General features: G+C 48.5%; 96 protein-coding genes, 5 tRNA genes and 3 rRNA genes (1 of these 104 only partly in view). 27 read left to right on the forward strand and 77 right to left on the reverse strand.

The window, feature by feature from the left end:
- Nucleotides 1–54: 54 nt before the first annotated feature.
- Nucleotides 55–450 (forward strand): hypothetical protein, encoded by a 396-nt coding sequence (locus tag AC5SV9_RS04090; RefSeq protein ID WP_475153042.1) that lies wholly within the window; start codon nucleotides 55–57, stop codon nucleotides 448–450.
- Nucleotides 451–642: 192 nt separating this feature from the next.
- Here AC5SV9_RS04090 and AC5SV9_RS04095 read toward each other — a convergent pair whose 3' ends face one another.
- The 13 genes from AC5SV9_RS04095 to rppH form a co-directional block, all read right to left on the reverse strand.
- On the reverse strand, nucleotides 643–1,287 hold the full coding sequence (locus AC5SV9_RS04095) for a hypothetical protein (RefSeq protein WP_475153041.1): 645 nt from the start codon (nucleotides 1,285–1,287) through the stop codon (nucleotides 643–645).
- Nucleotides 1,288–1,417: 130 nt separating this feature from the next.
- Nucleotides 1,418–2,497 carry a PDDEXK-like family protein gene (locus tag AC5SV9_RS04100; protein WP_475153040.1) on the reverse strand — a complete coding sequence of 360 codons (1,080 nt, stop codon included), beginning with the start codon at nucleotides 2,495–2,497 and terminating at the stop codon, nucleotides 1,418–1,420.
- 104 nt (nucleotides 2,498–2,601) lie between these two features.
- Nucleotides 2,602–3,609, reverse strand: a complete 1,008-nt coding sequence (locus AC5SV9_RS04105; protein WP_475153039.1) for a helix-turn-helix transcriptional regulator — start codon at nucleotides 3,607–3,609, stop codon at nucleotides 2,602–2,604.
- A 55-nt stretch (nucleotides 3,610–3,664) separates the two neighbouring features.
- Nucleotides 3,665–4,603, reverse strand: coding sequence for an FtsZ/tubulin family protein (locus AC5SV9_RS04110; protein ID WP_475153037.1), 939 nt, complete (start codon nucleotides 4,601–4,603; stop codon nucleotides 3,665–3,667).
- Between the two features lie 276 nt (nucleotides 4,604–4,879).
- Complete coding sequence (locus AC5SV9_RS04115) at nucleotides 4,880–5,212, reverse strand: YggL 50S ribosome-binding family protein (RefSeq protein WP_475153036.1); 333 nt, start codon at nucleotides 5,210–5,212, stop codon at nucleotides 4,880–4,882.
- A gap of 319 nt (nucleotides 5,213–5,531) precedes the next feature.
- Entirely contained in the window at nucleotides 5,532–6,182 is a 651-nt protein-coding gene (locus AC5SV9_RS04120) for a FlgO family outer membrane protein (RefSeq protein WP_475153035.1), read from the reverse strand.
- Between the two features lie 65 nt (nucleotides 6,183–6,247).
- Nucleotides 6,248–6,877, reverse strand: a complete 630-nt coding sequence (locus AC5SV9_RS04125; protein WP_475153034.1) for a FlgO family outer membrane protein — start codon at nucleotides 6,875–6,877, stop codon at nucleotides 6,248–6,250.
- Entirely contained in the window at nucleotides 6,874–7,482 is a 609-nt protein-coding gene (locus AC5SV9_RS04130) for a FlgO family outer membrane protein (RefSeq protein WP_475153032.1), read from the reverse strand. Before AC5SV9_RS04130 ends, AC5SV9_RS04125 begins: the two co-directional genes overlap by 4 nt.
- Nucleotides 7,483–7,553: 71 nt before the next feature.
- Nucleotides 7,554–8,387: a thymidylate synthase gene (locus AC5SV9_RS04135; RefSeq protein ID WP_475153031.1), complete on the reverse strand. Its 834-nt coding sequence runs from the start codon at nucleotides 8,385–8,387 to the stop codon at nucleotides 7,554–7,556.
- The gene (gene lgt, locus AC5SV9_RS04140) at nucleotides 8,384–9,202 is read right to left on the reverse strand and encodes a prolipoprotein diacylglyceryl transferase (protein ID WP_475153029.1); all 819 of its coding nucleotides are present in this window, start codon (nucleotides 9,200–9,202) and stop codon (nucleotides 8,384–8,386) included. The genes AC5SV9_RS04135 and lgt overlap by 4 nt, the downstream gene beginning before the upstream one ends.
- Before the next feature lie 8 nt (nucleotides 9,203–9,210).
- Nucleotides 9,211–10,005, reverse strand: coding sequence for a sulfite exporter TauE/SafE family protein (locus AC5SV9_RS04145; protein WP_475153028.1), 795 nt, complete (start codon nucleotides 10,003–10,005; stop codon nucleotides 9,211–9,213).
- 63 nt (nucleotides 10,006–10,068) lie between these two features.
- A complete protein-coding gene (gene ptsP, locus AC5SV9_RS04150; protein WP_475153027.1) occupies nucleotides 10,069–12,327 on the reverse strand; it encodes a phosphoenolpyruvate--protein phosphotransferase in 2,259 nt (752 codons plus the stop codon).
- 43 nt (nucleotides 12,328–12,370) lie between these two features.
- Nucleotides 12,371–12,874, reverse strand: a complete 504-nt coding sequence (gene rppH / locus AC5SV9_RS04155) for an RNA pyrophosphohydrolase (RefSeq protein WP_134059457.1) — start codon at nucleotides 12,872–12,874, stop codon at nucleotides 12,371–12,373.
- 379 nt (nucleotides 12,875–13,253) lie between these two features.
- Between rppH and mutH the strand changes: the two genes are divergently transcribed.
- Entirely contained in the window at nucleotides 13,254–13,925 is a 672-nt protein-coding gene (mutH, locus tag AC5SV9_RS04160; protein WP_475153024.1) for a DNA mismatch repair endonuclease MutH, read from the forward strand.
- On the opposite strand, the gene AC5SV9_RS04165 is transcribed toward mutH, so the two are convergent.
- From AC5SV9_RS04165 to AC5SV9_RS04180, 4 genes are all read right to left on the reverse strand, one after another.
- Nucleotides 13,922–14,752, reverse strand: a complete 831-nt coding sequence (locus AC5SV9_RS04165) for a substrate-binding periplasmic protein (RefSeq protein ID WP_475153023.1) — start codon at nucleotides 14,750–14,752, stop codon at nucleotides 13,922–13,924. The genes mutH and AC5SV9_RS04165 overlap by 4 nt on opposite strands.
- Nucleotides 14,753–14,845: 93 nt before the next feature.
- Nucleotides 14,846–15,715 (reverse strand): sterol desaturase family protein, encoded by an 870-nt coding sequence (locus AC5SV9_RS04170; protein WP_475153021.1) that lies wholly within the window; start codon nucleotides 15,713–15,715, stop codon nucleotides 14,846–14,848.
- An 89-nt stretch (nucleotides 15,716–15,804) separates the two neighbouring features.
- Entirely contained in the window at nucleotides 15,805–16,449 is a 645-nt protein-coding gene (gene folE / locus AC5SV9_RS04175; protein ID WP_134059463.1) for a GTP cyclohydrolase I FolE, read from the reverse strand.
- Between the two features lie 136 nt (nucleotides 16,450–16,585).
- Nucleotides 16,586–16,939, reverse strand: a complete 354-nt coding sequence (locus AC5SV9_RS04180; RefSeq protein ID WP_008220211.1) for a DUF2750 domain-containing protein — start codon at nucleotides 16,937–16,939, stop codon at nucleotides 16,586–16,588.
- A gap of 156 nt (nucleotides 16,940–17,095) precedes the next feature.
- On the opposite strand from AC5SV9_RS04180, the gene ettA reads away from it, so the two are divergent.
- Complete coding sequence (gene ettA / locus AC5SV9_RS04185) at nucleotides 17,096–18,757, forward strand: energy-dependent translational throttle protein EttA (protein ID WP_475153020.1); 1,662 nt, start codon at nucleotides 17,096–17,098, stop codon at nucleotides 18,755–18,757.
- Nucleotides 18,758–18,811: 54 nt separating this feature from the next.
- Here the strand turns inward: ettA and AC5SV9_RS04190 are convergent, their stop codons facing one another.
- Nucleotides 18,812–19,549, reverse strand: a complete 738-nt coding sequence (locus AC5SV9_RS04190; protein ID WP_475153018.1) for a substrate-binding periplasmic protein — start codon at nucleotides 19,547–19,549, stop codon at nucleotides 18,812–18,814.
- 264 nt (nucleotides 19,550–19,813) lie between these two features.
- Here AC5SV9_RS04190 and AC5SV9_RS04195 point away from each other — a divergent pair, with 264 nt between their 5' ends.
- Nucleotides 19,814–20,071, forward strand: coding sequence for a hypothetical protein (locus AC5SV9_RS04195; RefSeq protein WP_475153017.1), 258 nt, complete (start codon nucleotides 19,814–19,816; stop codon nucleotides 20,069–20,071).
- Nucleotides 20,072–20,135: 64 nt separating this feature from the next.
- Here the strand turns inward: AC5SV9_RS04195 and AC5SV9_RS04200 are convergent, their stop codons facing one another.
- Nucleotides 20,136–20,489: a VOC family protein gene (locus AC5SV9_RS04200; protein WP_475153015.1), complete on the reverse strand. Its 354-nt coding sequence runs from the start codon at nucleotides 20,487–20,489 to the stop codon at nucleotides 20,136–20,138.
- A 127-nt stretch (nucleotides 20,490–20,616) separates the two neighbouring features.
- Nucleotides 20,617–20,769, reverse strand: a complete 153-nt coding sequence (locus AC5SV9_RS04205; RefSeq protein WP_475153014.1) for a hypothetical protein — start codon at nucleotides 20,767–20,769, stop codon at nucleotides 20,617–20,619.
- Between the two features lie 410 nt (nucleotides 20,770–21,179).
- Between AC5SV9_RS04205 and AC5SV9_RS04210 the strand changes: the two genes are divergently transcribed.
- Nucleotides 21,180–22,019: an alpha/beta fold hydrolase gene (locus tag AC5SV9_RS04210; RefSeq protein WP_475153012.1), complete on the forward strand. Its 840-nt coding sequence runs from the start codon at nucleotides 21,180–21,182 to the stop codon at nucleotides 22,017–22,019.
- Nucleotides 22,020–22,059: 40 nt separating this feature from the next.
- Here the strand turns inward: AC5SV9_RS04210 and AC5SV9_RS04215 are convergent, their stop codons facing one another.
- Entirely contained in the window at nucleotides 22,060–23,256 is a 1,197-nt protein-coding gene (locus AC5SV9_RS04215) for an amino acid aminotransferase (protein ID WP_475153011.1), read from the reverse strand.
- A 38-nt stretch (nucleotides 23,257–23,294) separates the two neighbouring features.
- On the reverse strand, nucleotides 23,295–23,987 hold the full coding sequence (locus AC5SV9_RS04220) for a GAF domain-containing protein (protein ID WP_475153009.1): 693 nt from the start codon (nucleotides 23,985–23,987) through the stop codon (nucleotides 23,295–23,297).
- A gap of 155 nt (nucleotides 23,988–24,142) precedes the next feature.
- Between AC5SV9_RS04220 and yciH the strand changes: the two genes are divergently transcribed.
- Nucleotides 24,143–24,538 (forward strand): stress response translation initiation inhibitor YciH, encoded by a 396-nt coding sequence (gene yciH / locus AC5SV9_RS04225; RefSeq protein ID WP_475153008.1) that lies wholly within the window; start codon nucleotides 24,143–24,145, stop codon nucleotides 24,536–24,538.
- Nucleotides 24,539–24,690: 152 nt separating this feature from the next.
- Here the strand turns inward: yciH and AC5SV9_RS04230 are convergent, their stop codons facing one another.
- From AC5SV9_RS04230 to AC5SV9_RS04245, 4 genes are all read right to left on the reverse strand, one after another.
- Complete coding sequence (locus tag AC5SV9_RS04230; RefSeq protein WP_475153007.1) at nucleotides 24,691–26,373, reverse strand: M28 family metallopeptidase; 1,683 nt, start codon at nucleotides 26,371–26,373, stop codon at nucleotides 24,691–24,693.
- Nucleotides 26,374–26,437: 64 nt separating this feature from the next.
- Nucleotides 26,438–27,742, reverse strand: coding sequence for an amidohydrolase family protein (locus tag AC5SV9_RS04235; protein WP_475153005.1), 1,305 nt, complete (start codon nucleotides 27,740–27,742; stop codon nucleotides 26,438–26,440).
- A gap of 11 nt (nucleotides 27,743–27,753) precedes the next feature.
- A complete protein-coding gene (locus AC5SV9_RS04240) occupies nucleotides 27,754–30,861 on the reverse strand; it encodes an amidohydrolase family protein (RefSeq protein WP_475153003.1) in 3,108 nt (1,035 codons plus the stop codon).
- A gap of 21 nt (nucleotides 30,862–30,882) precedes the next feature.
- On the reverse strand, nucleotides 30,883–33,840 hold the full coding sequence (locus tag AC5SV9_RS04245) for a bifunctional diguanylate cyclase/phosphodiesterase (protein WP_475153002.1): 2,958 nt from the start codon (nucleotides 33,838–33,840) through the stop codon (nucleotides 30,883–30,885).
- A 109-nt stretch (nucleotides 33,841–33,949) separates the two neighbouring features.
- On the opposite strand from AC5SV9_RS04245, the gene AC5SV9_RS04250 reads away from it, so the two are divergent.
- Nucleotides 33,950–34,399 (forward strand): c-type cytochrome, encoded by a 450-nt coding sequence (locus AC5SV9_RS04250; protein WP_475153000.1) that lies wholly within the window; start codon nucleotides 33,950–33,952, stop codon nucleotides 34,397–34,399.
- Nucleotides 34,400–34,423: 24 nt separating this feature from the next.
- Here the strand turns inward: AC5SV9_RS04250 and AC5SV9_RS04255 are convergent, their stop codons facing one another.
- On the reverse strand, nucleotides 34,424–35,074 hold the full coding sequence (locus tag AC5SV9_RS04255) for a cytochrome b/b6 domain-containing protein (RefSeq protein ID WP_475152999.1): 651 nt from the start codon (nucleotides 35,072–35,074) through the stop codon (nucleotides 34,424–34,426).
- A gap of 55 nt (nucleotides 35,075–35,129) precedes the next feature.
- Between AC5SV9_RS04255 and AC5SV9_RS04260 the strand changes: the two genes are divergently transcribed.
- Nucleotides 35,130–37,475 carry a penicillin acylase family protein gene (locus tag AC5SV9_RS04260; protein WP_475152997.1) on the forward strand — a complete coding sequence of 782 codons (2,346 nt, stop codon included), beginning with the start codon at nucleotides 35,130–35,132 and terminating at the stop codon, nucleotides 37,473–37,475.
- Nucleotides 37,476–37,655: 180 nt separating this feature from the next.
- The gene (locus AC5SV9_RS04265; protein ID WP_475152996.1) at nucleotides 37,656–38,810 is read left to right on the forward strand and encodes a chorismate mutase; all 1,155 of its coding nucleotides are present in this window, start codon (nucleotides 37,656–37,658) and stop codon (nucleotides 38,808–38,810) included.
- Between the two features lie 114 nt (nucleotides 38,811–38,924).
- On the opposite strand, the gene AC5SV9_RS04270 is transcribed toward AC5SV9_RS04265, so the two are convergent.
- From AC5SV9_RS04270 to AC5SV9_RS04285, 4 genes are all read right to left on the reverse strand, one after another.
- Nucleotides 38,925–39,926, reverse strand: coding sequence for a DUF4238 domain-containing protein (locus AC5SV9_RS04270; RefSeq protein ID WP_475152995.1), 1,002 nt, complete (start codon nucleotides 39,924–39,926; stop codon nucleotides 38,925–38,927).
- 181 nt (nucleotides 39,927–40,107) lie between these two features.
- On the reverse strand, nucleotides 40,108–40,503 hold the full coding sequence (gloA2, locus tag AC5SV9_RS04275) for an SMU1112c/YaeR family gloxylase I-like metalloprotein (RefSeq protein ID WP_475152993.1): 396 nt from the start codon (nucleotides 40,501–40,503) through the stop codon (nucleotides 40,108–40,110).
- A 192-nt stretch (nucleotides 40,504–40,695) separates the two neighbouring features.
- The gene (locus AC5SV9_RS04280) at nucleotides 40,696–41,670 is read right to left on the reverse strand and encodes a tetratricopeptide repeat protein (protein ID WP_475152992.1); all 975 of its coding nucleotides are present in this window, start codon (nucleotides 41,668–41,670) and stop codon (nucleotides 40,696–40,698) included.
- 96 nt (nucleotides 41,671–41,766) lie between these two features.
- Nucleotides 41,767–43,173: an MBL fold metallo-hydrolase RNA specificity domain-containing protein gene (locus tag AC5SV9_RS04285; RefSeq protein ID WP_475152990.1), complete on the reverse strand. Its 1,407-nt coding sequence runs from the start codon at nucleotides 43,171–43,173 to the stop codon at nucleotides 41,767–41,769.
- A gap of 142 nt (nucleotides 43,174–43,315) precedes the next feature.
- Here AC5SV9_RS04285 and AC5SV9_RS04290 point away from each other — a divergent pair, with 142 nt between their 5' ends.
- Complete coding sequence (locus tag AC5SV9_RS04290) at nucleotides 43,316–44,197, forward strand: LOG family protein (protein WP_475152988.1); 882 nt, start codon at nucleotides 43,316–43,318, stop codon at nucleotides 44,195–44,197.
- On the opposite strand, the gene tyrA is transcribed toward AC5SV9_RS04290, so the two are convergent.
- From tyrA to ffh, 8 genes are all read right to left on the reverse strand, one after another.
- A complete protein-coding gene (gene tyrA, locus AC5SV9_RS04295) occupies nucleotides 44,194–45,315 on the reverse strand; it encodes a bifunctional chorismate mutase/prephenate dehydrogenase (RefSeq protein ID WP_475152987.1) in 1,122 nt (373 codons plus the stop codon). The genes AC5SV9_RS04290 and tyrA overlap by 4 nt on opposite strands.
- Before the next feature lie 10 nt (nucleotides 45,316–45,325).
- Nucleotides 45,326–46,384, reverse strand: coding sequence for a 3-deoxy-7-phosphoheptulonate synthase (locus AC5SV9_RS04300; protein ID WP_475152986.1), 1,059 nt, complete (start codon nucleotides 46,382–46,384; stop codon nucleotides 45,326–45,328).
- A gap of 229 nt (nucleotides 46,385–46,613) precedes the next feature.
- A complete protein-coding gene (locus AC5SV9_RS04305) occupies nucleotides 46,614–47,231 on the reverse strand; it encodes a DNA-J related domain-containing protein (protein ID WP_475152984.1) in 618 nt (205 codons plus the stop codon).
- Nucleotides 47,232–47,288: 57 nt separating this feature from the next.
- Nucleotides 47,289–47,648 carry a 50S ribosomal protein L19 gene (gene rplS / locus AC5SV9_RS04310; protein ID WP_134059544.1) on the reverse strand — a complete coding sequence of 120 codons (360 nt, stop codon included), beginning with the start codon at nucleotides 47,646–47,648 and terminating at the stop codon, nucleotides 47,289–47,291.
- 12 nt (nucleotides 47,649–47,660) lie between these two features.
- Nucleotides 47,661–48,458, reverse strand: a complete 798-nt coding sequence (gene trmD, locus AC5SV9_RS04315; protein ID WP_475152983.1) for a tRNA (guanosine(37)-N1)-methyltransferase TrmD — start codon at nucleotides 48,456–48,458, stop codon at nucleotides 47,661–47,663.
- Nucleotides 48,458–48,985: a ribosome maturation factor RimM gene (gene rimM / locus AC5SV9_RS04320; RefSeq protein WP_475152981.1), complete on the reverse strand. Its 528-nt coding sequence runs from the start codon at nucleotides 48,983–48,985 to the stop codon at nucleotides 48,458–48,460. The genes trmD and rimM overlap by 1 nt, the downstream gene beginning before the upstream one ends.
- Nucleotides 48,986–49,014: 29 nt before the next feature.
- Nucleotides 49,015–49,266 carry a 30S ribosomal protein S16 gene (rpsP, locus tag AC5SV9_RS04325; RefSeq protein ID WP_134059552.1) on the reverse strand — a complete coding sequence of 84 codons (252 nt, stop codon included), beginning with the start codon at nucleotides 49,264–49,266 and terminating at the stop codon, nucleotides 49,015–49,017.
- Between the two features lie 169 nt (nucleotides 49,267–49,435).
- Nucleotides 49,436–50,803 (reverse strand): signal recognition particle protein, encoded by a 1,368-nt coding sequence (gene ffh / locus AC5SV9_RS04330; RefSeq protein WP_226765979.1) that lies wholly within the window; start codon nucleotides 50,801–50,803, stop codon nucleotides 49,436–49,438.
- Between the two features lie 149 nt (nucleotides 50,804–50,952).
- Between ffh and AC5SV9_RS04335 the strand changes: the two genes are divergently transcribed.
- Nucleotides 50,953–51,759, forward strand: a complete 807-nt coding sequence (locus tag AC5SV9_RS04335) for a cytochrome C assembly family protein (RefSeq protein ID WP_273021192.1) — start codon at nucleotides 50,953–50,955, stop codon at nucleotides 51,757–51,759.
- A 65-nt stretch (nucleotides 51,760–51,824) separates the two neighbouring features.
- On the forward strand, nucleotides 51,825–53,093 hold the full coding sequence (locus AC5SV9_RS04340; protein ID WP_134059561.1) for an HlyC/CorC family transporter: 1,269 nt from the start codon (nucleotides 51,825–51,827) through the stop codon (nucleotides 53,091–53,093).
- Nucleotides 53,094–53,134: 41 nt separating this feature from the next.
- On the opposite strand, the gene AC5SV9_RS04345 is transcribed toward AC5SV9_RS04340, so the two are convergent.
- Together AC5SV9_RS04345 and gshA are read right to left on the reverse strand one after the other, a co-directional pair.
- Complete coding sequence (locus AC5SV9_RS04345) at nucleotides 53,135–53,767, reverse strand: transglycosylase SLT domain-containing protein (protein ID WP_475152978.1); 633 nt, start codon at nucleotides 53,765–53,767, stop codon at nucleotides 53,135–53,137.
- A gap of 122 nt (nucleotides 53,768–53,889) precedes the next feature.
- A complete protein-coding gene (gene gshA / locus AC5SV9_RS04350) occupies nucleotides 53,890–55,491 on the reverse strand; it encodes a glutamate--cysteine ligase (protein ID WP_475152977.1) in 1,602 nt (533 codons plus the stop codon).
- A 241-nt stretch (nucleotides 55,492–55,732) separates the two neighbouring features.
- Here gshA and AC5SV9_RS04355 point away from each other — a divergent pair, with 241 nt between their 5' ends.
- Entirely contained in the window at nucleotides 55,733–57,277 is a 1,545-nt protein-coding gene (locus AC5SV9_RS04355; protein WP_475152975.1) for a methyl-accepting chemotaxis protein, read from the forward strand.
- A gap of 68 nt (nucleotides 57,278–57,345) precedes the next feature.
- On the opposite strand, the gene pssA is transcribed toward AC5SV9_RS04355, so the two are convergent.
- The 4 genes from pssA to rluD all read right to left on the reverse strand — a co-directional run bounded on the left by pssA (nucleotide 57,346) and on the right by rluD (nucleotide 62,688).
- The gene (gene pssA / locus AC5SV9_RS04360; protein WP_226765983.1) at nucleotides 57,346–58,179 is read right to left on the reverse strand and encodes a CDP-diacylglycerol--serine O-phosphatidyltransferase; all 834 of its coding nucleotides are present in this window, start codon (nucleotides 58,177–58,179) and stop codon (nucleotides 57,346–57,348) included.
- 120 nt (nucleotides 58,180–58,299) lie between these two features.
- Entirely contained in the window at nucleotides 58,300–60,879 is a 2,580-nt protein-coding gene (gene clpB / locus AC5SV9_RS04365; protein WP_475152973.1) for an ATP-dependent chaperone ClpB, read from the reverse strand.
- A 92-nt stretch (nucleotides 60,880–60,971) separates the two neighbouring features.
- Nucleotides 60,972–61,706 (reverse strand): peptidoglycan editing factor PgeF, encoded by a 735-nt coding sequence (gene pgeF / locus AC5SV9_RS04370; RefSeq protein WP_475152972.1) that lies wholly within the window; start codon nucleotides 61,704–61,706, stop codon nucleotides 60,972–60,974.
- Nucleotides 61,707–61,713: 7 nt separating this feature from the next.
- Entirely contained in the window at nucleotides 61,714–62,688 is a 975-nt protein-coding gene (gene rluD / locus AC5SV9_RS04375; RefSeq protein ID WP_475152971.1) for a 23S rRNA pseudouridine(1911/1915/1917) synthase RluD, read from the reverse strand.
- A gap of 123 nt (nucleotides 62,689–62,811) precedes the next feature.
- Between rluD and AC5SV9_RS04380 the strand changes: the two genes are divergently transcribed.
- On the forward strand, nucleotides 62,812–63,558 hold the full coding sequence (locus AC5SV9_RS04380) for an outer membrane protein assembly factor BamD (protein ID WP_226765986.1): 747 nt from the start codon (nucleotides 62,812–62,814) through the stop codon (nucleotides 63,556–63,558).
- Between the two features lie 39 nt (nucleotides 63,559–63,597).
- Here AC5SV9_RS04380 and radA read toward each other — a convergent pair whose 3' ends face one another.
- Nucleotides 63,598–64,959 carry a DNA repair protein RadA gene (radA, locus tag AC5SV9_RS04385; RefSeq protein ID WP_475152970.1) on the reverse strand — a complete coding sequence of 454 codons (1,362 nt, stop codon included), beginning with the start codon at nucleotides 64,957–64,959 and terminating at the stop codon, nucleotides 63,598–63,600.
- A gap of 120 nt (nucleotides 64,960–65,079) precedes the next feature.
- Between radA and AC5SV9_RS04390 the strand changes: the two genes are divergently transcribed.
- Nucleotides 65,080–67,608, forward strand: a complete 2,529-nt coding sequence (locus AC5SV9_RS04390) for a PilZ domain-containing protein (protein ID WP_475152968.1) — start codon at nucleotides 65,080–65,082, stop codon at nucleotides 67,606–67,608.
- Here AC5SV9_RS04390 and AC5SV9_RS04395 read toward each other — a convergent pair.
- Together AC5SV9_RS04395 and serB are read right to left on the reverse strand one after the other, a co-directional pair.
- Nucleotides 67,576–68,472 (reverse strand): alpha/beta fold hydrolase, encoded by an 897-nt coding sequence (locus AC5SV9_RS04395; protein ID WP_475152966.1) that lies wholly within the window; start codon nucleotides 68,470–68,472, stop codon nucleotides 67,576–67,578. The two genes, AC5SV9_RS04390 and AC5SV9_RS04395, sit on opposite strands and share 33 nt — an antisense overlap.
- Nucleotides 68,472–69,551: a phosphoserine phosphatase SerB gene (serB, locus tag AC5SV9_RS04400; RefSeq protein ID WP_475152964.1), complete on the reverse strand. Its 1,080-nt coding sequence runs from the start codon at nucleotides 69,549–69,551 to the stop codon at nucleotides 68,472–68,474. Before serB ends, AC5SV9_RS04395 begins: the two co-directional genes overlap by 1 nt.
- Before the next feature lie 72 nt (nucleotides 69,552–69,623).
- Here serB and AC5SV9_RS04405 point away from each other — a divergent pair, with 72 nt between their 5' ends.
- A complete protein-coding gene (locus tag AC5SV9_RS04405) occupies nucleotides 69,624–70,217 on the forward strand; it encodes an AhpA/YtjB family protein (protein ID WP_134059602.1) in 594 nt (197 codons plus the stop codon).
- Here the strand turns inward: AC5SV9_RS04405 and AC5SV9_RS04410 are convergent.
- The 14 genes from AC5SV9_RS04410 to AC5SV9_RS04475 form a co-directional block, all read right to left on the reverse strand.
- The gene (locus tag AC5SV9_RS04410; protein ID WP_475152962.1) at nucleotides 70,188–71,012 is read right to left on the reverse strand and encodes a TatD family hydrolase; all 825 of its coding nucleotides are present in this window, start codon (nucleotides 71,010–71,012) and stop codon (nucleotides 70,188–70,190) included. The genes AC5SV9_RS04405 and AC5SV9_RS04410 overlap by 30 nt on opposite strands.
- A complete protein-coding gene (gene pdxH / locus AC5SV9_RS04415) occupies nucleotides 71,003–71,641 on the reverse strand; it encodes a pyridoxamine 5'-phosphate oxidase (protein WP_475152961.1) in 639 nt (212 codons plus the stop codon). The genes AC5SV9_RS04410 and pdxH overlap by 10 nt, the downstream gene beginning before the upstream one ends.
- Before the next feature lie 3 nt (nucleotides 71,642–71,644).
- Nucleotides 71,645–73,384 (reverse strand): arginine--tRNA ligase, encoded by a 1,740-nt coding sequence (gene argS, locus AC5SV9_RS04420; protein WP_475152960.1) that lies wholly within the window; start codon nucleotides 73,382–73,384, stop codon nucleotides 71,645–71,647.
- 12 nt (nucleotides 73,385–73,396) lie between these two features.
- Nucleotides 73,397–74,983, reverse strand: coding sequence for a peptide chain release factor 3 (gene prfC, locus AC5SV9_RS04425; RefSeq protein WP_475152959.1), 1,587 nt, complete (start codon nucleotides 74,981–74,983; stop codon nucleotides 73,397–73,399).
- Between the two features lie 118 nt (nucleotides 74,984–75,101).
- Nucleotides 75,102–75,542, reverse strand: coding sequence for a ribosomal protein S18-alanine N-acetyltransferase (rimI, locus tag AC5SV9_RS04430; protein WP_475152957.1), 441 nt, complete (start codon nucleotides 75,540–75,542; stop codon nucleotides 75,102–75,104).
- A complete protein-coding gene (locus tag AC5SV9_RS04435; RefSeq protein WP_475152956.1) occupies nucleotides 75,532–75,873 on the reverse strand; it encodes a hypothetical protein in 342 nt (113 codons plus the stop codon). The genes rimI and AC5SV9_RS04435 overlap by 11 nt, the downstream gene beginning before the upstream one ends.
- A 9-nt stretch (nucleotides 75,874–75,882) precedes the next feature.
- Nucleotides 75,883–75,959: transfer RNA gene (locus tag AC5SV9_RS04440), tRNA-Trp, on the reverse strand.
- A gap of 151 nt (nucleotides 75,960–76,110) precedes the next feature.
- Nucleotides 76,111–78,159, reverse strand: a complete 2,049-nt coding sequence (locus tag AC5SV9_RS04445; protein WP_475152955.1) for a S9 family peptidase — start codon at nucleotides 78,157–78,159, stop codon at nucleotides 76,111–76,113.
- Nucleotides 78,160–78,568: 409 nt separating this feature from the next.
- Nucleotides 78,569–78,683: ribosomal RNA gene (gene rrf, locus AC5SV9_RS04450) — 5S ribosomal RNA — on the reverse strand.
- Between the two features lie 91 nt (nucleotides 78,684–78,774).
- Nucleotides 78,775–81,657: ribosomal RNA gene (locus AC5SV9_RS04455) — 23S ribosomal RNA — on the reverse strand.
- Between the two features lie 194 nt (nucleotides 81,658–81,851).
- Nucleotides 81,852–81,927 (reverse strand) — tRNA-Ala (locus AC5SV9_RS04460).
- Nucleotides 81,928–82,018: 91 nt separating this feature from the next.
- Nucleotides 82,019–82,095 (reverse strand) — tRNA-Ile (locus AC5SV9_RS04465).
- 72 nt (nucleotides 82,096–82,167) lie between these two features.
- Nucleotides 82,168–83,704: ribosomal RNA gene (locus AC5SV9_RS04470) — 16S ribosomal RNA — on the reverse strand.
- The 16S, 23S and 5S rRNA genes sit together here with 2 tRNA genes alongside, the layout of an rRNA operon.
- 509 nt (nucleotides 83,705–84,213) lie before the next feature.
- Nucleotides 84,214–85,341 carry a peptidase C39 family protein gene (locus AC5SV9_RS04475; RefSeq protein WP_475146640.1) on the reverse strand — a complete coding sequence of 376 codons (1,128 nt, stop codon included), beginning with the start codon at nucleotides 85,339–85,341 and terminating at the stop codon, nucleotides 84,214–84,216.
- Nucleotides 85,342–85,503: 162 nt separating this feature from the next.
- Between AC5SV9_RS04475 and AC5SV9_RS04480 the strand changes: the two genes are divergently transcribed.
- Nucleotides 85,504–86,970, forward strand: a complete 1,467-nt coding sequence (locus AC5SV9_RS04480; protein ID WP_475146642.1) for a RimK family ATP-grasp domain-containing protein — start codon at nucleotides 85,504–85,506, stop codon at nucleotides 86,968–86,970.
- Between the two features lie 38 nt (nucleotides 86,971–87,008).
- Here the strand turns inward: AC5SV9_RS04480 and AC5SV9_RS04485 are convergent.
- The 6 genes from AC5SV9_RS04485 to AC5SV9_RS04510 form a co-directional block, all read right to left on the reverse strand.
- Nucleotides 87,009–87,094: transfer RNA gene (locus AC5SV9_RS04485), tRNA-Leu, on the reverse strand.
- Between the two features lie 149 nt (nucleotides 87,095–87,243).
- Nucleotides 87,244–87,329: transfer RNA gene (locus AC5SV9_RS04490), tRNA-Leu, on the reverse strand.
- An 89-nt stretch (nucleotides 87,330–87,418) separates the two neighbouring features.
- A complete protein-coding gene (locus tag AC5SV9_RS04495) occupies nucleotides 87,419–88,369 on the reverse strand; it encodes an isopenicillin N synthase family dioxygenase (protein WP_475146644.1) in 951 nt (316 codons plus the stop codon).
- A gap of 15 nt (nucleotides 88,370–88,384) precedes the next feature.
- Nucleotides 88,385–89,593 (reverse strand): NupC/NupG family nucleoside CNT transporter, encoded by a 1,209-nt coding sequence (locus AC5SV9_RS04500; RefSeq protein ID WP_475146646.1) that lies wholly within the window; start codon nucleotides 89,591–89,593, stop codon nucleotides 88,385–88,387.
- Between the two features lie 18 nt (nucleotides 89,594–89,611).
- Nucleotides 89,612–90,244 carry a uridine kinase gene (udk, locus tag AC5SV9_RS04505; RefSeq protein ID WP_475146648.1) on the reverse strand — a complete coding sequence of 211 codons (633 nt, stop codon included), beginning with the start codon at nucleotides 90,242–90,244 and terminating at the stop codon, nucleotides 89,612–89,614.
- A gap of 112 nt (nucleotides 90,245–90,356) precedes the next feature.
- Nucleotides 90,357–93,512 (reverse strand): TonB-dependent receptor, encoded by a 3,156-nt coding sequence (locus tag AC5SV9_RS04510; RefSeq protein ID WP_475146650.1) that lies wholly within the window; start codon nucleotides 93,510–93,512, stop codon nucleotides 90,357–90,359.
- A gap of 377 nt (nucleotides 93,513–93,889) precedes the next feature.
- Between AC5SV9_RS04510 and AC5SV9_RS04515 the strand changes: the two genes are divergently transcribed.
- Complete coding sequence (locus AC5SV9_RS04515) at nucleotides 93,890–95,014, forward strand: endonuclease/exonuclease/phosphatase family protein (RefSeq protein WP_475148316.1); 1,125 nt, start codon at nucleotides 93,890–93,892, stop codon at nucleotides 95,012–95,014.
- 22 nt (nucleotides 95,015–95,036) lie between these two features.
- On the opposite strand, the gene rlmM is transcribed toward AC5SV9_RS04515, so the two are convergent.
- From rlmM to mutY, 6 genes are all read right to left on the reverse strand, one after another.
- Complete coding sequence (rlmM, locus tag AC5SV9_RS04520; protein WP_475146652.1) at nucleotides 95,037–96,119, reverse strand: 23S rRNA (cytidine(2498)-2'-O)-methyltransferase RlmM; 1,083 nt, start codon at nucleotides 96,117–96,119, stop codon at nucleotides 95,037–95,039.
- A gap of 1 nt (nucleotide 96,120) precedes the next feature.
- Complete coding sequence (locus tag AC5SV9_RS04525; RefSeq protein ID WP_475146654.1) at nucleotides 96,121–96,495, reverse strand: DUF423 domain-containing protein; 375 nt, start codon at nucleotides 96,493–96,495, stop codon at nucleotides 96,121–96,123.
- Complete coding sequence (locus AC5SV9_RS04530; protein ID WP_475146656.1) at nucleotides 96,470–97,108, reverse strand: alpha/beta family hydrolase; 639 nt, start codon at nucleotides 97,106–97,108, stop codon at nucleotides 96,470–96,472. Before AC5SV9_RS04530 ends, AC5SV9_RS04525 begins: the two co-directional genes overlap by 26 nt.
- Nucleotides 97,089–98,024, reverse strand: a complete 936-nt coding sequence (locus tag AC5SV9_RS04535) for a transcriptional regulator GcvA (protein ID WP_331924345.1) — start codon at nucleotides 98,022–98,024, stop codon at nucleotides 97,089–97,091. Before AC5SV9_RS04535 ends, AC5SV9_RS04530 begins: the two co-directional genes overlap by 20 nt.
- Nucleotides 98,025–98,106: 82 nt before the next feature.
- On the reverse strand, nucleotides 98,107–98,379 hold the full coding sequence (locus AC5SV9_RS04540) for an oxidative damage protection protein (protein ID WP_475146658.1): 273 nt from the start codon (nucleotides 98,377–98,379) through the stop codon (nucleotides 98,107–98,109).
- A complete protein-coding gene (gene mutY, locus AC5SV9_RS04545) occupies nucleotides 98,376–99,500 on the reverse strand; it encodes an A/G-specific adenine glycosylase (protein ID WP_475146660.1) in 1,125 nt (374 codons plus the stop codon). The genes AC5SV9_RS04540 and mutY overlap by 4 nt, the downstream gene beginning before the upstream one ends.
- 90 nt (nucleotides 99,501–99,590) lie before the next feature.
- Between mutY and trmB the strand changes: the two genes are divergently transcribed.
- The 3 genes from trmB (at nucleotide 99,591) to AC5SV9_RS04560 (ending at nucleotide 101,648) form a co-directional block, all read left to right on the forward strand.
- Entirely contained in the window at nucleotides 99,591–100,313 is a 723-nt protein-coding gene (gene trmB / locus AC5SV9_RS04550; protein WP_475146662.1) for a tRNA (guanosine(46)-N7)-methyltransferase TrmB, read from the forward strand.
- A complete protein-coding gene (locus tag AC5SV9_RS04555; protein WP_475146664.1) occupies nucleotides 100,314–101,333 on the forward strand; it encodes a methyltransferase in 1,020 nt (339 codons plus the stop codon).
- A gap of 144 nt (nucleotides 101,334–101,477) precedes the next feature.
- On the forward strand, nucleotides 101,478–101,648 hold the full coding sequence (locus AC5SV9_RS04560; protein WP_475146666.1) for a hypothetical protein: 171 nt from the start codon (nucleotides 101,478–101,480) through the stop codon (nucleotides 101,646–101,648).
- Here the strand turns inward: AC5SV9_RS04560 and AC5SV9_RS04565 are convergent.
- The gene (locus AC5SV9_RS04565) at nucleotides 101,645–102,043 is read right to left on the reverse strand and encodes a DUF3293 domain-containing protein (RefSeq protein ID WP_475146668.1); all 399 of its coding nucleotides are present in this window, start codon (nucleotides 102,041–102,043) and stop codon (nucleotides 101,645–101,647) included. The two genes, AC5SV9_RS04560 and AC5SV9_RS04565, sit on opposite strands and share 4 nt — an antisense overlap.
- 145 nt (nucleotides 102,044–102,188) lie before the next feature.
- Here AC5SV9_RS04565 and AC5SV9_RS04570 point away from each other — a divergent pair, with 145 nt between their 5' ends.
- Entirely contained in the window at nucleotides 102,189–103,820 is a 1,632-nt protein-coding gene (locus AC5SV9_RS04570) for a sensor histidine kinase (protein ID WP_475146670.1), read from the forward strand.
- Between the two features lie 186 nt (nucleotides 103,821–104,006).
- Complete coding sequence (gene arcA / locus AC5SV9_RS04575) at nucleotides 104,007–104,714, forward strand: two-component system response regulator ArcA (RefSeq protein WP_134056822.1); 708 nt, start codon at nucleotides 104,007–104,009, stop codon at nucleotides 104,712–104,714.
- A 4-nt stretch (nucleotides 104,715–104,718) separates the two neighbouring features.
- On the opposite strand, the gene AC5SV9_RS04580 is transcribed toward arcA, so the two are convergent.
- Both AC5SV9_RS04580 and AC5SV9_RS04585 read right to left on the reverse strand, forming a co-directional pair.
- On the reverse strand, nucleotides 104,719–107,007 hold the full coding sequence (locus AC5SV9_RS04580) for an ATP-binding protein (protein ID WP_475146672.1): 2,289 nt from the start codon (nucleotides 107,005–107,007) through the stop codon (nucleotides 104,719–104,721).
- Nucleotides 107,008–107,033: 26 nt separating this feature from the next.
- Nucleotides 107,034–108,878 carry a cyanophycinase gene (locus tag AC5SV9_RS04585; RefSeq protein ID WP_475146674.1) on the reverse strand — a complete coding sequence of 615 codons (1,845 nt, stop codon included), beginning with the start codon at nucleotides 108,876–108,878 and terminating at the stop codon, nucleotides 107,034–107,036.
- Between the two features lie 371 nt (nucleotides 108,879–109,249).
- Here AC5SV9_RS04585 and AC5SV9_RS04590 point away from each other — a divergent pair, with 371 nt between their 5' ends.
- The 4 genes from AC5SV9_RS04590 to gltB form a co-directional block, all read left to right on the forward strand.
- Entirely contained in the window at nucleotides 109,250–112,126 is a 2,877-nt protein-coding gene (locus AC5SV9_RS04590) for a TonB-dependent receptor domain-containing protein (RefSeq protein WP_475146676.1), read from the forward strand.
- A 57-nt stretch (nucleotides 112,127–112,183) separates the two neighbouring features.
- Nucleotides 112,184–113,668 carry a putative basic amino acid antiporter YfcC gene (gene yfcC / locus AC5SV9_RS04595; RefSeq protein WP_475146678.1) on the forward strand — a complete coding sequence of 495 codons (1,485 nt, stop codon included), beginning with the start codon at nucleotides 112,184–112,186 and terminating at the stop codon, nucleotides 113,666–113,668.
- Nucleotides 113,669–113,697: 29 nt separating this feature from the next.
- Complete coding sequence (iadA, locus tag AC5SV9_RS04600) at nucleotides 113,698–114,879, forward strand: beta-aspartyl-peptidase (RefSeq protein WP_475146680.1); 1,182 nt, start codon at nucleotides 113,698–113,700, stop codon at nucleotides 114,877–114,879.
- A gap of 401 nt (nucleotides 114,880–115,280) precedes the next feature.
- Nucleotides 115,281–115,343, forward strand: partial view of a glutamate synthase large subunit gene (gene gltB / locus AC5SV9_RS04605; RefSeq protein WP_475146682.1) — the 5' end (the start) only. 4,398 nt of this gene lie beyond the right edge of the window; 63 of the gene's 4,461 nt are visible here — the first part of the coding sequence; it begins with the start codon at nucleotides 115,281–115,283; its stop codon lies off the right edge, out of view.

Raw genomic sequence — 115,343 nt, forward strand, 5'->3', positions numbered from 1 at the left:
TGACGCAGTAAAGCGTTACTTTTATCAGGTAAATTGCGAACGCAAGGAACCAGAATGAAAGCAGCTCCTTCCCCCTCATTACCGTTAGATAAAGCAATAGCTGATTTGCTTTTACTACCAAAGCAGGCCGAAACAAACAACTGCAACTTGCCCTTACCCGGCGTGGTTGAGCACCCAAAGCTTGGCCAACTGCACTATTTGCTGCCACAACGAATTGTTCATCCACTGCTTGGAGTGCTGGAGTATGAGCGTGAGTACCATAGGTATAATGGTAATGTTGTAGCACTTGGGCAGCAGATTGATATGTCTCTAACCGTTGACAGCAGCGACCAGCTTGATGCCATTCTTGGCCGCGCGGCACAGGTTATCCGGCAAATTGACGCCTTAAATCAGGCGCTGCGACAGCAGGTTAGGGACTACCTTGGCCGGTTTAGCAGCCGGCAGGCGTGAAATGATCATTACCGCATTTCGCAGGCAGAGTTTGACCATACGATGCAGTTGCTGTCTCTGCATTTTTGGTCAGTAGAGTTAATCGAGTTCTACTATAAAGATAAATTCAAGCAACACGGAGCCTGGTTTGAAGTAGCAACCGACCTTGATAGGCAGCTGTTGTACATTGGCCTGCAGTAAGCGGCAACCAGGCTAACCGACCGTGGCCAATTTGTTGCTCAAATGGTCGATAACACCTTGCTTGCTGGCAAGCACTTCATTACTTTGCCAGTACGACCTCAACTGTAATAAATAGCGTAAATCGTCCGCCTGATACATCACACGGTCAGCCAGATAGGCAATCAACTCTGGCCGAAGTTGGTGCAAATAGTCCGCGACGAACGCAATGCCATAACAACCAACACAATGGAGCAGCAGTTTGCGCTGCAGCGCCAGTTCATACCCTGGCAATCCCGGTACAAATGTAGGCACAGATACAGCGATATCTACCAGTACTCTATGCCAGGGTTGCTGTTGCATTAAATAATGCAACGCCAACCAGAAGCGGTTGAAATTGCTATAAAAACCATCTTGCAGTTTATGATGAGCATCTATATCCAGTTCAGCAGCAGTTTGACCCACCGCGATAAAATAGCTGGCGGCTTCTAAACTATCGGCAAGAATATCAGCCAGGGCTAAAGTGCGGGGCTTAGCCTCTTGCCGGCGCAGCTGCAACAATTCAGGGCATAGCCTTTCTGCCTGCTCACCCCAGAGTGGCTTTAAGCTCTGGAGTTCTGCTACTTCCAGCAGCATTTGCAGTAATACCCAATCGGCTTCTTCACCAGATATCTCGGCCATTAGCACACCTTTATGCCAAATCCGGCCAATGACAAAATTCGCTTCTATACAATAACCACACATTAGTAGTTACCTTGCGCACTTGTACCGATCGCAATAAAGATAAGTACTGGTAGCCCCAGATGCACGCTCAATGCGCACATTGCTCAAGCTTATCCAACGCTAAAAGCCGATTACAAATAAACTCAATAATCTCTGGTTCTCCCATTTTTGGTTTGTCGACGCTATAACCACGAATTTTTCCTCCCCCCTCAACCCAAGACTTAGCTTGTAAATCATGAAGAACAATAGCGTCCGCTTTTTGTTCATCAATATTATTACGAAGATGAACATAAACGCTTATTGTGATCGAATCAGCTTTACCTGATAGAAATAAAACAACATCTGACTCGCTATCTGCCCAGCTCGATAGTGCAAATCGTAAAGCCGGATATCCATTCCAGGTATTCAACCGAATAGAAACATCATGTCCCAACTTGTTTTGCAGCGCAGCCTGTAAGCGATGATGATATTCATTAATTGCTTGCTGTTTTGTCTGCTGAATATCTCTAATTGCAGTAAGGTTTCGCAAAACAAAATCCAGTGTTTCATTATTAACTGTTGGTTGTGACATGACACTCTCCAGATGTAAGACAAATTCCCGCAGTAGCAAACACCATTTATCAATGGGCTGTGAAATAAACCGCTCAGCAAGCTGCGTTTTCAAGGCAGAAATTAGCATTGAATAACTAATACCGTACCAACCGCCTGGTGGCTTTTCTCCATCTGGAGATAGAACTACAAACAGCGCTTGCTTGCCGCCAAAACGAACTTGTTGTTCTGACTGAACAAACTGCTCATATTCATTGAAGGGGTTATTTTGTTGGTGAAAAATCTTATTTTCTAACACCATGACCCAATCATTGCTCTCCAGAAGCAAGTCAATTCTCTTACCCGTCTTTGTTGATACTTCTCGCTCTGGTATTTCTGCTAACGCAGTGTCTAGCTCATGGTATTGTTCTGGCAGACAATTCAGCAGTGCCTTTAAGGCAGTATCTCCAAGCTTGTGCTGAGCATTAGTGTCAAAAAAGAATGCCAATATCTCTGTGGTAGGGTTTTCGTAATAGCTCCTAGAGCCAATGCTGAATATTGACAGCTCTGCGGCATCTGCGGGCTGAAGTTGAGCAAACTCTTCTAGCAGAACTTTAAAGCGAGTTAATTGAGTTTCCATGCATTCCCTTAATTATATTTATGGCAAACTGCGGTTGAGGCTAAGATGTTTAAACTGAATTTTTGCCGCTATCTTGATAGCTACTACTATTCCTTTGCACAGTTTTATTGATATTTCGCGAACGCCTCTGCCAACTGTTGCTTGATACTTTCCCGCATGTCCTGCGGTGCCAGCACAGTTAAATAACTGCTTTGCGACATAAGCCATAAATTCAGCTGCCAGCCTTTATGCACGTTAGCGCTGATATGATAGTCGTCGTTATCTAATTTAACGCAGGCCATATCGGCCGATAATGGCGTTTCCAGCAGCAGGTTGGCTAACACCGCTTTGGCGATAAACTCCAGCTTGATGGTTTCACCTTCGCTAAACTCCATCGCGCCATTGGCCAGATAGCGTTGCAGGTTAAATTCAGTAGGTATCACTGCAGAGGATTCGGTTACTTCTACTTGCACAAAACGATGAATGGCAAATCGTAGCGGGTCGCTATAAGGCTCAGCAGAAGCTATCAGGTAACTTATCTGGCCACGCTGGATTAGTCCAAGCGGGTTTAACCGATATTGTTTTACTGCGCTCTGGTGCAAAGCATGGTAGCTGACGTCCAGCTGTTTATCTTCCAGTAAAGCCTGCTGTACTTTTTGTAGCAGTTCGGCGTCTATTTTCGGCGGTAACAATTGCATACCGGCCGATACAGACGCTACTTTATCAGGCCAGCGTGCACCGGCATTCATTGAATCCAACGCTTTCAGTTTACTTTTTGCTAGATTAAAGCGAGCTTGCAAACTTCCGAGAAGAGGCGCAGGCAATAACTGATGAAGTTGAGACTCGACCAATGTCAGACTCAACGCTTCAGCCAAAGTGATACCGGGAATATCCAGGCTGGCATCCCGCATCCAGTACCAGCCGTAAGGCTTGCTTTTTTCGTTACATTCCAACGCAAACAGCAATGAAAGCTCCTGCAGGTCACGCTCTACCGTGCGTTTGGACACACTAAAACCGGCATCCTGTAGTTGTTGTGTTAAAAGTCTGGCTTCCAGCCCCGGCGCTCTTGTCGGAATAAGCTTTAACAGTTGCCACTGCCGGGCGATGGTGTTCTGACTGGGAGATGCTGACATAGCAGTTCCTATAATTAGGGCATTACTTAGTTTATATAAAAAACAGTAAGTTAACTCAATCGAAAACTATGCCACAGACTAACAGCAGTAGCTCCAACTCGTCAGCATAATCTGGTTTTATCGACAACCCTTGAAGGATCAACGATGCTTTTGGTAGCGCCTGCGCTAAATGCAAGCCCGTCACTTCAAACTGTTCCAGAGTAAAGTCTGACCCCGCAGTGATATGCACTAAAACTGAACTGGCTGACTCAACTCTCTTACTCTGCAACAACGGATTCTGTAATTGCTGTTGTAGCTGCATAGGTAGATCATCACCTTTTTGCGCTGCTGCGCAGCCAACTACAGCAATTCCAGGCTGTGAAATAACACTGACAAAGTCATTAAAATCCATGTTGATGAGCCCACTATCAGCAAGCATGCGGCACAAGCTCAGTAACAGTTGCAACAACAGGCGGTTACTTTCATCCAGCGCATCTTCTAAGCGGGCTTTTGCACCAAGCGCTTGCTGTAATTGGTCATTCGGCAGCAACACCACCGCACAACCATGCTGCTGAAAAAGTTTAATACTGTTTTCGGCCAGTAGTGCTTTACGCTTTCCTTCAAAATCAAAAGGTAAAGTGGCAAACACCAGGCAGGGCATCCGAAGCTCTGCCAGTAAAGCCGATATAGCAGTAGCTGCGCCACTGCCTGTGCCACCGCCAAGGCCTGTTACCATAAATACTGCATCAGCACCGGCAAATGCCTGGCGCAGCAAGTCTGCTACCTGCTGAACCGCCTGAGTAGCCAACGTTGCATTACCACCCGTACTGCGACCGCCAGTTTGCGATTCACCCAGTAAAATACTGCAATCGGCTACAGTGCTGCTTAATGCTCTTTTATCAGCGCTAACCGCCATGGTCATAACCGTATCGGGTAACGATGTTACTCCTAAACGCTGCAGCGCCGCACAACCACGTCCACCAACACCCAGTATTACTATTTTGCCCGTTGCCATAGCATCTCCTGAACTAAAAGCTCAGATTACAGAGCCATGCGACAATTTAAGACGCACAAATCAACAAATGGATACGAAGAGATTTTTAACAGGTTTTCTTACGCAAAAATGCTGTATAACTGTATGGAAATGTTTTAATAAATACTGGTTGGCAATAGAAAAACCAGGTGATATCCGATAAGGTTGCCAAAGGATATTGCAGTATTCGAGTAATATGGAATTCAATAGGAAGTAAGTTAGCAGCGGCATCAACGATGCAGCTATCAGGCTTATTACTTAAAAACCATACATAGCGTCAACTAGCTCGCTAATTTTGATGTTGGATACAAAACTCTTCGATTTTAGCCAGGTTTCTATCGCCAGTTGATCTTCTTTAGTGGCCGAGCCATAACGATCATCAGACATAATGAGACCAGAAAAGGCATCATTACCGCCACCACTTGCGGTGCATAAATTACGCTGCTCAACCAGCTCCAGAAACTCGTCGAGGAAGTGGTCAAAATCATCATCTGTTTTTAGATCCAAATTGCAGGAAAATTCAAAGCCTAAAATCTGAAATTCATCGACATAGAGTTTTTTACGTAATCTACGGTTTCTATTCTTGGCCATTTTATCCTCAACGAAAAAGTGTGTTATTGCAGACGAACGTTACGTGGCTTTCGCATTTCTGGCAACTGCTATCATCTGCGCACATGAAAACGGCCTTTTTGGCAGCTCAGCGGCATCTGGCAAAATAACCCGGAAAAATTGGCCTCTATTTTTATAAAAATAGCTCCTCATTTTTGTCCCCACTTTTAAAACCTGGCTTTAACTGAAAACTCAGACGACAACTTGACCCTCTGTCGGGAATTTGACATAGTTTCCAAAGCAGTGCGTTGGGCACAGAAAATGTTAATCACAACCACTTTTTTTGCACCATAGAATAAAATTATCGGCCGCTAAGGCTTGATATTACTGGATGTTCGATTCCTGCTGGGGCTGCCAACACAAAATCCGGAATATGCAACTGAGCACTGCCGATAACAGCTTTAGTGCGTATATGCATCACCCTTGCGTTGACCACCAGGCCGGCACTATCACGTAATATGGTGCCAGCCAGCACATAATTTACCTGCTGTTTTGTATCAAGGTAACTACCACGGCTGAACACCAGATCCCCCGCTGGCGTGACACGGATCTGGCGGGACAATTTGATGTCGGCAACAGGTATACCTAAGCGTTGCATCTGATAATACATATGCTCAGCCAGCTGGTTACCTACCGCGGTGGTATTGCTAAGTTGCTGATCAAATTCTACAAAGGTTGAAATAGCGACAGGTTGCTCTGGCAGCTTGTACTGCATAGACTGCAGCAATTGAAAGGCCAGATCCGCAGCATAATCAGATAAAGGTTTTGTTGGCCGGGCTGGGTAATCGGTAACAGACGGCAAGTAATTGCCACCGGTGCCGATTAGCATTGCAGAATCATCATCGTCTGCAACCGGCGCCGGCACACAAGGTATGCAACTATGTTGATACTCAGGTAGCAACTGGCAGCCCGATAATACTACGACTGCCGCTAAGCATATCCCTACTTTCATTTAAACCTCTGTCTGCATCTGCACTGTGTACAGTATCGGCAACGACCGAGGTTTTCTTTAACGGCTTATCCTTGTTTTAACTGTAATTTGTCGTTACCACTGTTACTGATAACGGCGTTAACCACAGACTCGGGTACAAAAGTACGCGCGGCGGAAATGACCTGCTTGGTGTCAATACGGATCAGTCTGGCATTAAGCAACACACCGTTTTTATGTGCTGTCATTGTACCGGTGACGACGAAGCGGATGGGCAACTCAGCACTTAGTTCGTTAAAGTCGCGGCTTAGGGCAAAATCGCCGGTAGGTGTCACTCGGATATAATCTGTCACTTTATAGTCCAGCACCGCAACCCCGAACTTGAGCAGGTCGTACATAATCGCTTCGCTCAAATGATTACTCAGCACAGAGCCTTTATCAAGGCCGCTGTCGACATAGGTAAAATCAGTCACACCGACCATGCCCGTCTCTTCTGCTGCTCTGTGATTGGACATCAGCTCATGTACCAAAGCCCTAGAGTATTCATTGATTGTCAGCATCGGCTGTTTATCAGTATTCACCTGCTGACTGGGTAGCTGATATGCAGGTGTGGTAAGACGGTCAGCCTGCGGCTTTGCACTGACAACCTGACGGTTCTGCTGTGACGCGCAGGACGCTAACAGTATGGTGCTGCCCAGCAGCATTAATGCATATTTCATTTTGTCTCTCCTGACATTGAGCGCCGGTATAGCATATCGCCTTGCTGGACGACCTGCCGCTGGCCCCACAACACGTTTGCCGGTATGTAGCCACTGGCTGCTGCCAGTACTTTCTGATTAGCGACACTGATAAGACGGGCATTAAGCAAGTAGCCGTCTTCCATAGGTGTATAAGTGCCTGCCAGTAATGTATCAGCATCGCTTGATGCACTGATATCTTCGAGCTGACGCGACAACGCCTGAGCGTGATCATCAAGCAGTAAAAGCTGTTGCCTTAAGCGGTAATCGAATACTGTGAAACCATGCTGGCGGGCATGCGTTAACATGCTCTCACTAAGCTGATTAGCCAGTTGCTTTTCTGCTTCATCAACAGTGCTGAGTGACAAACTGTTGACCGGCACAAAACTGGCAACCGCTATCTGGGCGGCGGGCTGCATTACGCTACCCGTTTTAGGTAGCTGTGCAAACAGATTGTCGGCTAACTGCTGAGTATAAACATGCAACGGAAACTCACTTAGCTCCGCCGTTGTCGTGACTGGGGCTACAGGTTTTACGCTGCAGCCGCTAGCAGTCAGCAATACTATTACCCAAATTAATATTTTCATAAGCAACCTCAGCTTCTGTACTGAAAACGCTAAGCAATTTACAGGCCAGAAGCATCGGCAAGCTTTTGACGCTATATTGCTACCGGCGCCTTAATGTGCGGATGAGCCTGATAATTTAACAGGGTAAAGTCATCAAAGGTAAAATCGAAAATATTATCAACAGCCGGGTTTAGCTGCATTTGCGGCATAGGAAAAGGTTCACGGGCCAGCTGGGTATTAACCTGTTCCAGATGGTTCAGATATAAATGCGCGTCACCAAAAGTATGCACAAAATCGCCGGGTTCGAGCTTACATACCTGCGCGACCATCAAGGTTAACAGCGCATAACTGGCAATGTTAAAGGGTACGCCCAGAAAAATATCGGCACTGCGCTGATACAGCTGACAGGATAACTTGCCGTCATTAACATAAAACTGAAACAACGTATGGCAAGGCGGCAAAGCCTGCTTGCCCTGCGCCGCGTTTTCCTTGGGTGAAACCGAGGTGTCCGGTAATAATGCCGGATTCCAGGCACTGACAATTAAACGTCGGGAATCCGGCGTGCGTTTAATATCTGAAATCAGCTGGCTTATCTGGTCTATGACGCTGCCATCAGCTGCCTGCCAGCTGCGCCACTGCGCACCATAAACCGGCCCTAACTCGCCTGACTCTGTCGCCCATTCATCCCAGATAGAAACACCATTATCTTTTAAGTAACCAATGTTGGTTTCGCCTTTTAGAAACCACAATAACTCATGGATAATCGAGCGCAGATGGCATTTTTTGGTGGTTACCAGCGGAAAGCCGTCAGATAAATTAAACCGCATCTGATAGCCAAATACACTGATCGTGCCTGTACCTGTACGGTCTGTTTTTTTGTGGCCGTGCTCGAGCACGTGGCGCATTAAATCAAGATACTGCTTCATGCTTTAGAAACCTGCTTTTCTGCTTGAGGTTGCCTGGAATAGGCATAAATAATCAACCCGGTACCGGCAATAATCATTGGCAAAGACAACCATTGGCCCATCGACATACCCGCTGACAGCACGCCTAAATGGGCGTCAGGTTCGCGGTAGAATTCGACAAAGAAACGCGCACAGCCATAACCTGCCAGAAAAACACCTCCCAGCGTACCGGTAGGCGGGTTAAAACGGCGTACCAGCATAATAATGCTAAACAGCACTATGCCCTCAAGTGCAAACTCATATAATTGAGACGGGTGCCGGGGCAAAGGCCCCGCGCCTGGAAAAAGCACGGCCCAGGGCACATCTGTCGGCCGGCCCCACAGCTCTGCGTTAATAAAGTTACCAAGCCGGCCTGCAGCCAACCCCAGTGGAATAAGCGGAGCTACAAAATCACCCAGTTCGAGATAACGCTTGTTATTGCGCCAGGCAAACCAAGCCATGGCACTGAGTACCCCTAATAAGCCGCCGTGAAATGACATGCCGCCGGTCCAGATCTTAAACAAATACACCGGATCGCTGACAAAGAGCTCAAACTGGTAAAACAACACATAGCCTATACGCCCGCCCAGAATAACGCCTAAAAAGCCAATAAACAGTAAGTCACTCACTTGCTGCTCAGTCCAGCCTGAACCCGGCTTTTTCGCAGCTCGGTTAGCCAGCCACCAGGCCAGAGCAAAAGCAACCAGATACATAAGACCGTACCAACGCAAGCTGACCGGCCCAAGCGAAAAAATAACCGGATCTATTTGCGGAAACGTAATATAACTTGCAGACATAACTTCCCTTAACTCAGAATCATCTTCGCTGCGATAAGCAGCAACAATATGCCAAATACCCGTTTAATTGTCAGCACAGGCAGCCGCTGTGTCAGTTTCGCCCCCAGCGGCGCAGTAAAGGCTGACGTACAGACAATGCCCAACAACGCAGGCAGATAAATGTAACCCACAAACCCCTGCGCTAACTGATAGTGCTGCCAGCCAGCTATGACATAACCAAGCGAGCCAAAAGCCGCTATCGCAATGCCGCTGGCTGCGGCACAGCCAATAGCGCGGCGCATATCCACCGAATAGTAATTCAACATAGGTACGAACAGAGCCCCGCCGCCAATACCCAGTAAGCTGGCAACGCCGCCAAGCCCGGCAGAAATACCAGCCAACATAGCGGCGCCAGGCAGTTGTCTCTTACCAATCGCACTGCGTGACCCCAACATACGCAGCGCCAGTATCAGCACAGCTATACCAAACAGCATTTGCAATACACCGGGGCTGATGTAGTGTGCAAGATAAGCTACCAACCAGGCTCCTGCCGCAGCACCGACCATAATAGCTGTCGCAGTTGCCCAGGGCACATTGCCCCAGCGGTGATGAGCCAGTACTGAAGAGGTTGCAGTGAAAATAATAGATGCCAGCGATGTAGCGATAGCAACCACTATTGCTTGCTCCGGCGCGACGATATCAAAGCCTGGCAATAACATAAGCAGTACCGGCACGACGATTAAACCACCGCCAATACCCAGTAAACCCGCGAGAAACCCCACTACCGCCCCAAGTACCAATGTAATAGCAATAATAGTTAACACGACACTCTCTTCGTTATGCAGGGCGCTGTAGTATAACAGTGAAGGAAATATAACGGCACGCGCTTAAGCCCGTAACTGACTTAACAGCTGCTTTTGCTCTAAAAAGCGCTGGATCTGTAACCTGACAAGTTTAGCCGACTGACAAGCCAGAATTTCCGGCAGTAACAGCGCCAGTTCAGACATTTCAACCCGACGTAATAACCATTTAATTTTTGCCAGGTTGCTGCTGTTCATGCTAAAACTGCTATAGCCCATTGCTGCCAGCAGCAATACGCCGCCTGGTTCACCGGCAAGTTCACCGCAAACGCTAATCGGGAATTGCAGCCCCTGTGCCTGTTGCGACAATTGATACAAAGCGCGGAGCACTGCCGGGTGCATTGCATCATACAAACTGGCCACCCTCGGGTTATTACGATCAACGGCCAACAGATACTGAGTTAAATCGTTAGTCCCCACCGAACAGAAATCAACTTTGCGAGCCAGTTCTGGCAACTGATACATAATGGACGGTACTTCAATCATGACACCAATTTTGGGCTTGGGCAGTTCAATAGCCAGCTCATCACTCACCTCAAAAGTGGCTTGCTTTATCAGCCTGACGGACTCATCCACTTCAGCCAGATCGGAAATCATCGGTAACAATATATGCAGATTGTCCAGTGCCAGATTGGCTTTTAACATAGCGCGGATTTGCACCAGAAAAATCTCGGGATGATCCAGCGTTAAGCGGATACCACGCCAGCCCAGAAACGGGTTTTCTTCGACCAGACTAAAATACGGCAAAGCTTTATCGCCGCCAACGTCCAGGGTGCGCATAATGACCGGTTTGTCAGGATAACTTTCCAACACTTTGCGGTATAGTTCGATTTGCTCCTGCTCTGTCGGAAAGCGGTTGCGCATAATAAAAGGAAATTCTGTACGGTATAACCCGACACCGCCGGTATACTTGGGATCTGTAGTTTCAAGCTCTATTGCCAGGCCAGAGTTAACCATCAGGCTAAACGGCGCACCACAGGATGAGCAGGACTCCAGTGCAATTTCAGCCTGGTAGCGCGCATTTAACTCAGCGTCTTCTGTAATAAGCCTTTGATATTCATGACAGATAGCCTCGATTGGCGATAGCAATATCTGCCCCTGGTAGCCATCAACTATTAAACGTTGTCCCTGCCATTGCAACAATGGCAATTCGCTGACGCCCATCACCGCCGGAATACCCAGGGCACGCGCCATAATAGCCGCATGCGAATTAACTGAGCCTTTTAGCGACACAATGGCCACCAGTTGCTCGCGTGGTACTTCGGCCAGCATGGTCGCTGTCACATTGTCTGCCACCAGCACTACTTTTTGCGGCAACTTTATTTTGCGTTGCTCGGTATCGAGCAGGTTATTCAGCACCCGCTGTCCCAGATCGCGGATGTCGGTGCCTCTTTCACGTAAATAAGCATCATCCATATCGTCAAACTGACGGGCAAACTTTTCCACCACCCGCTTCAGTGCACTCTTGGCACACCAGCCTTCTGCAATCTGCTGTTCAATTTCCCGGCCAAGGCTTGCCGCATCCAGTAGCTGATGGTAAACATCGAAAATAGCCAGGGCATCTGGTGGCATATGGCCACTCATACGCTCTGCCAAGCGGTTAAACTCGGCTTTGGTTATTTTTACTGCCCGGTAAAAATGTGCCAGCTCTTTGTCTGGATCATCAGCCCTTTTAAGCGAAATAGCATTAAAGTCGTTTGCTGGCTCCAGCACAAATGCCTCGCCTATGGCAATGCCCGGCGCACCGGGCAAGCCTTTCATCTGACTCGACTGGCTTTGGCTTGGGCTACTCTGGCCAACGGCCTGGCGCATCTCAGCATTGGCCAATACCGATGCCAGCTGCGCAGCAAGGGTCACCAGAAATGATTCCTCGTCCTCGCTAAACACACGCTCAGCAGCTTGTTGAATGGTCAGTACGCCTAACACTTTACGATGATGGATGATGGGGCAGCCTAGGAAAGCGGAAAAACGATCTTCGCTAACCTCAGGTGTCACTTTAAAACGGGGATGAAGATGGGCTTTGGCTAAATTAATAGGCTCTTCACGTTGCCCTACCCAGCCAATCAGACCTTCAGAGAAGCCAATGGCAATATTACCAATAGCTTCGGGGTTAAGGCCGTCTGTCGCCATCAACATAAAATGTTGTTGGTCATAATCAGCAAGATATACCGAACAGCACTCTGTTGTCAGCGCCTGTTTTACACTCGAGACTAAGCCAGCTAATGCGTTTTGAAGCACCGGCTCTTGTGCTACATCCTGAACAATTCGCCTTAACTGGCCTAACATAAGAGCCTCTTTTTCAGTCTAGCTAATTGCTTAACTTGTGTTGCTAACTCTTTTTCTTACCTTCGCGGCGGATAAACGGCAAAGCGACCGGGGCAAACTCTTTCATGACTTTTCGGTAAACTTCGCGTTTAAACGCGACCACTTGTCTAACCGGATACCAGTAGCTGACCCAACGCCAGCTATCAAATTCCGGATGCGTGGTTTTAAGTAAGTTTACATCCTCGTCAGCACAGGTCAGCCGAAGTAAAAACCACTTCTGCTTCTGGCCAATACACACCGGGTTACTGTCCTTACGAATTAAACGCTTAGGAAGCTTGTAGCGTAGCCAGTGCTTAGTGGTGGCAATAATTTCCACATCATTAGCACTTAACCCTACCTCTTCGTTTAATTCACGAAACATGGCTTGTTCCGGCGTTTCGCCGTCGTCAATACCACCCTGTGGATATTGCCAGGAATGCTGACCATACCGTTTTGCCCAAAACACCTGTCCCTGGTGGTTACAAATCACTATGCCGACATTGGCCCGAAACCCTTCGGCATCGATCACACAAACCTCTGGCGGATCTTAAACAATATGCAAAAGATTCTTTCATAAAGTCGGGGCTTGGGCAAACGGTATTTTCACCACACCTTTTACACACTTATCCACAATAATGCTTACTAACCGCACCTTCATGTGCACTTCTTCACAGCTCATGTTGATAACGCTGTGCAAAAACCACTTTTAACCACTGAATAACTAAGAACCGATGAATATCACCTCATAACGAGCTTAGCCAGATATGTTTAATATCAACAAGTTACAGAAGTTAGTAAGGTAATAATCTGCGGTGCTGGCTGTGTGCAAGTTAGTTTGCTGCGTTTTTAAGCAGCCAAAGCAGCAGAAAAATGTTAGCGTATTCCTATATTTGCTGATTATTACAACCATGCACTCATCTCCGGCTTCATTAGCAGAACTCCAAGCCCGTAGCCAGGCATTAGCAGGCTTAACGCTGGGCCAGATTGCTGCCCAGCTGCAGCTGCAGGTACCTGCCAACCTGCAAAAAGACAAAGGCTGGGTCGGCCAGTTATTGGAGCAATCGCTGGGTGCCAGCGCAGGCTCGAAAGCTGAGCCTGATTTTCCTCACCTTGGTGTAGAGCTGAAGACGTTACCTATTGATCGCGATGGAAAACCACTCGAGAGCACTTATGTTTGTGTCGCGCCTCTGACAAATGTTGGCGGCTTACACTGGCATGACTCCTGGGTGTGCCGAAAATTACAGCATGTACTGTGGGTACCGATCCTGGCAGAACGGCAAATCCCATTGTCAGAGCGAATGGTTGGTACGGCATTTTTATGGCAACCCAATGTGCAACAGCAGCAGGAACTGCAGCAGGACTGGGAAGAATTGATGGAGCAAATTACATTGGGCGGCGTTGCTAATATCCGTGGCGCCCAGGGTAAACACCTGCAGCTCAGACCCAAGGCAGCAAACAGCCGCGCACTGACAGATGCAGTAGGCGCTCACGGCGAACCTATAAAAACCCTGCCCCGTGGTTTTTATCTCAAAGCTACATTCACCGCAAGCGTGCTGGCACAGCAGTTTGCGCCGGATTAATGGCTGTACTTTTCCACAATACGGCTATAACTGCCATTATCACGCAATTGTGCCAGGCCGGAGTTGAATTGCTCTACCTGCTTTGGTGAAACCGACTCTTTACTAAACATAACGTAAACATCGGAATTACCAAGGCTGATACTGTGCGGCTGTATGTATTTATCCAACCCCTTACGGCGCAGAATTGACGCACCGACAAAGCTGTCTTCCAGCAGGCCGTCGATTTCTTCATCCAGCAAACGGGCCATATTTAACTCACTGATAATAGCGCCGACAAATTTGCTGCGCTGAGCCTCATCGGCATATAAAGCGGCGACTTCGTCGCCATAGTAATACTCATTTACCACGCCAACCTTATGACCATCGGCCAGAAATGCGGCTAAATCAGTATAAGGCAGGTTAGCCTGGTCTTTACGTACATACAGCTGAAACCGTTCTTGCCGGTAAGGTTCAGAAAAATAAGCAAAGGCTTCGCGATCTTCTGTTTTAGACGCGCCTAACACAAAATCAACCTCACCTTGTTTAAGCAACGTCAGCAGCTCCAGCCAACTGCCCTGAATTACATTCAGGCTGCAATCCATGTTGTCCATCACGGCCTGCACTATCTCAACATCCAGGCCAGCAACAGTATTGCCAACCGTCATATACTGATATGGCTCCCAGGCATCCATGCCAAGCGTCAGCTCACAGTCATTCTGTTCAACTGCTGCGGGCGCCGCAACAGCTGACTGGCTTTGTGTTACAAGTTGGGTTTCATTTTGATGGGCTGGTTTACAGCCGGTTAGCATGAGCATTGCAACAACGACCACTGGTATGTAAGTTTTCATATTACACCTTAAGGCGTTACTGGTTTGCTCCAAGCTTAGTGCATAACAGTTCACTTCGCCGCTTTAGCGCAATAAGTCGATAAAACAGTACAGTTATGTTTCCACTGAGTCGCAGCCTCTGCCCTCTTCCAGTGTGGCGGAGTGGCGTTTGGGCGCACCGAACATGACCAACAGCAGCTGTTTCCCCGATTTACTTTGCCTGACATCTGTTAGCATGCGCCGCCACTCGTAAAAGGTGATATGCAATGGGTTGTCAGAGTTGAAATCATCAGTGATACCGTAGCGACAGGGATCATCGTCCTGTTCTGGTACAAAGGTACCAAACAGCCGATCCCAGATAATCAACACACCCGCAAAGTTTTTATCGATGTAACGGGCGTTACAGGCATGGTGTACTCTGTGGTGCGACGGCGTATTGAATACCCACTCCAGCATGCCAAGCTTTTTAACTGCCTGAGTGTGAACGAAAAACTGAAATGCCAGATTCAGCGCCACTACTGCAAATACCAGCGCGGGTGGAAAACCAAGCAAGATCATCGGCGTCCAGAACAACCACATACCGGACAGCGGATAAGTCAGGCTTTGTCGCAGCGCTGTGCTGAAATTCATCAGGCGCGAGCTGTGATGTGTAACATGCGAGGCCCATAACCAACGAACATGATGCGATGCCCGGTGAAACCAGTAATACAAAAAGTCCTGTAGCAGAAAGGCGATAGCAATATTACCGGCGCTGAGTTCTATCTCGAACAGACGATACTGATGCAGCCAGATAAAAAACGGCATCAACAGCAGAAGCGCCAGCATGTCACTGCCCTGATGCAGTAGCGCCAGCACAGCATTGGCAGCGCTGTCCTGCCAACGATAACGTGCTGGCGTCAATTTGCGTGAACTGAACCATTCCCAGGCTATAAAGCCGAGAAACAACGGAGCGAGTGCAAGTAATATAAGTTCGACCGGGATCATCTGATGTCGTCCGTGTGCTTTGCCTGTTACCGATGTTACTGCAAAGCCGGATTGAACTCTACCAAGTTCCCGGTTTGGGGTAGAACAGCTTAGAACCGGGCCAGAAACTCTGCCCGTGTGCGACCATCTTCTTTAAAAATACCGCCCAGCGCAGTGGTTTGGGTTTTCGAGTTAACGTCCATAACACCGCGGGATTTAACACAGTAATGCACCGCTTCCATCGTCACCGCAACATTGTTTGTTTGCAGTAACGTTTGCAGCGCAACCAGGATCTGCTGGGTTAAACGCTCCTGCACCTGAGGACGCTGTGCAAAGAAACGTACAATACGGTTAATTTTCGACAGGCCAATAATACGCTGGTCCGGAATGTACGCGACAGTGGCGCTGCCATCAATGGTGACAAAATGATGCTCACAAGTGCTGGTAAAACTGATATCTTTCACTTTTACCATTTCCCTGACCTGCATTTTATTCTCGATCAGGGCCATTTTTGGAAAGTTGCTGTAATCCAGGCCGCCAAAAATTTCATCAACATACATTTTCGCAATACGATGCGGGGTTTCATTAAGACTGTCATCGCTAAGATCCAGCCCAAGGGTTTTTACCACCTCAGTCATCAGTGCGTTAATTTTGTCGTACTTCTGATCCCGCGACAGGCCATTGTCCACCATAGGGGTTTCAAGCCCCTGGGCTTCCAGTGCACTGCGAACTACCTTTGCTTCTTCTGATAACATAACTTCTTCCAACCCGACGTCGATTACCGTTATACGTACCGTCAAAGCCGCTAGTTTACGGGGAATGTCATTTTTTTGCCATTTTTATGATTGTTTCCGGCACCACAGCTTAAGCTGCGGGCCGGATAGCGGCGGGCTATTGTACTAACGACAAGGCTTCAAGCAATTCACGAGGTTCAACCTCTGGGCCATTTAAACTCTCATCCCAGTTGGTTCCAATCAGGACGCCGTCGTCGTACATCTCTTTTAGCCAGCCTTCACAGAAAACATCCAGCGGAATAGCTTCTGGCTTATACACTGCCCATTCATCAGAGCAATGCGCTTTAGCGGATGCTTCATCAGACCAGAAAGGCATCACATCGGTGTCTTCAAACTCGACAGACTCTACGACTAATAAATCTTCACCATCGGCAAGGACATACACTACGCCGTGTGTTTTGGCCTCTTCAACAAAACGCTGAAAACTCGGATCTTGCGCAAACTGACTCATAATAATTTCCACCCGCTAACCTATTTTCGCTATTAGACCAGAAAGCAGCGCGCAAAAGCGAGTTTTATCTTTGCACTGCCGGCTCAGCCTTTCCCTGCCCGCGGAAAATAACGTACAATTGCCCCCACTTACAATGGCAACACTAAGCGTGATTTTATGGCTCAGTATATCTACTCGATGTATCGCGTATCTAAGGTGGTTCCACCTAAGCGCACTATTTTAAAAGACATTTCGCTGTCTTTCTTTCCCGGGGCCAAAATTGGTGTTCTGGGTTTAAACGGTTCAGGTAAATCCACTTTACTGCGCATTATGGCTGGTGTGGATAAAGAATTTGAAGGTGAAGCCCGTGCTCTGGCCGGCACCAAAATTGGTTACCTGCCACAGGAACCTGAGTTGGATCCGAACAAAACCGTCAAAGAAGTGGTAGAAGAAGCGGTCGCTGATGTAAAACAGGCGTTTGCCCGGTTAGACGAAGTGTATGCCGCTTACGCAGATGAAAATGCCGATTTTGACGCCTTAGCCCGTGAGCAAGGCGAGCTTGAAGCCTTAATTCAGGCCAAAGATGGCCACAACCTGGACAACACACTGGAGCGCGCTGCCGACTCTCTGCGTTTACCCCCCTGGGATGCCAAAATTGAACATTTGTCCGGTGGTGAGCGTCGCCGGGTAGCTATTTGCCGCCTGGTGCTGGAGCGGCCAGATATGCTATTGCTGGATGAGCCAACCAACCACCTCGATGCTGAATCGGTGGCATGGTTAGAGCGCTTCCTGCACGATTACCCGGGCACAGTGGTTGCCATCACCCACGACCGTTATTTCCTTGATAACGTTGCTGGCTGGATTTTAGAGCTGGACCGCGGCGAAGGTATTCCATGGGAAGGTAACTATTCGAGTTGGCTGGAGCAAAAAGAAGCCCGTCTGGCACAGGAAGAGAAATCCGAAAATGCCCGTCAGCGTTCTATCAAACAGGAATTGGAGTGGGTGCGCACTAACCCTAAAGGCCGCCACGCCAAGAGCAAGGCACGTATGGCCCGCTTTGAAGAGCTGCAAAGCCAGGATTTTCAAAAGCGTAACGAAACCAACGAGCTGTTTATTCCACCGGGGCCACGCCTGGGTGATAAAGTGCTGGAAGTTAGCCATCTGCGTAAAACCTTTGGCGATCGCGTACTGATTGATGAGTTAAGTTTCAGTATCCCCAAAGGGGCGATAGTGGGCATTATCGGCCCTAACGGTGCCGGTAAATCGACACTGTTTAAAATGATTAGTGGTACTGAACAAGCCGATGCCGGCGAGATCAGTGTCGGTGACACGGTGCATATCGCCAGTGTCGATCAATTCCGTGACAGCATGAACCCGAAAAACACCGTCTGGCAGGAAATCTCTAACGGCCAGGACATGCTGCAAATTGGTAGTTTTCAGATCCCAAGCCGGGCTTATGTTGGCCGTTTTAACTTTAAAGGCAATGATCAGCAGAAGTTTATCGGCGAGCTGTCGGGTGGTGAGCGTAACCGCGTGCATTTGGCTGCGCTGTTAAAAGCCGGTGGTAACATGCTGTTACTCGATGAGCCGACCAACGATCTGGACGTTGAGACACTGCGTGCACTGGAAAACGCTATCCTGGATTTCCCGGGCTGCGCTATGGTGATCTCGCACGACCGATGGTTCCTTGACCGTATCGCAACCCATATTCTGGATTATCGCGATGAAGGCAAGGTTAACTTCTTCGAAGGTAACTACTCAGACTACGAAGCCTGGCTAAAAGCCACCTACGGTGCAGATGCCCTGCAACCACACCGGATTAAGTACAAGAAAATCTGATGCAAAAACGCCCGTTGCTACGGGCGTTTTCTTTTCTGTTCTGCATTGTCAGCATTATTGATAAGACGACGACATGACCTGCTGATAGCGCACGGTTTGCGCAACCTTATTGTGAGCACTCTGCAACTGCTTTACCACGCGCTGTGATGTCGTCAAACTGGCAGCCAGCCATGTCTGTTGTTCGAGCTGCGGAATAGCATAGACAAAGTTTACGTCACGCCGGCGCAGCCCAAGCGTAGCCAACATACCGTTTAACGCTACAGGGTCATCTATCACCAGGTCGACTTTACCATTTAGCAGTAACTGCCAGGAATCGGCAATATCGGCAACCAGCACCAACTGCGCGCCAGGTACAAAGCCATTTTTAATCAGAAAGTCGGCCGACAAATCATCCCTTTGTACCGCCACAGTATACTGTTTAGCATCCTCAACGGAGCTAAGCTTGATGTCGCTTCGATGGGCCAGACCAACAAAGCCAAGCTGATATGCCGCGACAGTACCAATCCATTGAAACTCAGTTTCACGCTCGGTTGTGCGGGCCATATTGTAGATCAATACATTTGGCTGGTTACGCGCGATACGAAAAGCCCGCGCCCAGGGATACAACTCGATCTGAGCACCGTAACCTGCTTCAGCTAATATTGCCTGCACAAGCTCAGTACTTATTCCGGCAACCTTGCCGTCAACTAAAGTTTGGTGTGGCGGCGACAACTCAGTGACAACTCGCAAGGCTTCCTGCGCTGTCGCACTGCAGCAGAGCAAAGATCCGACTAACAGCAAAGTTCTTAGCATAAAGCCCCGCAACTACCTGCTACTGTGCTGAATAATAGCGCAGTTTTATTGCTATGCCATCGATTTTGCGACACGAAAAATCTCACTAATTATTAGTCAAATTCGTTACTTTACTGCATAAAATTAACAACGCTATCAGTTTCCAAATTAACCAAGCCAATAAAAACCGTTTAAAAACAGTAGTTTAAAATAAATTAAAATATGGCACAGCCTTTGTAATAGAGAAAGTGTTGTTATCACTAACCTAAAACCAAGGATTTAAAAATGAAAACTGTAACTGCACTTATTCTGACTACTGTTATTGCAACCGGCTTTACTACTTCAGCCAGCGCCAATAGCATTACTGACACCATCAGTGACGCCGTTAGCACACAATTGACTGAGCTCAGTGCAAATATCAAACAGCAAGCGAAAGCAGCGTTAGAACAAACGGCAACAGAGCTGTTCTTCTCTACAGGCAGCAAGCAAGCCGAACAGGCAATGACACCGGCAGTTAAAACAACTGATACTGATAAAGAGTAACAGAGGTCTTATGTGGTTATTCACCAAGCGCTTACGCCAGTTGCAGTACGTAAGCGCATTCGGTTTACTGCTCTGACCACACGGCCAGCTCATTACCATTTGGGTCTGTAAAATGAAAGCGTCGCCCGCCCGGGAATGAAAATACCGGCTTAACTACTTTACCACCAGCCGCCACAATTTTACTTTCAGTCTGAGCAAGATCTTTGCTGTAAAGCACCACTAACGCCGCGCCACCTGCAACAGCAGAATGCGTTTTGGCACGATAAAAACCGCCATCCAGTCCAGAATTTGCAAATGCAACGTAGTCCGGCCCGTAGTCAGCAAATACCCAGCCAAATACCTGGCTGTAAAACTGCTTTATCGCGGCCAGATCAGCTGCTGGAAGCTCAACATAATTTATCTTTTCATGCCCACTCATTATTTCAGCTCCCGTCCCGGTTAACATCAACTACTGTAAAACAAGCTTATGACAGGAACAAGCGGCATAAAAAAAGAAAAGCCACGCGCTTTTCAGTGCGTGGCTTCTGTTAAACCTCTGACCCGGTTTATTTTGTAATCGTCATCGCACTCATGTTCAGTGCCTGGCCCATTTTCGCCAATAAACGGTTTACTTTGCGCGCCAGTAACACCCGGGCAAGAGCATTGCTGCGTTTCGCGGTAACATGGTGTTTCTCTGCTGCAGTATTTAATGTTGTCATGCTTCACCTCTGTGATTAACTGTGCTGATATGTTGCACATTATGCCGTTTTTTTGCACAGCTCACGAGCGAGATTAATTGCAGCCATAGCATTAGTTTTTCTTATCAATTAATATTTACTTATTCATTTAACATTCACCGGACGGTCATAGTAAGTAAAATCCCCCCAACAGCAAAATAGCGCTAATTATGCATTTTAAATAAAAATTTATTCATTAAGTGAGAAAAAACAGGTAAAACAAAGCCTGTTTCAGCTTTGTCCCGCTAGTAAGACTTAAAAAACTTTGGTTAGTTATTCTAATTAAAAAACCTTACTTCCATGCTCATTATTCCTGCAGGCACACTTTAATAATGCTGACATCCGCTGCTCTGTGTTACCGTACCCACACGCGCAAACAACCAAGCCATTGCATGCATTATCCCGTTAGTTTTTCCGTTGCCCAATTGCAATTGGCAGCACTAAGTCAACAGCCTTTGCCGCTAAGTACTAAGCCCGTATTATGTCTGCATGGCTGGCTGGATAATGCTGCAAGCTTTATCCCTCTGGCAGAGAGACTACCGGATCTGCCGTTATTGGCACTGGAGTTTCCGGGGCATGGCCATTCTTCACACCGGGGTACAGATGCACACTACTATTTCTTTGACTGGGTACAGGACTTGGTTGCATTGTGCCATCAGCAACACTGGCAACAACTCACCATCATCGGCCATTCGATGGGAGGCATGGTGGCGACGGCACTTGCCGCGGCCTTCCCTGAGCTGGTTGAGCGTCTGGTATTAATTGACAGCTTAGGCTTTATCACTGATGTTCCCTCAAACACAGCAAAACAACTCAGAGATGGTATTAGCTCCCGGCTAAAGCCGGCATCGCGCAAGCCCTGCTACAGCTCAGTAACAGATGCGGCGGCGGCGAGACAACGCCAAAGCGATTTTGGTATCAGTGAAGCCATACTGCTGGCACAGCGCGGCACCATGCAAACTGCTGCAGGGTGGACCTGGCGTGCTGATATGCGCCTGCGCCATAGCTCGGTATACCGCTTATCTCCAGCCCAGGCAGAAACATTGATGCGTGCAGTGCAGTGCCCTGTACTGGCGGTAATAGCAGAAGACGGAATGTTAACTGAGCGAGCGTTACAAGTTGCGGGCTGTTTTGCCAATCTGCGGCGGGTAAACGTTAAAGGTGGACATCACTGCCATATGACGCAACCAGAGGCAGTCGCACTGGCAATACGTCACTTCTTGCAGGCATAAAAAAACCGCAGCAGGCTGCGGTTTCGCTAACTTATTCAGCTTAGCCTTTTAATACTGTTGCCACTGACCTGGCAAAGTAATCAATATTGCTATGGTTTAACCCGGCAATGCTGACGCGGCTGGAATCGACCATATAAATACTGAACTCGTTACGCAGACGGGCAATTTGTTCTTTATTGATGCCCAGGAAGCTGAACATACCGTGCTGGCGCGTGATGAAGCTGAAATCCTGCGTTACACCTTCGCCAGCCAGTTTGTCGATAATTAACTGCCGGTAGTTGTTGATACGATTACGCATCTCTGCAAGTTCCTGATGCCATAACGCCGTAAGCTCTGTGCTATCGAGAATATTGGCAACGATAATCGCACCGTGTGCCGGTGGCATTGAATAGATGCTCCGTACCACGCTTAACAGATTGACCCGGGAGATATCGCTGATTTTACTGTCAGCCGAAACCACAGACACCGCACCGATACGCTCACGGTATAAGCCAAAGTTCTTTGAACAAGAGCTGCATAACAGCATCTCTTCAACAGTATCAGCCAAATAACGCAAGCCCCTGGCATCCTCATCCAGCCCGCTACCGAACCCCTGATAGGCCATATCGACCAACGGCGTGAAACCACGCTCTTTCGCAAGTTCAGCAAAACGCTGCCACTGGGCAAAGGTTAAATCCATGCCGCTTGGATTGTGGCAGCAGGCATGTACTAATACTACGTCGCCTGCAGGTACCGTAGCCAGGTCTGCAAACATGCCTTCTTCATTCAGGCCTTTGGTGCTGTAGTCGTAGTAAGTGTACTCTTTGACATTCAGACCAGCGGCTTTAAACATGGAAATATGGTTAGCCCAGGTTGGGCTGGTTACCCAAATAGTCGCATTAGGGTTAGCTTTCTTAATAAACTCGGCCGCTACACGCAGCGCCCCTGTACCACCGGGGGTATGTGCAGTCGTAACGCGGTTAGCCAGCAATACTTTGTGGCCCTGACCAAACGCCAGCTTCTCGATATGGCTGTTGAAACCCAAATCGCCCGCCATACCAATGTAGGTTTTACTGTCTTCATTTTTCAGCCGCAGCGCTTCAGCTTCTTTCACGCATTTCAATACTGCGGTGTGGCCTTGCTCATCTTTATAAACACCAACACCGAGATCGACCTTGTTTGGGTTAGGATCGTCTTTGTACGCTGCCATTAAGCCTAAGATCGGATCTGTGGCCACCGGTTGTAACTGAGCAAACATAGTGTTCTACCTGATTAAAGTTGCATGAAAAACTGCGCTTAAGGCAAATAAGCCGGTACGGTTAAACATACCGCGACCAGTAATGCCATCGCATCAGCAGTAAAAACGTTCTTATTGAAATCTTCTGCATCGACAATGCCGATTATTTTGCCTGATTGATTATACAGAGGCAAACACGCTTCGGCCTGTACCTTGGGATCGCAGGTGTAATATTCGCCACCGGTACCCAGATAAGCGGCGACATCATTAATGACTTTAGCTTTGCCGGTTAAACCAACTGTACTGTTATTACTGATTTTGGCAAACTCGCTGTTAAGCGGAAACTCGGCGCGCGATGCTGCGCCATAATATGCCAGTTTAACTAATACCTTTTCACCCGCCACATTGCTGCGTGCCTGATAAATACCAAACCAATCAAGCGCAGAGTGCTGCTGATAAAATGCTGCTACAGCACTAAGCTTTTGCAGCGCCTTCTCATTATCAGCTGTCTGCCCGCCCAGTATCGCACTCAGATCATAAGGCTCATCAGCTAACTGACCGAATAGCGAACAGGCGCCACCTTCGCCAAGCTCCGGCACCTGATACTGCCATTTTACGTCTGATGCGCTCTGTTCAGAGACAAACTGCTGCAGTTGCGCCTGAAACTGCGAAACTTTGGCGCTGATATCACCAAGCTGCAGCGCTAAACCAGAGTGATGAAGATAATCGGATACTGACAACGTAACTGACATTTAAATAGCCATCCAGATTTCCAAAATTGAGCAACATTCTATCAGAAGTGATTAAAAAGCCAAGCCAGCACTGCATTACAAACAGAAATTGTTGCCGCTCTGGCTGTGGATGTTTAAGCTGACAACATTGTAAAGCAAGCACTACTGATAGGGTTATGGCATCAAACAAAATCTCACTCGCAGACTGGCAGGCAAAAATGAACCCGAACGCCAGCGCTGCAGCACCAACCGGCGACAATCTGGTTTACAGCACTGAGTCTGGCCGTATAGACAATAAACCGCAGGTAAAAGCCGTTGCTGAAGCTTATGCCGACGGCGCTGTACGTATTCGGCGCGAAACCAAAGGTCGCGGCGGTAAGGCTGTGCTGACGATAAGCGGTATTGCCAAACCCGACGATGAGTTAGCCGCACTGGCCGCCAAGCTGAAAAAGAAATGTGCCTGTGGCGGTGCAGTAAAGGATGGCGTGATTGAAATACAGGGGGATAAACGCGAGCTGGTAGAACAACTGCTGCAAGCCGAAGGTTATAAAACTAAATGGGCCGGTGGTTAACAAGTTGACGCTCAGTATGACTGAAAGAGAACCGGTTTGTTCTAAGCTAACCGTTGAAGCCCTGGACGGGCGCAAACGAGCCCCCAGGGATGGGTTTACGGCGTGTTAGCGTGAGCAAACCGGTTCGATGTCGAAGAGCCTTATGTTATTAATTAATTTGCAGCTTCGCGATTATACGGCTTGCCAAAAACCCCGTTAAAGAAGCTTTGTTTTAACCAGTAAGGCCGCTGCCCGGTGTTAGCAATGTCCAGTGCAATATTGTAATTAATATTGGCAAACACAGCGCCAGCATCGTAACGGATAGCACCGTAATCTTTAATCAGGCTGGGAATATCATCCGATGGTTTATGGTAATGTTTGGCAAAAAAGCTGCCCCAGATTTTGCCACCATCTTGCGATGGGTCCTGTGATTTAAAGCCGGTCATTAAAAACACCGCCGGCACGCCTTTTTTCACCAGCGTATAGTGATCTGAGCGGGTAAAAATAGCCTGCTCCGGCATTGGATCCGGGCTTAGCGCTATGCCTTCTTTCGCTGCGGCGCGCTCTACCACTTTGCCAAGTGACGAATGATTAGCACCAAAAGCAACCATATCAGCAAACGGATACAACAGTACCGGCATATCCAGATTCACGTTAGCGACCAGCTTCTCGATTGGCTTTGTTGGGTTGTTAGCGAAATAATCTGCGCCCAACAGGCCTTTTTCTTCGCCTGTTACCACCACAAATAAAATAGAACGCTTTGGTGCCTGTGGTAACTGGCTGAATAGCCGTGCAGTCTCGAGTAAAATCGACACACCGGCAGCATTATCCATAGCGCCGTTGTTAATCTTATCGTCGGTACGTAAATCATTGGCCAGGCCGATGTGATCAGAGTGCGCAGTGATCACCACATACTCGTCTTTCAACACCGGATCAGAGCCCGGCAGCATGGCAATAACATTAGGGCTGGAAATTGGCTCGTGCGTTGAGCGCCGGCTTAGCGATGCGGTTACGCCCAGTTCAAACCCGGCAGGGTTCTGTTTATTATCCAGTTGGGTAAAGATATCCGCCAGCGAGTGCTCTGCCTTAGTAAACAGGGCTGCTGCAGCATCAGGGTGCACATAAGCACCGGCTTTTAAATCGGGGTAACTGTCTGCCGGTGTGCCGTCTGCCTGCAGCCACTCCATGCTGGGGGCATTTAAATACAATAAGCTGGTGGCGTACGGCCGCGTTTTTTCCTGTTTAGGTGTGTGTATGGTAATAATGCCTACAGCGCCACGTTCAGCGGCCAGCTTGGTTTTCAGACTGTTTAAGTGCGCCGCTTCTTCACTTGGCAAACTATCAGGGCGACCTGCCAGCAACACCACTATTTTGCCTTTCACATCCAGGCCAGCATAATCATCCAGCGCAAACTCTTTCGATACCAAACCATAACCGGCAAACACCAGCGGCGCGGTAACATCTGTTTGCGGGTATTGCATGCTTGGGCCGGTAAAGAACGCTTTCGGGTAACGGAGTTCAGTGTCTTTACCATCAACATGCAGCGTGAAGCGGGCGCTATCCTGTGCTAAACGCGCTTTGCGCAGCGGCACGCGCTGAAAGTAACTGCCGTTTTCACCCGCAGGCAACAAACCTAATGCCTGTAACTGCGTTGCTATATATAACGACGCAATTTCATGCTCTTTACTGCCGGTTTCGCGGCCAGCTAACTCGTCAGAGGCCAGAAACTGCATATGAGCTTCTATGGCTTTAGCACTGGCTGCAGGCTGCACAGCAGCCGATTTTGGCGCTGTACTGCTGACGCAACCGGTAACGGCACTGAATGCCAGTGCCGCAACGATCAGTTTGAATTTCATCTTATTTCCTTAAAACAGCAGTGCCAGCAAAGGCTGGCACTGACATTACTTATCCGGTGACATATCAGTTGATACGCTGCCGGTACTTATCATGCAATTGCTTATGACGATTGTTCAGATCTACCGCCCTGCCATCTATCCACAAATGGGTAACCTTGTGGCCCAGATAATCAAAAATATCGCCGTCTGATACAACCAGGCTGGCCGCTTTGCCTACCTCAATACTGCCAATTGTATCGGCAACACCGGCAATTTGCGCAGCATTAATGGTAACAGAACGTAACGCCTGCTCCGGGGTTAAGCCGTAACTAATCGCCTGCCCTGCGGCAAACACCAGGTTTCGCGTATCCCAGTAGCCATCCAATGACAAGGCATACTGTACACCTGCATCCTGCAATACTTTAGGGGTAATAAACGCCTGACGGAAATTTTCATCTACCCTGGTTGGCAAGCCATAAGGCGCGGTATAAATCACTGCGACCTTAGCAGCAGCAAGCTCATCTGCCATGCGCCAGCTATCACGGCCACCGACAATTGTCAGTTTCAGACCATACTGCTTAGCCAGCAACATAGCCTGGCGAATTTGCCGCTCATCATCAGCATGCACAAACAGTGGCCGCTCACCTTTAAACACCGGTAACATCTGGTGCCAGCGCGAGTCTACACCGTGGTTTAACCCGGCTTGCTCGGCGTCATAATAAGCTTTAGCATCTTTAAAATGTTGCTGCAGCGCTTCAAGCTGTTCTGCATTAGCTTTACGCACCTCATCAGCCGGCTTAGGGTTCCAGCGCGAGCCAAGCGTACTGGCATTGGGCCAACGCACGTGCAGGCCGGTAGCATCAGCCACTACTGCATCCTGGTAATTCCAGGCGTCCAGCTGCATCAGACTGGATTGCCCCATCAGCATGCTGCCTGACGGATACACCATCGCATAGGCAAAGCCGTTGCTGCGGATAGTGGGTATCACCTCAGAGTCAGCGTTATAAGCAACTTTGGCTCTGATGTCAGGGTTGGTCTGGGTAACCTCGGTAGAGTCATCGGTTGAACGCACGGCTTCAATCTCGATTAAGCCTAACTGGTTAGCCAGTGCAATTAACCCTGGGTACAGGTGTTTGCCATCAAGCGCCATTACTGTTGCATCTTCTGGCGCTGTTAAGTCTTTGCCGATCGCCTTAATTTTGCCATCAGCAATCAAAACATCAGTGTCGGTGCTAACGCCCGAAGTAACGCTGTGTACAGTCAGGCCAGTCAGCAGCACTGGAGTGGCAGCTGCTTTGCCCGGCACTATATCATGAGCCAGTACCTGGCCTGCAGCCAGACTGCCAGTCAGCGCAACAAACAAACTTAAACAGGTTTTAGATAGTTTCATGCTGTTGCTCCTTAATGTGAATGGCCGTGAAGGTGTAAATGGTTGCTGATTTGCCACCAATCGCCCTGATCTTCACAGTGCCACTCGGGCTCATCCTGCTTGTAGCCATCTTTATCACCGGCTTTAGCGTCGTCATCTGCCATCAGCACTTTTTGAATTAATGCCGCTCTTTCAGCTTCAAGCTGCTGCTGCAATTGCTTATCGGTGTCGATATCAAAATACTTGGTACCGCCAATCCAGGTTTGTTGCGCCTGGCTGTACACCGATAACGGGTTGGTATTCCACAGCACAAAATCGGCCTGCTTACCCACTTTGATTGACCCGGTCACGCTATCTATTTTCAGCTGTTTAGCCGGGTTAATGGTGACCATTTTCAGTGAGTCATGCTGGCTCATACCGCAGTACATTACCGATTTTGCCGCTTCCTGATTCAGCCTGCGCTGCAAGCCGGCGTCATCCGAGTTAATACTGACCAACATACCTTGTTCTGCCATCAGGCAAGCGTTGGTCGGTATGGCGTCCTGCACTTCCATTTTGTATGCCCACCAGTCAGCAAAAGTCGAGGCACTGGCACCATGCGCCAGCATTTCTTTTGAGGTTTTATAGCCCTCAAGAATGTGGGTAAAGGTGGTAATGTTAAAACCCATTTCATCTGCCAGTTCAATCAGCATCAGAATTTCAGAAGCAACGTAAGAGTGTGTGTGAATAAAGCGCTGTTTATCCAGAATTTCAACCAGTGCCTGCAGGCGATAATCAATGCGTGGTGGTGCAACATCTTCACGCTGACGCTTTGACAGCTTGTTATAGGCCGCTAATTTGGTTTTATACTCTTTTGCCGCCTGAAAGGCGTCACGGATAGTTGTTTCAACACCAATACGGGTTTGCGGATAGCGGGACGTAAAGGCATCACCCCAGTTAGATTGCTTAACGTTTTCACCTAACGCAAACTTTATGCTTGGCGGTGCCGACTTCATTTTTAAGCCCTCAGCCGTCTCGCCCCAGCGGAACTGAATAACCTGAGCCTGACCGCCAATAGGATTGGCACTGCCATGCAGCAACTGCGCTGTGGTGGTACCACCTGCCAGGCCGCGATACAGATTAATATCCTCAGGGTTAATCACATCGCCAATCCGGACTTCAGATGTTACCGCCGCAGTACCTTCGTTGACGCCGGCTTCAATAGCGACATGCGAGTGCTCATCGATAATGCCGGGTGTTAAATGCATTCCTGTTGCGTCAATTACCGCAAAACCTGATGGTGTGCTAAGGTTTTTGCCAATTTTGTCAAACTTACCGTTACGGACAATAACATCTGTCTGCTCCAGTATGCCGTCCTGCTCTGCCGTCCAGACGGTTGCATTTTTAATATGCACATTCTGCTGTTTAGCCAGCTCAGGCAAGCCATAGGCCCGGTTAGGGAAAGTCATTTTTGACAGCATAGTACCAGGTGTACTCTGTGGCTTTTTCGCTTGCTGAGATTTGCTCTGTCCGGCAGTTTGCCGTTTGGCACTGACGCTTTCAGCGCGGGTCGCGACCTGCCACTTACCGGTTAATACGTCGTCACTTAACCGACCACTAAACTGGGCAACCTGCGCACTACCGGTTAACGTTTTGAGCGCCAGGTTGAACTGCAGTTGCTGCTGCTGTGTTTTCACATCGGTCAGTTTCACTGCTTCTGCATCAACTGCTGTAGCGGTGCCGGATAATTTATCGCCTGCTCCAGTCAGGCTTACGGTAATAGCTTTACCGGCCACAGTCAGCTGATAATCACCGGCAAACTCAACCGGATTGACTGTTTCAACATTATGTTGCTGACCGCGGATCCAGGTAGCAACTATGCTGCCATCGGCAAATAAGTCGCCATCTGCCAGTACGATATCAGCCTGGTAGCCCGGTGCAATTTTGCCCAGCTTATCAGCAACACCGGCTATACGTGCCGGCTCTGTGGTCAGTGCTGCCAACGCCTTATCTGCAGTTAAGCCTTGTTTTACCGCTTTACGTAAATTAGGCCAGAACTGCTTTAACTCTTTTAAGCGGTAAGTTGTCAGCGCAAAAGGCACGCCCGCCTGCTCCAGTGCTGCAGCATTGGCCGGTGCACGCTCCCAGTGACGTAAATCAGCCAGACTGACATCCAGTTGGTCAGCAACTTGCTCGACTTCAGGCGCAGCAGGAAAATTCAGCGGCAGGATAAGGCTACGGCCACTGGCTTTAATATCGGCAAGACGCACGTATTCATAGCCCGAACCCACCATAGCCACATTGTTTAACTTAAACTCATTAAATAACTGATTAGCGCGCAGTAAAGAGCGATCGTCGTTGGTTTCAAACACGACGCCGGCTTGTGCAATGTCAGTAATGCTCGCAAGAGCGGCATTAAACTCAACCGGTTCGTTGAAATAGCGCACATCTGTTTTACCATAGGCATTGTTATACCAGTTGGCGTCACTTAAGGTCTGGCGGATAAGTGCTATGCTACCCATCAGTGATGAAGGGTAACTTTGTTTTGACGTGCCTTTATCAAAGGCCATAAATTGCGGGCCACTGGCTTTTAACACCAGTTCATTTGCCAGGCCATCGCCTAACGAGCTAACAAATGCCTGACCACGAAAGATGCCATCAAAACGGGCCGATTGCGCTGCAGTAAAACCCAGCTTACGCAGTTGCTCAGCCGCTTTGGCATCTGGTTCAAATTCCGTTACCCAATCTTTTTCGGCGTGAATAGCCGCATTACTGGCGTTGCCGCCTTTGCGCTCATTAGTATACACCGGCGCATCGCGATAGCTGCCGCGCTTGGCTTTCTCTGCCGCAGCGATACCATACTGCGTATAGGGGTCAATAAAGCCGGGATACAAGGTATAGCGGCTGGCATCAATCTGCTGGTAGCCCGCCGGCACGGTGACTTTGGTGCCCACAGCACTGATACGACCATCCGCAATCAATACCGTTGCTTTTTCCAGCTTTTTACCTGGCTCGGTATAGACGGTTGCACCGGTCAGGGCGACCAGATTGGGGGTTTTATCAATAATGCCTTGTATCGGTGTGGTCTGATCGGCGTGACTGCTGCCGGCAAAAGTAGCCAGCAGCGCAGCGCTTAGCAGCGACAAACGCTCTGAGGTCATAACATGTTCCTGAATTAAGAATTAACTGTTAATTACATAGTTCAGGCGGCTAAGCTCTTGCTCAGCCAGTGGCATACTGAAGTAATACCCCTGAACCTGGTAGCAAGCATTTTTTCTTAAGAATTCAACCTGTTCGGCAGTTTCCACCCCTTCAGCCACCACACGCAGATTCATCTTCTGTGCCATAGCAATAATCGCAGCAACAATATCCATGTCGTTACGATCATCCGGGATATCTTTGACGAACGAGCGATCTATTTTCAGCTCGTCTACCGGAAAACGCTTTAAATAACTAAGCGAAGAATAGCCTGTACCAAAGTCGTCGATAGATAAAGACACACCCAGACGCTTTAACTGATTTAACTGGTTAATAGCCGCATCGGTGTCTCCCATCAGCATACTTTCGGTAATTTCGAAAATAACACTGGCTGGATCGGCGCCGGTTCGTTGCAGAATCCTGGCAACAATTTCCGGCAAGTTATCATCGTTAAACTGCCGTACAGACAAATTAATTGATAACGATACGTTATACCCCCGGCTGTGCTGACGCGATAAAAAGCGGCAGGCTTCCCAGATGATCCATTCGCCAATCTGTACGATTAAACCCGTGCTTTCTGCCACAGAAATAAAGCGCAGCGGTGGCACCAGCGTATTGTCTGGTCGTAACCAGCGCAACAGGGTTTCGTAGCCGATGATGGTATTATCGCGAATATCAATTTTTGGCTGGTAGTAAAGTAAAAACTGATGCTCACGGATAGCCTCACGCAGTTGGTTTTCAATCAACAAACGCTCATTGGCTGCTTCGTTCAAATCCGGGCTGAAGAAGTGGAAGGTATTTTTACCCCGGGCTTTGGCTTCATACATCGCCAAATCAGCATGCTTTAACAGCAATTCTTCTTCTGATGCATCCTCAGGCGCAACGGTAATGCCGATACTGGCACTTATCGATACTTCCTGATTACCCAGCTTCACCGGCGCCGCGAACGCCTGCTGCAAATTGGCAGCAATAGCCGATGCCTGTGAGCGATCTTTAATGCCGCTGAGAATAACGGCAAACTCGTCGCCGCCCAGACGCGCTATCGTATCTTCCTCACGCAGTCGACTGATCAGACGTTTGGATATTTCTTTTAGCAGTTCGTCGCCGGCGTCGTGCCCCAGTGTATCGTTGATGCGTTTAAATTCATCCAGATCGAAGTACAGCAATGCAAAGTTGTAATAACCACGATGCGACATCGCAATGGCTTTTCGCAGCTGGTCACGAAAATAGCTGCGGTTGGCCAAGCCGGTCAGCACATCGTAATACGCCAGTTGCTCCATTTTTTTCTGGCTTTGCTTAATAAAAGAAATGTCCTGCATAGCACAAACGTAATTGGTTATGCCGCCTTTATCATCACGGATCGGCGCAATCGCCAGCGATACCCACAACTGACGTTGCTTATGCTGCAGCAGCATATCTCCCCGCCAGTGATGCCGTTCGGCCAGCGTTTGTACAATCTCTTCGCCAACATGATGCATCTCTTCAGCAAACAAGTTGTTTAGCGGCTGGCGCAGATGATCGTCAGTGCCACCTAGCATTTCGATCAAAAACGGATTGATATACTCAATGTTCAGAAACTGATCGGTCAGAACAATGCCAGAGCTGGAAAAAGATACCGCTTTACTAAGCTTACGGGCTGAACGCTCTGCGGCTTCCTTTTCTTCAATCCGTTCGTTCAGACCACTGACTAAATCAGATATTTCCTCTGACATGCGGCCAAACGCCTGATTCAGCAACCCTATTTCATCTTGCTTATTGTCCAGCAAAACATGCTGCAAATCGCCCCGGGACAGACGATTTATTGCGGCTGAAAGCCGGTTTAACCGCTTCAACACAAAGTGATATATCACCAGTTGCAACATCAACGCGACAAGTAAAGCTACCAGCAAAGATGTCACCAGCAGCTTGCTACGAAACTCGTCCAGTGCCGCCAGTACTCTGGCTTTCTCTGAGTATACTGCGACGTGCCAGCTAAGACGACTGACTGGCGCTGACGAAATGAGGTAATCAGCCACCATTGTGTCAGGCACTTTGGTGGAATAATTTTGTGTTGCTACAGCAGTGGCGTATTGTTGCAGTACTGCATTACCAGGCTTAACTCCGGCGTACAGTGTATTCATGGCAGGATTGTCAGCCAGCTTTTGCTGCTGGGCGCTGAACACTATGCCTTGATCATCAAATAAAAATGCACTGCCCTGCAGCACACTATCGGCCATTGGCAGCTTTTGCAGAATGTCATCAAGGATATAATCTGAGCCGGTTACGCCAATAAACTCATCATTGACATACACAGGAATAATCAGGCTGGTCATCCATTTCTGCCAGATATCATCATAATATACCGGCGTCCAGCGCGGTTGGCGGGCCGGGTTTTGTCCCGGCGTCGCTATCTGATAAAACAAATCTTTGTGAAAATCATGCGATACTTCTACCTGCATTGCCCAATCAGCCGGCGAAATACGGATAAACTGCTCTTTGGCAATAAAGTAGAAATTGAAGAAATCATGCAGCATCAGTGGCGATAACTGCTGCCAAATCAGTGCTGTACGCTCAAACATGGCAGCTGTTCGCCCTGTGTAAGCGCCCGCTGCAACAAAGGCGCCGGAAAAATCATCCTGCACACGGATACTGCCATCAGCCAACGCAGTCAGACTTTTATTACTGTTCAGACGCTGTAGGCCAAGCGAGCGGGCCACCACCTGATTAGCTGATATCGCTTTTTGCTCTTTTTGCAAAACATCGTGGTCCAGCTGCCTGGCATAACGTGCAGCCTGCTGCTTAATCACCTGTTGTTGCTGCTCCAGCGTAATGCTTTCCTGCAGGCTCAATACCACATAACCAACGGTAAAGCCGGCAATGACAATAGCCAGAAAAACCACCAGTGCGAACTTGCGCCCCAGCGAATCCATGCCTTGTGGTTTAACTAAATTAACGTCCTTCACTCACTCTGCCTGATTACTAAAACTATATGATTATTGGCAAGATATCGCTTTCTGTTAAGATACGACTTCATCATTATTGCATGTAAATTCATCAAAAGAGAACGATACAATGAAAAAACCCCTGCTAGCCGCTTTATTACTGTCACTGACATCTGCTGCTTATGCCGGCAGCGCCTTTACTGACGCCAAAGACAGTGTTACTTACCGCCAGGCTGCTTTTCAGATGATCCGTCATAACATGGCTGATATCTCAGACATGTTAAAAGGTGACGTAAGCTACGACGCTCAGCGCGCCAGCAAACGCGCGACCGCGCTAGCCACCTTAACCACCCTGCCGTGGGAAGCGTTTAGTGTACCTGGCGCAGAACAGGGTGGCGGTGATGCTAAGGCTGCAATATGGCAGAACCTGCAGGATTTTAACAGCCTCGGCGAAAAACTGGCGGCGGATGCAAAAGCATTACAATTGGCAGCAGACAGCGGCGATCAGGCGGCTCTGCGTAAAGCCTTTGGTACCTTCGCCCGTAACTGCAAAGCCTGCCACGACGATTATAAAAACTAAGTTTTTAATTTCCGGTGCTGCTACTCAAAGCAGCGCCAATAATGCCCCGCCCTGCCACCACAGTAATACAGCCAGTACAACGGCAAACACAATAAAGAATACGCTGCTGTTGCGAAGCTGCGGTTTTTGCTGTGATGTAACAGTATCCTTGCCGGTTATCATCACTGTCAGCACATTATGCAGCCGTGCACTGTGCCAAAGCGCCGCGACAACGTGTACAGCAATGGCGGCCAGCAGAATATTAATATTAATGCTGTGAATATCAGACGCTATTTCAACCCAGCTACCGGGCAACATGCTTACCAGCGGGCCGTCGCTGAGGTAACTATTGTCAAAAGTAGCAAGGCCTGTCAGTAACTGAACGCCAACCAGAATCAGCAGTAACACTATCATATAAAACGACGCCGGATTGTGACCGGCCACTGCAACCGGGCGCCGTAAATAATGTATGGCGGCAAGCGGTGTTGCAGCAAAGCGGCTAAAGCGGGCGCTGTCACTGCCAATAACTCCCCAAATAAGACGGGCAACAACCAGCGCAGCTAAGGTATAGGCCAGCAACTGATGCTGGGCCATCAGGCCTTCTTCACCGGTGTACCACAATGCTGCGATCAACAAGACCTGGCTCCAGTGGAAAAAACGGACAGCGAAGTCCCATACTTTTACTTTCTGTGACATTGTGTCTGGTCTCCGTTATGCTAAGTTTTTGATTTTATACCAGAGAAGAGCAAAGATGAATTGGTGGAAATGGCTGCTTAGCGCCTTAATATTGCTGCTGACCTTATCTGCTGCAGCAATTTATTCCCTGCTGTACCTCAGTTTGCCGGATTATAACGGCTCGCTTACCAGCAGTATAAATAACACAGCCCGGCTGGAGCGCGATGCGCTGGGCTACCTGAGCGTACATGCTGCCAACCGCAATGATGCAGCGTTTGCGCTGGGTTTTGCCCATGCACAAGAACGCTTTTTTCAAATGGATATTTTAAGGCGCAATGCCGCAGGCGAATTAGCGGAGTTATTTGGTGAGCGGGCGTTGAACGCAGATAAAAAACTGCGGACGCATCGCTTTCGCCAACGTGCCCGTCAGGCATTAGCCGCGCTGCCGGACAATCAACGCCAGTTGCTCTCAAACTATCGCCTCGGGGTTAATGAGGGCCTGGCGGCGCTGTCGATTAAACCGTTTGAATATCTGTTACTGGGCCAGAACCCGGCAGGCTGGCAAGACGAAGACTCCTTTTTAGTTATCTACTCGATGTATCTTGACCTGCAAAGCAGGCTTGGCCGTGACGACTACGCGATGACGGTACTCAAACAAGCACTGCCGGGCGACTGGTATCAGTTTTTACAACAGCATTCCGATATCTGGCAGGCTGCCCTCGATGGTAGCCGGATTGAGCCGGTTAATCTGCCAGAGTCTGACTACCCGCCACTATTGCGCCAACCAGACATGGCCTGTAATAACTGTCTGTTAATGGACAGCGCCGATATCGGCAGTAATAACTTCGCCGTTGCCGGTAGTTTAACGTCGCATGGCAGTGCCATTCTGGCTGACGATATGCATTTAGGCATCCGCGTACCGGGCACCTGGTATAAAGCCCAACTTAACTGGCGTGAAAATGGCAACATGCACACCGTAACCGGCCTGACATTGCCTGGCACACCTGCCGTTGTTGCCGGTTCAAATGGTGCCTTAGCCTGGGGCTTCACTAACAGTACCGCCGACTGGCATGATCTTGTCGCGCTCAAATTATCCGAAGATGGTAAGCGCTACCTTACTCCTGATGGCTACAAACCACTGATAAACCTGTATGAGACCATTAAAATTGCCGGTCAGGCTGACCAAACCATTGAATTGACAGAAACCCAGTGGGGCCCGGTGGTGCAGTTTGGTGATAGCCCGCTTTATGCGCTGCGCTGGGTCGCATATGACGATATTGCCGTAAATTTCCGTTTAATGCAGCTGGAACAAACCTTTACGGTTGACCAGGCATTGCAGCTGGCACCTGATGTCGGTGTCCCTGCGCAGAACCTGCTGGTTGCCGATAGCCGCGGTGATATTGGCTGGAGCATAATAGGGCCAATCCCCAACCGCCAATTGGATGACTTTGATACAGCACAGGACTGGAGTGATGGCAGCCAGGGTTGGATTGGTTACCATAGCGCACAGCAACAACCTCAGCTTAGCGGCAGTGACCGCTTATGGACAGCGAATGCCAGAATGATTGGTGGTGAGGCCTATCAGCTGATTGGTAACGGCGGTTATGATTTAGGCGCCCGGGGCTGGCAGATCCATCAGGGGCTGAATGCGTTAAAACATGCCGATGAGCAGGCCCTGCATCAGATACAGCTGGATAACCGGGCACTGATGCTGCAGCGCTGGCGTGATTTGTTACTGGAAGTGCTGGATACAGACACCGTAGAGCAGCATCAGTTACAGTCTTACCGCCAGTTTATCGTCAGTAGCACGCAGCGCGCAGCAACAGATGATGTCGGTTACAGCCTGGTCAGAGCCTTCCGTCAGCAGTTGTTGCAATTGCAGTTTGCACCGTTGTCAGCTTACCTGGAACAGCACGGCGCCCGCAGCCAGGATTTAAAATACCCGCTGGAAGCGCCGATGTGGCAGTTGCTGCAACATCGGCGCCCGGACACCTTGCCGCCAGGCTTTGCCGATTGGCCAGCGTTATTGCTTGCTGCGGTACTGCAAAGCAAAACGGAGCTGGAACAACAATATGGCAGCTTAGCGCAAAGTAACTGGGGCACATTGAACGAAGCCAGAATTCAGCATCCGCTGGCATCAGCCATTCCGCTATTAGGCGACTGGCTGAACATGCCGGCAACGCCGATGAACGGCGACCGCCATATGCCCAGGGTACAGTTGCCCGGCTTTGGTCAGTCAGAGCGCATGGTCGTCGCACCGGGGCAGGAGCAGCTGGGTATACTGACCATACCGGCAGGCCAGTCCGGCCACCCGTTGTCACCGTTTTACCGGGCCGATCATCAGTACTGGTTAAATGAGGTTGCGTTGCCCTTTTTACCGGGTGAGAAAAAATATCAGCTGTTGCTAACCCCACAGGGTTGACTTTAGCCATCCAGACGGACTATGTTAGCAGCCATGAAAACTGTATTTAGCGCACTCAGCTTTTTTAGCTTTACCACCTTATATGGGAGGCGGTAAGCTGCGCGCGCAGTAAAACCAGAAAACCTCCCCTTGTGGGAGGTTTTTTTTTACCTGTTTAGCACACAACCTGAGATATAAAACATGGAACTGGATGAAATACGTCACGCCATCAGCGATACCGATCAGCAGCTGTTGGGCTTGCTCGCCAAACGGCGTCAGCTGGCATTAGCAGTAGCTGATGCCAAACTGGCGCAAAATAAACCGATACGCGATCAAAAACGTGAGCAGGAACTACTGGTGTCTCTTATCAGTCAGGGCAAACCGTTAGGATTAGACGCCCAGTATGTTACCAGGCTGTATCATGTGATCATTGAAGACTCGGTACTGCAGCAACAGGCAAAAATTCAGGGCCAGCTTAACGGCACCGACAGCCCGGCAGTACGGGTAGCCTTTTTGGGTGGTCAGGGCTCTTACAGTTACTGGGCAACCCAAAAATACTTTACCCGCCGCGCCGAGCGTATTATTGAACAGGGCTGTGACAGCTTTAATGAAATTGTGCAGGCAGTAGAAACCGGCCATGCCGATTACGCCGTGCTGCCGATTGAAAACACCTCGTCAGGCAGTATTAACGAAGTTTATGATTTACTGCAGCATACGCGGTTATCTATTGTCGGCGAACTGACCCACCCTATCGCGCATTGTTTACTGGGTTTACCAGGCACCGATTTAAGCAAAATCCGCCAGGTGTGTGCTCATCCGCAGGTTATTACGCAGTGCAGCCAGTACCTGCAAGGCTTGTCACAAGTGAAAATTGAATACTGTGACAGCTCATCTGATGCTTTCACCCGTATTAAACAGCAACAAGACCCGACTGTCGTTGCCATAGGTGGCGAAGAAGGCGGCCAGTTGTATGGTTTGCAAGTACTTACCCGCGATTTAGCTAACCAGAAAGATAACGTCAGCCGTTTTATTGTAGTGGCACGTAAACCTGTTACCGTGGCCAAAGCCATACCGGCAAAAACCACCTTTATTATGTATACCGGCCAGCAACCGGGGGCGCTGGTAGATGCATTGCTGGTGCTAAAGCAGCACGGTATCAGCATGGCGAAGCTGGAATCACGGCCAATAAACGGCAACCCGTGGGAAGAAATGTTTTATGTTGATGTATTCGCAAATCTGAGCGATTACGCCATGACCCGCGCACTGGAAGAGCTGAATAAAATTACCAAGTTTATTAAGGTATTAGGCTGCTATCCCAGTGAAGATATAGAACCAACCCAGGTTACTGCCGGCTGATAAGCTCGTTAGACAGGGGCTTGAAGCCCCTGTCTAACCAAATCTGCATCACAGTATGTACCTTGCGCCTTACCTTTTATGCTCATAAGCTATGCGTACAGCTTTTTGTTATATTCACTCTATCAAACCTTGTTTTCGCAGATGTTCGTCAGTAACACCAAAAACAGAAAATGGATTTATACCTTCTGCGAACTCAATTCCATAAAAGGGATTAAATGGATATTCCCTATATGAAGGGTAATCCACGTCATCGGCCGCTGACATAATGTTTGTTATGGACTCAATTTCCATAGCCTCCGAATAATCATTGTTTGCAGAAGATAACATAAATGGTATTTGAGGAAATACACCGAGAATCTGGAGTGTCATATGGCTAACTGCTGGGCTATTGTCCCTCTTGGCAACAATTATTGATGAACTCGCGGACTTCAAGAGTTCAAAATTAATACTCCATGCATCCCCTTTTTCTAGCTGCAGGAATACTTGTTTTGGAAGCGGTAACTCCATTCCTTTTGGAAGCAAAATTGTTTCAACTGCTGAACAAGCAACGAAGCATAGCTCAGGTGTCAAAGGATAAAATATAGTACTTGAAGGGTTATTAAGAAAGCCAGTCATGTATACAGGATTGTCTGTACGCATAAAGAAATCATTTTCGTGAGCTTTGAGTATTACCCAGTTTCTTGCAGCAATATATTTGTTTTCTTCGCATCCTGCACAACCTAAAATTGTGTTTTTATAGGAGTAATCCCCACCATTTAAACTTTCCACATAGTCTCGGTATTTTAAAAAACTGGGCGTCCGAATTGCTTGCGTGACAATAAACTGCCCCCACTTCATTCGCTCGTCAGCAGTTAAGGCTACACCTCTAATTATTTTCTCATAAAGTATTGAGCTTTCGTTTTCTAACTCACTGTCAAACCGGTCCTCCAGCTCTTGCGAGTACAGGTTTAACTCATAACCCCACGCTGTTTTTCCTTTATCTTTATTCGAATCAATAACACACTGCCTATGCTCACAGTAGTAATAATACTTGTATTGCCATCCGGCTTCTTCACTAGTCCAATACTTGTTTGCAAATACTGGACTGAAGTGATTTTTTCGTGTGTTTTTCGACATAAATTAAATTTGGCACCTAGATCGCTAAAAAATATGTCCCACTGCCTTGGTTTGTTATGCGCTTTTAGGCTCAAGAAAAGCCAAGCCGATTAATAATCGAATTCCATTTTTCTTTACTAAATTCCATGTTACAAACTGCACAGGCATGTTCAAAATAAGTCAAAATCGTGGCGGCTACGCATCAGCGCTGATACAACTCCAGCGGCAGGCCGTCGGGGTCTTGAAAGAAGGTAAAAGCTTTTCCGGTAAACTCGTCGATGCGGATGGGTTCTACATCAACGCCGTTTTGCGTTAAGTAATCGGCAAATTCTGCGACGTTATCTACCACAAATGCCAGATGGCGCAGCCCCTGTGCTTCAGGCTGGCTGGGCCGTGGCGGTGGATTGGGAAAGCTGAATAGCTCAATTTGGTTGCCATTGGGCAAGGCTAAATCGAGCTTCCAGGAATCGCGCACAGCGCGGTAGTTTTCGGCCAGCACTGTAAGCCCTAAAAGCTCAGTGTAAAACCGCTTTGAAGCGGCATAGTCGCTGCATATTATCGCAACGTGGTGAATAGTATGAAGCTGTGGTTTGCTCATAAAAAAAGCCTGAAGTTAGTCTAATACCAGTCAGTTGAGCTTGCGGCTGCCATCAGTTTGCCCACACCAACACGCCGTGAACCCAATCCCTGGGGGCTCCTCTCAGCCCATCCAGGGCTGAGACGGTTGGCTTAGGACAAACCGATTCCGCTTAAATGTTAAGCATTATGAAGTTAGTCAGGCCTTAGTTTATCAGAGCAGCTTTTGCAGCTCATCTTTTAGCTGCTTATCCTGGGTGGACGCCAGCACAGGTTTAAGCAGCTGCTCGGCTTTATCCTGTTGCTGTTGCGCGATATACAGTTGCCCCAAACGCAATTTTGCCCAATCGATATTATCAGCTGCAGGTTGCTGTTCAATAAACTGCTGCAATGCACTGATACCTTTATCATGATCTGTCTGCCCTTTTACGGCTGAGCGGCCAATCTGATACAGTGCCTGGGCTTTTGCATCCACGGCTGCGTCGTCATCTGCTGGCATCGTCAGCGCCTGCTCAAACAAGGATATTGCTTTGGTATGATCATCAGCACGGGAAAAGGCAACGCCACGTTGTAAGTAGCTTTCAGGGCGCTTGCTCAGTAGCTCATCTTCAGCCAGTAACGCAGTAAATACCGTATCATCGGTTAAATCAGACGCGTTCAGCGCCAGTAAAGCGCCCTGCAACGGGTCTAACTGTTTTAATTTCTGCGCCAGCTTTAAAGCTTCTGCTTTATCACCACCCGCTATACCTGGCGCCTGATTCAGAAAACTGCCAAGCGCTATGTAGCTGCGCGGGTTATCCGGAGATAGCTCAAGTGCAGTCTGATAGGCCTTTTTACAGCGCTTGGCGTACCCCAGGGCACTGAACATGCTGGCACCGGCGGCCAGATTACAACTGACCGTAGCATACCAGTGTTGATAGTCGGCATTATTGGCACCGTATTTAACGGCTTTTTCCAGCAGTTCTTCAGCCTGCTCGTTGTTGTGCATCAATGCTTCAGTCTGCCCCAGCAACGCCAGCAGATCGGCATCTTTAGTTTTGCGTGTGACCAAAGGTGATAGCAACGCATGAGCTGCTGTGTAGTCCCCTGCCAGCCACAGCGTTTTAACCTGCGATGCTACCTCGGGCGAGGCGGCCATTACGGTATTGCAGAACAGTAATGGCGCAAGAATCATGGCATATTTGTGCATAGTGCAACCTTTTATCAGCAGTAATTTTGCTAAGCACTATAAGATACCGCCCGCAACCTGACCATAGGTAAAAAGTAACAAAATGCATCTTTGGCACTACAACTCAATAACATCGCCTTTAGCGGGTATTTGGGCCTGGATCCCCAGCTCTGACAGCTGCTGTTGCAAAATGTGCTGAGCCTGAGGTTCACCGTGCACCAGATAAAACTCAGGTTGCCCGCCGATTGCCTGAGCCCAGCTCAGGAGCTCGCTCTGGCCGGCATGCGCTGAAAAACCGCCAATGGTATGCACTTTGGCTTTTACGACGATATCCTGGCCAAACAGCCTGACCCGCCTCTCACCATCAACCAGGCGCCTGCCAAGCGTGCCCATCGCCTGAAAACCGACAAAAATAAGATGATTCGCACTTTTCCATAAATTGTGTTTTAAATGATGCACAATGCGGCCGCCGTTACACATACCGCTACCTGCAATAATAATGGCGCCGCCGCTTACCCGGTTTATCGCCATCGACTCGTCAACACTTTCTGTCAGGCGCAGCATGGGCAATAAATCCTGTAACTGCATGCCTTTTTTAAAGCCAATAGCGGCCAGATCTTTCTGGTCCAGGCACTCCAGATAGTCGTTATAAATATTGGTAATATTGATAGCCATAGGGCTATCGAGAAAAATCATCCGCTGTTTTAACCGGCCCTGATGATGCAACTGTGCCAGATAATATAAAATCTCTTGCGAGCGCCCGAGCGCAAAAGCCGGGATAAATACGTTGCCGCCGTCTTTATTCGCTTGCTCCAGTGCCTGCGCCATCTCATCCAGTGAGTTGTCTAAATTCTGATGATTGCGATCACCATAAGTCGATTCCATTAGCACGATATCTGCCTCGCCAATGGCACTGGGATCATGCATCAGTACCGTGGCAGGGTTACCAAGGTCCCCTGAAAACACCAGCTTACGCATGGCTTTATGGCCTTTGAGCCATAACTGTATTATCGCAGACCCAAGAATATGCCCGGCATCACTAAACTCCAGCTCTAATCCTGGCAGCGGTGTAATGCGCTTTTTATAGCCTAAGGTTTCGCACAGCTGCACAACCCTTTCAGCGTCTTGTACGGATAGCACCGGGTCCTGTATTTTTCTGCCGGCCCGGGCGGCTTTCTTATTTTGCCACTCTAAGTCTTTCAGATATAAATGCACCGAGTCTTTCAGTAGCACCGGTAACAACTGAGCCGTGCCTGGCGTACAAATGATTTTGCCATCAAAGCCACGCGCCACCAGCAGGGGCAGTAAGCCGCTGTGGTCAATATGTGCATGTGACAGAATAACCAGATCAATATCTTTGGGCTTAAAGGCAAAGCGGAACTTATGCCACTCGCGAATTTGATCTGCCCCCTGCACCATGCCGCAATCCAGCAGGATCTGCTTACCGTTAATTCTTATCAGGTAACAGGAGCCGGTAACTTGCTGAGCAGCCCCGACAAACTGCAGTGTGGCGGAAAGTGGCATAAAGATAATCCTCGTCATAACGTTTTAATGGTTATAGCGCAAACTTAAGCATTAAAGATTAGCCTATATCAAACAACATGTTAGTTTTACCGTTATGCTGTAACTCTTATAGGCTGAAATACGCTATTACCGGAGCAGATTAATGACAGACGATCCACATCAATTACACGAGCGTCACCTGACCTCTGCACAACAATCAATGCAGGCCGTTGAAACATCAAAACAAAACAGCGCCTACCGGCTGGCTTTTGCCGATAACGATTTTCTGATGCAGGATGAACTACGCCATGTACGCTTACAGCTGGAATATTTAAAACCGCAACTGGTGTTAGAACAGCACAATATAAAAGCCACGATAGTAGTATTTGGCAGCGCCCGCTTTTTATCCGCAGAGCAGGCGAAAACGTTACTGATTAAAGCAAAAGCCGCTATAGCAGAAACAGATAGCGCGGAACACAGACTAGCTTTGAAGCATGCCCAAAAGCAGCTGCATAACAGTAAATATTACACCGCGGCGCAGCAATTCTCGGCGCTGGTTACCCGCTACAGTTGCTGTAAACCGGATAACGCCATGACCATTATCAGCGGTGGCGGCCCGGGCGTAATGGAAGCCGCGAACCGCGGCGCGATGGATGCCGGGGGCTCAAGCATTGGCCTGAATATCGTACTGCCGAAAGAGCAGCAACCCAACCCTTATATAACGCCACAGTTCTGTTTTCAGTTTCACTACTTCGCGATCCGCAAAATGCACTTTTTACAGCGGGCCCGGGCGTTAGTCGCGTTTCCGGGAGGCTTTGGCACCCTGGATGAGCTGTTTGAAACCCTAACACTGATCCAAACAAAAAAAGCCGTCCAGGTACCCGTCATTTTGTATGACAAAGCCTTCTGGCAAAAACTGATAAACTTCGACATGCTGGTAGAAGAAGGCCTCATCGCTGTCGAAGATATAACGCTTATTCAATATGCGGATACACCGGAACAGGCGTGGCAGCTGATTGCAGATTTTTATCAGCTTGCACGTTAACTGCGGCTATCCGCTGCTTTTTGCAGTAGCTGCTTGCTCTCGTGCAAAAACTGGCCTGCCAGTTCACCAAAATAGTGCTGGCCTTTACCAAATTGCGCCATTAAACCAGCCTTATCTTTGGCTTGCAGTAACGCCAGCAGCTGATTAAAACGCTGCTGATAACGCTCTAACAGCGCGGTGACTTCACAGGATGACAGCATAATATCGGCGTATAACTCGGCATTTTGCGCAAATAAGCGCCCCACCATCGCCAGCTCCAGCCGGTATATTGGTGAGCTTAGCTGAAGCAGTTCGTTTAAATCAGCGTTTTCATCTGCCAGATGCACACCATAGACCAAGGACGAAAAATGTCGCATCGCCTGGATCAGTTGCATGGCGCTATCATGCTCTGCCGCTTGTTTAACGGCTAGCTCAGCCCCCCAGACATTGAGCTGTTTCAGCAGCCACTGATATTCATTTTCGGCGCGGCCATGACACACCACTACAACCTGCTTAACGAGATTAGTAATGTCCGGGCCAAACATCGGGTGCAGCCCGACAACCGGACCACTATGTTTAGCCAGCATGGCGCTAAGTGGCTGCGCTTTAATACTGGTGATATCGGCCAGTACACAATTAACCGGCAAAGGTGGTAATTGTTTAATAAGCTGTTCGGTCAGCGTAATTGGTACCGCCATCAACACCAGTGCAGCGTCAGCACAGAGCTGCTCAGCCTGATGCCAGTCGTGCTGCTCCAGCACCACTACCTGGTAGCCAGAGCGCTGAAACAGGCTGACGAAACGTGCGCCCAAAGCACCGGCGCCCCCGACAACCACAATTTTACCGCCACCTCCACGACAGCAGACAAAGCCGCTTTCCTGCGTCTGATAGGATTCACGCATGATTCGCCTGAGCACATCCTCAGCCAGATCGGGTGACACCCCAAGTGCCGCTGCCTGTTCCCGCCTTGCGCTCAGCAGTGCCTGCTCGCGTTCTGGCACGTAAACTGGCAATGCATATTGCTGTTTAATTTTACCAACCTGGGCGGTAACGTTGGCGCGCTGAGCCAGTAACGAAACCAACTGGCTATCAATGCTATCTATCTGCTGCCGCAGAGGCGCTAAAGCCTGCTTCGCCATATCACTCATGTCAGGCGGCCGCCACTGCCGGTTGCATTTGCTGATGGATAGTGGCCAGCAACGTTGCCGTCGTATCCCAATCAATACAAGCATCAGTTACTGATACACCGTATTTATCGGCTTTACCGTTTGTTAAATCCTGCCGGCCGGCATATAAGTGGCTCTCCAGCATAATGCCGATAATGGCATCATTGCCAGCCAGACGCTGCGACAACACGTTTAGTGCCACTTCACCCTGCCGGTTATGATCTTTGTTCGAGTTACCATGGCTGCAATCAACCACTATGCCACGCGGTAAATTCAGTTTATCAAGCTTAGCCAGCGCTTCGCCTATGCTTTGCTCATCGTAGTTCGGCTTAGCACCGCCACGCAGAATAATGTGACCATCCGGGTTACCTGCCGTTTGCACCAGGCTCACTTCGCCGCGCTGATTAATACCAATAAAGCTGTGGCCGCTGGCTGCTGATTGCAGCGCATTTAAGGCAATATTTAAATTGCCGTCAGTACCGTTTTTAAAGCCGACCGGCATCGATAAGCCACTGGCCATTTCACGGTGAGTTTGCGACTCTACTGTACGGGCACCGATGGCAGACCAGCTGATTAAGTCTGACATATACTGCGGGCTGATAGGATCCAGCGCTTCAGTTGCCGTTGGCAGCTCCATTTCGACCATCTTTAGCAGCAACTCCCGGCCCCAGGTTAAACCAGTTTCTAAATCAAAAGAATCATCCAGGTGCGGGTCGTTAATAAAGCCTTTCCAACCTACGGTGGTCCGGGGCTTTTCAAAATACACCCGCATGACGATGTACAGACTATCCGCATATTCCTGCTGCAGCTGTTTTAACTTCTGTGCGTACTCTATAGCCGCGACCGGATCATGAATTGAGCAGGGGCCTGTAACCACTAACAAACGTTTATCACGGCCGTGCACTATATTGGCAATATCATTGCGGGCGTGCTGGACGAACTGCGCCCCCTGCTCTGACAGCGGTAGCACTTTTTTTAGTACAGCTGGCGGGCTCAGCGGCTTTTCGGCCACTATACGTAAATCATCAACTATCTTGCTCATGCGAAAACTCCACCAAGGTGTTGCAGGCATTAAGCATAGGTAAAAACACTGAACTTGCTAAGGCGCGCCCTTACGTAAACTTATTTATACACTGCGTAATCATTAAAGTACAATTTCGGCATAATAAAGATCCAAACAACTAACGTCAACCCGCCACAAGCCAATAAAATCAAGATAAGCACAGAAATACCACAACACAAAAATTGTAATTTTTAATTTACAGACAAAGTCAGAATAGCTTTATCAGTTGTTGATAAGCCTGGCGCAGCAAAATAAATTGTTGCGCGTCACCACCACGGTCCGGATGCAACTGCAGCGCTTTAGTACGGTAAGCTTTTTTCAGCTGAGCGAGATTAAAATGTGCCGGCAACTGCAAAAGTGTTTCAGCCTCGGCCTGACTAAGCATCAACTGGGTTGATTGTGGCGCGGCAAAATGCTGCCAGAATGCACTCAGGTGCTGATCGAGCAGTTGCTCGGTCATATGATGGAAGTTTTGCCAGTTCAGGTAATACTGCCGCCTGCCATCGTGAACATCAGATACAGGCGCTTGCGATACCGACAACAACCGCACTTTGGCCAGTTCAACACTGAGATAGCCCTGCTGCAAATCCAGCAGTTGCTGTTGCACACGGTATAGCAGATGGTACAGCACAAAATGCAGCTGAAAACGGTTCATATCGTCACTCAGCGCAATGTCACTATGTAGTTTCAGCCCAAGTCGTTTAAGCAGATATTGCTCTTCTATAGCCTGGCCGGCAACAGCTTGCGGCTCGCAGACCAGATTAAGCAGCTGGTGTTGTAATAAGTTCAGAACAGGTTCTGTCAGGGGGGAAGTATGCATAGTCATGGCACTACCATGCCAGAAAGAAAAAAGGCCGACAAGTGTCGGCCTTTCAAGGGTAGCTTAGTTAAGCTTTTCGCGGATACGCGCTGATTTACCTGAACGATCGCGTAAGTAGTAAAGCTTAGCACGGCGAACGGCACCACGACGTTTAACAGTGATGCTGTCTACCAGCGGACTGTGCGTCTGGAATACACGCTCAACACCTTCGCCATTAGAGATTTTACGTACAGTGAAAGAAGAGTGCAGACCACGGTTACGCTTGGCGATAACTACGCCTTCGTAAGCCTGTAAACGGGTTTTGTCACCCTCTTTAACTTTAACCTGAACAACTACAGTATCGCCCGGCGCAAACGCTGGAACGTCTTGTTTTAACTGTTCGTCTTCAAGTTGCTTGATGATGTTTTGGCTAACTTTGCTCATAACAATCTCACTTTACCTGGAATAACTGTCTTCTTGCTGCCCCGTCCGGCACTCTTGCTGATGTTCTTTTTGGAACTCAGCCAGTAACCGTCGTTGCTCCTCAGTCAGAGCCAGGAGATTTAACATATCTGGTCGTCTCAGCCAGGTTCTCCCAAGAGACTGCTTTAAACGCCAGCGTCGTATATTTTCATGGTTTCCACTCAGTAATACTGCGGGAACCTGTTTGTCTGATAACACTTCCGGCCTTGTGTAGTGCGGGCAATCAAGCAAACCGGATGCAAAAGAATCCTGTTCTGCTGACTGTTCATGCCCCAGTACTCCTGGTACTAAGCGTGACACTGCATCTATCAATGTCATCGCGGGCAATTCGCCGCCACTTAACACGTAATCACCAATTGACCACTCAGAATCAATTTCGCTTTCTATTACGCGCTCATCAATGCCTTCATACCGGCCAGCTACTAACAGCAGCTTAGAATATTGCGCCAGTTCAGCGACACCTTGCTGGTCCAGCTTGCGGCCTTGCGGCGACAAGTACACCGTGTGTACACCTTCTCCTGCAGCATGCTTGGCGGCGCGTATTGCATCGCTCAGCGGCTGCACCATCATCAGCATACCGGGGCCACCACCATAAGGCCGGTCATCCACAGTGCGATGTTTGTCCGTTGTGAAATCACGCGGGTTCCAACATTGCAGCTGCATAATGCCCTGCTTCACAGCACGGCCGGTCACCCCATATTGCGTTATTGCTTCAAACATCTGCGGGAACAGTGTTACTACACCAACCCACAACTTATTGTTCTCAGGCATTAAAACGCCGGGTCCCAGTCTACGACAATGCGACGCTCGGTTAGATCGACGCTTTTAATCACTGTATCCATTAAAAACGGCAACAACCTTTCTTTCTGACCAAATGCATCGGTACGGTTAGCTTTAACCACTAAAACGTCGTTAGAGCCCGTTTCCATCATGTCGCTCACTTCACCTAAGTGATAGCCGGCCTCGTTAATTACTGCCATACCCATAAGGTCTTTCCAGTAATACTCGCCCTCTTCTAATGAAGGTAGCGCTTGGCTTGCTACGGCAATTTCAGCATTAACATAACGCTGTGCCAGATCACGATCATTGACACCATCCAGTTTCGCTATCAGGCCATTACTATGGCGCTTCCAGCTAGACACCTGCACTGGTTGCCAGTTACCCTGAAATTTTACTTGCCAGGGTGTGTATTCAAAAATCCCTTCCGGGAAGTCGGTGTAAGCGTTAACTTTCAGCCAGCCATTGATGCCGTAAACTGCACCAAATTTGCCAAGAACGACTAAATCTTTCTCACTCAAGCTGACTACTCCACACGACCTTTTGCTAATTAAGCAGCAGCTTTCTTAGCGTTTTTTACCAGAGTTGCAACGCGCTCACTCAGTGAAGCACCTTGTGCTACCCAGTGCTCAACGCGATCCAGATCCAGACGCAGTTTCTCTTCAGTACCGCCAGCGATTGGGTTAAAGAAACCCACGCGCTCAATAAAACGGCCATCACGAGCAAAACGGCTGTCCGCTACCACAACTTGGTAAAATGGACGCTTTTTCGCGCCACCACGTTGTAAACGAATAGTTACCATAAGGCCCTCTAATTTTATCGTTCAGGTTTTATCAAAAATAACAAAGCCCCCAGTCAGACTGAAGGGCTGCAGCATTTTACTGATTTAGAGCATAATTGCAAGGCATTTCGCGGCTTGGCAGCCTTTATCTGAAAGTGATAGCCCGCCTGGCAGCGGGCTTTTAGTATCGTTAGCGTGGAGGCAGCATACCCGGTGGCAGCTTGCCGCCCATACCGCGCATCATCTTCATTAAGCCACCTTTACCCGACATCTGCTTCATCATTTTCTGCATCTGGGTAAATTGCTTCAGCAGCTGGTTAATATCCTGCACCTGGGTACCGGAGCCTGCAGCAATGCGTTTTTTGCGCGAGCCTTTTAACAAATCAGGAAACTCGCGCTCTTTGGGGGTCATGGAATTAATAATGGCTTCCATTTTCACGAACTGCTTGTCGCCCATCTGATTCATTGCGCCCGCAGGCAGGTTTTTCATCCCGGGTAATTTATCAAGCATCGACATCATGCCACCCATACCGCGCATCTGTACCAGCTGCTCGCGAAAATCTTCCAGTGAGAAGCCTTTACCCTTCATCACTTTTTGCGCCATTTTGGCTGCTTTGTCGCGATCGACTTTTTGCTCAAGCTCTTCAATCAGGCCAAGTACATCGCCCATGCCCAAAATGCGCGAGGCTATGCGGTCTGGGTGAAACGGTTCCAGTGCATCGGTTTTCTCACCGGTACCGATAAACTTAATTGGCTTGCCGGTAATGTGGCGGATAGATAACGCCGCACCACCACGGGCATCACCGTCAGCTTTAGTTAAAATCACACCGGTCAGAGGCAATGCGTCGTTAAAGGCCTTAGCAGTATTCGCTGCATCCTGACCAGTCATGGCATCGACCACAAACAGGGTTTCAATCGGCTTCACTGCAGCATGCAGCGCTTTGATTTCATCCATCATCTCGCTGTCAACATGCAGACGACCTGCAGTGTCGACCAGCAGCACATCAAAGATACGGGTACGGGCATGGGCAATAGCGGCATTGACAATATCGACCGGCTTTTGCGACACATCACTTGGAAAGAACTCAACACCAATGTCTTTAGCCAGTGTTTCCAGCTGTTTAATTGCCGCAGGCCGATAAACGTCTGCCGACACCACTAAAACTTTTTTCTTTTTCCGCTCTGTCAGAAACTTAGCCAGTTTACCTACGGACGTTGTTTTACCCGCCCCCTGCAAGCCAGCCATCATCACAACCGCCGGCGGCTGAGTATTAAGCTTAAGTTCTTCGTTGGCTTCGCCCATAGCATCTTCCAATGCTTTACGGACAATTTTCAGAAACTCTTGGCCTGGCGTTAAGCTTTTGCTGACTTCAAGCCCGACAGAGCGCTCTTTTACCGTGGCAACAAAGTCACGCACCACCGGCAACGCCACATCGGCTTCCAGCAGTGCCATACGGACTTCACGCAGCGTATCTTTAATATTATCTTCAGTTAAACGCCCACGGCCGGTAATATTTTTTAACGTGGCACTTAAACGGTCGGACAGATTCTCAAACATGGTTACTCACTCTACAGCGATATTGGCGCCGATTATATCAAAGACTGAAGTTCAGCGCAGCCGTTAAGAAACTGTTGCGCATCACACTGGGCATCGGGTTAAAGTTGCAATACAATAGCAAGCCACCGAAATGAAAGGAAATAGCTCTGATGTCCACGGCACTGTTTACTGCATTAGCTTTACTTGCTTATCTGGTTGCCACCGGCTCAGTATTGCTGCGTATTTTTCATCCGCAAGGCCCGCATTTTAAAACAACCTTCAGTGCCGCAGTGCTTGGTGTCGTGTTACACGCATTGGTGCTGGGCGATATGCTGTTTACCGGGCAAGGCCAGAATTTTAGCCTGCTGAATGTCAGCTCCCTGGTATGCTGGCTCATTACCGTTGCCGTTACACTGACAGCTCTGCGTACCCCGATCATTTTACTGCTGCCTGTTGTGTATGGTTTTGCTGCCATGGTACAGCTGGCAGTGCTAACGTTGCCACATAATGTACAATTGCATCACTTCGAGCAAAACGTTGGTCTGCTGGTACATATTACGCTGGCATTTATTGCTTACGCCATTCTGATGATGGCAATGTTGTACTCATTTCAGGTGAGCTACATCAATAACAAGTTAAAGCAAAAAAACATTGCCGCCGTGACCCGGCATATGCCGCCGTTGGTTCAGGCAGAAATACTGCAGTTCCGGTTGTTGTTGGCAGGCACTGTTTTACTTGGTTTAGCATTGCTGGTTGCAGCACTGTTTATGGATAACTGGCTGGCAAAAGAAAACCTGCATAAAACCATTTTCAGCCTGCTTGGTTTTATTGTTTTTGCAACGTTATGCTGGGGCCATGCCCGTAAAGGCTGGCGCGGCAAAATAGCCAATACGTTAACCATCGCAGGCGCCGCTCTGTTAACACTTGGCTATTTTGGCAGCCGTTTTGTACGCGAAGTACTGTTAAATACACTTTAATCCTTGACTCAACAGGCACTTCGTAATATCAAGTACGGGTGTTTGGCAATACAGGTAATTAACTCTTGGACGACATATCGACGGGTACGCTGTTTATCATTCTTGGCGTGCTCCTATTCATATCTGCCTATTTCTCAGGATCTGAAACAGGCATGATGTCTGTCAACCCTTATCGTTTAAAGCATTTAACAAACGAAAATCATAAGGGTGCTATTAGGGTAAGCGAGCTGCTTAAGCGGCCAGATCGTTTAATAGGCCTGATTCTTATCGGTAACAATCTGGTTAATATCGCAGCATCAGCCATAGCGACAATTATTGGTATGCGTCTGTACGGAGATCTGGGTATTGCGATTGCCACCGTGGTGCTGACTATGGTGGTACTGGTGTTTGCCGAAGTTACCCCCAAAACCATAGCGGCATTGCACCCGGAACGGATAGCGTTTCCAAGTTCTGCGCTGCTCAAGCTACTACTTAAAGTGTTTTATCCTTTAGTGTGGCTGGTCAACTTTATTACTAACGGTATTCTGGCATTGATGGGTATCAGCCCGGAAAAACATCAGGGCAACAGCTTAAGTGCTGAAGAGCTGCGCACCGTAGTGCATGAAGCCGGCGCCCTGATCCCCGAACAGCACCAGAGCATGCTGGTCGGTGTGCTGGATCTGGAAAATGCCACGGTGGAAGATATTATGGTGCCGCGCAATGAAATTGTCGGTATCGATATCAACGATGACTGGAAAGACATAGAACGCCAGCTTGCAAACATGCAGTACAGCCGCATTTTGCTGTATCGCGACAGTATTGATGAAGCGGTCGGCTTCGTGCACCCGCGCGAATTAATGCGCTTATTACTGAAAGAGCAATTGACGAAAGCTACATTAATGCGTGCGGTCAGCGAAATTTACTTTATTCCTGAAGGCACGCCACTTAATACCCAATTGCATAAGTTTCAGCGTACTAAAGAGCGCATTGGCCTGGTGGTGGATGAATATGGTGATATTCAGGGCCTGGTGACCTTGGCAGATATTCTGGAAGAAGTTGTCGGTGAATTTACTACTGATATTGCGGAAGACAGCAATGAAGATATCGTAAAACAGCCTGATGGCTCTTATCTAATTGACGGTAGTATTAACCTGCGCGATCTGAACCGGGAAATGCATCTTGAACTGCCAACAGACGGTCCCAAAACGCTCAATGGTCTGATTTTAGAGTATCTGGAAGAAATTCCTCAGGGTAACCTTAGTATCAGGCTGTCTGGCTATCCGATGGAAGTGATCGATGTACAGGATAATATGATTAAAACTGTACGTTTGATGCCACATTTGAAAAAAGACTAATTGATAAAGCCGGGAAACCGGCTTTTTCTTCAAGCGGCTGCTCAGCCAAAAAACAAGCGCCATAACCAGCCACGCTTTAAATCTTCTTCACATTTATTCAGCTGACCGGCATACATTCTCGCCCGGCTGTCTACTTTCTTCGCGGTTTGTACCAGCCAGGCCTTTTTCTTGTAGCTGCCGCGTTTATATCCGCCCCAACCTTCATGGTAGTTAAGGTACTGGGCATAGCCGTCCCATTTCGACACACCATTTAAGCGCTGGCTTTTAGTGATATACCAGCCCATAAAATCGATTGCATCATCAAAGTTGTCACGACTGGCCCAAAACCGGTCTGCTTCTTTTACATACTCATCCCAGGTCACGGTTTTCGCCTGAGAATAACCATAAGCGTTACTGGCCCGGCCGTACGGGATAAATCCCAGAAACCAGCGCATCGGCGGGCGCGCATTATGCTTAAAGCTGCTTTCCTGATACATGATACTCATGGGCACATGAATAGGTACGCCCCATTTGTCCCTGACTTTAGCGGCAGCATCATACCAGTCACGGTGCTCGTAAAAAATTTCACAGAGATTAGAGGTGTTTTTCGGTGGCGGCGTAGCGCAGCCAGTTAAAATAACGGCAAAAACGCTACAACATAAAAACGGTGTAATACGGGACTGAACTTTTTTCATCCGGTTGATTCTAACAAGGTGCACGGACGCAACCAAGTTTTATTCTCCCTGGATATCACTTACGGCTACCAAATGGTAGCCGATTTTTTTGGCTTACTTTTACAATAAACAGCTTTTTTGCATCACACATCTTGTGCTTTATCGCACTTTGGCACTTCAGCATAATATTGCGCAATATATTGCTCAAAACTTATGTCGTCTTGTTGTTCAATCTGTTGTTGTTGTAGCAGCGATTGCGCTGCCGCCTCAGTAAATTGCTGCTCACTATAATACTGATAGTCTTCGTTGGCTAACTGCTGCTGATACTTAACAGACAGCTCAAGCATAAAGCGACCGTTATCTTGCTGAGCAGCAAGAAGATTATTCAGAACCTGGCCGGATACCGTTTGTGCCGGATCTAACAGCCCCATGTAAAACTGTTTAATCGCGCTGCTGTAGCGTTCAGTTGCGTAAGCTGAATCAAGGTATTGCGCAACCGGCATCATGTCAGCAAATAACTCTTCTGCCCAATCCAGCATCAGCCGTGGTTGCCCGCCCTGTATAATGTCAAGATTTCTGCGCCGGCCATCAGTGACCACTTTTTTCAGGTTTTGCTCTGTCACAGTCTGCTCTGACGCTGATAGCTGCGGACTGTCTTTCAGCAAACAGTACAGCAGAAATATGTCCAGAAAATGCATCTGTTCAGCAGTGATACCTACAGGGCTAAACGGGTTCACGTCTAAAGCGCGAATTTCGATATATTCTACGCCACGCTTGGCCAGCGCACAGGTTGGCCGCTCGCCGGATTGTGTTGTTCTTTTGGGCCGGATAGTAGAGTAAAACTCGTTTTCAATTTGCAGCACATTGGCATTTAGCTGCTGATACTCGCCATCAACCTTCACACCGATATTACGGTACTCTTCTGACGGCATACTAATAGCCTGGTGCAGCCCGGCAATATATTCATCCAGGTTGTTATAGGTAATGTTCAGGCTGGATTGTGCGCTGTTGGTGTAACCTAAGTCGCTCATGCGCAGCGATGTTGCATAGGGTAAATACAAAGTACCTTTGCCCAGCGCCTGAAAACTATAGCGGCTTTGGCGCCCTTCCAGAAATGACTGACACATTGCCGGCGAGGCTCCAAACAGATACACCATCAACCAGACATAACGTTTATAGTTGCGTATGAGCGATAAATATTGCTCAGAGATAAAACTCTGTAGTGGCCCGCTTTGCCCCAGTACCTGTTGATACTGCTGCCAGAAAGCTTCAGAAAAAGAAAAATTAAAATGCACACCACTGATAGCCTGCATCATACTGCCATATCTGTTGTGCAGCCCTTTACGGTAAAGGGTCTTCATTTTACCAACATTAGAGCTGCCATACTGAGCAAACGGAATTTCAGTTTGGTTGTGAATAAAACACGGCATACTGCCTGCCCAGAACTGTTCCCCGGCAATATTGCGGATCGTGAAGCGATGTATATCACTAAGTTGAGCCAGGGTAGTATCTATGCTGTCAGTAGCAGGGGTAATAAATTCAAGCAGTGACTCAGAAAAGTCTGTCGTTATCCAAGGATGCGTCAGAGCTGAGCCTAAAGCTTTGGCATGAGGGGTTAACGCCAGACTACCATCGGCTTTTACCCGCAACGTTTCCCGTTCAATACCGCGCCGAATTCCGGTTATTGCTTGTTTCAAAGGCGCTGAGTTCAGCATTGCCAGGCGTTGTTGTAAATTTGAGCCCAAGTTAATTCCTTATTTGCTGCAGGTTGCTGCTGAAGTTGGGGCATTGACGTAAAACTCAAGGCCGGGCTTTAATTTAGCCTGCTATTTGCAATTCAACAATCAGATATTTGTCCACTTAACCGGCACTTGCGTTAAACCGGCTGATAGCAGGCTGCAATTATTGCAACTGTGACTTAAACTTAGCCGCATCTACAGCCGCTATATACCATTCATGCTATATACCATTTATTAAATAGGCCATATGAACCGACGCAACCAAAATGTTATAAACGAGGAAGTCACTTTCAGTGCCGAACAGGAACTGGTCTCTACCACCGATTTGCGCGGGGTTATTACCTATGCTAATCCGGCATTTTGTCGGGTGGCAGGTTTCACCGCAGAAGAGCTAATTGGCAAAAACCATAATCTCGTCAGGCACCCGGACATGCCTGCGGCAGCTTTTGCTGATCTGTGGCAGAAGCTAAAACAAGGGCAATCCTGGCGCGGTTTGGTGAAAAACCGCTGTAAAGACGGCCGCTACTATTGGGTAGATGCCTTTGTTACGCCCATATATCAGCAGCAAAAACTGGTGGGTTACCAATCCGTAAGGGTAAAACCAGACGCCAAACTTATTCAGCGGGCAAACAAAAATTACCCGTTAATTGCATCTGGCAAGCTGCCGTCTGACTGGCGCAGTAACTTTGTTTTAAAGCGGATACTGGCGGCGATATTAACCTTACTCACTCTGGGTGGCGGCATCGCACTGTTCGGTATGCAGTTCAGCCTGGCCTTGCTATTACCTGTAATTTGGTTTGCATGCTGCTATGACGAGTTGTTTGTGATCCCGGCTAAACTGCAACAGGCAAAAACCAGCTTTGACAGCGTCTCGCGCTGGATTTATTCAGGCTTTGGCCCTTATGGTATTGCCGAATTTCAGCAGCAAATGTGTCAAGCAAGATTACGCACTGTACTGGGCCGCGCAACAGACAGCACAGCAACACTGAAAATCATTGCCGAAACACAGGCAGAAGCCGTGCATTTAACAGAGCAAGGTATTCATCAGCAGCATGACAAGCTGAGCAGTATTGCAACGGCCACATCGCAACTTTACAGCACAGTGCAGGATATAGCGCAGCGCACACAAGACACTCATAAACAGGTAAGTGATACACACCAAATCTGTCAGAATGCTAAAAACACCATGCAACAAACGGCAACAACAGTGCAGCAGCTGGCCAGCGAAGTTCAGGGTGCAGCAGCTACTGCAGATGGACTGGCGGTTGAAGCAGAGCGCATCGGCGCGGTAATGAGCGAAATTCAGGGCATAGCTGATCAAACTAACCTGCTGGCACTTAACGCTGCTATTGAAGCTGCAAGGGCCGGGGAACATGGCAGAGGCTTTGCTGTGGTTGCAGATGAAGTAAGAGCACTGTCGTCACGTACACACAATGCAACGGAGCAGATTAAACAATCGATAGGCGAAATTCAGCAGACCTTACTCAGTTGGGGCAAAGTCATGTTGCATAGCAGGCAACAAGTTGAAGTATGTGTCGATGAAACCCGCCTCAGCGAACAGCAACTGGCAGATATCTCGCGTATGATAGATCAGATAGCCCAGCTCTCTTCGCAAATTGCTACCGCGGCTACCCAGCAGGGCGTAGTTGCACATGAAGTGCAGCAGAGCGTGGAGCAGATACAAGATATTGCTAATAGTAATTTGGGCAATATTCAGATTGTCGCGGATAACAGCAATGCATTGCAGCAACAGGCCGGGAAAATAGCCGATTTGAACAAAAGCTTCGGCTGACAGACTCATTAGCTATAAAAGAAAAAACTCCGCCAAAGCGGAGTTTTTTATTGCTGATTCAGCAAGCTTCAGTTGTTTTTTTGCTCTTCTGCTGCTGGCTTATCATCTTCAGGTTTTACAGCATCCTGTTCAGCGAAGTCGGCATCATTGGAATCGCCAACCACATGTTCAAGCTTCAGCTTTCTTACACTACGAATGGTCGTGATAGGCCCCGAACAGGCGTATATAAAGAAAATACTAAACAGCATTTCAGCCGGCCGTGCTGCGATAACGACAAACACCAGCACCACCAGCAAAATGGTGAGGAAAGATACCCTGTCACGCCAGTTTAAATCTTTAAACGAGTTATAACGGAAATTACTCACCATCAGTAAGCCGGTCAGAATCGTCAGAATCCCCACCAGGTAACCGATATTATCACCGTCAATCTGATAGATACTGCCGCTCCATACCATGCCGGCAACAATCGCCGCAGCGGCGGGACTGGCCAGGCCCTGAAAAAACCGGCCATCGGTAACGCTTAAGTTGGCATTGAACCTGGCAAGCCGCAGTGCTGCACAGGCAACATAAATAAAGGCCGCCAGCCAACCGAATTTACCGTACTCTGCCAGGCCCCAGTTATACGCCACCAAAGCCGGTGCCATACCAAAAGACAACATATCAGACATGCTGTCATATTGTGCGCCAAACTCACTTTGCGTATTCGTCAGCCTGGCTACCCTGCCGTCCAAACCATCGAAAATCATCGCGACAAAAATGGCCACTGCTGCAGCTTCAAAGTGTCCGTTCATCGATGCCACTATGGCGTAAAAACCGGAGAACAACCCACCTGTGGTCAGTAAATTAGGTAACAGGAAAATGCCCTTGCGCGGGGCGGTGTCTTGTGTTTTTGACTCAGTCATAAAGCCACTTCTGCTTTGGGAAATTAGTATTGATTATAAGGGACATACCTTAACATGGATAGCCTGATGGCAAAAGTGACCGCCGTAGCGGTCACTTTTACATCAGGAATTACCACTTAGTTAGGGCTGGCTGCTGACAACGAAGCGCGAACCATCATGGTCCAGTAACACGGTGCTGCCCGGTGCAATATTGCCCTGCAGCAACGCCTGCGCCAGAGGGTTCTCCAGATGCTGCTGGATCGCTCTTTTTAACGGCCTTGCACCATACAAGGGGTCGAACCCCACTTCGGCCAGCTTATCCAGAGCAGCGTCACTGATGCTGAACTGATATTGCCGCTCAGCAAGACGCTGCTCCAGCCTCGCCAGCTGAATTTTAGCAATACTGCGTATTTGCTTATTATCCAGAGGATGAAATACCACGGTTTCATCCAGACGGTTTAAAAACTCCGGCCTGAACTGCTTCACCAGAACGTCCATCAGCATGTCTTTCATCTGAACATAGCTGTATTCACGGTAATGCTCCTGAATAAGATCCGAGCCCAGATTTGATGTCATGATAATGACGGTATTTTTGAAATCTACCGTGCGGCCCTGACCGTCCGTTAACCGCCCGTCGTCCAATACTTGCAGCAGAATATTGAACACATCGGGATGGGCCTTTTCTACTTCATCAAGCAGCACCACGGAATAAGGTTTACGCCTTACCGCTTCAGTCAGGTAGCCGCCCTCTTCATAACCGACATATCCCGGCGGTGCCCCCACCAGACGCGATACGGCGTGTTTTTCCATAAACTCTGACATATCAATACGCACCATGGCATCGGGGCTATCGAACAGGAAAGTTGCCAGCGATTTGGTCAGCTCAGTTTTACCTACCCCGGTAGGCCCTAAAAACAAGAACGACCCTATCGGCTTATTCGGATCCGCCAGACCGGCACGGGAGCGGCGGATGGCATGCGCCACAGCGGTTACCGCTTCATCCTGCCCGATCACTTTTTCGTGCAGTGCCTGTTCCATCCGCAGCAACTTGTCCCGTTCGCCTTCAAGCATTTTGCTTACCGGAATACCGGTTGCTTTGGACAGCACATCGGCAATTTCCTGGTCGGTCACTTTGTTACGCAGCAAGGTGTTGTCATGCATCTCTGCCTGAGAAGCCAAATCCAGCTTTTTCTCCAGCTCAGGAATACGGCCATACTGCAGCTCAGACATCCGCTGCAAATCGCTGGCCCGGCGTGCTACTTCCAAATCCAGCCTGGCCTGTTCTAACTCAGCTTTAATATTCTGCGTGCCTTGCAGCGCAGCCTTTTCAGACTCCCATACCTCATCGAGCTCATTGTATTTGCTATCGAGCTCGCGAATTTGTTCCTGTATCATGTCACGCCGTTTTTTCGTGGCATCGTCAGTCTCTTTCGCCAGTGCATTATCTTCCAGTTTCAACTGGATAATACGCCGCTCTAAGCGGTCAAGCTCTTCCGGTTTAGAATCCATTTGCATACGGATGCTGGATGCAGCTTCATCAATCAGATCTATCGCTTTATCCGGCAACTGCCGGTCAGACACATAACGGTGCGACAGCGTTGCAGCCGCAACAATCGCAGGGTCGGTAATTTCTACCGCGTGGTGCAGCTCATAGCGCTCCTTCAAGCCACGCAATATTGCGATGGTATCTTCAACTGACGGCTCTTCTACCAGCACCTTCTGGAACCTGCGTTCAAGCGCAGCATCTTTTTCAATGTACTTGCGATACTCATCTAACGTGGTTGCGCCAAGGCAGTGCAGCTCGCCGCGCGCCAGTGCAGGCTTTAGCATGTTACCGGCATCCATGGCGCCATCGGCTTTACCGGCACCAACCATAGTATGAATTTCATCAATAAACAGAATGACCTGACCTTCTTCTTTGGCCAGTTCGTTCAGCACTGCCTTTAAGCGCTCTTCAAACTCACCGCGATATTTAGCCCCGGCTAATAAAGAGCCCATATCCAATGACAGTACCCGTTTGTCTTTTAAGCCTTCAGGTACTTCCTTGTTAATGATCCGAAGCGCCAGCCCCTCGACAATGGCTGTTTTACCTACACCCGGCTCACCAATTAACACCGGGTTGTTTTTAGTACGCCGCTGCAATACCTGAATACAACGACGGATCTCCTCATCGCGGCCTATTACAGGATCAAGCTTGCCAGCCTCAGCCCGGGCAGTTAAATCCACCGTATACTTTGTCAGCGCCTGACGGGTATCTTCAGCATTCGGGTCGTCTACTTTCTGCCCGGCCCGCATTTGCTCAATGGCAGCTTCAACACCTTCTTTAGTGACGCCAATCAGCCGCAGAATTTTGCCCAAATCTGACTTGTCTTCCGTCGCGGCTAATACAAACAGTTCGCTGGAAATAAACTGGTCTTTACGCTTTTGCGCAAACTTATCACACTGCTGCAGCAACTGCGCCGTAGCAGATGACAGCTGCAGGTTTGCACCTTCGCCTTCAACTCTTGGCAGACGGTCAATTGCCTGGCTGACTTTAGAGCGCAGCTCATTAAAATTGATTGCCAGACGGTTTAACAGCTCCCGTACGGTACCGCCTTCCTGATTCAGCAGGGCAAACATCAGATGCACCGGCTCAATAAATTGCTGGTCACGGCCAAGCGCCAGCGACTGCGCATCCGCAATCGCTTCCTGAAACTTACTGGTAAATTTATCCAGACGCATTGATAGCTCCTCAATGAACAACTTCGTTGTGTCATAAGATTGGGTGCTGCTGGCGGAAATTCAAGCAAGAAACGTCAAAAAATTGACTTAGATCAGTCTAGCCAGATAGAAGCTGCCATCCGTCCGGTCTGGCCATCACGCCGATAAGAGAAAAACAGCTCTGGCTGAGCGTAAGTACAAAAGTCGCCACCGTATACCTGAAATACCCCTGCCGCCTGTAAACGCTGACGCGCCAACAGATACAAATCGGCTTGCCACTTGCCTGTTGCGCCAGCAACAAAAGCCTGCTCAGCCTCTGCAGCCTTTGATATAAAAGCCGCCCGCACTTCAGGACCCACCTCAAATGCACTCTGACTGATTGCCGGCCCTAAATAAGCTAAAACCTGACCCGCTACGGCAAACTGTGCGACGGCGCATTCGATAATGCCGTCGCATAAGCCGCGCCAGCCGGCATGTACAGCAGCCACCCGGTTGCCTCCAGTATCACAAAGCAACAATGGCAAACAGTCTGCGGTCATCACAGTACAGACCACACCGGCAACGCTTGTCACACTGCCATCAGCCTGGGAATCTGCAAGAGAACCTGAATCGAGCTGCAACACTTTCGTGCCATGTACCTGCTGCAACCATAAGGGGGCAGACGGCATCTGCGCCTGCTGCTGATAACGCTTGCGATTTTCGCTGACCGCAATTGGATTATCAGCAACATGATCACCGAGATTTAAGCTTGCATAACGGCCTTCAGAGCAACCACCATGATGTGTGCTGACGACTGCCCTGACATTTGCAGGTGCAGGCCAATCGGGTATCAGCAAACGCTTTGACATCGGCTAGCTATACATAGTCCAGGCCATGCTCGGCCGTATCAGCCCGCAGCGCAGCATTTAACTGCACCATATCGTCCGGTATAGGCGCATGCCACTCCAGGATCTCGCAGGTGATAGGATGTGCCAAACGTAACATAGCGGCATGCAGCGCCTGGCGTTTAAAGTTGCGTAAAATTGTCAGCAAATGTTCATCGGCTTTACGTGGTGGACGCGGGCGCCCCGCGTAAACCGGATCGCCAACCAACGGATGGTTGACGAACGTCATATGTACGCGGATTTGGTGAGTTCGGCCCGTTTCCAGCCGCAAACGCAGGCGGGTATGTGCCCGGTATTTTTCCATCACCCGAAAATGTGTGGTTGCAGGCTTACCCGACTGGCTTACCGCCATATGGGTGCGTTTAGTCGGGTGGCGGCCAATAGGCTCATCGATAGTACCACCGCCGGTCATAGCACCATGACAAACAGCTTCATATTCCCGGGTAATTTCACGTGCCTGCATCGCTTCTACTAAATGCGTTTGTGCCGGGATCGTTTTTGCAACCACCATCAGGCCCGTAGTATCTTTATCCAGCCGATGAATAATGCCGGCCCGCGGAACTTCCGCGATGCCAGGGCAATGATGCAACAGGGCATTAAGCAAAGTACCGTCTGCATTACCCGCCCCCGGGTGCACTACCAGACCAGCAGGTTTATTAATTACCAGTATATGTTCGTCTTCATAAACGATATTAAGATCGATAGCTTCAGCTTCAAAGCGTTCGTCCTCAGGTAACTCGGCATTAATATCAACCTGCTCGCCGCCCAGTACTTTTTCCCGCGGTTTGTTTTGCACCTGACCATTCACGGCAACGGCATCCGCTAATATCCATTCTTTTATCCGCGAACGCGAATAATCAGGGAACATTTCGGCCAGAACCTGATCTAAGCGTTTACCAAAAAGATGGTCTGGTACAATTTCTGAAAGTTTTAGCTGTTTTGTCATAACGGAAGCAGTTATCCTGTGTGCAACCCCGGCAGGTCTGGGGTAGAATCGCAATTTAGTGTATTTTAGCGATTTTACGTCTGACTAGACAGCCATTTAGCTCAAGTAGTAACGGATTTTTAAATGAACTCGAACTTTATACTGATTTCTCTGCTGGCGTTAACGCTTACCGCCTGTGCCGGCAAACCCAAGGACGACCCCAGTACTACCCAAACTGCACAAAGCATGTACCAGCAAGCAAAAGAGGTACTGGACAACGGTTTGTATAACAGAGCAATAGAATTACTGGGCGCAGTGGAAAGCCGCTACCCCTTTGGTCCTCTGGCGCGTCAGGTACAACTTGATTTAATTTATGCCCATTATCAGGCTGGCGATGTGCCTAAGGCGCTTGCCGGAATCGATCGTTTTATCCGGCTAAACCCGAACCATCCTGAACTGGATTATGTGTATTACATGCGAGGCCTGAGTAACTTAAAAGCCGACGAGAATGCACTGCATGAAGTATTAGGCATTGACCGCGCAGACCGCGACCTGGCCAGCACCCGTCAGGCATTTGATGATTTTAAAACTCTGGTCAGCAGTTTTCCTCAGAGCAAGTACGCACCTGAGGCCAAAAAGCGCATGCTGACAATCAAAAATACGCTGGCAAGATATGAACTGTCGGTGGCAGATTATTATATGCGCCGCGGCGCTTACCTCGCTGCGGCAAACCGCGGTAAATATATTGTTGAATTTTATCGTGATTCACCGCACATTGAAAAAGCGCTGGAAATCATGGTTGAGAGTTATGACAAGCTCGGCCTGACAAAACTTAAAGAAGATACCTATCAGGTACTGATGCTAAACTTTCCGCAGAACGATAAGTTCTGATTAAAAGCCCCTGCAGTGCAGGGGCTTTTTCATTCAGGCTTAAATTGCTTCTAATGCTTCTGCTAACTTACTGACAGCAATCACATCCATGCCTGGCACCGCCTCTTTCGGTTTATTAGCCACCGGCACTATAGCGCGTTTAAAGCCATGCTTGGCAGCCTCTCGCAATCGCTCCTGGCCGCTGGGAACCGGGCGTATTTCGCCTGCCAGCCCTACCTCGCCAAATACCACCAGATCATTTGGCAGCGGCTTATCACGAAAACTCGATACCAGTGCCAGTAAGGTCGCCAGATCCGCGCTGGTTTCATTGACCTTAACCCCGCCAACCACGTTAACAAATACATCCTGATCGGCCATCTGTATCCCCGCATGGCGGTGCATAACCGCCAATAGCATCGAAATACGGTTTTGCTCCATGCCTAAGGTTACGCGACGAGGATTATTCAGCGGCGAATAGTCCACCAGGCCCTGAATTTCAACTAAAAGTGGCCGGGTACCCTCCCACAGCACCATAACAATGCTGCCAGACTGGTCCTCTTTACCACGGGTGAGAAAAATAGCCGACGGGTTTTTTACTTCTTTCATGCCCTGCCCGGTCATGGCAAAAACGCCTAACTCATTCACCGGGCCAAAACGGTTTTTATTACCGCGCAATGTCCGGTAACGGTTGTCGCTGTCACCGTCTAACATCACTGAACAATCAATACAATGCTCAAGCACCTTTGGCCCGGCTAAAGAACCATCTTTTGTAACATGGCCCACCATAATGATGGCGATATGATGCTGTTTAGCAAACCGGGTCAGATAGGCGGCACTTTCCCGCACTTGCGACACACTGCCTGGCGCTGACTGAATATCAGCCAGGTGCATCACCTGAATAGAGTCGATAACCATAATGCGCGGTTTTTCCTGCTGCGCCAGCGCACAAATTGTTTCGACGTTGGTTTCAGCCAGCATTTTAAGCGCATTTGTTGGCAAGCCTAAACGCTGTGCCCGCATAGCGACCTGCTGCAGCGACTCTTCACCCGTCACATACAAAGCATTGCCTTGCTGTGCCAGGCCACACATAATTTGTAGCAATAAAGTACTTTTACCTGCGCCAGGATGGCCACCGATCAGAATCGCAGAGCCCGGCACTATGCCACCGCCAAGTACACGGTCAAACTCGGCAAAGCCACTGCTAAAACGCGGTACGTCCTGCAAATCGACCTCATCAAGCCGCATCACTTTTGCCACCGCTGCACCGGCATAACCTTCAAAGCGGCTACTTTTATTGCTCACAGCCCCCAAACGAACTTCGCTTACGGTGTTCCACGCACCACATTCGGAACATTGCCCCTGCCAGCGCACAAAGTCAGCGCCACAATCGCTACAGACATAAGCGGTTTTAGTTTTTGCCATGGTTTATTTTCTCAAGCTAAATGAAAGGCATGGATATTGCTTTTCAAATTGTAACAACGTAGCGTACTACAGATTATAACCTGAAGATGCCGGTATTTTGGCATTTAACCTGACTGAAATATGACAGCTGCAGATTTACAAGAATATGTCGGTGTAATAGACCGGATGAAGAGTTCACTGAACTCTGCTGATTTTGATCAGGTGTTTAGCCTGTTGACTTCCGACCTGCCTAAATCCAAACAGTTTTTGCTGAAAATGGAGCTTAAACGCATGGCGCAGCCATGCAGCTATTTTATCGACCTGCGAGGCCATGTCGACGGCGATGTTAAGCCGTATGATTATATGGGTAAAACCCACTATATGGATGACAATGCCATTAAAGTGTTTGAAGCCGGGTTGAAACAGTATGGCAGCTATACACTGGGTTTATACGAAGAAGTGCTCAATACCGAGAACAACTTCCGCGTTATGCACCGTAAGCAAACCGAAGACAGGGTTCGCAATGCGCTGCAAAATGACGGCACTTTTACAAATCAGCAGGCAGAAACAGAGCCTGAATTACCACCGCAGTATGCCAGAGTGATTCACTTTGGTCAGTACACCTCCAGGCGCGATGAGCGCATGCACTTTAGTATAGATGTAGAAGTTGAACTGGATGGAAAACGGTTCCAGGCCAGCACTTCTGATTTGTCGGTTTCAGGCTGCAAACTGAAATTACAACAGGCAGTGAAAACAGAGGCCGGTAAACTGGTAAAACTGCATTTCACCGGTTTAGAGCAGGAATTTATACTTGGCCTGGAGCAGGGTGTCGCTTACAAAATTGTTGAAGTCAGCCAGCAAGGGGCCAATCAGTATTTACGTCTGCAACGGCAGCAAAATGAAAACGAACAACAGTTTGCCGAGTTTCTGCAAAAATTTATTAATGGCAATAAACGCCGTTATAAAGTTAACCTCGACAATGTCAGCCAAAGCTTGTTAAGTAAAGGATATGAACAGTTCTATGTTCCTCGCATTAATGCCCTGCCGGTATTTATTGCGGTACGAAACGGTCAGCCCATTCCAATCTGTGCTTTAACAACGGATTATAATAAAGCCATATGGCAGTATTTTCTGGACGAACAGCATCAGTCAGTGTTTATCAGTATCTGCCATGCCCGGCGTTTGAAACAGCTGTTACAGCAAAGTTCGGTAGAGAAATCTACTATCCTGTATAGCTTCACTCACGCGGTAAAAGGCAAATTATTTTTCTATTCAGCAACGCATGAAGAACTGGATGCATCTGAGCAGTTAAAGGCATTATTTCTCGGTTTCGGCGCAAGCAAGCCCAGCTGGCGGGTATTTCAGCTGAATTTACAACGCTCGTCAGCAGCGCAAGCGGAAACACCGCTTACCGTGCCGGTTCAGGGCAATATAAAACCACCGCAGCCATTATCCAGTCTGGTAAAGCAATTCATTCAGGATGTGCGGTACATTGTCAGCTTTACCGATATCACCGGCAATCAGAGCACATTTTGGTATCAGAGCTATCCGGTTGACCAGCAGCAACTAAAATTATTGGCCCAATTTGGCCATAAAAAGCTGGCTAACACCCCACCTTGTGAAGCCGTCGCTGTGCAGTATGTTAATTTGCGCTCAGAATCACGCTATTTGTATAAGACCGCAGTCACAGTGAAAACCTCAGCCGACCCGGCGGAGCTCAGCGGGCACAGCCGCGATTTCTCTTCTAAAGGTTTACAGCTGGAAACCACCCTGCCGGTGCGTTTTAATAAGGGAGATGTATTGCTGCTAACCCTGCCGGAAATGCAAAAGATAAGCAGTAAGTATCAGCTGTCTGCGCTGCCTTATGAAGTCATGGCGGTTAGCAAAAGCCGCACAATAATGAATCTGCGGGCGGTAGAGGGCGACCAGCCTCATGTTGGCAGATTATTCTTCCAGCAACTGATCCAGAACAACCGTGCAAAATTGACTCAGGCAGAGGAGAGCCCGAAGTATCCGGGGCTATCTACCGCACTACGTAATTTATATATGAACGCACAAAGCCATTTTGCGTTATATGTGCACCGAAAAGGCATCCGCTACGAAATTAATACGCTGGCTAAAGGTGGTGCCGGGAACAGCTTGCATCAGTTGCTGGCAATACAAAGCAAAGATGAGCAACAACTCGATTTGTCGCTTATTCTGCAAAACAACGCCATTAGTTTACATTTTGCGCAACAGCTAAAACAAATGAAACGCTTTGATAGCCCCAAAGCCTTTGAGTTGTACGTTGTGATCAGCCGTAAAGCCGGCACAGAACAACCTGAACTGCATTGCCATTACGACTATGAGTTCACCTCTGAGCAGGCGAAGCAGCAATATGTGTTAAGCGCATTACAGACGAATGTGCTGTTTTGCTACAAACTGTTACTGTCCCGCACCGGCCGGCCAGACACTGACTTTATTGCGCCGGAACTTAGCTATATCAGTGCCTATGCTATTCACAAAGCGAAACAGCTGGAAGAGGAATTATGGAGTGTCGCAGGCGTTATTGATGCGATAGATATTTCTGCAGAAATTCCATGGCGATTTGGTGCCCAGGCCGAGCTTAGTCAGCAACATTATGCCCGGCAACAGGCGTTACTGGCACAGCTTACGCAACCAATCTCTTAGCTCAGAAAAGTGTCCATTGACCGCAGTCGGATGCGTCAGCATAGAAATATGGTCGTAGTCATACAGATAGCCAGTTTTTCTGCCTAACAAGGTAAAGCGGGCTTCTGGCGCGGTCTCAGCAATAAAGGCCTGAACATCTCGCGGATGGCCAAGCAGTCGGTCATTCTGAGCTGCAAAATGCCACACAGGTGGCCACTGCACCATTTTACAGCCGTGAGCATAATCAAATTTATCTTCCGGATCTTCAAATGCCCCACCTTGTATCCATGCCACAGTATCCTGCACGAAAGGCGAAGGTTCATCGTCGGCTCCCAACCGCCATTTACGGGCGGGAAAATAGCCATAGCGCTCGCTCAGCCAGGGCGCAATCTTATTCCATAGCAGGTTAATTTTCAGCTTTCGCTCCAGGCTTTGTACGCTTATCACCCTTTTAGTGCCAAAGCACACTTTTGCTGCAAGTTTTGCCGCAAGCTGCGGAGCCCGGGCTAAAGATGCCGCCGCGACTACGCCGCCCCAGGAATGCGCAATAAGAATAACTTTTTGCTGATGCTGCTGATAAATATGCTCGATTAAGGCGGGGATATCATGGCTAATCATCTGCTGCTGACTTTGCGTAAAACCGTCCGCCGCGCGGGGTTTGGAAGCACCGCGGCCGGCAAAATCAGCGCAGTAAACCACAAAACCGTTGTCAGCCAGATAGCACCCCAAACCTTTGCCGGAATGGCTGTAAAAAATCCGGCCATTCTCAATCGCACCATGCAGCATCAGCACAGGTGTTATGCCCGGTTGTATCGGCATTAAACGGCGCAAGTGCAATTGATACTGCTTCAAATCCAGATACAGGGAGCTTTGCTGATGCTTCATCACAGATCCAGCAAATACAGCAACTGCAGCAGAGAGCCTTGCCTGATGGCAGCCTTAGCTTGTGCCTGAACTTTAGGCTTTGCATGAAATGCAACCCCCAACGCCGCAGCATTTAGCATTGGGATATCGTTAGCGCCATCACCAATCGCAACAGTTTGCGTTAGTGAAATAGCATACTGCTCTGCCAATAACCTCACCACTTCTGCTTTGGTCGTCGCATCAACAATATCGCCCAGCACTTTACCGGTCAGCTTACCATCCTGTATTTCCAGCACATTGGCAAAAGTTGCTGCTAAGCCAAGCCGCTGCTTTAACGCATCAGTGAAGAATGTAAAACCACCTGACGCGATGGCAACTTTCCAATGCTGCTGCTGCAAATACGTAACCAGGTCAGTCAACCCCGGCATTAACGGGATTGCCGCAAGCACCTGGTGTAACACTGATTCCGGTGCACCTTGCAAAGCCGCAACACGGGCAACCAGACTTTGGGCAAAATCCAGCTCGCCATTCATTGCCCGGGCAGTGACCGCCGCAACCTGCTCGCCAACACCAGCTAATGCAGCAATCTCATCAATACATTCAATCTGGATTGCCGTTGAGTCCATATCCATTACCAGCACGCCTGGCTCCGTCAGGCTGGGCCGCGCCGCTAAATACACCAGCTCAATGCCAGCTTGCTGCGCCACATCACTTAGCGCCTGCAGCGTACTGGTCGGTAATGCCTGTGTTACAGACAGCTCGACAGCACCGGCAAGCATTGGATGCGGCCGGTAAACGCGACAATGCGTTGGGCTATTAAAGCCCAGCACTGCTAATACCGCTTTTACTGCAAGCCAATTTAACTCTTCACCAAATAAGCGCAAAACAGCAACTGGGGGTTGGACGACGTTGTCAAACCCTTCACAGCCAGGTAAATCCAACGCATGATTACTGTGCAAATATAATGCGCCCTGGCGCAGATGCACGGCATAGCAGTCAGTTGTATTTAACAAGGCTAAAGGCGAACCGCCAAGAAGCGGCTGGTTGGAAAGCTGATAGAAAAACGACACAGGAGTACCTATACTTGGCAACGCCGTCATGGCATGCTACACAAACTGATTACGCTGTTTCGTTATTCCAACGAATAGGATCTGTCAGCGCTTACGGAATTTATGCAAAACGATATCGCAATACCCAGCACTACATCAAGCACTATTAAACTGCTACAAATTGCTGTCGCCGTAGCAGGGATCTGGCTGTTACTGCACTTGTGGGTGCTAACTCAGCAGCAAGGCCAGTACTTGCTACAACAACAAAGCAGCCAGCTGATGCGCGAAACGCTGACCGCCTTATCGCATACCGCTGCCTATTTAATTGAGCATGACCAGTTGGCTGGCCTGGAACAGCTAACGCAGCATATCGCTGACAGCCCTTATCTATATGATGTTGTAGTGTATGACGCCAATGGCGTGCGGATGAGCTGGACAGAAAATAGTGCACCAGCGCGCTTGTTATACGGACCAACACAGGCCGAGCAATTAGTGGCCATGGTGCAACCCATCACGAAAGAGCAGCAGCTATTGGGCTATATTAAGTTAAGCCTGCGCCAGGACATTTCACTTAACCAGATAAGCACCTCATGGCAACATATGATGCAGCAATTGCTGGGCATGTTGATCCTCGCCGGCATCGTTGGCTTTATGCTACGCCGGGGTTTCTCGAGATTTTCACGCCACTCATTTCGCCTGCGTCGCATCAAGCCTTAACACTTCATACGTGTTGTGCCATAGCTGCTGAGCGATTTCTTTAGGTGGTTCTGGCCTTAACTGACAAAAGCGCTCAAATACCAATGCCAACTGGGCCGGAGTATTTACTTGCCCCTGGTAACCGGCAAGCGGCATTGACGGCGCATCCGTCTCCAGTACAAAACTTTCTAATGGCAGCTTCTGCACGGTTCGGAGGGTTTTCTCTGCACGTTCATAAGTAATGGTGCCACCTATCCCCAGCTTGAATCCTAAATCGGTAAACGCCTTCGCCTGCTGTGGGCTACCGGAAAAAGCGTGCAAAATACCGCCCTCAGCAAACTGTTGCCTTTTGAGTTCTGCCAAAAGCTGTGGCTGACTTTTACGATGATGCAGGATGACGGGTTTGTGATATTGCTTCGCCAGCGACAATTGCTCACTGAACAATGTTTCTTGCCTCGAAAACGACTCGGTGTCTAACACAAAATCCAGGCCAATCTCACCTACCGCTGTTATTTGCGCGCTATGGGTTGTCAGCAAAGCATCAAGCTCAACAAGCGCATCAGCTTCGGCTTTTACTGCCCACCATGGATGAATACCCAAAGCGATATGCCAGTAAGGGTGTCGTTGACGCAAATTGAGCAGGTTATGCCATGCAGCCTGTTCTACTGCAGGTATTAGCAGCCCTTCGACACCGCGTTGCTGTGCATTGTGCCAGTGTATAGCTTGCTCAGAGGCAAGTTCAGGTAAATCCAGATGGCAATGGCTGTCAAACAACCGCAGGCGGTAGTCATCCGTGTGCTGCCCGGTTAGGGACATAACCGCTCGATACTCCAGCTGTTATCGCTTTGCCTGTTATACATAAAGCGGTCGTGTAAGCGGTGCTCGCCACCTTGCCAGAACTCGATTTTATGTGGCCGCACTAAAAAGCCACCCCAGAATGAGGGCAGCGGTACTTCACCGTGTTCAAATTTATGTTTAATTTCGGCGAACTTTTGCATCAGTGCCATTCGTGTCGATACCGGCCGGCTTTGCTCCGAGGCCCAGGCTGCCAGCTGGCTTTCTTTGGGGCGTGACAAAAAGTACCTGGCTACCTGGCTTGAGCTTACCCGCTCGGCCGTACCATAGACAATCACCTGCCGCTCTAGTGGATGCCAGGGAAAATGCAGGCATACTTTGGGGTTGCCACTCAGTTCAGTTGCCTTGCGGCTACCAAGATTGGTGTAAAAGGTAAAGCCGTCCTGCCCCACGTCTTTTAGTAACACCAGACGCTGTGACGGCTGGCCATGCTCGTCGACACTCGCCACACACATCGCAGTCGGGTCCGGTAATTCTGCCGCAATAGCATCTTTAAGCCACAGCTCAAATTGTGCTATCGGATCGGCATTTAATTTATCGAACTCCAACTTATCTTTGGTGTAACTGCGGCGAATATCGTCGATTTTCATAGCTTACATACGCTCCATAACCTCAATACCCAGCAAGTCCAAACCTTGCTTTAATAGCTTAGAGGTAAAAATACTCAGCATTAAACGGCTGTCACGCTTTGCTGGTTCAACGCCGTCTTTCAATATCGGACAAGCTTCATAAAACGCCATGTATAAACTTGCCAGCTCATACAGGTAATTACACAGTAAGTTAGGCTGCGCATCTTTCATTACCTGCTGCAACGCTTCTTCAAAGCGTAGCAACTTAACTGCCAATTGTTTTTCCTGCTCCTGCTCAACCACCAACGCAGCGCTGAAACTATCAGCAATACCGGCGCGGCGCAAAATACTGCGCACCCGGGTGTAAGCGTATTGCAAGTATGGTGCAGTGGCGCCTTCAAAGCTTAGCATCGCGTCCCAGCTGAATATGTAATCGCTGGTACGGTTTTTCGACAGGTCAGCAAACTTTACCGCACCAATACCGACTTTACGTGCTACTTCTGCAATTTCGTCTTCGGTTAAATCGCTGGCTTTTTCCTGCACCACCGCTTTAGCTCGCACCACGGCTTCTTCCAGTAGCTCGGCCAGTTTCACTGTGCCACCGGTACGGGTTTTAAATGGTTTGCCATCTTCGCCCATCATCGTGCCAAACGGGCAGTGGTCATAGGTTGTTGCTTCGCGCAGATAGCCTGCTTTACGTGCAACCAGCTCAACCTGTTTAAAGTGCAGCGCCTGGCGTGCATCGGTAAAAATCACGATGCGGTCGGCATGTAACTCATGGCTACGGTACTGACACGCCGCTAAGTCTGTCGTTGCATACAGAAAGCCACCACCGGTTTTCTGCACGATAAAGGGTGACGGGTTACCTTCCTTATCTGCCAGCTCCTGCAGAAACACAACCAGTGCCCCCTGGTCCTCTACCGCCAACTGCTGCTGTTTTAAATCATCGACAATGCCCTGCAGCATACCGTTATAGGCACTTTCCGGTTTGATATCAGCGTGGCTTAGCGTGACGTTGAGTTTTTCATACACTTCTTCGCTGTGTTTTACCGAGGTGTCAATAAACAGCTGCCACAGTTTCTGGCAGTGGGCATCGCCGCTTTGCAGCTTAACCACATAGTCACGTGATTTGTCGGCGAAACCGGCCTCATCGTCAAAGCGCTTTTTCGCTTCACGGTAGAAATCTTCCAGATCGGCAAGTGCCACAGCTTCCAGATCAATACCTGCCGCCAGCTTGTCTTCAAGATGCGCAATCAGCATACCAAACTGAGTACCCCAGTCGCCCATATGGTTCTGACGGATAACCTTATCACCCCAGAATTCCATAGCGCGCACTACAGCATCACCAATGATGGTTGAACGTAAGTGGCCAACGTGCATCTCTTTTGCCAGGTTAGGCGCCGAGTAGTCCACCACCACTATTTGCGGCGCTTCGTTTGTGCTTACGCCCAAACGGCTATCTGTTGCAGCCTGCTGCAGCTGCGCAGCCAACCAGTTTTTATCCAAGGTTACATTGATAAAACCGGGGCCAGCAATGTCCGTTTTTTCAGCGATACCATCCAGTGCTAATTGTTGAACCAGTTGTTCAGCTAATTGGCGCGGATTAGTTTTTAGCAGCTTGGCTGCCGCCATTGCGCCGTTAATCTGGTAATCACCAAATTCTGTACGGGTACTTACTGTAACGGCAGCATTAGTATCAGCAGGTAAGCCCAAAGCGACGAACGCGTTTTGCGTTTTTTCAGTTAATAATTGCTTAATATTCATTCGGCTTACCTGTTAATGTTCACGTGTCTTGTGGAATTTGATTTTCGGGTAGCGCTCTATGGCCAGATTCAGGTTTACCATGGTTGGAGCTATGTAAGTCAGCGCATCGCCGCCATCCAGTGCCAGATTCTGGCTGGCTTTGTTTTTAAACTCGTCCAGCGCTTTGGCATCATCACTATATACCCAGCGCGCAGTAGAGACGTTTACCGATTCATACAATGCATCAACGTTGTATTCAGATTTTAACCGGTGCACTACTACATCAAACTGCAGTACACCAACTGCGCCAACGATCAGGTCGTTGTTATCCAAAGGCCGGAAAACCTGCACCGCACCTTCTTCAGATAACTGTACCAGGCCTTTAAGCAGCTGCTTTTGTTTCAGCGGGTCACGCAGCCTGATGCGACGGAACAATTCCGGCGCAAAGTTTGGAATACCGGTAAATTGCATATTCTCGCCGCTGGTAAAGGTATCACCTATCTTGATGGTGCCGTGGTTATGTAAACCGATAATATCGCCTGGGAATGCTTCTTCTAAATGCTCACGGTCTCCAGCCACAAAGGTTAGCGCTTGCGGAATAAGCACGTCTTTGCCAATACGAACATGGCGCACTTTCATACCTTTTTCGTACTTACCGGACACAATGCGTAAAAACGCCACGCGGTCGCGGTGTTTCGGATCCATATTGGCCTGAATTTTAAAGACAAAGCCGGTAAAGCTGTTCTCAACAGGCGTCACAGTTCGGCTGTCGGTAGCACGCGATTGCGGCGCAGGAGCCCAGGCTGTTAAGCCATCGAGCATATGGTCTACACCAAAGTTACCTAAGGCCGTACCGAAGAATACAGGTGTTAACTCGCCTTTTAAAAACAGCTCACGGTCAAACTCATGGCTGGCACCACGCACCAGCTCCATTTCATCGCGCAACTGCTGGGCATAATAACCAATACGTTTATCCAGCTCAGGGTTATCAATACCCTTGATGATATCGACATCCTGAATGGTGTGCCCCATACCAGATTTATAGAAAATGACTTCGTCTCGCAGGATGTGGTACACGCCTTTAAACTCTTTACCCGAGGCTATCGGCCAGGTAATAGGCGCACAGGCAATTTTCAGTACGCTTTCAACTTCATCCAGCAAATCAATAGGATCACGAATATCGCGGTCCATTTTGTTCATAAAGGTAATAATTGGCGTATCACGAAGACGGGTAACTTCCATCAGTTTAATGGTACGTTCTTCAACACCTTTGGCGCCGTCAATAACCATCAGGCAGGAATCCACAGCGGTTAAGGTGCGGTAAGTATCTTCGGAGAAATCCTCGTGCCCCGGGGTATCCAACAGGTTCACCAGACAATCCGCATAGGGGAACTGCATCACCGAGGTGGTTACCGAGATGCCCCGCTCTTTTTCCATTTCCATCCAGTCTGATGTGGCGTACTGGCCAGACTTTTTACCTTTAACGGTACCGGCTTTCTGGATGAGTTGTCCGAATAACAATACTTTTTCAGTAATGGTGGTTTTACCGGCATCGGGGTGCGATATGATCGCAAAGGTGCGCCGGCTGTTTACTTCGGCTAAAAAGTTATCTGTGCTCATAATATCCAATAGTCTGTTACCGCAGGCATCCGGCTACGGTGTAGGGCTTAAACCCAAGAGTAAATAATAATGCGCGCGATTATAGCAGCTTGAATGTCAAGGGCACAGAGTGGATGTGTTACATCGCGAGTGACATTAGCACCGCATCGGCCTTACTATCGCCATGTACGTAGTAATTTTTGCGTATACCGGTTTTATTAAAGCCGCATTTTTCATACAGTGCTATCGCACTGAGGTTGCTACTACGCACTTCCAAAAAGGCTTCGACAGCACCACGGGTGCGCCCTTCGTGCAAAAAATGTTTCAGCAGCGCTTTACCGTAGCCTTTGCCCTGCATGTTTTTAGCAACACAAATATTAAACAGCTCCAATTGCTCAAGGATAAGCTGGGCAAAATAAAACCCCTGCAGCTCACCGCTTTCATCGAGCAGCTTATAACTGAAATAGCTATCAGCAAAGCTGCTGATAAATGCACTTTCCTGCCAGGGGTAAGGGTTAGCCTGCTGCTCAATCAGTACTATACGTGCAATATCATGCTGGCTTAATAATTCAATCTTCATCCAAGGCACTCAATAACTGCCACAAGGCTTTTTTGCACCGTGCTTGCTGCATTTTTTCCAGAACCGGCGTCAGTAGCAACTTATCGTTCAACGCAACATTGTCGGTTAGCGTGTCTATCTGCCAGTTAATATCTTCAGGCAGAGCGATCTGAATATCCTGAGCTAAAGCAACACCCAAATCTGGTGCTTGCAATATCTGCTTGTCAGACTGCGCTTGAGTATCAACGGCGGTTTCCGGGTGCTTTTCATGTACAAAGCCAGCATTCAGCTGCAGCGGCGTTATACGCAACACATCCAGAAGGTTCTGCTGTGATTGAGAGAATGTTTTCATAAACAAAAGTGGCAGGGGCAGAGGGATTCGAACCCCCAACCATCGGTTTTGGAGACCGCTGTTCTACCAATTGGAACTATGCCCCTGTAGCTGGTCGCGCCATTATACAAAAGCCGACCCAAAGGTAAAGCAAAAAGCTGTGCTAACATATTCAACTGCATAGAAAACGAGCATTCAATAACATATAGGGCTTACATTAGCACAAGCCCGGCAGGCTTCCTACCGGGCCTAACTGTGTTATGACTTATCTTTTTCAGCTGCAGGCGCGCGGTATTTTTCAAACCAATACAGAATGTATGCTGTTTTGGCCATTAAGTTGCTTGGACGGCTATAAATAGAATGTGATGCTTCTGGGATCCTCACCATCGCAGTATCAACCCCACGTAACTGCAACGCCTGATAAAACTGCTCTGTTTCCGATATCGGTGTACGGTGGTCGGCTTCACCTGTCATCAGCATAGTAGGCGTTTTAACATTGCCAACATAGCTAATCGGCGAGTACTTCAAGTAATGCTCGGGGTTTTCCCATGGCATCGCAGGAAACCAATATTGAGTAAAGTAACTGTACATATCAGCGTTCAATACAAAGCTGAACCAGTTAATAACAGGCTTTACCGATACAGCCGCAGCAAAGCGATCTGTATGACCCACTATCCAGGCAGTTAATGCACCACCACCGCTGCCTCCGGTAACAAACAGCTCTTCTTCATTGATATAACCTTTTGCGACAACAGCGTCAACGCCGTCCATCAGATCATTAAAGTCCTGGCTTGGGTAGTTATGATGAATAAGGTTAGCAAAGTCTTCCCCGTAGCTAGTACTGCCCCGCGGGTTAGTGTAAAGCACAACATAGCCCTGTGCAGCCATCAGCTGCAGCTCCATAGCGAAATGAGGCCCGTAAGCTGTATGAGGACCGCCATGGATCTCGAGGATAAGCGGATATTTTTTACTGGCATCAAACTGCGGCGGATAAATAACCCAACCTTGCAGTTTACGCTGGTCAACAGATGAGTTGTACCAAAACTCTTCAACCTTGCCAATATCACGGGCAAATACCAGATCAGCATTAAAATCTGTAATAGTGTGCTTTTTACCCTTATTAATTACTGCCAGCTCGGCAGGTTTCTGTGTATTCATCTGGGTATAAGCGATAAGCCCATTTTTAGCCGTTGCAAACTGGCCACCACTGTATGGTCGTCCGTATGAACCGCCACCTATATCGCTGGTGATAACAGCGCGCTTACCCGCAATAGTCTGCTCAGCAAGAATACCTTTTCCCTCACTGTCATAAGCAATGTAAAGCGCTTTGCTGTTTGGTAGCCACTGAAAATCGTCAATAGCCCTATCCAGATCCTCAGTCAGATTGCGGATATTACTACCGTCAATGTTCATCACATACAAACGGCTGGCCTGATGCGACAGTTTACGATCATCAAAACCAGTAAAAGCGATCAATTTACCATCAGGCGATAGTTGAGGTTGGCTATCCGGACCATTACGTTCGGTAAGTTGTGTCAGCTTACGCTCAGCCAGCGTTAAATGGAAAATCTCGCTGTTCAAAGGATTAGATTGCCAGTCAGGATGACGATTAGCTGAGAAATAAATGGACTTACTGTCTTTAGCCCAACTGATACTCCCGCCGTGATTAAAATCACCTTCTGTTAGCTGTATCGCCATCCCACCTGATGCTGGCATAACATAAATATGCCGGTAGCCGGACTTAAGATAACCGGCACCATCAACCCGATATTGCTTGCTATCAATATATACAGCGGCTTTCGCCCAATCAGCCTTCTCCGGTTTACCTGGCAGTGTAACAGGAGGTTTAACCTGTTTAGGCGTAAACATAGTGAAAGCCAGCCAATTACCATCGGGCGACCACGTCAGATTAGCAGGGCTCTGAGTCAGCTGTCCGAGCTGCGAAGTGCGCCCGCTATCAAGCCATTTAACGTGTATCTGGCCATTTGCAATGAAAGCAATTTGCTTATTATTCGGAGACCATTGCGGGTTGCTGGCACTGAGATCTTTATCAGTTAAAGGCTCCAGCTTTTTACCATCAGCGGAGCTTAGCCAAAGCGTCGTACGCCGCCGGTCAGTTTGTTTTTCCATCCAATTACGAACGAAAACAATCTGCTCTCCCTGACTATCCGGCTGCGGATCAGAAACGAACTCAAGCTCAAATACATCTTCGTACTGTAGTGGCTTAGCAAAGACATTAGCGCTGAAAATTGTCAGCAGCAGACTAGCGGCAAGACAAAAACGATTTGTTGATTTTCTGCAAGTCATCTGAATATCCATTTTTGTTATAGGTGTCAGATGATACTAACTGAATTCTGCCAGCAAACGATAGGCTTGCGTTTAAAGGGGAGTTTGTGGAGATAAATAAAACCGGCCGCATTGTTGAGGGTGTTGAGTATTGTGCTGCTGCGGGGCGAGCAGCGGTGAACGATACGTTCTGGCCGCCAAACACAAAAAGGCCTACCGGTTAAGGTAGGCCTTCTGCTTTATGAGGCGCCTGGCGGTGAACTACATTGCTCGGCGCATCCTGCGCCTCATCCCTGCGGGACCAGCCGTTGGCTGTCCCAGTTCGCTCCAGACGAACTGGTCGCATAGCGTTCGCCCGCTCGGGCAGATAACCGGCCAGCATACAAATAAAAAAGCCCCTCGTTTTCACGAAGGGCTTGTTTATTTGGGCGCCTGGCGGTGAACTACTCTCGCATAGCGAATGCTACACTACCATCGTCGCAGCTGCGTTTCACTTCTGAGTTCGGAATGGGATCAGGTGGTTCCACAGCGCTATTGCCACCAGGCAAAACTGTTTACTGTCTTTAACTTAGCAAGCTTGTAGTATGCACACTGTATTTCTGTTGGCTTTTCAGCCTAAAACATCTTTGGCGTTGTATGGTTAAGCCTCTCGGGCAATTAGTATGAGTTAGCTTAACGCCTCACAGCGCTTCCACACCTCACCTATCAACGTTGTGGTCTCCAACGACCCTTTAGCAGACTTAAAGTCTGAGGGATGACTCATCTTGTGGCCGGCTTCCCGCTTAGATGCTTTCAGCGGTTATCCGTTCCGAACGTAGCTACCGGGCAGTGCCATTGGCATGACAACCCGAACACCAGCGGTTCGTTCACTCCGGTCCTCTCGTACTAGGAGCAACTCCACTCAATCATCCAACGCCCACGGCAGATAGGGACCGAACTGTCTCACGACGTTCTAAACCCAGCTCGCGTACCACTTTAAATGGCGAACAGCCATACCCTTGGGACCGACTTCAGCCCCAGGATGTGATGAGCCGACATCGAGGTGCCAAACACCGCCGTCGATATGAACTCTTGGGCGGTATCAGCCTGTTATCCCCGGAGTACCTTTTATCCGTTGAGCGATGGCCCTTCCATACAGAACCACCGGATCACTATGACCTACTTTCGTACCTGCTCGACGTGTCTGTCTCGCAGTTAAGCTGGCTTCTACCATTACACTAACCGTACGATGTCCGACCGTACTTAGCCAACCTTCGTGCTCCTCCGTTACTCTTTAGGAGGAGACCGCCCCAGTCAAACTACCCACCAGACACTGTCCGCAATCCCGATTCAGGGACCTACGTTAGAACATCAAACATACAAGGGTGGTATTTCAAGGACGGCTCCACGATAACTGGCGTTACCGCTTCAAAGCCTCCCACCTATCCTACACATGTAGGGTCAATGTTCAGTGCCAAGCTATAGTAAAGGTTCACGGGGTCTTTCCGTCTAGCCGCGGGTATACGGCATCTTCACCGCAATTTCAATTTCACTGAGTCTCGGCTGGAGACAGCCTGGCCATCATTACACCATTCGTGCAGGTCGGAACTTACCCGACAAGGAATTTCGCTACCTTAGGACCGTTATAGTTACGGCCGCCGTTTACCGGGGCTTCGATCAAGAGCTTCGCTTGCGCTAACCCCATCAATTAACCTTCCGGCACCGGGCAGGTGTCACACCCTATACGTCCTCTTACGAGTTTGCAGAGTGCTGTGTTTTTAATAAACAGTTGCAGCCAGCTGGTCACTGCGACTCTTCACTGCTTACGGAGCAAGTCCTTCACAGCAAAGAGCGTACCTTCTCCCGAAGTTACGGTACTATTTTGCCTAGTTCCTTCAGCCGAGTTCTCTCAAGCGCCTTGGTATGCTCTACCTGACCACCTGTGTCGGTTTAGGGTACGGTCACCAATACCTGAAGCTTAGAGGCTTTTCCTGGAAGCATAGCGTTAGCAACTTCGTCACCGTGGTGACTCGTCTCGTATCTCAGTCTTAAGCATCCGGATTTTCCTAAACGCTCAACCTACATACTTTCACGCGGACTACCAACGCCGCGCTTGCCTAGCTTTCTCCGTCCCCCCATCGCAGTATTGGCCGGTACGGGAATATTAACCCGTTTCCCATCGACTACGCCTTTCAGCCTCGCCTTAGGGGCCGACTCACCCTACCCTGATTAGCATGGGATAGGAACCCTTGGTCTTTCGGCGGGGAAGTTTTTCACTCCCCTTATCGTTACTCATGTCAGCATTCGCACTTCTGATACCTCCAGCAACCCTCCCGGGTCACCTTCACAGGCTTACAGAACGCTCCTCTACCACTTGTGCAAGCACAAGTCCGCAGCTTCGGTGAATGATTTAGCCCCGTTACATCTTCCGCGCAGGCCGACTCGACTAGTGAGCTATTACGCTTTCTTTAAAGGGTGGCTGCTTCTAAGCCAACCTCCTAGCTGTCTATGCCTTCCCACATCGTTTTCCACTTAATCATTACTTTGGGACCTTAGCTGGCGGTCTGGGTTGTTTCCCTTTTCACGACGGACGTTAGCACCCGCCGTGTGTCTCCCGAGTAGTACTCATTGGTATTCGGAGTTTGCATGGGGTTGGTAAGTCGGGATGACCCCCTAGCCCAAACAGTGCTCTACCCCCAATGGTATTCGCTCGAGGCGCTACCTAAATAGCTTTCGAGGAGAACCAGATATCTCCGAGCTTGATTAGCCTTTCACTCCGATCCACAAGTCATCCCCATCTTTTTCAACAGATGTGGGTTCGGTCCTCCAGTTAGTGTTACCCAACCTTCAACCTGCTCATGGATAGATCGCCCGGTTTCGGGTCTACACCCTGCAACTATTCGCCCAGTTAAGACTCGGTTTCCCTACGGCTCCCCTATTCGGTTAACCTCGCTACAGAATGTAAGTCGCTGACCCATTATACAAAAGGTACGCAGTCACACCACGAAGGTGCTCCCACTGCTTGTACGTACACGGTTTCAGGTTCTATTTCACTCCCCTTACAGGGGTTCTTTTCGCCTTTCCCTCACGGTACTGGTTCACTATCGGTCAGTCAGGAGTATTTAGCCTTGGAGGATGGTCCCCCCATGTTCAAACAGGATACCACGTGTCCCGTCCTACTCGTTTTCACTAAAAAGGCATTGTCGTGTACGGGGCTATCACCCTGTATCGCTCATATTTCCACATGATTCCACTAACACCAATCCAGCTTAAGGGCTACTCCGCGTTCGCTCGCCGCTACTAACGGAATCTCGGTTGATTTCTTTTCCTCGGGGTACTTAGATGTTTCAGTTCTCCCGGTTTGCCTCCTTAACCTATGTATTCAGTTAAGGATAGTGAGTAAACTCACTGGGTTTCCCCATTCGGACATCTGCGGGTCTAACGCCTCTTACCGGCTTCCCACAGCTTTTCGCAGGTTAGTACGTCCTTCATCGCCTCTGACTGCCAAGGCATCCACCGTGTACGCTTAGTCACTTAACCATACAACCCAAAAATGTTTTTGTGTCGTACAGTGTGCTTTGCTATACACTCTCTCGCTTGAGTTCGAGAGGTTGCTTAGCTTGTTTTTTACTACTATCAGCTTGCCAAATTGTTAAAGAGCAGTTTGAGATTAAACTCAAATCAAATCATTCTCGTAAGAACAGTTTCATTTGAATTTCAACACACTAAAGGAATGGTGGAGTTAAGCGGGATCGAACCGCTGACCTCCTGCGTGCAAGGCAGGCGCTCTCCCAGCTGAGCTATAACCCCAATCTAGTTAATTTCGCTTTAGACAAGGCGCTTTCCTGTGAAGCATACTTAGGTATGCAAGCAGGGAAGCAACGCCGTATAACGCGGAATTTGGTGGGTCTGAGTAGACTCGAACTACCGACCTCACCCTTATCAGGGGTGCGCTCTAACCACCTGAGCTACAGACCCAATCTGTACGTGTGCTCTATCTCATGCAATCAATCATCTGTGTGAACACTTATAACTTCATGTCACTTTAGGTAAGGAGGTGATCCAACCGCAGGTTCCCCTACGGTTACCTTGTTACGACTTCACCCCAGTCATGAATCACAAAGTGGTAAGCGCCCTCCCGAAGGTTAAGCTACCTACTTCTTTTGCAACCCACTCCCATGGTGTGACGGGCGGTGTGTACAAGGCCCGGGAACGTATTCACCGCAACATTCTGATTTGCGATTACTAGCGATTCCGACTTCATGGAGTCGAGTTGCAGACTCCAATCCGGACTACGATACGCTTTAAGAGATCCGCTCACTGTCGCCAGCTTGCCTCCCTCTGTACGTACCATTGTAGCACGTGTGTAGCCCTACTCGTAAGGGCCATGATGACTTGACGTCGTCCCCACCTTCCTCCGGTTTATCACCGGCAGTCTCCCTAGAGTTCCCACCATTACGTGCTGGCAACTAAGGATAAGGGTTGCGCTCGTTGCGGGACTTAACCCAACATTTCACAACACGAGCTGACGACAGCCATGCAGCACCTGTCTTAGCGTTCCCGAAGGCACAACTGCATCTCTGCAATCTTCGCTAGATGTCAAGAGTAGGTAAGGTTCTTCGCGTTGCGTCGAATTAAACCACATGCTCCACCGCTTGTGCGGGCCCCCGTCAATTCATTTGAGTTTTAATCTTGCGACCGTACTCCCCAGGCGGTCTACTTAGTGCGTTAGCTGCGCTACTCACAGTACAAGACCACGAACAGCTAGTAGACATCGTTTACGGCGTGGACTACCAGGGTATCTAATCCTGTTTGCTCCCCACGCTTTCGCACCTGAGCGTCAGTATTGTGCCAGGGGGCCGCCTTCGCCACTGGTATTCCTCCAAATCTCTACGCATTTCACCGCTACACTTGGAATTCTACCCCCCTCTCACATACTCTAGCGTGCCAGTTTTGAATGCAATTCCCAGGTTGAGCCCGGGGCTTTCACATCCAACTTAACACACCGCCTACGTGCGCTTTACGCCCAGTAATTCCGATTAACGCTTGCACCCTCCGTATTACCGCGGCTGCTGGCACGGAGTTAGCCGGTGCTTCTTCTGCGAGTAACGTCAAAATGCTGTGCTATTAACACAACACCCTTCCTCCTCGCTGAAAGTGCTTTACAACCCGAAGGCCTTCTTCACACACGCGGCATGGCTGGATCAGGCTTGCGCCCATTGTCCAATATTCCCCACTGCTGCCTCCCGTAGGAGTCTGGACCGTGTCTCAGTTCCAGTGTGGCTGATCATCCTCTCAAACCAGCTAGGGATCGTCGCCTTGGTGAGCCATTACCCCACCAACTAGCTAATCCCATATAGGTGCATCCGATAGCATGTGGCCCGAAGGTCCCACACTTTGGTCCGTAGACATTATGCGGTATTAACAGTCGTTTCCAACTGGTATCCCCCTCTATCGGGCAGCTCCCTATACATTACTCACCCGTCCGCCGCTAAATCCAGGAGCAAGCTCCCTTCATTCGCTCGACTTGCATGTGTTAGGCCTGCCGCCAGCGTTCAATCTGAGCCATGATCAAACTCTTCAATTAAAAGTGTTTGCTGTCCATAAAGGACTGCTCAGTCTTACTGACTTAAAACATATTTCTATGTAAGTCACTCAACCGATAAATTTCATTTTGTGAAATCCATCATAAGTGCCCACACAGATGATTGATTGCGAATTGTTAAAGAGCGTGCTTCGCTTAGAAGCGGGAGGCGTATGTTACACTTCCCAGTTTTTAAGTCAAGCGTGACGATTATTCTTTTTTAAAAACACTCGTCACACCCGACTTTTTATCCCGTTTCACCGCGTTAAACACCACCGTGAAGCGAGGGCGCCATTTTAGTGATTTAAGAAAGTCTGTCAAGCGTCTTTTTGAAGATTTTTAACTTTCTTTCTAAACCACCCGGAGACTCTGTTTTCGCAGCACCCCGTGGCATGGCGCGCATTATAGGGCGTTTTTAAACACGTGCAAGCGCTTAAGTGAGAAAAATTGGTTTTTCACGATCGTTAGAAGAAAAAATCAGCAAAACGGTAATATTTCAGACAAATAATGCGTTATTTACCGCCTTTTATAACAACAGCAGCTTTAAGACGGCTTTTACCATAGCTAAACGCCTTCATAAAAACCGAATGTTCTACCGGTATATATTGTCGCTCACTGGGAGATAACCATGGAATATCTTCAGTGTCAGGATCATTGATATAAACAAAGTGCTCGTCAACAGCACATACCACCACCCAATGTGGCGCTTTACTCTTATCAAACTGCCAGGTACTGATAAGTACCACCAGTAATGCCCCACTTTCTAACAAGGTTTTGATAGATGAAATTCCAAGTTCAGCACGATGCACAGCTATGCCACACTGCTCCACTTTTTTCCGGTAAGATTCATGAACACGCTGAAGTATCATTTTTTTGACCTCGCTGCGCACTGTGTCAGTAAACAACGGTCCTTCCTTATTAAGATAAATATCGACCTGAAACCCACGCTGATGCGCAGCTAACGCCAACCCGCGGGGACCGCATCCCCCGTGCCCGGAAGTCATAAAAATAGTGGTAGCTTCGCGCCAAATATCGATTTCAAGTGCAGTCGGGTCAAATTGATTAGGCTTAAAGTAGTTGAACACCATAAGTAGGCAGGCAGGGCCACATGTGAAAGGCGTTGTTTGGGCTATATAGGGTACCTGACGATTTACCGACGCACTGTCAAACTGAATAATCTGCTTCTGCATACAGATAGCATCCGAATGATCTTCATAAAAATCATGCTTCACCGCAAACTCATGGTAATTCAGTTTCTGGTACAACCTGATTGCAGACAGATTATCAAAACGCACTTCCAGTCTTAATAAAACACAATTACGCGCAGAAGCAGCTTTTTCTGCCGCTGACATCAAAAGTTCAGCAATGCCCCTCTTACGCTTATCTGGATCTACCGCCAACGAATAGAGCCTGGCTAAACTCGTGCCTCTGCGATAAATAAGCAGGAAATAGCCAACTACCGAACCGTCGTGCTCGACAAGCAACAGATCACTTCGTTTTTCTGTAATAAAGCGGCGGAAACTTCTGCTACTGATCCTGTCTGAGTCAAAGCAACGCGATTCAAGCTGAGTGAGCGCTGAAACATCGGGTAAGGTGGCACGACGGAATGTAAGTGCTTCAGTTACATCATTGTGTGTCATTACTATACCTATTATTGCCTTTGTCTGGTTTTTAACTAAGTTTAGGATAACAACAGCTAAATGAATGAAATGCCAATAAGAAATTTAACTTTTGAAGAGTTGCTTTCTTTGCTGTCTTTTTGCTTTAAAGCAGGCAATGCTAATAAAAAATCGGGAGTGTAAATGGCTAAGCTGATTATTGTGGTTGATAAAGCGCAGGATTGGGCACCGTTTTATCAGTATGACGGCGTAATGACATTACCTGACTATCTAAAATGGTCAGCTAAAAACAAACAACGCACAAGAGTGATTAATCTGTGCCGCCAGTCACTGTATCTGGGCACAGGTTACTATTGCTCCTTACTCGCGGAGGCCAGAGGCCATAATGTGATGCCGTCAGTCAGAGCCTTTAACAAATTTAACCGCCATGAAATTGCCGATATTGCAGAGGATATTCCTGGTTCAATTCTCACGCAGCTAAACAAGGCACTGGCTGAAGAGACGGCGACACAGCTTATTTTTAATATTTATTTCGGCGAAACCGAACTCAAAGCATTAAAAAAGGTAGCGACTTACCTGTTTGAAGCTTTCCCTGTACCAATTTTGCGTGTGGAGCTGCAGAAGAAACAGAATTGGCAGGTTAAGACATTAAAAATCGGCAGTGTGCACAAGCTGAATGAGCAGGAGCAAAGTATATTCGGCAATACGCTGGAAAAGTATAGCCATAAGATTTGGCGGGTTGAGCCGACAAACAAAAAGTATAAGTATGACCTCGCCGTATTGGTTGACCCGAAGGAGAAATTCCCGCCTTGTACACCTAAATCACTGGAGCTGTTTGCCAAAGCTGCACGCAAAGCCGCGATGGACATAGAACAAATAGCGGCACGTGACATTCATCGTCTGGCTGAGTTTGATGGTTTGTTTATCCGTGAGACAACGGCTGTTAATCATCATACTTTTCATATGGCACTGAAGGCCGAGCGCGAAGGTCTCGCTGTAATTGACGATCCAAACTCTATCCTGCGTTGTGGCAATAAAGTGTATCTGCAAACCCTGTTTGAACAACATAAAGTGCCCATGCCTGATGGTATTATGCTTTTCAAGCAGGATGAAGATAACTTAGAGCGTGCGGCAGACAGTCTGGGCCTGCCATTGGTGCTGAAAATCCCCGATGGTAGCTTTTCCCGCGGCGTAGTGAAGGTAAAAACTCTGACAGAGCTCAGAGCACAGCTAAATACATTGTTTGAGCAAAGTGCCATCATTCTTGCTCAGCGATACACCTACACCGAATATGATTGGCGTATTGGTGTACTAAACGGCATGGCTATTTTTGCCTGTAAATATTTTATGGCGCGAAATCACTGGCAAATATATAAACATGGCAAAGCTAAAACCGAAAGTGGCGGCTTTACCACCTGCGCCATCAGTGAAGTACCATCGCATGTTATCGACGCTGCACTGCGAGCTTGTGCGCCTATAGGCGACAGCCTTTACGGTGTTGATGTTAAGCAGAACGGTGACAAGGTTTATGTTATTGAGGTAAACGACAATCCCAATATCGACGACGGTGTTGAGGATTTATATTTAGGGAACAAACTCTACGATATGCTGGTAGAAGACTTTATCCGCCGCATAGAGCTAAAACGCTAAGTTTTGGATACAAAAAAACCGGCTTTAGCCGGTTGATTTGGTGCAGATGGAGAGACTCGAACTCTCACGCCTTGTGGGCACAAACACCTGAAGCTTGCGTGTCTACCAATTCCACCACATCTGCGTTATGTTTTCGCTACTGCGACAACATGGCGTGCAGTATAGCGACAAAAAAAAATCCGTCAACTGACAAAACTGAAAATAAATTTGTTTGCACAATAAATCAGCGACATAAACGACGGGTACAAAAAAACCGGCTTTAGCCGGTTAATTTGGTGCAGATGGAGAGACTCGAACTCTCACGCCTTGTGGGCACAAACACCTGAAGCTTGCGTGTCTACCAATTCCACCACATCTGCATATGGCCTGCAGTATACAGCCTTATCACACCTCGTCAATATGCTGACGCAGCAGATAAAGCTGTTTGCACATTTAAACAGCTAAATGCTTACATTTTGCCTTTTTTCAATAAGCCAATTTCCTCTAAACGCTGCATTAAATAGTCGTTAGAGTTAATAGGCTCAGGGTACCGGTTTGGCCGTTCGGCACTTACGCAGGTATCGAGCGTTTCAATCACATAATCCGGGTTCGGATGCATAAAAAACGGAATCGAATACCGCGGCTCACCTGCCGCAGCACCTGCCGGGTTTACCACCCTGTGCGTGGTTGATGGCAGTACATGGTTAGTCAGACGCTGCAACATATCACCGATATTCACTACTATAGTGCCTTCGATAGTTGTAACCGGCAGCCAGCTGCCATCGCGGCGCAGAATTTCCAAACCAGCCTCGTTAGAACCAACCAATAGCGTGATAAGGTTAATATCTTCATGCTGACCAGCACGGATAGATTGTGTGCTGGTGTCTTTAATTGGCGGATAATGAATAGGCCGTAAAATTGAATTACCATAATTTACTTTGTCAGCAAAGTATTTCTGCTCTTGCCCCAGGTACAGCGCCAGAGCTTCCAGCACTGTATTTCCTAACTTTTCCAGTTCAGTGTATAAGGCATAAGTCGCTTGTTTGAAGCCCTCAACCTCGGTTGGCCAGACGTTAGGATATAAGCTGGGATGCGGTGCAGGGCCTTCCAGCTCACGCCCAACGTGCCAGAACTCTTTCAAATCCGGATGATTAGAATCTTTTGCTTTTTCAACCCCAAAGCCGGTATAACCGCGTGCCCCACCCTGACCAGGCATATGGTACTTAGCTTTAACATCATTGGGTAAAGCAAAAAACTGCTTAATTGCTTTATATGTATTATCTACCACTTGATCCGGAATACCATGGCCGCTGATGCCACAGAATCCAAACTCAGTGTAGGCCTTGCCAATTTCGGCAACAAAGTTATCTTTGTCGGTGGCAAACCGTCTTATATCTAACGTTGGAACTTGCTGTGTCATATAAAAGACCTGTTTTTAGCCTAAGGAAAAAAAGAACCCTGCAATTGCAGCGCTCATTAAGTTCGCCAATGTTGCAGCAAGCAAAGCTTTTAAACCCAGCTCTGCAATATCAGCGCGGCGACTTGGAGCCATACCACCCAAACCACCTAATAAAATAGCAATTGAAGAGAAGTTAGCAAAACCACACAGGGCGATAGTGACTATCACCTGAGTATGGGCACTTAACTGCTCTTTCACCTGCACAAAGTCGAGGTATGCGACAAACTCATTAATAACCAGTTTCTGGCCAATAAAACTGCCGGCCATACGCGCTTCATCCCAGGACACGCCTAAAATAAACGCCAGCGGCTGGAACACATAGCCGAAGATAACCTGCAGCGTTAAGCCCTCTACACCAAACCAACCAGCAATACCACCAATGGCTCCATTAACCAACGCTATTAAGCCGACAAACGCCAATAACATTGCGCCTACGTTCAGTGCCAGTTGCATGCCGCTTGACGCACCAGCCGCAGCAGCATCAATCAGATTGGTATGCTGAGTGTCGGTTTTAATTTCATCCAGCTCATTCTTCGGTTGTTCTGTCTCCGGTAAAATAAGCTTCGCCATTAAAAAGCCACCTGGCGCGGCCATAAAGCTGGCGGCTATAAGATATTTAAGCTCTATGCCTAAACCGGCATACCCCGCCAGCACAGAGCCTGCAACTGATGCCAGACCGCCTACCATTACTGCGAACAATTCAGAACGGGTCATAGTTGGAATAAAAGGCCTTACAATTAATGGCGCTTCTGTCTGGCCAACAAAAATATTGGCAGCCGCCGACATTGACTCAGGCCGGCTGGTGCCCAGCAGCTTTTGCAAGCCACCACCTATAATACGGATTATCCATGTCATCACACCTATATGGTAAAGCACAGCAATAAGGGATGAGAAAAAGATAATAATAGTCAGCACATGGATAGCGAAAATAAAGCCCTGCGATTTACGACCAATATCACCGAACAGAAACTCAATACCGGCTGTAGCATAGCTGATAATGTCGGCAACAAAGGTTGAAATGCTAAACAGCACGTCCTGACCGAAGGGTACATACAATACAAAGGCACCTATTGCCAGCTGTATGCCAAAAGCGCCGCCTACAGTACGCCAGTTAATCCGGCTGCGGTTGGCCGACGCAGCGTAAGCTACCAGTAACAGGGCAAGAATGCCCACCAATCCCATCATAGTTATATTTCCTGGTTGTTATTCCGCCAGCAGCTGGCGGATTTTTGCTTTTATAATATCGATAGCAATCTGATTCTTACCACCGCGGGTCACAACCAGATCTGCGTATTGTTTGGAAGGTGCGATAAACTCAAAAAATGCGGGTCGTACTGAGTTTTCATATTGCTCGGTAACAGAGCTTAAACTGCGACCACGCTCTTCTAAGTCACGCTTTATACGGCGTAGCAAGCACACATCAAGCGGTGTATCCATAAACACAGTAATATCAAACTGCTGCCGCAACTGCTCATCAGTTAACAGCAAAATACCTTCAACCAGAATAACTTTTGCCGGCTGTACTGTAATAGTTTCATCAGTGCGGGTATGTGTTTTATAGCTATATTGTGGCATCTGAATCGCTTTGCCATTTCGCAATGCATTCAAATGAGATGCCAGCAACTCATGTTCAAAAGCTGCTGGATGGTCGTAGTTAGTCAGCGTGCGCTGCTCAAACGACAAGTGGCTTTGGTCACGGTAATAGGCATCTTCCGACAGTATAGCGATACGTTCACCGCCAAGTTCAGCAACCAGCTCCTGGTATACCGTTGATGCAAAAAGGCTTTTGCCGGATGCCGAAGCGCCAGCAATCGCAATAATAGTGTTTTTTCCCACGGAGTAATTCACTTTGGCAAAATAAGCCGGTAATTATCGCTAAAAAACGCTGATTAAGAAATAAAAAAATGCCCGCATTAAGCGGGCACTTACTAGTTACTTTGAAAGATTATCAGAACTTATAACTTACACCAATTTTCATCCGCCATGCAGACTCAATATTGCGGAAAGTCTGTGGCACTTCAGTTCTCGCAGTAGGAGCACTATATACGTACTGATTGGCATCTGCATCATACGCAACATCCGCGATTCTCTGGTAGCCAGGGAAAGCAGTTTCGTAAACACGACCAGCACTGCTATCAATCATATTAAGTAAGTTCTTTATTTCAATATAGAAAGAACCTTTATGTCCTTCCATAAAGCCCGGTGTTTCCTGTTCAAATTTAAAGTCCAAGGTATTAGTGTAACGGCCTGACTCAGTATTCCGCGGCATGATTTGACCTGCGTACTTATCCAGTCCTGCTGCAACAAAATCATCCCAACCGAAATCTCCGCTATAACGCACATTAGCGTCATCCGGACCAGTAGGTATATACGGTAAATAACCATTACGGTCATCAGTACCACCATTGCTACCATTGTCACCAAAGGCACGGCCCGGGCCTACTGTCCAGCTATAAGGGCGACCTGAACGACGTTCGCCATAAAGCGTGAAGTTACTTTTATAGCCAGCAAAAAACTCGTGGCTATAGGTCAGAGTGAAGTTAAAGCGATGCTTAATTTCATAACCTGCTGTACCAACAGTTGATTCGTTACGGTCTACTGCAGCATATCGCGAGAAATTTGAAGCAGCTTGAGCTGACGTACCCGAAGACAAATCTTTAACATTTTGATGCGCATAACCAAAACGAATACTCAAGTCATCAAACTTAGTCGCCGCACCAAAGGCATAAACATTACTTCTGCCACCTGAACCATTAACAAAGAGGATGTCGTTACGATTAGGCACACCATCAGCCAACACGCCAGTATAAATATTACGACCATCGGGCCCAGTTACAACCTCATAATTTTCCCGATGTAGATCCTTCCAGATAACATCACGGTCTTTATTAGAGTGGATGTATTCAGCTGTCAGATCCCAATTGCCGAAATCAGATTGCAGCAGGTAATCTACTGCCAGGTTATATTTCCATTCAGATGGCAGTTTAAAGTTTGGATCAATCGCGTTGACGTTACCATCTCCCGGAACCAATGAGTCTGTCACGGAATCAGGTATGTTTGTAAAATCAATATCGGTCTGATTTGCTGTAGCAGAACCTGGTGCCTGCACTAGAATTATACCATCGTTAGAAAAGCCGTTTGCCAGCCATACATTAGGACGGCCACCACTAAAGCGACCAATACCACCGCGAATTATCGTGTTATCCAAACCACGCCAGTTAAAGCCGAAGCGCGGCATCAGAAGATCCTTGCCGTCCATATTCTCGGTGTTGACAATATCGTAGCGCTCAACAAAGTTTTCATTCAGGCGAGGCTCACTATCTGAATTATAACGTTCATAACGCAGACCAAAATCTAACGTTAAATCATAATCAAACAAATCCCAACTGTCCTGCAGGTAAAATGCATCTGTACCGAATTTAAATGCTGCTGCTGCATCAGCCGGGTTTAACGTATAGGCATTCTGATAGCTAAAGCCCGATGATGTTTGTTGTAAGAAACGGTCAAGACCGCTAACAGTTACTACACCATCAACCACAGTGTTATGGAACTGCCAGGTACCTTTGCTGTTTGACACAAACAGGTTGTACACATCAAGCTTTTCGTGTTCCCAGCCAAAGCTAATGGTATGATCTTCAAGCAGATACTCACCGGCTAATCGAAGCTGAAATAAATCGTTAGTTAATTCGTTAGCATGTCTAAATGTATCAGGGCCAAAAATCACCCGACCAGAAGGTGTGTCAACTTGAACTTGGCCATAAGTATTACCACGTAACGGGTTTTGACCAACTTCAACTTCTTTCCAGGCTACTTTAACTTCAGTACTGAAATTGTCACTCCAAACAGAGTACAAATGCCCAGCGAACGCCTCTAAATCCTGTTGATTGTTGTAGAAATTAGTGTCAAGTGCAATTTGGGTAGCTCTTGAGCCAGCTCCGGTGTTGATAGCATTACTTTCAGTCTTTTGATAAGTGAAAGATGCACGGTGGTCATCATTAATATTCCAGTCCAGTTTGGCTAGCAGTTTCTTGTCTTCCAAATCGTCTGCAACATTCCACTGCCCAGCTTCTACGCCATAAACTTCGCGTGCAATTCGTGCAACTTCGTCAATATCAGATTGAGTGACGCTGGCAGAATTTGGTGCACTTGAACCTGCAGCACCCCACAGTGTGTTGTAAGGCTCAATCAAATCTTCATAAGCTACGAAGAAAAACAGTTTATCTTCAATCAGAGCACCACCTAAACTTGCACCCCAAACTTTACGATTAAAATCTAATAATTCAACTTTCTCTCGTCCTGGAGCACCTGATTTACCAGACAGGGACTGATCCATATACTCGTAAAAGAAAGAACCTTTAAACTCATTAGTACCCGATTTAGTTACTGCGTTAACACCAGCACCTGTAAAGCCACCAGACTTTACAGTGAATGGTGCAGTGCTTACCGTAATTTGATCCAGAGCAGACAACGGAATAGGAGAGCGCTGAGTTGGATAGCCATTATCATTCAGACCAAAATCATCATCCTGGCGCACACCGTCAACTGTCAAACTGTTATAACGTGGGTTAGCACCGGCAACAGACATCGATGACGTAGCATCACCAAGCACCACAACCAAAGGGTCTTGCCTTACAACGTCTTTCAAATCACGGTCAAATAGCGGCATACTATTAATCTGCGAGGCATTAAAAGTAGTCGAAGTACCCATTTTCCCGGCATTTAATAAGCTCAGTGCAGAACCGGTCACCGCGATTCTCTCCACTCCTGCCGCAACTTCAGGCTCTAATTGCGCATTTAAGCGGAAGGTTTCACCAAGAGATAGAAAAATATTGTCATAAACCCGGGTGCCCTCTGCGCTGGTTATAGTTACGATATAAGGACCACCAACGCGCAAACCGCTACTAACAAATGAACCGGATTCATTTGAGGTCGTTACTGAACGGGTATTAGACGGCACATGCAGTATATCAACACGAGCATTCGAAGCGGTTTGACCTTCCTGAGTAACAATATTACCGCGAATTGATGAAGCCGTGTCGGCTAGTACGGCATTGCTTACGCCAAACGCTAACGTAACGGCCAATGCTATATTTTTAATTTTCATATCGTTTTTCACCTGGTAGTTGTAGGTATTTATCTAAATCCATTTGAATACAGATGCTGCGTTCAATTTGGGAGATAATGGTATCGAAACCATATTACATTTTTCTTACGCCAATCCGATTTATGGGAACTTTTTGCTCCTCTAATTGTCTTAGGCGACTGCCATATAAGTGTAACATAGCAGGTCGGAGTTGCGCACTATGTAGCTGGAATTTGCTCATAAAATGACTTTCCGGCTAAATTAATGCTTCTGCTGGTTTTTAGGCGCAGTGGGCTTTATGCTAGCCGCCTGTCTGAATTATTCCCTCTTTTCTGATGAAAACATATAAAGCTCTAACTATCCTCAGTGCAGTTATAAGCCTTGGAGTTTCTGTGTCTATGCATGCTACTGAAGTCACCTTTGCCACCTTTAATGTCAGTATGGAAGCGCAAAATTACCTGCCCGCCGGTGAGCCTGGTGATGGTACCGTGCTGGCAAAACTTCTTGAGACAGATACTCAGCCTCAGATCCGCAATATCGCGCACATTATTCAGCTGGTCCGGCCGGATGTACTGCTGTTAAATGAGTTTGATTATATTGAAAAGCCGGAAAAAGGTATTAAGGCTTTTATCCGTAATTATCTGAATAAAGCACAAGGCACTGCCGAAGCTATCGATTACCCATACTTTTACTACAGCACGGTTAATACCGGCCAGCCCAGCCCTTATGATCTGGACAATGACGGTGTTGCCAGTGGCACCGGTGCCGACGCCTGGGGTTTCGGATTTTATCCAGGCCAGTATGGCATGGTGCTGTTGTCGAAGTTTCCGATAGATACAGCTAACGTGCGCACCTTTCAGCATTTTAAATGGAAAGATATGCCCGGTTTTATGCCGACGAAGAAAGCCGATGGCAGCCCCTGGTATAGCAAAAAAGCCTGGGCAGAGTTTCCGTTGTCGTCAAAAAGTCACTGGGACATTCCTCTTACTGTCAATGGCGAAAAAGTACATGTGCTGGCAAGTCACCCTACACCACCGGTGTTTGACGGCGAGGAAAACCGCAACGGCATCCGCAACCATGATGAGATCCGTTTCTGGGCAGACTACCTGACTCCCGCCAACAGCGGCTATATCTATGATGACAAAGCCGTAAAAGGTGGCCTGCCAGTTGGTACACGCTTTGTTTTACTTGGCGATCAAAACTCTTCTGCGGATGGCGAAGGTGACGCCTTTAACAGCGCTATCAGCTCGCTGTACCAGCACCCGCGCGTAAACAACGCTAAACCACCGCAAAGCAAAGGCGGCGCTGAGCATACGCCGGATAACCCTAAAGCGGCATTTCATACCGCAGGCTGGCGGATGCGGGCAGACTATGTGCTGCCATCCAAAGCAGGCTGGCAAGTGCTTGAAAGCGGTGTGTTCTGGCCAGAGACATCTGACCCGCTATACCCTTTGGTAGGCTCGCGCGGTGCCAGTTCGGATCATCGTATGGTATGGGTGAAGTTGGAATTAAGCGCTGAGTAACTCAGCGCTTTAAGCACAGCGGCTAAAACCGCTGTACCAGATTTTGTACGTGCACAGTTACCTCTTCCCTGTCATGGTAAAGGTGTTTAACCTGCAGCCGGTATTTAATACCGGCTTCAATTAAACGCTGTTCAAACTGTTCTAAGATTTCATTTACCGTTTCATAGCGCTTCTTCATCGGCAGTTTCAGGTTAAAAATCGTCTCCTGACACCAGCCATTAATCAACCAGTCCCCTATCCGCTCAGCAACCCGTTGCGGCTGTTCAATCATGTCGCACACCAGCCAATACACATTTTTCTTCTGCGGTTCAAATTTAAAACCATCGACGGTTAAATGTCTTACCTGGCCGGTTTCCATCAGAGACTCTGCCATCGGGCCGTTATCAATAGCTGTAACCATCATGCTGCGCTTAACCAGCTGATAAGTCCATCCGCCCGGACAGGCACCAAGATCTACCGCATTCATGCCGCCGGCTAAACGTTTATCCCATTCATGTTTAGGAATAAACTGCAAAAAAGCTTCTTCCAGCTTCAAGGTACTTCGGCTTGGCGCTTCATTGGGAAACTTTAACCGCATAATGCCGTTTTCCAACGGGCTGTTGTTTTCAGGGTAAGATAAACCCACATAGCCTTGCTGGCCGCTTAATAAAAACAAATGCAGCACAGGTGCCCGCTTTTGCTCCTTAGCGAGCAACACCCCTGCCTGGCGCAGGGCTTGGCGCAGCGGCACAGTTAGCTTACGCGCCAATGTTGATAGCGTTTTACCGTCATTGGTTTCCGGGTATTCAACCCTTAGCTCACCACAGCCAGTCAGTTCAGCACCAAGTACAGCTTCAATCACCGGGGCGATTCGGTCTGCCGGTGGTAACTCCAACAGTTCGGCCTGCAACAAACTCCACTGCCGGATAAAGATAAACTGTTCAAACGGATAATCGCGGTAAAACGCTGCCAGGCTGTCGGCATCATAGGCTTCAAAAATAACATAAGCACTATTACTGCTTAATTTACAGTAGCCGAACACATTGTGCAGGCCGGCTTTGTGCTGAATTTCGGCAGCACACTCTTTCTCAAAGCCTGCACGGCAATACAGTAATAATTGTCGCATGTTAACTCCGCCGCCAGGCCGTTACAGCGAACAGCAACCAGGCAGCAATAAGTAGCTGGCCACCTATCGGCGCCAGCTGAGAATAATGAAATGGCAATACGAAAACGCCTGCCAGTATAGTCCAGACAAAACACCACAAACCAAGATGCCACAGCAGCGCCACCAACTGCGTTAACTTAGCACTGCTTTGGCGCGTACCAATAGCCAGCAATGCTAAAGCATGAAAAGCCAGCATTGCCAAAGCACTTATTACCCGGGCAACGGCTTCGGTACTTAAGCTGCCCTGCCATAAATGCATCAGCACCGCACTCAACCCCACTACAGCAGCACCATACAAGGCTGCCGTACTATTACTGATTTGCCAAAAGTACTTCATCAATGCTCCTGCTACAAAACTGTGCGGCCTGTGCAATAAGGTGGCTTTGTGTCAGACCGGTTTTTACTCTGGGTTTTAAATCATGGTCGCCATCTGTTAGCCAGTTAACGGTTACCTGCGGCCAGCTTTGCACAGCAACTTCTTCCCGGTTGCCAAAGGCATCACGTTCACCCTGCGCAATAAACAGCTTACAATTCAACGTAGCAAAATGCTCTGTGCGCCACTGCTGCTTTTTAGGTGCATGAAAAGGATAGCCAAAAGCTACAACTGCCCGCACTTTATTATGCGCACTGAGCATGCTGGCAACCCGGCCACCCATAGATTTACCGCCGGCAAACAGCGGCAAATCGTCAGGGCACTCGGTAATAAGCTGACTAAACAGCTGTTGCAACAGCGGCAACTTATCCGGCAGGCTGCGCTTACCTGTGTCGATAAACCGCTGCATATAGGCAAAGTTAAAGCGCCAGACTTCTACCTTATGTTGCAGCAGCTGATCAGCTAACTGACACATAAACTCACTCTCGGCACCGGCACCGGCACCATGCGCCAGCAGCATGCGGGCTTTAGGCTGTGCCGGCTTATCTTTAATAAACTTAATCAAGTGCCACCGCATTGGTAAATTGCTGTTCGGCAAACTCAGCTTGCTCAGCTTCAACCATTTGTGTCATCCATTGACGAAAAGCAGTAATTTTACCCAGCTCAGTCTGGCTTTCCCGGCATACTAAGTAATAGGCATCTTTTGAGATCAGTACGTGGTTAAACGGCACTATTAACCTGCCTGAGTTAATATCAGGCCGGGCCAAAACGTTATGAGCCAGTGCCACACCCTGACCATGAATAGCAGCCTGCAATACCATAGAAGAATGACTGAAAATCGGCCCCTGATTCACATTAAAATGCTTGAAGCCCTGAGTGGTGAACCAGGCTTTCCAGGCCCGGCGCGAGCCATCGTGCAATAAGTTATGGTATTGCAGATCTGTTGGCTCCAGCAAAGGTTTGCTACGGTTTAGCAGCAATGGTGAACAGACCGGCAGCAGGTATTCCGTATGCAGTTTGTCAGCATGCAGATTACGCCAGGTGCCACGGCCATAGTAGATGGCCACGTCGACATCATCTGTTAATGAACCTTCATCCAGGTCAACCGCTTTTATCCGCACATCAATATCAGGGTGCAGTTCACTAAACTGGTTTAATCTGGGTACTAACCACTGAATCGCAAAGCTTGGCTGTAAACTTACCGTCAGTGAGCCCTTAGCGCCACGGGCCAGCAGCTTTTCGGTCGATTCATGCAGTTGCAGAAAAATTTCTTTGATATCAAGAAAGTAACTTTGCCCCTCTTCTGTCAGTAACAGTGAGCGGTTTTTGCGCATAAACAGCTTAAGGCCAAGATGGTCTTCCAGCGCTTTAATCTGATGACTAATAGCGGCCTGGGTTACATACATTTCTTCAGCAGCTTTAGTGAAACTTAAATGCCTGGCGGCAGTTTCAAACGCTTTTAATGCATTAAGCGGGGGCAGTCGACGCGCCATAATCTCTCTTGAATGATTAAATTTTCTAATCCGAATTATAGCGTTGGCACTGGCGCTAAGCCAGCACCATTCTAACTAACAACTATTTCTCTACCGGCTTATAGCCTTCAATTTCAACATTTTCGCCTTTGAACAAGAAAGCTTCCATCTGCTCTTCCAGCAACTTTCTGTGCTCCGGGTTCATCATGTTAAGCTTTTTCTCATTAATCAGCATAATTTGCTTTGCCTGCCAAAGGGCAAAAGCCTCCTTGCTGATAGAGTCAAAAATCTTCTTGCCCAAATCTCCCGGGTACAATTGAAAATCCAGGCCCGGCGCGTCTTTTTTTAAATATTGACAAAATACTGTACGGCTCATATTTCACGATCCTCAGAATCCGCTGTTGTAGCAATCAGTTGTTGTAATAGCTGCTTTGCCGGAGCTGACAAACCAACCGCTGGAATGGCGTCTATTCTAAACCAACTTGCACCAGAATGCTCCTGCACTGCATCCGGCAACGATTTCAGCTTCAGCAACTGCGGTTGGATCCACAGATGAAAATGGCTGAAAGTATGCCGAAAAGCCGGCAACTGATCGGTAGCGTCAATTTGCAAACCATTTAACGCTATATACTGCTCACGCTCCTGCGCACCGGCAAATTCGATAAAGCCATACAGGCCGCCCCATAAACCGGCTGCCGGACGCTGTTGCAGTAACACTTGTTGTTGATGTTGCAACAGTAACCAGAAGCTTTGTTTCTCAGGCAGCACCTTCTTTGGCTTTTTACCCGGATATAATGCCTGCTCGCCTGCCAGCGCCGCTTTACATTTTAATTTCAGCGGACATTCGCTGCAACGCGGCTTACTGCGGCTGCATAATGTTGCGCCAAGGTCCATCATCGCCTGATTAAACTGCGCTACCGTCTGTTTTGGTGTTATCTGTTCAGCCAGTTGCCAGAGTTTTTGCTCCGTCGCTTTATCCCCCGGCCAGCCGGGTACTGCAGCAAAACGCGCCAAAACACGCTTACAGTTACCATCAAGGATCGGGTGATGCTGCCCCAAAGCCAGCGACAATACCGCGCCGGCGGTTGATCTGCCAACACCGGGCAACGCCAGAACGTGCTCAAACTCACACGGAAACTCGCCCTGGTGCTCTGCAACTATTATCTTTGCAGCCCTATGCAGATTGCGCGCCCGGGCATAGTAGCCAAGCCCCGTCCATAAATGCAGTACTTCATCAAGCTCAGCTGCTGCTAACGCCGTTACATCATTAAAACGGGCAACAAAACGCTCGAAATATGGCATAACAGTCGCTACCTGGGTTTGCTGCAGCATTATTTCACTGAGCCAGGTTTTGTATGGGGTCTTCTCTATTTGCCAGGGTAGTGTTTTACGCCCATGCTGCTGATACCAGCTAACTAACTGATTTGAAAACCAAACTGCATCCTGTTGCTGCAACATAAAGGCCTCTGCCAGAACAATTGCCGGCAGTATAAGCACAGCGCCTGGCCTTGCCAACCATAATCGCGGTTGAGCAAAGACCGTAATACAAGGATAATACGCGCCGTTAACGATTAGGCGGAGCAACAGATGACAGACAGTACCGAGCAGCACGGCCAGCAGGCTGAAAACACAACTTATATGCGGAAGATCCGCTCATTTGTGCTGCGCGAAGGGCGGCTGACTAAAGGTCAGCAACATGCGTTGGATACCTACTGGCCAGACTATGGCCTGCAATATCAGAGTACACCTTTGCCTTTGGCGCAGGTATTTGGCCGCGACAGCGCCGTGGTGCTGGAAATTGGCTTTGGTATGGGCAAGTCTCTGGTACAAATGGCAAAAGAAGCACCTGAAAAAGATTTTATCGGTATAGAGGTACACCGACCGGGCGTCGGTGCTTGTCTGTCTGATGCTGCTGCGCAACAGGTCAAAAACCTGCGGGTATTTGAGCACGATGCGGTTGAAATACTTGAAGATACTATTGCTGACAATAGCCTGGACACTGTACAGCTGTTTTTCCCTGACCCGTGGCATAAAAAACGTCACCACAAGCGCCGTATTGTGCAGCCAGAGTTCGTGCAGCTGCTCAGGCGAAAACTAAAACCCGGCGGTGTGTTTCATATGGCAACTGACTGGGAAAACTATGCGGAGCATATGCTGGAAGTCATGCAGGCAGCAGAAGGCTTCAGTAACCTGTCAGCTGATAATACCTATGTTGAAAGGCCTGAACACAGACCTTTGACCAAGTTTGAACAGCGCGGGCAGCGTTTGGGCCATGGCGTCTGGGATCTGATGTATAAAAAGGACAACTAAATGTTAGCCACCGCCAGTCAACTGGTTTTACGTAATATTGCTGATCTTAGCGGCAAAGTGCTGCTGGCAGAGCCTATGGCAGATACCTTAGCTGCCGAACTTTTGCATCTGGCACCGCACTTACAGTTAAGCTGCTACAGTACAGATGCTGCTGTAGTTAAAAGCTGGCTGCACCCCGCCGTCAAGCTGTACGACAATGTTAACCCTGCATTTAGCGACAGCTTTGACACCATTGTCATTTTTTATCCGAAAAGTAAAGATCAGCTGGCATACACTCTTAGCCAGCTTAAACCTGCGATAAAAAATACCACAGCAGTTTTTGTTACCGGTGACAATAAAGGCGGTATAAAAAGCCTGGGCAGCCATGCGCAAAAGCTTGGTTTGGGTGCCAACAAACTGGATAACGCCAAGCATTGTCTGTGGTTTTCTCTGTTTGGTGATTTCTCGGCACTGCCACAGATTACTGCCAGTCAATTCAGCATTACAGCTGCTGGTGAGCAGCTAACGCTGAACTCTCTGCCGGGAGTATTTAACCACGGCAAACTTGATCTTGGTACCGCGTTGCTGTTGGATAACCTGCCAGCTATCAGCCAGGGTAAGGTACTTGATTTCGCCTGTGGCTGCGGTGTCATCGGCGCAATGTTAAAGCGTAAATACCCACAAATTGAACTGTTCAGTTCAGATATTAGTGCGCTGGCGGTGAAAGCAACCGAGCTGACATTGAGCGCCAACAACCTCAGCGGCACAGTTATCACAGCAGATGGCTTGCCTGAGTTTCCCAAGCAGTTTGATTACATTGTCAGTAATCCGCCGTTTCACACCGGTATAAAAACTGACTACAGTATTGTCGAAGCTTTTATCGCGCAAAGTGCAACACGGTTGAGCAGTCAGGGTAATTTAACGATTGTGGCTAACAGCCATCTGGCCTATCAGGAAGTGCTACAACGCTCGTTCAGGCAGGTAAGTGTTATCGCAAAAGCCAATGGCTTTGTTATATACCGCGCCAGCCAGAAAAACTAAGGACGCCTTATGTATAAATTGTCAGCTCTGTTTCTGTTATTCATAATAGCACCGGCAGCAGCTGACAGTCTTAGCTGTGTGCAGAACCCAAAACGAACCAAAGCCTGCCCGAACATGTTATACCGCTCCGCCCAGCTCCCAGGCATGACTGCACCAGGCCTGGTTTGCATTTGCGCCAGTGATTTTGCGGCCCTGCTGCAGCAACCGCAAACAGAAGGTGAAAAAGTCAGCCAGAATATGACCAGAAGACAGATGGAAGTGATCTACGGTGACAAATTGCAACCGGTGCTGGACATCCTGCAACGTAAAAATTAGTCAGGCATCAATACCAGACGTTCGCGGAAATTTCCCAGGCTTTCTTCATGCTGAGCCAGCAGTACCGGCACCAGAAATAACTCACCCTGCTCTACCCAGTAAATAGCATTTTGCTCAAACTGCCGCGCCAGCGTAATAGCCGTATTTTTCTCACACAGCACTATCCAGCTTTTTTCCTGAAAACTATGATCCGGAGCACAGCCTATAACAGAGCGATAAGGCAATTTTTGCTGATTTAGGTAAGCCTGAAATTCTTTGTCACGACGAAGGTTAAGATAGGGATGCCCGGTTACACCGGCGGGGTTCTGAGCGCTGATAATGGCAAAATCAATATTGCAGTTCAGCACCTGATGGCAAATAAAAACACTGGTCTTATAACTTTCCCACAGACTCATAACCAGCCCTAAAAGTAACAAGTGCTCCAACTATAAACTGCTTTACGAAATTTACCAGCGCAGTTTGCTAATTTGGCTTAATGTGCATAACATCAATGCAGGCTGTCAAAGCCGGAACGACCATCAAGTTCACAGAGATAACTGAATGATTGCAATAGATAAAACCACGTCCATTAAAAGTGCGTTAATTTGGGTGATTATGCTTATCTGCAGTCTGACACTCTGCCTTGCGATGGTGGTATCGACAGCTCAGGATGTGAAGCTACAACAGAAAAAACTGGTAACCCAGCTTGAGGGTTACGTCAGTATTATTGCCTTCAATGCCCAGAACAGCATTTTGCAAGATGATGCTGATACAGAGGAAAACCGGCTTAAGTCTTTTAAAGCCGTAAACATCCTGCACAATATTCATATCTACAAAAAAACAACTGACTCAGATGAGCTGAGTTTTTTTGCCAGCTACAACCGTGACGGCATAGGCCCTTTCCCGGTGCAGTTCTCCCGGGTGCAGCAGTTTCTTAAACCTTACATCAGTGACAATTATATCGAACTGGCTAAAGCCATTTATGCTGATGAAAAAGTGCTAGGTTATGTCTATGTACGCGCAAGCCAGGAAGAACTGAGCGCTTATATTCAGACTCGTATTCTGCTCGATATTCTTATTGCACTGATAGCACTTGGCAGTGCCTTTTTTATCAGCTCTAAACTGCAGAAGCGCTTTACCAGCCCGATAGAGAATTTACTTAGCGTGATGCAGAAAGTGTCGAAACAAAAAGACTATCAGGTCAGGGCACCTACAGCGCCGATTAAAGAGTACAACATGCTAAGCCGGGCTTTTAACACTATGCTGGACCGTATCGAACAGCAAATCAGTAAACTGCAGCAGGCTGAACAGGAAAACAGACAACTGACACTGAGCCTGGAGCAGAAAATTGCCGAACGTACCGACGCTTTAAAAACATCTAATCAGGAATTACTGAACACTCTGGCTACCTTGCATCAGTACCAGAATCAGATTGTTGAAACCGAGAAAATGGCCAGCCTGGGCCAGATGGTCGCCGGCGTCGCGCATGAAGTTAACACGCCAATTGGGCTCGGTGTGACGGCATCAACCTTGCTGCAGGATAAACTGGCTGATATCCAGCGCGCTTTTGATGAGAAGAAACTTACTTCTTCCCAGCTGGCCAGGTTTTTGTCAGAGAGTAAAGAGAACCTCGGTATCATCTATCGCAATATGGAACGGGCGGCTAGCCTGATCTCCAGCTTCAAGCGGGTTGCGGTAGATCAGTCCAATGAAAACCGTCGCCAGTTTAATATGCAGCAGCTGATCAACGAGGTGCTGTTATCACTTAGGCCCAATCTGAAAAAAACTCAGCATCAGATTATTGTCAACTGCCCTGCTCAGCTCGAACTTGACAGTAAACCCGGACCGATAAATCAGATACTGATAAACCTTATCATGAATAGCCTGATCCATGCGTTTGAACACATTGAACAGGGCGAAATGACCATTGATATATCAGTACAGGATAGCAACTGCCAGCTTATCTATACCGACAATGGCGCAGGTGTACCTGAGTCTATTAAAAAGCGTATTTTTGATCCCTTTGTCACTACCAAGCGCGGAGAAGGAGGCAGTGGTCTGGGGCTACACCTGGTCTATAACCTTGTCACCCAGGCATTAAATGGCAAGATCCAGCTCGACAGCACCTTAGGCCAGGGGATCCGCATCAGCATTAATTTTCCCGTTATCGTGATTAAAAACGATCAACATTAACTGACTAATCGTAGTAGTTATCAGTAATTTGCAGCCAACAAATATTAGCAAAATCTAATTGTTAACAAAAAACTTGTTAACAATTGGATGGCTGGTTATAATTACGCATTATTTGACAATTACAAGTCATATATAAAACAAAATCCCGTTATTAATTTAACACAATTCACATAAGGTCTAACTCTAATGCAAACTCCTGTGATTCTTATCGTTGAAGACGAAGAAGTAACCCGTTTAAACCTGGTGAGCCTGTTTCAGGGAGAAGGGTATGACGTCATTGAAGCTGTGAATGGTGAAGAAATGAACCAGAAGCTTACCGACAATAAGGTAAATCTGGTTGTTATGGACATTAATCTGCCAGGCAAAAATGGCCTTATTCTGGCAAGAGAACTGCGTCAAAAAGAAAATATTGGCCTGATTTTTCTGACCGGCCGCGATAGCGAAGTAGACCGCATCCTGGGTCTGGAAATTGGTGCTGACGATTACCTGACGAAACCCTTCAATCCACGTGAGCTGACAATCCGTGCCCGTAACCTGTTAAACCGTACCGTGGCGCAACCTGTGGTTGAAGAACACAAAAGCGTAGTTAAATTTAACGGTTGGACGCTGGATGAGAACAGCCGTAACCTGACATCGCCAAAAGGTGTTGCACGTCGTTTACCAAAAGGCGAGTACCGCGCGTTGCGTTTAATGCTGGACACACCGGGTAAAATCTTCACCCGTGAACAGTTAATCCGCCATATGACAGGCCGTGATTTACGCCCTAACGATCGTACTGTTGATGTAACTATCCGCCGTATCCGTAAACACTTCGAGTCAGATATTGATAGCCCTGAGTTAATCAGCACTATCCACGGTGAAGGCTACCGCTTCGTTGGTAAACTGGAAAAGTAAGCCGCTAAGCCTGGTCGATGTATTCAAACAGAGCAGCCAGGTGCTGCTCTGTTTGCAAATGAAAGTCCACTAACTGCCGCTCCAACCCCTGCCAGTTCACCGTTTCCTGTTCAAAGCGCTTCGCTTGCTGCTGCACCCACAATAACCCTACTGACGCTGCAGCACCTTTAAGCTTATGCGCCGCCTCCTGAAATTCCGTCAGCTGGCGTTGTACCGCGGTTTCCATCAGCCGGTTCATATAGCCCGGTAATAGCTGGGCAAACAGTTGGGCACTGCGTTTAATGGTATCTTTGCCCAGCGACTGGATATAATCATTCAGCGTTGCCTGATCCAATAGCTGTGGCTCTGTTACGTCTGCGGTATCTTTAGCCTGGAGTAATTTTACCGCACTGGGTGAAAACAGCCTGGCCAGCATCTGATCCAACCGGGCAGTATTGATTGGCTTAGCCAGCGCATCGTTAATATGTAAGTTTGCCAGTTGCTGCTCCGCTTTGCGCACATTGGCACTGAGCACCACTATAGGCAACGATGCCAGGCGTGGTTCCTCACGGATATACTTCGCAATTTGCTCACCGTCCATGTCAGGTAACTGCATATCGAGCAATACCAAATCTATATCATCTTCGGTTTCCAACAGCGCTATGGCATCTTCACCGGTTTCAGCAAGAATGACTGTGTGGCCGCGCTGTTCCAGTAAAGCTGTCGCTATCTCAGCATTTAACGGTACATCTTCTATCAGCAATATGGTCAGTTCCGGGCAATCTATGGTCTGCTGCTGTTCCTGTGCCAGTTGCTGTGCCGGTAAGTCGACACTGAAACAACTGCCCTGCCCGACTGCACTGTTCACAGCAATAGTGCCCTGCATGGCTTCAACTAACGCTCTGGAAACAGACAAACCTATGCCCGATCCCATAATACTCAGCCGCCGGCCATCATTGGACTTGTAGTACATATCAAAAATGCGCTCCAGCTCCGCGCCGGCGATACCTATACCGGTATCCTGCACGGAAAAATGCAAGCGCCCAGCTGCGGTATCCAGTTGGCAATGCAAACTAATCTCGCCGCTGGCAGTAAATTTAACCGCATTGTTTAGCAGGTTCCACAACACCTGACGTAAGCGTGTTGGGTCAAGCTTTAAATTAGTATCCAAAGGGCCATCACACTGCAGTGTGAATTGCAGCCCCTTTTGCTGACATAATAATTCCGCGAAGTTAGCAATATCATTGATGAACTGCCGTAAAGGCACACTTTGATAGACAATATCCAGATCCTGGCGGTCTATTTTATCCAGATCGATAATGTCGTTGAAAATATTACCCAGGGTTTCAGCACTGCTGAAAATAGTATTAGCCCAGCCGTGCTGCTGTTTACTCAGCTTAGTTTCCAGTAAGCGCCGGCTTAAGCCCACAATACCATTTAGTGGCGTACGCAGCTCATGGCTTAATGTCGCAATAAACTTACCTTTATCCTGATAAGCTTTCTCCAGTGCCTGCTCTGCCAGCTTACGTGATGTAATATCCCGGCCGAAGCCCAACAGGCCGATGTAACGGCCATGGCGGTCGTAGAATGGCACTTTACGCATTTCAAACCATAGTACCTGGCCATCATCTTTAACAAACTGCACATCTAACGTCAGCTCTGACGGCTGCATACTGACTTCATACTCAGTCAGAATTGCGGACTGCGCACTGTCTTCGGTGTAGATATCAGCCGGATAATGGCCGATAAGCTCACTGGCAGTTTTACCCATAATCAGCTCAAACATTTTATTACAGCTGGCAAAGCGGCCGGTCTCGTCGCGGTAGTAAAATAAGTCCGGTGAGCTGTCTACAATTGAGCGGATAAGTAAACTCTGCTCTTCCAGTTCTATCTGAGCTTTTTTACGCTCGGCGATTTCTTTGCGTAGTTCGTCTATAGCACGCCGCTTGGCCTGAAATGCCTTTTTACGTTCTTCAATCTCGAAATTAAGCTGGCGGATATTATCCTGCATGCCTTCATTGAGCAGGCGTTCCTGATGCGCAGAATCTTCCAGGTAAGACAGGGCTGCATCCAGGTGCAACACCAGGTAAAACAGAAAAGCAATAAATAGCGGACCAAAAATAACTGACACAAGCACAGAGCCCTTTATCAGGGCCCAGTCCACGCTGTTGCCAGCAACCACACCATAACAGGCAGTTAGCAACGCCGCACACAGCACAAACAATAACTGGCATATCAATGCCAGTTTTAACTTGCCCCAGGCCCGGATCCAACTGGCAAAGGCTTTAACCTGCGGATGTACCGGTCCTTGCATCAGGGGCTCACCTCGCTTTATCGCTGTCAGTTAGCAGGCTGAATGTCCAGCATCAGGTTGCGATATGAACAGTACTGAGTCTCAGAGCCTGGCTGGCGAAATACACCTTCACGCGTATATGAAGATAAATCTTTATAAAGCCGTATTTCATGCCCCTGTCCAACCCGCACCGCTCTGGCTGTAGCCTGGCGGCTTTGTGTCAGACACAGCAACTGTGCTAACTGCCGGTAGTTGTCACGTTCAAACAGATCACCCGAATTTAACAGCGGGGTCTGGTTATTATTGGGGGCAAATTTCCATTGTGCAAAGCGGGTGCGCAGATTGCCGTCTTTTAGTTCCAGTTTATCCTCACGGGTAAGGTAGTGAGTAGTGACCTGGGTAATACTGGTAGCCGCGCCTTCACCGGCACTTTGTGTTTTTTCATTATCGACAATATAGACGCCGCCGGCACCCAGCACCTCCATTGTCACTTCAGGCGCATTGTCCTGCTGCCCCGGCGCAACCAATAAAGCCGTTGCTTCATCGATGCCAAAACCAAAACGGGTCTGGGTATCGTTTTGCAGCCTGATCAGACGGCCCTGCCGGCCGCGCTCAGAAAAATGCGTATCTAGCACCCCCCAGGGGAACAGGCCAAGGCCACCGGTGCCGGCAAACGTCAGATGCTGCTCTGCCAGGCCGTTACTGCAGCTTTGGTCTTTATCGCAGCCAGGTTGTGGTGCAGCTAAATCAAAAGCGCCATACTGCATCGCGCTGTAACTGTCACCGTTAGTAATCATAGGTGTTCTACGGCCCTGATAGCTGCCGCCTGCCATCACAGCAGTACCCGCACTGGTACCGGCAATAACAATCTGTCCGGCGCCCAGCATAGATTCAATTTGCTTCAGCTCAGCTGTTGCCGTGCCATCCGGTTGACGAAAAGCCTGTAACGTCAGGCTCTGATCACCACCATTAATGAAAATGGCATCAGCGCGGCGGATTTGCTCAACGGCAGCATCGGTACCTTGCTTACAGAACGTCTGCAACTGCTGCATTAAATCAGGGTAAACCCGTTCGCGTTGATAAGTACCATGATAAGCCGCCAGATATTGTGGCAGCTGATCGCAGCTTGGCTTGTCATCTATCAGCTCATGCTGAGCTGCCTGATACGCGGCATTCAGCGGCAACCAGCGGGTCTGAGCACCGGCTTCGTCAAATACATTGACATACATATCGACAGCAGCGAAAGGATCCCGCCCGGAAGCGGTAACAACCAGAATTCTCGGCGCCCGGTTTGGCCCGGCCACCTGCTGCGCCAGCTCGACTATTTTGCGGTAAATCTCAGCGGTAAAGCCGTCTTTGGTTTTTGCCAGGTTGGCAAACTCTTTCTGCCGGGCGGCATTACGCTTGGAGCCATTGTCTGCCGAAGCCATTATCTGCAGCTGATCAAAAACAAAGTTGCGCTCTCTGTCGGTTAACGCATTGTAGTTCACTCTGCCAGACACCCAGATACCGTCAATTTCAATCTCTGCAGAGCGCCATAATCTGGTCAGTTCGCGCTCAGATATCCGTTCACTACCCACCCGGCTGCGCACAAACTCCAGCAAGGCCAGTGTTTGCTGCTGTTCTATTACCCGCTCTTCATTCCAGAACGTGCTGTCAGCAATATTCGCCAAATGTTCCTGCGTCAGCATAAATACATCTGCTGCCTTGGCGGCTGCACTGAAGGTATCCGTGTCGGTGCAATCACGCACACTGGCAGAAGTACAGGTATTTAACCCACCACCTACAAGCACCATAGAGTAATCTGGGAATTTCTTATTACCGTTTACATTTGCGGCAGAAGCCGTACCAGCCAGTAAGGCTGCAAAGATACAAAGGCTGAGTGATCTCATTGTTCTCTTTCTTATAATTAGCGCAGACGTGTTTAACTACCACAACGACAGATAGCAACCCTCAAATAAAGTGGACATAGATTATCCTGTATTGACTTCTTTGCCAATTAGCAGTAATTCTAATATCAGGGTTAAATTCATTTAACATTCATTTTCCGGTAACGATATGCTGAAAAAAGCCTTTACGCTGGGTTCATATCATTACTCGTCTTACTACCTGTCAGAGTGGTTTAACGAGTAGACAGATGTCAGGCATTAAACCGTGCCTGGCAGGCGTGTACTCCTGCATACCTAAAAAACTCTAAAAATAATACTAAGCACTGCGCCGCGAACTTTAGCGCATCGCATGCACTATAAAGACAGGTATTTTTATGCACAAGTTATCTCCTTTAGCGCTGGCTGTGGCCGGCAGCTTTTTCGTAAGCCCTATGGTGTTCTCTGCCGAAGAAGTGGCAAAAGAAGAACAAAAAATTGAAAAAATTGAAATTACCGGCTCGCGCATCAAAGGCGTGGATTTAGAAGGCACCCAGCCACTGGTCGTTATCTCAGCGGATGACATTAAAAACTCTGGCGCCAGTACCGTATACGATTTGCTAAAAGATGTTGGTCAGCTGCGCGGCGGCTCAGGCACCTTTTCTACCTCTGAAAGCGGAACTGCCTCCAATGATACGCCAGCCGGACAAGCCGCCGCCTCACTGCGCGGCTTAGGGCCCTCATCTACGCTGACACTGATAAACGGCCGCCGTGTTGCGGCTTCATCTTTTGCTGCCGGCACGGAAAACTTTGTTGATATCAACTCAATACCGGTATCAGCCATTGAACGGGTAGAAATTCTGGCCACCGGCGCATCTGCCATTTATGGTGCTGATGCGGTAGCCGGCGTGATTAACTATGTGCTGAAAAAAGATTTTGATGGCGCAGAAATGGATCTGAGTTACGGCAACTCGACTGCCAGTTCAGACGAAGGCAAAGCGGGCATCAATCTTATTTGGGGTAAGAGTTTTGGCAACAGCAACCTTACCTTGTTTGCTGACTACTTTGACCGCAAAGATTTCGCCTACAGCGACCGCGATTTAACCGATGAAACCTGGTCATTGTCTACCCGAGGTCAGTTTGCCAGCGTGCGTTACACCACTTCTGACTATTTAGATCCGGTAAGTGATGAATATGTCGGCTTCCCCGATCCAGCCTGCCCCAGCGAGCTGATAGTCGTAACAGACCCAACCTATGGCGACAGAGCCTGTGGCTATAACCCGAATAAAGATATGCTGATCCGCCCGGCGCTGGAATCCGCCTCTGGTGGATTTATGTTCACCACTGAACTGGACAGCCTGCGCTGGTCGAACGAGTTTTTTATCAGCCGCACTAAATCTAACGCCCAGAGTACACCTGCAAACTTTACCAACCTGCAGGATCAGAGCAGCTGGATTTATGCCGCCTTCGACAACCCTTTTATTCAGGATAACGACGAGCTGGCATCACTCATTTATCCAGGGTATGAAAGTAGCCCCAACGGCAATGATGTTGATGTAGTTGAACTGCGCGGCCGTTTTTTAGCGCCACGGCAAATTGAAAATGAAACCACAGCGCTGCGTTTCGTCACTGCCCTGCAGGGCGAAGTCGGTGACTTTGAATGGGAAGGCGCACTGATGTACTCACGCAGTGAGTCAGATCAGCAGGCTGTAGCGGGCATTTATAACCGCTATAAATTTAATGCTGCCCTGTTCGGCGAGCTGTGCGCCGTCGGTTCAACCAACTGCTCACCAGATAACGGCGGCTTATGGTTTAACCCCTTTGGCGGCCAGACGGGTAACGATCAGGTACTGAGCATCATTGCAGAGCAGCCAAACCGTAAAGGTAAATCAGAAGTGTTAAGCGCAGATTTACGCTTCAATGGCGATCTGTGGGAAATGCCAGCTGGCATGGTAGCGTCGGCTTTTGGTGTTGAATACCGCCAGGAAAAGCTAAGCGACAACCCGGATTTAATCGCCCAGTCACGCTTTGACCGCGACTATCTGGTTGATGTCATCGGTTTTGGTTCCAGCAAGTCCAGCGCTGAACGCAAGCAATGGGCGGCCTTTGTTGAGCTGTTTGTGCCTTTAGCAGATAGCGTCGATTTACAACTAGCGGCCCGCTATGACCACTACGACGATTTTGGCAGCAGTGTAAACCCGAAAGTCGGTTTAACCTGGCGGCCAACTGACAGCCTGGTGCTGCGTTCTTCCTGGGCGACATCATTCCGTGCGCCTTCTTTAACCCAGGCCGGTGTCGAGCTGCGCACTACCAGCAGTACAGCGCGCTGTCTGCCTGAATTTGCTGAGCTGTTCTGTGGTGGTGAAGTGGGTGGGGAAATCACACCTAACACGCTGGAATTTGGTAACCCTAATCTGAAAGCTGAAGAAGCTGAATCGATTAATGCAGGTTTCGCCTACAGCCCGACTCAGGATATTACCTTTACCGCTGACTACTGGCAGTTTGATCACAAGAAAATTATCGGCACTGATTTAGAATCTATGCTGGTGCGCACCTTAACCGACCCAAGCTTACGTTTCTGTGGTCTGGTACCGAGCGACAAAATTGGTATTTCGTTCGACCCTGAACTGTGCGACGAGCTGGGTCTGATGTCCGGTTTTGACAACGATTTAAGCCAGGTACTGGCCGATTGGCAGGACATTGACACCCGCGCTACCACCCTGCCGCTGTTCCGTGACCATATTCTGCTGTTGGAAAACACCGGCAACCAGCAAACCAAAGGGGTTGATTTTACCTACAGCCAGCGTTTTGATGTTGACTGGGCAACAGTACGCTTAAGTGCAGATGTCACGAAACTGATGAGCTTTACCCGCGATCGTACTGCATTTTCGGGTACCGAGCAGCTGGCTGGCAGTTTCCGCTATCCGAAATTACTGGCCAGCATGAAGCTGCGCATAAGCAGCGATAACTGGTTCGGCGGTGTCAGCATTAACTATACCAGCGACTATCAGGACGAAATTGCTCTGCTCGAACCTGCTGATATAGCTCTGCTGGCCGACCAGGGTATAGCCACAGACCGGCGTGTCCCGTCATGGACTAAAGTAAACGCCAACTTTGGCTATGTTGTCAGCGACAATCTGACGTTAAGCTTGAATGTTGATAATCTGTTCGACCGCGACCCACCGTTTATCTATGGCCGCTATAAAGATGTCGACTTTATCAACCATGATGTACTGGGGCGCAATTATCGCTTACTGGCGACATACCGCTTCTAACTTCAGCCAGGGGAGTGATGGTACTCCCCTGATTATCAATTTTTTCAGGATCATTTTATGTCTGCCGTAACAAACAAACCGGTATCGATGCCTGACGCCTTTATCATCCTGTTTTTTGTCATGATACTGGCGGCACTGGCTTCCCATCTGGTGCCTGCCGGCTCTTTTACTATGTTGGAGCCGGCACCGGTGGCAGAAGGTGCCGCCAAACTGAAAAGCAAAATCGACCCCAATAGCTTTACGCTGCACCATGATGCTGAACAAGGTGCACCGCTATTTGCTGAAGGCGGCGGTATTGGCTTTTTTAATTATGCCTTTGAAGGCCTGGTTTCGGGCGATAAATGGGGCTCAGCCGTTGGCGTTATTGCTTTTATTCTGCTGACCGGTGGTGCCTTTGGCATCATTATGAAAACCGGTGCTATCCACAATGGCATACTGGCGCTTATCGCCAAAACCCAGCGGATGCAGTTTTTATTTATTCCGCTGATGTTTGGCTTGTTTTCGTTAGGCGGCGCTGTGTTTGGTATGGGCGAAGAAGCCATTGCCTTTTGCATAGTGCTACTGCCACTGATGCTGGCACTGGGCTACGATGCTATCACCACAGTGCTGGTAACCTATGTTGCTACCCAGATCGGCTTTGCAACTTCGTGGATGAACCCGTTTAACGTCGCTATTGCTCAGGGCATCGCCGACATCCCGCTATTGTCCGGCAGCGATCTGCGCATAGTCATGTGGCTGGTGTTTACGCTGTTTGGCATTATTTTTACAATGAAATACGCTGGCAAAATTAAAACTACACCAGAGTTATCGCTTAGTTTTGCCAGCGATCAAAAGCTGCGCTCAGAACAAAACGCCAGTGCGAAAAACCAATACAATGACCTGGACTCCATTATCCTGCTGGCGTTTTTTTTGGGCTTAGTGTGGATTATCTGGGGTGTTACCACGCGTCAATACTATATACCCGAAATTGCCAGCCAGTTTTTTACCATTGGTGTAGTGATAGCGGCCATCGCGGTAATGGGTAAGCGCTTTAGTATGAATGACGCCGCTGATGGCTTTAAACACGGCGCGGCCGAGCTGTTGCCTGCCGCGCTGATTGTCGGTATGGCCAAAGGTATAGTACTACTGCTGGGCGGCGACAATGCTGAGTCACCGTCGGTGCTCAATACGCTACTGTATTACAGCGGCCAGCTACTTGGCGATTTACCCGCCTATTTATCTGCCTGGCTGATGCTGGTTATTCAATCAGTGATTAATTTCTTTGTTGCCTCAGGCTCGGGCCAGGCGGCCCTGACCATGCCGCTGATCGCGCCGCTGGCCGATTTGGTCGGACTGTCGCGCCAGATTGCGGTGTTAGCCTTTCAGCTCGGTGATGGTTTAACTAACTGCATTATCCCAACTTCTGCCGCCTTAATCGGCTGTCTTGGCGTCGTGCGGGTAGATTGGACAGTCTGGCTGCGTTTTGTCTGGAAACTGCAGCTATGTCTGTTCGCGCTGGCCAGCGCCTTTATGTTTATTGCCGTCGCTATCGCTTATCAATAGCAGCCTGAGTGCTGTTTAAGGTTATTATTTTGCACAACATTATTGTTATAAAAAATGCCGAACTGCTGGCCCCGCACAGTCTCGGCAAAAAAGACGTAGTACTGGCGGGCAATACTATTGCCGCTATCGGAGAAGACTTTAATCTGGCCAGCGCCAACCTGCCAGTAACGGTAATTGACGCTAAGGACTTTTACCTTACGCCTGGCTTTGTCGACTCGCTGGTACATTTTATTGGCGGCGGCGGTGAAGGCGGCTTTGCCACCCGCACGCCGGAAATGCAACTGACTGACGCAACTTTAGGTGGTGTCACTACGGCTATCGGCGTGCTGGGCACCGACGCTACCACCCGCACGCTAACGAATCTGCTGGCCAAAGCCCATGCGCTGGAAACCGAAGGCATCAGCACTTATTGTCATACCGGTTCTTATGAAATCCCCTGTCGCACCTTAACCGGCAATATTACCGATGATTTAATCCTGATAGATAAGTTTATCGGCGTTGGTGAAATTGCCATCAGTGATCACCGCTCATCACAGCCCACCACCGACGAAATCCGCAAAGTAGCAGCAGCGGCCCGGGTTGGTGGTATGTTAGCCGGCAAAAGCGGTGTAGTCAGTGTGCATATGGGCGCCGGCGAGCGTATTTTGCAGCCGCTGTATCAGGCGGTAGCCGGCACAGAGTTAAAGCTAAAGCAGTTCTACCCTACCCATATGAACCGCAACCGCCGGGTATTTGAAGCGGGTTTAGAGTTTGCCGGCAAAGGCGGTGTGATTGATTTCACGACCAGCACTACCGACTTTGATTTAAAACACGGCGAAGTGGCAGCAGCAGCAGCGCTGGCTGAAGCCTTAGCTTTTGGCATTAAGCCGATGCAGCTGACACTAAGCTCCGATGGCAATGCCAGCCTGCCAATCTACAACGACGAAGGAGAGCTGCTCGGGCTGCAGGTTGGCAGAGTGCAAAGCCTTTACCAGGCTGCACGCGAGGCAGTACAAAAACATCAGGTCCCTATAGCCGAAGCAATCTGCAGCATTACCGCAGCGCCAGCGGCGGTGCTGGGGTTAAAACAAAAAGGTCGTCTTGCTGCGCAGCTGGATGCGGATCTGGTACTGCTGCGTCGCGATGACTTAGCTATCGATACTGTGATAGCCAAAGGCAAGCTGCTGGTACACCAAGGCAAAGCGCTGGTGAAAGGTACTTTTGAGCGCTGAGCGCAGAACAGCAATCCGCATAAATATGGAACTAAGCAGCGCTAACAATCCCGACTAATAAACTGTTATCGCTGCTTTTTTACCGTGCCAACTGCTATTAATGGCAAAAATATCGCCAATTCATGTAATTAATTTTCAATTTCAGAAGTACGCTTTCTGCGCTATTTACACAGCGCAGCGCCACAAATCGCGCTTGCATTTTTAGCAAAATACCGGTATACCTGTCAGCAATTGAACGTTTAGATGGCTAAACATTTCAAGAGTAAATACTCTACAACGCATTGACCTCTGAAAGAGTAACCGTTATTTTCTTTCAGCAGCAGCAAAAAACAACAAAAAGAATAATAATTCAAAAATAATAAATATTTATTTAAATATCAGGACAAGTGTGGAGGTGTGTCATGGCGTTGTACCAGCACAGTCAGGCTAGAGAGAACTGTGGCTTCGGTCTTATCGCTCATCTG

The organism is Rheinheimera sp. ATLC3 (assembly GCF_059429535.1).

Excerpts from the sequence above, each read along its gene's own strand:
- AC5SV9_RS04090 (WP_475153042.1), top strand. The coding sequence starts at position 55 with ATGAAAGCAGCTCCTTCCCCCTCATTACCGTTAGATAAAGCAATAGCT.
- AC5SV9_RS04095 (WP_475153041.1), bottom strand. The coding sequence starts at position 1,287 with ATGGCCGAGATATCTGGTGAAGAAGCCGATTGGGTATTACTGCAAATG.
- AC5SV9_RS04100 (WP_475153040.1), bottom strand. The coding sequence starts at position 2,497 with ATGGAAACTCAATTAACTCGCTTTAAAGTTCTGCTAGAAGAGTTTGCT.
- AC5SV9_RS04105 (WP_475153039.1), bottom strand. The coding sequence starts at position 3,609 with ATGTCAGCATCTCCCAGTCAGAACACCATCGCCCGGCAGTGGCAACTG.
- AC5SV9_RS04110 (WP_475153037.1), bottom strand. The coding sequence starts at position 4,603 with ATGGCAACGGGCAAAATAGTAATACTGGGTGTTGGTGGACGTGGTTGT.
- AC5SV9_RS04115 (WP_475153036.1), bottom strand. The coding sequence starts at position 5,212 with ATGGCCAAGAATAGAAACCGTAGATTACGTAAAAAACTCTATGTCGAT.
- AC5SV9_RS04120 (WP_475153035.1), bottom strand. The coding sequence starts at position 6,182 with ATGAAAGTAGGGATATGCTTAGCGGCAGTCGTAGTATTATCGGGCTGC.
- AC5SV9_RS04125 (WP_475153034.1), bottom strand. The coding sequence starts at position 6,877 with ATGAAATATGCATTAATGCTGCTGGGCAGCACCATACTGTTAGCGTCC.
- AC5SV9_RS04130 (WP_475153032.1), bottom strand. The coding sequence starts at position 7,482 with ATGAAAATATTAATTTGGGTAATAGTATTGCTGACTGCTAGCGGCTGC.
- AC5SV9_RS04135 (WP_475153031.1), bottom strand. The coding sequence starts at position 8,387 with ATGAAGCAGTATCTTGATTTAATGCGCCACGTGCTCGAGCACGGCCAC.
- lgt (WP_475153029.1), bottom strand. The coding sequence starts at position 9,202 with ATGTCTGCAAGTTATATTACGTTTCCGCAAATAGATCCGGTTATTTTT.
- ptsP (WP_475153027.1), bottom strand. The coding sequence starts at position 12,327 with ATGTTAGGCCAGTTAAGGCGAATTGTTCAGGATGTAGCACAAGAGCCG.
- mutH (WP_475153024.1), top strand. The coding sequence starts at position 13,254 with ATGCACTCATCTCCGGCTTCATTAGCAGAACTCCAAGCCCGTAGCCAG.
- AC5SV9_RS04165 (WP_475153023.1), bottom strand. The coding sequence starts at position 14,752 with ATGAAAACTTACATACCAGTGGTCGTTGTTGCAATGCTCATGCTAACC.
- AC5SV9_RS04170 (WP_475153021.1), bottom strand. The coding sequence starts at position 15,715 with ATGATCCCGGTCGAACTTATATTACTTGCACTCGCTCCGTTGTTTCTC.
- folE (WP_134059463.1), bottom strand. The coding sequence starts at position 16,449 with ATGTTATCAGAAGAAGCAAAGGTAGTTCGCAGTGCACTGGAAGCCCAG.
- AC5SV9_RS04180 (WP_008220211.1), bottom strand. The coding sequence starts at position 16,939 with ATGAGTCAGTTTGCGCAAGATCCGAGTTTTCAGCGTTTTGTTGAAGAG.
- ettA (WP_475153020.1), top strand. The coding sequence starts at position 17,096 with ATGGCTCAGTATATCTACTCGATGTATCGCGTATCTAAGGTGGTTCCA.
- AC5SV9_RS04190 (WP_475153018.1), bottom strand. The coding sequence starts at position 19,549 with ATGCTAAGAACTTTGCTGTTAGTCGGATCTTTGCTCTGCTGCAGTGCG.
- AC5SV9_RS04195 (WP_475153017.1), top strand. The coding sequence starts at position 19,814 with ATGAAAACTGTAACTGCACTTATTCTGACTACTGTTATTGCAACCGGC.
- AC5SV9_RS04200 (WP_475153015.1), bottom strand. The coding sequence starts at position 20,489 with ATGAGTGGGCATGAAAAGATAAATTATGTTGAGCTTCCAGCAGCTGAT.
- AC5SV9_RS04205 (WP_475153014.1), bottom strand. The coding sequence starts at position 20,769 with ATGACAACATTAAATACTGCAGCAGAGAAACACCATGTTACCGCGAAA.
- AC5SV9_RS04210 (WP_475153012.1), top strand. The coding sequence starts at position 21,180 with ATGCATTATCCCGTTAGTTTTTCCGTTGCCCAATTGCAATTGGCAGCA.
- AC5SV9_RS04215 (WP_475153011.1), bottom strand. The coding sequence starts at position 23,256 with ATGTTTGCTCAGTTACAACCGGTGGCCACAGATCCGATCTTAGGCTTA.
- AC5SV9_RS04220 (WP_475153009.1), bottom strand. The coding sequence starts at position 23,987 with ATGTCAGTTACGTTGTCAGTATCCGATTATCTTCATCACTCTGGTTTA.
- yciH (WP_475153008.1), top strand. The coding sequence starts at position 24,143 with ATGGCATCAAACAAAATCTCACTCGCAGACTGGCAGGCAAAAATGAAC.
- AC5SV9_RS04230 (WP_475153007.1), bottom strand. The coding sequence starts at position 26,373 with ATGAAATTCAAACTGATCGTTGCGGCACTGGCATTCAGTGCCGTTACC.
- AC5SV9_RS04235 (WP_475153005.1), bottom strand. The coding sequence starts at position 27,742 with ATGAAACTATCTAAAACCTGTTTAAGTTTGTTTGTTGCGCTGACTGGC.
- AC5SV9_RS04240 (WP_475153003.1), bottom strand. The coding sequence starts at position 30,861 with ATGACCTCAGAGCGTTTGTCGCTGCTAAGCGCTGCGCTGCTGGCTACT.
- AC5SV9_RS04250 (WP_475153000.1), top strand. The coding sequence starts at position 33,950 with ATGAAAAAACCCCTGCTAGCCGCTTTATTACTGTCACTGACATCTGCT.
- AC5SV9_RS04255 (WP_475152999.1), bottom strand. The coding sequence starts at position 35,074 with ATGTCACAGAAAGTAAAAGTATGGGACTTCGCTGTCCGTTTTTTCCAC.
- AC5SV9_RS04260 (WP_475152997.1), top strand. The coding sequence starts at position 35,130 with ATGAATTGGTGGAAATGGCTGCTTAGCGCCTTAATATTGCTGCTGACC.
- AC5SV9_RS04265 (WP_475152996.1), top strand. The coding sequence starts at position 37,656 with ATGGAACTGGATGAAATACGTCACGCCATCAGCGATACCGATCAGCAG.
- AC5SV9_RS04270 (WP_475152995.1), bottom strand. The coding sequence starts at position 39,926 with ATGTCGAAAAACACACGAAAAAATCACTTCAGTCCAGTATTTGCAAAC.
- gloA2 (WP_475152993.1), bottom strand. The coding sequence starts at position 40,503 with ATGAGCAAACCACAGCTTCATACTATTCACCACGTTGCGATAATATGC.
- AC5SV9_RS04280 (WP_475152992.1), bottom strand. The coding sequence starts at position 41,670 with ATGCACAAATATGCCATGATTCTTGCGCCATTACTGTTCTGCAATACC.
- AC5SV9_RS04285 (WP_475152990.1), bottom strand. The coding sequence starts at position 43,173 with ATGCCACTTTCCGCCACACTGCAGTTTGTCGGGGCTGCTCAGCAAGTT.
- AC5SV9_RS04290 (WP_475152988.1), top strand. The coding sequence starts at position 43,316 with ATGACAGACGATCCACATCAATTACACGAGCGTCACCTGACCTCTGCA.
- tyrA (WP_475152987.1), bottom strand. The coding sequence starts at position 45,315 with ATGGCGAAGCAGGCTTTAGCGCCTCTGCGGCAGCAGATAGATAGCATT.
- AC5SV9_RS04300 (WP_475152986.1), bottom strand. The coding sequence starts at position 46,384 with ATGAGCAAGATAGTTGATGATTTACGTATAGTGGCCGAAAAGCCGCTG.
- AC5SV9_RS04305 (WP_475152984.1), bottom strand. The coding sequence starts at position 47,231 with ATGACTATGCATACTTCCCCCCTGACAGAACCTGTTCTGAACTTATTA.
- rplS (WP_134059544.1), bottom strand. The coding sequence starts at position 47,648 with ATGAGCAAAGTTAGCCAAAACATCATCAAGCAACTTGAAGACGAACAG.
- trmD (WP_475152983.1), bottom strand. The coding sequence starts at position 48,458 with ATGCCTGAGAACAATAAGTTGTGGGTTGGTGTAGTAACACTGTTCCCG.
- rpsP (WP_134059552.1), bottom strand. The coding sequence starts at position 49,266 with ATGGTAACTATTCGTTTACAACGTGGTGGCGCGAAAAAGCGTCCATTT.
- ffh (WP_226765979.1), bottom strand. The coding sequence starts at position 50,803 with ATGTTTGAGAATCTGTCCGACCGTTTAAGTGCCACGTTAAAAAATATT.
- AC5SV9_RS04335 (WP_273021192.1), top strand. The coding sequence starts at position 50,953 with ATGTCCACGGCACTGTTTACTGCATTAGCTTTACTTGCTTATCTGGTT.
- AC5SV9_RS04345 (WP_475152978.1), bottom strand. The coding sequence starts at position 53,767 with ATGAAAAAAGTTCAGTCCCGTATTACACCGTTTTTATGTTGTAGCGTT.
- AC5SV9_RS04355 (WP_475152975.1), top strand. The coding sequence starts at position 55,733 with ATGAACCGACGCAACCAAAATGTTATAAACGAGGAAGTCACTTTCAGT.
- pssA (WP_226765983.1), bottom strand. The coding sequence starts at position 58,179 with ATGACTGAGTCAAAAACACAAGACACCGCCCCGCGCAAGGGCATTTTC.
- clpB (WP_475152973.1), bottom strand. The coding sequence starts at position 60,879 with ATGCGTCTGGATAAATTTACCAGTAAGTTTCAGGAAGCGATTGCGGAT.
- pgeF (WP_475152972.1), bottom strand. The coding sequence starts at position 61,706 with ATGTCAAAGCGTTTGCTGATACCCGATTGGCCTGCACCTGCAAATGTC.
- rluD (WP_475152971.1), bottom strand. The coding sequence starts at position 62,688 with ATGACAAAACAGCTAAAACTTTCAGAAATTGTACCAGACCATCTTTTT.
- AC5SV9_RS04380 (WP_226765986.1), top strand. The coding sequence starts at position 62,812 with ATGAACTCGAACTTTATACTGATTTCTCTGCTGGCGTTAACGCTTACC.
- radA (WP_475152970.1), bottom strand. The coding sequence starts at position 64,959 with ATGGCAAAAACTAAAACCGCTTATGTCTGTAGCGATTGTGGCGCTGAC.
- AC5SV9_RS04390 (WP_475152968.1), top strand. The coding sequence starts at position 65,080 with ATGACAGCTGCAGATTTACAAGAATATGTCGGTGTAATAGACCGGATG.
- AC5SV9_RS04395 (WP_475152966.1), bottom strand. The coding sequence starts at position 68,472 with ATGAAGCATCAGCAAAGCTCCCTGTATCTGGATTTGAAGCAGTATCAA.
- serB (WP_475152964.1), bottom strand. The coding sequence starts at position 69,551 with ATGACGGCGTTGCCAAGTATAGGTACTCCTGTGTCGTTTTTCTATCAG.
- AC5SV9_RS04405 (WP_134059602.1), top strand. The coding sequence starts at position 69,624 with ATGCAAAACGATATCGCAATACCCAGCACTACATCAAGCACTATTAAA.
- AC5SV9_RS04410 (WP_475152962.1), bottom strand. The coding sequence starts at position 71,012 with ATGTCCCTAACCGGGCAGCACACGGATGACTACCGCCTGCGGTTGTTT.
- pdxH (WP_475152961.1), bottom strand. The coding sequence starts at position 71,641 with ATGAAAATCGACGATATTCGCCGCAGTTACACCAAAGATAAGTTGGAG.
- argS (WP_475152960.1), bottom strand. The coding sequence starts at position 73,384 with ATGAATATTAAGCAATTATTAACTGAAAAAACGCAAAACGCGTTCGTC.
- prfC (WP_475152959.1), bottom strand. The coding sequence starts at position 74,983 with ATGAGCACAGATAACTTTTTAGCCGAAGTAAACAGCCGGCGCACCTTT.
- rimI (WP_475152957.1), bottom strand. The coding sequence starts at position 75,542 with ATGAAGATTGAATTATTAAGCCAGCATGATATTGCACGTATAGTACTG.
- AC5SV9_RS04435 (WP_475152956.1), bottom strand. The coding sequence starts at position 75,873 with ATGAAAACATTCTCTCAATCACAGCAGAACCTTCTGGATGTGTTGCGT.
- AC5SV9_RS04445 (WP_475152955.1), bottom strand. The coding sequence starts at position 78,159 with ATGACTTGCAGAAAATCAACAAATCGTTTTTGTCTTGCCGCTAGTCTG.
- AC5SV9_RS04475 (WP_475146640.1), bottom strand. The coding sequence starts at position 85,341 with ATGACACACAATGATGTAACTGAAGCACTTACATTCCGTCGTGCCACC.
- AC5SV9_RS04480 (WP_475146642.1), top strand. The coding sequence starts at position 85,504 with ATGGCTAAGCTGATTATTGTGGTTGATAAAGCGCAGGATTGGGCACCG.
- AC5SV9_RS04495 (WP_475146644.1), bottom strand. The coding sequence starts at position 88,369 with ATGACACAGCAAGTTCCAACGTTAGATATAAGACGGTTTGCCACCGAC.
- AC5SV9_RS04500 (WP_475146646.1), bottom strand. The coding sequence starts at position 89,593 with ATGATGGGATTGGTGGGCATTCTTGCCCTGTTACTGGTAGCTTACGCT.
- AC5SV9_RS04510 (WP_475146650.1), bottom strand. The coding sequence starts at position 93,512 with ATGAAAATTAAAAATATAGCATTGGCCGTTACGTTAGCGTTTGGCGTA.
- AC5SV9_RS04515 (WP_475148316.1), top strand. The coding sequence starts at position 93,890 with ATGCATGCTACTGAAGTCACCTTTGCCACCTTTAATGTCAGTATGGAA.
- rlmM (WP_475146652.1), bottom strand. The coding sequence starts at position 96,119 with ATGCGACAATTATTACTGTATTGCCGTGCAGGCTTTGAGAAAGAGTGT.
- AC5SV9_RS04525 (WP_475146654.1), bottom strand. The coding sequence starts at position 96,495 with ATGAAGTACTTTTGGCAAATCAGTAATAGTACGGCAGCCTTGTATGGT.
- AC5SV9_RS04530 (WP_475146656.1), bottom strand. The coding sequence starts at position 97,108 with ATGCGGTGGCACTTGATTAAGTTTATTAAAGATAAGCCGGCACAGCCT.
- AC5SV9_RS04535 (WP_331924345.1), bottom strand. The coding sequence starts at position 98,024 with ATGGCGCGTCGACTGCCCCCGCTTAATGCATTAAAAGCGTTTGAAACT.
- AC5SV9_RS04540 (WP_475146658.1), bottom strand. The coding sequence starts at position 98,379 with ATGAGCCGTACAGTATTTTGTCAATATTTAAAAAAAGACGCGCCGGGC.
- trmB (WP_475146662.1), top strand. The coding sequence starts at position 99,591 with ATGACAGACAGTACCGAGCAGCACGGCCAGCAGGCTGAAAACACAACT.
- AC5SV9_RS04555 (WP_475146664.1), top strand. The coding sequence starts at position 100,314 with ATGTTAGCCACCGCCAGTCAACTGGTTTTACGTAATATTGCTGATCTT.
- AC5SV9_RS04560 (WP_475146666.1), top strand. The coding sequence starts at position 101,478 with ATGACTGCACCAGGCCTGGTTTGCATTTGCGCCAGTGATTTTGCGGCC.
- AC5SV9_RS04565 (WP_475146668.1), bottom strand. The coding sequence starts at position 102,043 with ATGAGTCTGTGGGAAAGTTATAAGACCAGTGTTTTTATTTGCCATCAG.
- AC5SV9_RS04570 (WP_475146670.1), top strand. The coding sequence starts at position 102,189 with ATGATTGCAATAGATAAAACCACGTCCATTAAAAGTGCGTTAATTTGG.
- arcA (WP_134056822.1), top strand. The coding sequence starts at position 104,007 with ATGCAAACTCCTGTGATTCTTATCGTTGAAGACGAAGAAGTAACCCGT.
- AC5SV9_RS04580 (WP_475146672.1), bottom strand. The coding sequence starts at position 107,007 with ATGCAAGGACCGGTACATCCGCAGGTTAAAGCCTTTGCCAGTTGGATC.
- AC5SV9_RS04585 (WP_475146674.1), bottom strand. The coding sequence starts at position 108,878 with ATGAGATCACTCAGCCTTTGTATCTTTGCAGCCTTACTGGCTGGTACG.
- AC5SV9_RS04590 (WP_475146676.1), top strand. The coding sequence starts at position 109,250 with ATGCACAAGTTATCTCCTTTAGCGCTGGCTGTGGCCGGCAGCTTTTTC.
- yfcC (WP_475146678.1), top strand. The coding sequence starts at position 112,184 with ATGTCTGCCGTAACAAACAAACCGGTATCGATGCCTGACGCCTTTATC.